110 protein-coding genes and 1 other RNA gene (2 of these 111 cut by a window edge) are annotated in these 115343 nt (G+C 52.1%); 36 read left to right on the forward strand and 75 right to left on the reverse strand.

Annotated features, from left to right (window positions below; genetic code table 11):
- From REH51_RS01620 to REH51_RS01635, 4 genes are all read right to left on the reverse strand, one after another.
- A protein-coding gene (locus REH51_RS01620; protein ID WP_009722024.1) for a Nudix family hydrolase crosses the window boundary here: on the reverse strand, positions 1 to 450 show its 5' portion. It extends 498 nt beyond the left edge of the window; the window shows 450 of its 948 coding nt (coding positions 1–450); the start codon lies at positions 448 to 450; its stop codon lies off the left edge, out of view.
- A gap of 112 nt (positions 451 to 562) precedes the next feature.
- Entirely contained in the window at positions 563 to 1792 is a 1230-nt protein-coding gene (argJ, locus tag REH51_RS01625; protein WP_498936693.1) for a bifunctional glutamate N-acetyltransferase/amino-acid acetyltransferase ArgJ, read from the reverse strand.
- Positions 1793 to 1828: 36 nt separating this feature from the next.
- Positions 1829 to 4561 carry a preprotein translocase subunit SecA gene (gene secA / locus REH51_RS01630; RefSeq protein ID WP_009722022.1) on the reverse strand — a complete coding sequence of 911 codons (2733 nt, stop codon included), beginning with the start codon at positions 4559 to 4561 and terminating at the stop codon, positions 1829 to 1831.
- 69 nt (positions 4562 to 4630) lie between these two features.
- Positions 4631 to 4999, reverse strand: coding sequence for a hypothetical protein (locus REH51_RS01635; protein WP_009722021.1), 369 nt, complete (start codon positions 4997 to 4999; stop codon positions 4631 to 4633).
- 111 nt (positions 5000 to 5110) lie between these two features.
- On the opposite strand from REH51_RS01635, the gene REH51_RS01640 reads away from it, so the two are divergent.
- Positions 5111 to 5578 carry a DUF721 domain-containing protein gene (locus REH51_RS01640; RefSeq protein WP_009722020.1) on the forward strand — a complete coding sequence of 156 codons (468 nt, stop codon included), beginning with the start codon at positions 5111 to 5113 and terminating at the stop codon, positions 5576 to 5578.
- A 106-nt stretch (positions 5579 to 5684) separates the two neighbouring features.
- Here REH51_RS01640 and lpxC read toward each other — a convergent pair whose 3' ends face one another.
- The 17 genes from lpxC to rsmI form a co-directional block, all read right to left on the reverse strand.
- A complete protein-coding gene (gene lpxC, locus REH51_RS01645) occupies positions 5685 to 6596 on the reverse strand; it encodes a UDP-3-O-acyl-N-acetylglucosamine deacetylase (protein WP_009722019.1) in 912 nt (303 codons plus the stop codon).
- A gap of 161 nt (positions 6597 to 6757) precedes the next feature.
- Positions 6758 to 7936 (reverse strand): cell division protein FtsZ, encoded by a 1179-nt coding sequence (ftsZ, locus tag REH51_RS01650; protein ID WP_009722018.1) that lies wholly within the window; start codon positions 7934 to 7936, stop codon positions 6758 to 6760.
- Positions 7937 to 7970: 34 nt separating this feature from the next.
- Positions 7971 to 9260, reverse strand: a complete 1290-nt coding sequence (ftsA, locus tag REH51_RS01655; protein ID WP_009722017.1) for a cell division protein FtsA — start codon at positions 9258 to 9260, stop codon at positions 7971 to 7973.
- A 317-nt stretch (positions 9261 to 9577) separates the two neighbouring features.
- Positions 9578 to 10291: a cell division protein FtsQ/DivIB gene (locus tag REH51_RS01660; protein ID WP_498936695.1), complete on the reverse strand. Its 714-nt coding sequence runs from the start codon at positions 10289 to 10291 to the stop codon at positions 9578 to 9580.
- Positions 10288 to 11229, reverse strand: coding sequence for a D-alanine--D-alanine ligase (locus REH51_RS01665; protein ID WP_009722015.1), 942 nt, complete (start codon positions 11227 to 11229; stop codon positions 10288 to 10290). Before REH51_RS01665 ends, REH51_RS01660 begins: the two co-directional genes overlap by 4 nt.
- Positions 11226 to 12638: a UDP-N-acetylmuramate--L-alanine ligase gene (gene murC, locus REH51_RS01670; RefSeq protein WP_498937695.1), complete on the reverse strand. Its 1413-nt coding sequence runs from the start codon at positions 12636 to 12638 to the stop codon at positions 11226 to 11228. Before murC ends, REH51_RS01665 begins: the two co-directional genes overlap by 4 nt.
- 53 nt (positions 12639 to 12691) lie before the next feature.
- The gene (murG, locus tag REH51_RS01675; protein ID WP_009722013.1) at positions 12692 to 13789 is read right to left on the reverse strand and encodes an undecaprenyldiphospho-muramoylpentapeptide beta-N-acetylglucosaminyltransferase; all 1098 of its coding nucleotides are present in this window, start codon (positions 13787 to 13789) and stop codon (positions 12692 to 12694) included.
- A gap of 18 nt (positions 13790 to 13807) precedes the next feature.
- Positions 13808 to 14989, reverse strand: coding sequence for a putative lipid II flippase FtsW (gene ftsW / locus REH51_RS01680; RefSeq protein WP_498936697.1), 1182 nt, complete (start codon positions 14987 to 14989; stop codon positions 13808 to 13810).
- Positions 14986 to 16380 carry a UDP-N-acetylmuramoyl-L-alanine--D-glutamate ligase gene (murD, locus tag REH51_RS01685; RefSeq protein WP_498937697.1) on the reverse strand — a complete coding sequence of 465 codons (1395 nt, stop codon included), beginning with the start codon at positions 16378 to 16380 and terminating at the stop codon, positions 14986 to 14988. Before murD ends, ftsW begins: the two co-directional genes overlap by 4 nt.
- A gap of 59 nt (positions 16381 to 16439) precedes the next feature.
- Complete coding sequence (gene mraY, locus REH51_RS01690; RefSeq protein WP_009722010.1) at positions 16440 to 17522, reverse strand: phospho-N-acetylmuramoyl-pentapeptide-transferase; 1083 nt, start codon at positions 17520 to 17522, stop codon at positions 16440 to 16442.
- A 9-nt stretch (positions 17523 to 17531) separates the two neighbouring features.
- Positions 17532 to 18890: a UDP-N-acetylmuramoyl-tripeptide--D-alanyl-D-alanine ligase gene (locus REH51_RS01695; protein WP_009722009.1), complete on the reverse strand. Its 1359-nt coding sequence runs from the start codon at positions 18888 to 18890 to the stop codon at positions 17532 to 17534.
- The gene (locus REH51_RS01700; protein WP_009722008.1) at positions 18890 to 20383 is read right to left on the reverse strand and encodes a UDP-N-acetylmuramoyl-L-alanyl-D-glutamate--2,6-diaminopimelate ligase; all 1494 of its coding nucleotides are present in this window, start codon (positions 20381 to 20383) and stop codon (positions 18890 to 18892) included. The genes REH51_RS01695 and REH51_RS01700 overlap by 1 nt, the downstream gene beginning before the upstream one ends.
- A 16-nt stretch (positions 20384 to 20399) precedes the next feature.
- Positions 20400 to 22106 (reverse strand): peptidoglycan D,D-transpeptidase FtsI family protein, encoded by a 1707-nt coding sequence (locus REH51_RS01705; RefSeq protein ID WP_498936699.1) that lies wholly within the window; start codon positions 22104 to 22106, stop codon positions 20400 to 20402.
- Positions 22103 to 22438 (reverse strand): cell division protein FtsL, encoded by a 336-nt coding sequence (gene ftsL / locus REH51_RS01710; protein ID WP_498936700.1) that lies wholly within the window; start codon positions 22436 to 22438, stop codon positions 22103 to 22105. Before ftsL ends, REH51_RS01705 begins: the two co-directional genes overlap by 4 nt.
- A 2-nt stretch (positions 22439 to 22440) precedes the next feature.
- The gene (gene rsmH / locus REH51_RS01715) at positions 22441 to 23397 is read right to left on the reverse strand and encodes a 16S rRNA (cytosine(1402)-N(4))-methyltransferase RsmH (RefSeq protein ID WP_009722005.1); all 957 of its coding nucleotides are present in this window, start codon (positions 23395 to 23397) and stop codon (positions 22441 to 22443) included.
- Between the two features lie 52 nt (positions 23398 to 23449).
- An RNA gene (rnpB, locus tag REH51_RS01720) (RNase P RNA component class A) lies at positions 23450 to 23810 on the reverse strand.
- A gap of 32 nt (positions 23811 to 23842) precedes the next feature.
- The gene (gene rsmI / locus REH51_RS01725) at positions 23843 to 24700 is read right to left on the reverse strand and encodes a 16S rRNA (cytidine(1402)-2'-O)-methyltransferase (RefSeq protein WP_009722004.1); all 858 of its coding nucleotides are present in this window, start codon (positions 24698 to 24700) and stop codon (positions 23843 to 23845) included.
- A 113-nt stretch (positions 24701 to 24813) separates the two neighbouring features.
- On the opposite strand from rsmI, the gene REH51_RS01730 reads away from it, so the two are divergent.
- From REH51_RS01730 to REH51_RS01745, 4 genes are all read left to right on the forward strand, one after another.
- Complete coding sequence (locus REH51_RS01730) at positions 24814 to 26319, forward strand: penicillin-binding protein activator (RefSeq protein ID WP_009722003.1); 1506 nt, start codon at positions 24814 to 24816, stop codon at positions 26317 to 26319.
- A complete protein-coding gene (locus REH51_RS01735) occupies positions 26309 to 26698 on the forward strand; it encodes a YraN family protein (protein ID WP_009722002.1) in 390 nt (129 codons plus the stop codon). Before REH51_RS01730 ends, REH51_RS01735 begins: the two co-directional genes overlap by 11 nt.
- A 22-nt stretch (positions 26699 to 26720) precedes the next feature.
- The gene (locus tag REH51_RS01740) at positions 26721 to 27314 is read left to right on the forward strand and encodes a phosphoheptose isomerase (protein WP_009722001.1); all 594 of its coding nucleotides are present in this window, start codon (positions 26721 to 26723) and stop codon (positions 27312 to 27314) included.
- A 106-nt stretch (positions 27315 to 27420) separates the two neighbouring features.
- On the forward strand, positions 27421 to 27993 hold the full coding sequence (locus REH51_RS01745; RefSeq protein ID WP_009722000.1) for a BON domain-containing protein: 573 nt from the start codon (positions 27421 to 27423) through the stop codon (positions 27991 to 27993).
- Between the two features lie 97 nt (positions 27994 to 28090).
- Here REH51_RS01745 and REH51_RS01750 read toward each other — a convergent pair whose 3' ends face one another.
- The 8 genes from REH51_RS01750 to zapE all read right to left on the reverse strand — a co-directional run bounded on the left by REH51_RS01750 (position 28091) and on the right by zapE (position 34504).
- The gene (locus REH51_RS01750) at positions 28091 to 28579 is read right to left on the reverse strand and encodes a ClpXP protease specificity-enhancing factor (protein ID WP_009721999.1); all 489 of its coding nucleotides are present in this window, start codon (positions 28577 to 28579) and stop codon (positions 28091 to 28093) included.
- A gap of 63 nt (positions 28580 to 28642) precedes the next feature.
- On the reverse strand, positions 28643 to 29269 hold the full coding sequence (sspA, locus tag REH51_RS01755) for a stringent starvation protein SspA (protein ID WP_009721998.1): 627 nt from the start codon (positions 29267 to 29269) through the stop codon (positions 28643 to 28645).
- 150 nt (positions 29270 to 29419) lie between these two features.
- A complete protein-coding gene (locus tag REH51_RS01760) occupies positions 29420 to 30187 on the reverse strand; it encodes a cytochrome c1 (RefSeq protein ID WP_009721997.1) in 768 nt (255 codons plus the stop codon).
- Positions 30187 to 31446, reverse strand: coding sequence for a cytochrome b (locus REH51_RS01765; protein WP_009721996.1), 1260 nt, complete (start codon positions 31444 to 31446; stop codon positions 30187 to 30189). Before REH51_RS01765 ends, REH51_RS01760 begins: the two co-directional genes overlap by 1 nt.
- Positions 31446 to 32045 (reverse strand): ubiquinol-cytochrome c reductase iron-sulfur subunit, encoded by a 600-nt coding sequence (gene petA / locus REH51_RS01770; RefSeq protein ID WP_498936702.1) that lies wholly within the window; start codon positions 32043 to 32045, stop codon positions 31446 to 31448. Before petA ends, REH51_RS01765 begins: the two co-directional genes overlap by 1 nt.
- A 210-nt stretch (positions 32046 to 32255) precedes the next feature.
- Positions 32256 to 32645, reverse strand: coding sequence for a 30S ribosomal protein S9 (gene rpsI / locus REH51_RS01775; protein ID WP_009721994.1), 390 nt, complete (start codon positions 32643 to 32645; stop codon positions 32256 to 32258).
- Between the two features lie 13 nt (positions 32646 to 32658).
- A complete protein-coding gene (rplM, locus tag REH51_RS01780) occupies positions 32659 to 33087 on the reverse strand; it encodes a 50S ribosomal protein L13 (RefSeq protein ID WP_009721993.1) in 429 nt (142 codons plus the stop codon).
- A 235-nt stretch (positions 33088 to 33322) separates the two neighbouring features.
- A complete protein-coding gene (gene zapE / locus REH51_RS01785) occupies positions 33323 to 34504 on the reverse strand; it encodes a cell division protein ZapE (RefSeq protein ID WP_009721992.1) in 1182 nt (393 codons plus the stop codon).
- A 232-nt stretch (positions 34505 to 34736) separates the two neighbouring features.
- On the opposite strand from zapE, the gene REH51_RS01790 reads away from it, so the two are divergent.
- The gene (locus REH51_RS01790; protein WP_009721991.1) at positions 34737 to 35186 is read left to right on the forward strand and encodes a ZapG family protein; all 450 of its coding nucleotides are present in this window, start codon (positions 34737 to 34739) and stop codon (positions 35184 to 35186) included.
- 72 nt (positions 35187 to 35258) lie between these two features.
- Here the strand turns inward: REH51_RS01790 and REH51_RS01795 are convergent, their stop codons facing one another.
- Positions 35259 to 36020 carry a Nif3-like dinuclear metal center hexameric protein gene (locus REH51_RS01795; RefSeq protein WP_009721990.1) on the reverse strand — a complete coding sequence of 254 codons (762 nt, stop codon included), beginning with the start codon at positions 36018 to 36020 and terminating at the stop codon, positions 35259 to 35261.
- Between the two features lie 138 nt (positions 36021 to 36158).
- On the opposite strand from REH51_RS01795, the gene REH51_RS01800 reads away from it, so the two are divergent.
- Entirely contained in the window at positions 36159 to 37403 is a 1245-nt protein-coding gene (locus REH51_RS01800; protein ID WP_009721989.1) for a Do family serine endopeptidase, read from the forward strand.
- Between the two features lie 67 nt (positions 37404 to 37470).
- Here REH51_RS01800 and hisD read toward each other — a convergent pair whose 3' ends face one another.
- The 9 genes from hisD to REH51_RS01845 all read right to left on the reverse strand — a co-directional run bounded on the left by hisD (position 37471) and on the right by REH51_RS01845 (position 44262).
- Positions 37471 to 38787, reverse strand: a complete 1317-nt coding sequence (hisD, locus tag REH51_RS01805) for a histidinol dehydrogenase (RefSeq protein ID WP_009721988.1) — start codon at positions 38785 to 38787, stop codon at positions 37471 to 37473.
- A gap of 13 nt (positions 38788 to 38800) precedes the next feature.
- The gene (gene hisG, locus REH51_RS01810) at positions 38801 to 39454 is read right to left on the reverse strand and encodes an ATP phosphoribosyltransferase (RefSeq protein ID WP_009721987.1); all 654 of its coding nucleotides are present in this window, start codon (positions 39452 to 39454) and stop codon (positions 38801 to 38803) included.
- Between the two features lie 28 nt (positions 39455 to 39482).
- Entirely contained in the window at positions 39483 to 40745 is a 1263-nt protein-coding gene (gene murA / locus REH51_RS01815; protein WP_009721986.1) for a UDP-N-acetylglucosamine 1-carboxyvinyltransferase, read from the reverse strand.
- A gap of 10 nt (positions 40746 to 40755) precedes the next feature.
- On the reverse strand, positions 40756 to 41007 hold the full coding sequence (locus tag REH51_RS01820) for a BolA family protein (protein WP_009721985.1): 252 nt from the start codon (positions 41005 to 41007) through the stop codon (positions 40756 to 40758).
- Positions 41008 to 41131: 124 nt separating this feature from the next.
- On the reverse strand, positions 41132 to 41464 hold the full coding sequence (locus tag REH51_RS01825; RefSeq protein ID WP_009721984.1) for an STAS domain-containing protein: 333 nt from the start codon (positions 41462 to 41464) through the stop codon (positions 41132 to 41134).
- A complete protein-coding gene (locus REH51_RS01830; protein WP_009721983.1) occupies positions 41461 to 42120 on the reverse strand; it encodes an MlaC/ttg2D family ABC transporter substrate-binding protein in 660 nt (219 codons plus the stop codon). The genes REH51_RS01825 and REH51_RS01830 overlap by 4 nt, the downstream gene beginning before the upstream one ends.
- Before the next feature lie 38 nt (positions 42121 to 42158).
- The gene (mlaD, locus tag REH51_RS01835; RefSeq protein WP_009721982.1) at positions 42159 to 42623 is read right to left on the reverse strand and encodes an outer membrane lipid asymmetry maintenance protein MlaD; all 465 of its coding nucleotides are present in this window, start codon (positions 42621 to 42623) and stop codon (positions 42159 to 42161) included.
- A gap of 16 nt (positions 42624 to 42639) precedes the next feature.
- Positions 42640 to 43440: a lipid asymmetry maintenance ABC transporter permease subunit MlaE gene (gene mlaE, locus REH51_RS01840; protein ID WP_009721981.1), complete on the reverse strand. Its 801-nt coding sequence runs from the start codon at positions 43438 to 43440 to the stop codon at positions 42640 to 42642.
- Complete coding sequence (locus REH51_RS01845; protein WP_009721980.1) at positions 43441 to 44262, reverse strand: ABC transporter ATP-binding protein; 822 nt, start codon at positions 44260 to 44262, stop codon at positions 43441 to 43443.
- 274 nt (positions 44263 to 44536) lie between these two features.
- Between REH51_RS01845 and REH51_RS01850 the strand changes: the two genes are divergently transcribed.
- The 10 genes from REH51_RS01850 (at position 44537) to REH51_RS01895 (ending at position 51709) form a co-directional block, all read left to right on the forward strand.
- Positions 44537 to 45523 (forward strand): KpsF/GutQ family sugar-phosphate isomerase, encoded by a 987-nt coding sequence (locus tag REH51_RS01850; RefSeq protein ID WP_009721979.1) that lies wholly within the window; start codon positions 44537 to 44539, stop codon positions 45521 to 45523.
- Positions 45524 to 45558: 35 nt separating this feature from the next.
- A complete protein-coding gene (locus tag REH51_RS01855; protein ID WP_009721978.1) occupies positions 45559 to 46101 on the forward strand; it encodes a KdsC family phosphatase in 543 nt (180 codons plus the stop codon).
- Positions 46101 to 46673 carry an LPS export ABC transporter periplasmic protein LptC gene (gene lptC, locus REH51_RS01860; protein WP_009721977.1) on the forward strand — a complete coding sequence of 191 codons (573 nt, stop codon included), beginning with the start codon at positions 46101 to 46103 and terminating at the stop codon, positions 46671 to 46673. The genes REH51_RS01855 and lptC overlap by 1 nt, the downstream gene beginning before the upstream one ends.
- A gap of 8 nt (positions 46674 to 46681) precedes the next feature.
- Positions 46682 to 47185, forward strand: a complete 504-nt coding sequence (gene lptA / locus REH51_RS01865; RefSeq protein WP_009721976.1) for a lipopolysaccharide transport periplasmic protein LptA — start codon at positions 46682 to 46684, stop codon at positions 47183 to 47185.
- 79 nt (positions 47186 to 47264) lie between these two features.
- Positions 47265 to 47990, forward strand: a complete 726-nt coding sequence (gene lptB, locus REH51_RS01870) for an LPS export ABC transporter ATP-binding protein (protein WP_039868579.1) — start codon at positions 47265 to 47267, stop codon at positions 47988 to 47990.
- Positions 47991 to 48095: 105 nt separating this feature from the next.
- A complete protein-coding gene (locus REH51_RS01875; RefSeq protein ID WP_009721973.1) occupies positions 48096 to 49511 on the forward strand; it encodes an RNA polymerase factor sigma-54 in 1416 nt (471 codons plus the stop codon).
- 97 nt (positions 49512 to 49608) lie between these two features.
- Positions 49609 to 49917 (forward strand): ribosome hibernation-promoting factor, HPF/YfiA family, encoded by a 309-nt coding sequence (gene hpf, locus REH51_RS01880; RefSeq protein ID WP_009721972.1) that lies wholly within the window; start codon positions 49609 to 49611, stop codon positions 49915 to 49917.
- A gap of 4 nt (positions 49918 to 49921) precedes the next feature.
- Positions 49922 to 50392, forward strand: a complete 471-nt coding sequence (gene ptsN, locus REH51_RS01885; protein ID WP_009721971.1) for a PTS IIA-like nitrogen regulatory protein PtsN — start codon at positions 49922 to 49924, stop codon at positions 50390 to 50392.
- A gap of 74 nt (positions 50393 to 50466) precedes the next feature.
- Entirely contained in the window at positions 50467 to 51381 is a 915-nt protein-coding gene (gene rapZ, locus REH51_RS01890; RefSeq protein ID WP_009721970.1) for an RNase adapter RapZ, read from the forward strand.
- Between the two features lie 58 nt (positions 51382 to 51439).
- Positions 51440 to 51709 (forward strand): HPr family phosphocarrier protein, encoded by a 270-nt coding sequence (locus tag REH51_RS01895; protein WP_009721969.1) that lies wholly within the window; start codon positions 51440 to 51442, stop codon positions 51707 to 51709.
- Between the two features lie 63 nt (positions 51710 to 51772).
- On the opposite strand, the gene pmbA is transcribed toward REH51_RS01895, so the two are convergent.
- Positions 51773 to 53113, reverse strand: coding sequence for a metalloprotease PmbA (gene pmbA, locus REH51_RS01900; RefSeq protein WP_498936704.1), 1341 nt, complete (start codon positions 53111 to 53113; stop codon positions 51773 to 51775).
- Between the two features lie 96 nt (positions 53114 to 53209).
- Between pmbA and yjgA the strand changes: the two genes are divergently transcribed.
- Positions 53210 to 53731, forward strand: a complete 522-nt coding sequence (gene yjgA, locus REH51_RS01905) for a ribosome biogenesis factor YjgA (RefSeq protein ID WP_009721967.1) — start codon at positions 53210 to 53212, stop codon at positions 53729 to 53731.
- Between the two features lie 24 nt (positions 53732 to 53755).
- On the opposite strand, the gene tldD is transcribed toward yjgA, so the two are convergent.
- The 7 genes from tldD to REH51_RS01940 form a co-directional block, all read right to left on the reverse strand.
- Positions 53756 to 55210 carry a metalloprotease TldD gene (gene tldD, locus REH51_RS01910; RefSeq protein WP_498936706.1) on the reverse strand — a complete coding sequence of 485 codons (1455 nt, stop codon included), beginning with the start codon at positions 55208 to 55210 and terminating at the stop codon, positions 53756 to 53758.
- Positions 55210 to 59121, reverse strand: coding sequence for a YhdP family phospholipid transporter (locus REH51_RS01915; RefSeq protein ID WP_498936708.1), 3912 nt, complete (start codon positions 59119 to 59121; stop codon positions 55210 to 55212). Before REH51_RS01915 ends, tldD begins: the two co-directional genes overlap by 1 nt.
- On the reverse strand, positions 59121 to 60584 hold the full coding sequence (gene rng, locus REH51_RS01920; protein WP_498936710.1) for a ribonuclease G: 1464 nt from the start codon (positions 60582 to 60584) through the stop codon (positions 59121 to 59123). The genes REH51_RS01915 and rng overlap by 1 nt, the downstream gene beginning before the upstream one ends.
- 59 nt (positions 60585 to 60643) lie before the next feature.
- A complete protein-coding gene (locus tag REH51_RS01925; RefSeq protein WP_498936711.1) occupies positions 60644 to 61267 on the reverse strand; it encodes a Maf family protein in 624 nt (207 codons plus the stop codon).
- A gap of 63 nt (positions 61268 to 61330) precedes the next feature.
- Entirely contained in the window at positions 61331 to 61819 is a 489-nt protein-coding gene (gene mreD / locus REH51_RS01930) for a rod shape-determining protein MreD (RefSeq protein WP_009721962.1), read from the reverse strand.
- Positions 61819 to 62757: a rod shape-determining protein MreC gene (gene mreC / locus REH51_RS01935; protein ID WP_039868464.1), complete on the reverse strand. Its 939-nt coding sequence runs from the start codon at positions 62755 to 62757 to the stop codon at positions 61819 to 61821. Before mreC ends, mreD begins: the two co-directional genes overlap by 1 nt.
- A 23-nt stretch (positions 62758 to 62780) precedes the next feature.
- Positions 62781 to 63818, reverse strand: a complete 1038-nt coding sequence (locus REH51_RS01940) for a rod shape-determining protein (protein ID WP_009721960.1) — start codon at positions 63816 to 63818, stop codon at positions 62781 to 62783.
- Positions 63819 to 64047: 229 nt separating this feature from the next.
- Here REH51_RS01940 and gatC point away from each other — a divergent pair, with 229 nt between their 5' ends.
- The 3 genes from gatC (at position 64048) to gatB (ending at position 67318) form a co-directional block, all read left to right on the forward strand.
- Entirely contained in the window at positions 64048 to 64335 is a 288-nt protein-coding gene (gatC, locus tag REH51_RS01945; protein ID WP_009721959.1) for an Asp-tRNA(Asn)/Glu-tRNA(Gln) amidotransferase subunit GatC, read from the forward strand.
- A gap of 68 nt (positions 64336 to 64403) precedes the next feature.
- On the forward strand, positions 64404 to 65864 hold the full coding sequence (gene gatA, locus REH51_RS01950) for an Asp-tRNA(Asn)/Glu-tRNA(Gln) amidotransferase subunit GatA (protein ID WP_498936713.1): 1461 nt from the start codon (positions 64404 to 64406) through the stop codon (positions 65862 to 65864).
- Positions 65864 to 67318 carry an Asp-tRNA(Asn)/Glu-tRNA(Gln) amidotransferase subunit GatB gene (gatB, locus tag REH51_RS01955; RefSeq protein WP_498936715.1) on the forward strand — a complete coding sequence of 485 codons (1455 nt, stop codon included), beginning with the start codon at positions 65864 to 65866 and terminating at the stop codon, positions 67316 to 67318. The genes gatA and gatB overlap by 1 nt, the downstream gene beginning before the upstream one ends.
- A gap of 70 nt (positions 67319 to 67388) precedes the next feature.
- Here gatB and sixA read toward each other — a convergent pair whose 3' ends face one another.
- From sixA to REH51_RS01975, 4 genes are all read right to left on the reverse strand, one after another.
- Complete coding sequence (gene sixA, locus REH51_RS01960) at positions 67389 to 67883, reverse strand: phosphohistidine phosphatase SixA (RefSeq protein WP_009721956.1); 495 nt, start codon at positions 67881 to 67883, stop codon at positions 67389 to 67391.
- Positions 67876 to 68961, reverse strand: coding sequence for an NAD(P)H-dependent glycerol-3-phosphate dehydrogenase (locus REH51_RS01965; protein ID WP_009721955.1), 1086 nt, complete (start codon positions 68959 to 68961; stop codon positions 67876 to 67878). Before REH51_RS01965 ends, sixA begins: the two co-directional genes overlap by 8 nt.
- A gap of 116 nt (positions 68962 to 69077) precedes the next feature.
- Positions 69078 to 70982, reverse strand: a complete 1905-nt coding sequence (htpG, locus tag REH51_RS01970) for a molecular chaperone HtpG (protein ID WP_009721954.1) — start codon at positions 70980 to 70982, stop codon at positions 69078 to 69080.
- Between the two features lie 102 nt (positions 70983 to 71084).
- The gene (locus REH51_RS01975; RefSeq protein ID WP_009721953.1) at positions 71085 to 71432 is read right to left on the reverse strand and encodes a YkvA family protein; all 348 of its coding nucleotides are present in this window, start codon (positions 71430 to 71432) and stop codon (positions 71085 to 71087) included.
- Between the two features lie 113 nt (positions 71433 to 71545).
- On the opposite strand from REH51_RS01975, the gene REH51_RS01980 reads away from it, so the two are divergent.
- Entirely contained in the window at positions 71546 to 73498 is a 1953-nt protein-coding gene (locus REH51_RS01980) for a transglycosylase SLT domain-containing protein (RefSeq protein ID WP_498936717.1), read from the forward strand.
- 32 nt (positions 73499 to 73530) lie between these two features.
- On the opposite strand, the gene REH51_RS01985 is transcribed toward REH51_RS01980, so the two are convergent.
- Positions 73531 to 74187: a LysE family translocator gene (locus REH51_RS01985; protein ID WP_009721951.1), complete on the reverse strand. Its 657-nt coding sequence runs from the start codon at positions 74185 to 74187 to the stop codon at positions 73531 to 73533.
- Positions 74188 to 74322: 135 nt separating this feature from the next.
- Between REH51_RS01985 and REH51_RS01990 the strand changes: the two genes are divergently transcribed.
- Positions 74323 to 74526, forward strand: a complete 204-nt coding sequence (locus REH51_RS01990; protein ID WP_009721950.1) for a cold-shock protein — start codon at positions 74323 to 74325, stop codon at positions 74524 to 74526.
- Positions 74527 to 74596: 70 nt separating this feature from the next.
- Here REH51_RS01990 and REH51_RS01995 read toward each other — a convergent pair whose 3' ends face one another.
- The 4 genes from REH51_RS01995 to REH51_RS02010 form a co-directional block, all read right to left on the reverse strand.
- Positions 74597 to 75337, reverse strand: coding sequence for a hypothetical protein (locus REH51_RS01995; protein WP_009721949.1), 741 nt, complete (start codon positions 75335 to 75337; stop codon positions 74597 to 74599).
- Positions 75338 to 75378: 41 nt separating this feature from the next.
- On the reverse strand, positions 75379 to 76338 hold the full coding sequence (gene yegS, locus REH51_RS02000) for a lipid kinase YegS (protein ID WP_009721948.1): 960 nt from the start codon (positions 76336 to 76338) through the stop codon (positions 75379 to 75381).
- Positions 76339 to 76377: 39 nt separating this feature from the next.
- Positions 76378 to 79008 (reverse strand): aminopeptidase N, encoded by a 2631-nt coding sequence (gene pepN, locus REH51_RS02005; protein ID WP_009721947.1) that lies wholly within the window; start codon positions 79006 to 79008, stop codon positions 76378 to 76380.
- An 84-nt stretch (positions 79009 to 79092) separates the two neighbouring features.
- On the reverse strand, positions 79093 to 79578 hold the full coding sequence (locus REH51_RS02010; RefSeq protein WP_009721946.1) for a YajQ family cyclic di-GMP-binding protein: 486 nt from the start codon (positions 79576 to 79578) through the stop codon (positions 79093 to 79095).
- 226 nt (positions 79579 to 79804) lie between these two features.
- Here REH51_RS02010 and cobO point away from each other — a divergent pair, with 226 nt between their 5' ends.
- Entirely contained in the window at positions 79805 to 80404 is a 600-nt protein-coding gene (gene cobO, locus REH51_RS02015) for a cob(I)yrinic acid a,c-diamide adenosyltransferase (RefSeq protein ID WP_009721945.1), read from the forward strand.
- Positions 80405 to 80513: 109 nt separating this feature from the next.
- Here the strand turns inward: cobO and REH51_RS02020 are convergent, their stop codons facing one another.
- The 11 genes from REH51_RS02020 to REH51_RS02070 form a co-directional block, all read right to left on the reverse strand.
- Positions 80514 to 81809 (reverse strand): adenylosuccinate synthase, encoded by a 1296-nt coding sequence (locus tag REH51_RS02020; RefSeq protein WP_009721944.1) that lies wholly within the window; start codon positions 81807 to 81809, stop codon positions 80514 to 80516.
- Positions 81809 to 83002 carry an ATP phosphoribosyltransferase regulatory subunit gene (locus REH51_RS02025; RefSeq protein ID WP_498936718.1) on the reverse strand — a complete coding sequence of 398 codons (1194 nt, stop codon included), beginning with the start codon at positions 83000 to 83002 and terminating at the stop codon, positions 81809 to 81811. Before REH51_RS02025 ends, REH51_RS02020 begins: the two co-directional genes overlap by 1 nt.
- Before the next feature lie 200 nt (positions 83003 to 83202).
- Complete coding sequence (gene hflC / locus REH51_RS02030; RefSeq protein ID WP_009721942.1) at positions 83203 to 84087, reverse strand: protease modulator HflC; 885 nt, start codon at positions 84085 to 84087, stop codon at positions 83203 to 83205.
- Positions 84088 to 85344, reverse strand: coding sequence for an FtsH protease activity modulator HflK (gene hflK, locus REH51_RS02035; protein ID WP_009721941.1), 1257 nt, complete (start codon positions 85342 to 85344; stop codon positions 84088 to 84090).
- Positions 85345 to 85492: 148 nt separating this feature from the next.
- The gene (hflX, locus tag REH51_RS02040; protein WP_009721940.1) at positions 85493 to 86803 is read right to left on the reverse strand and encodes a ribosome rescue GTPase HflX; all 1311 of its coding nucleotides are present in this window, start codon (positions 86801 to 86803) and stop codon (positions 85493 to 85495) included.
- Between the two features lie 36 nt (positions 86804 to 86839).
- Positions 86840 to 87088 (reverse strand): RNA chaperone Hfq, encoded by a 249-nt coding sequence (hfq, locus tag REH51_RS02045; protein WP_009099947.1) that lies wholly within the window; start codon positions 87086 to 87088, stop codon positions 86840 to 86842.
- A gap of 151 nt (positions 87089 to 87239) precedes the next feature.
- Positions 87240 to 88178: a tRNA (adenosine(37)-N6)-dimethylallyltransferase MiaA gene (gene miaA, locus REH51_RS02050; RefSeq protein WP_498936720.1), complete on the reverse strand. Its 939-nt coding sequence runs from the start codon at positions 88176 to 88178 to the stop codon at positions 87240 to 87242.
- Positions 88179 to 88220: 42 nt separating this feature from the next.
- Positions 88221 to 90149, reverse strand: coding sequence for a DNA mismatch repair endonuclease MutL (gene mutL / locus REH51_RS02055; protein WP_009721938.1), 1929 nt, complete (start codon positions 90147 to 90149; stop codon positions 88221 to 88223).
- 22 nt (positions 90150 to 90171) lie between these two features.
- On the reverse strand, positions 90172 to 91683 hold the full coding sequence (locus REH51_RS02060; RefSeq protein WP_498936722.1) for an N-acetylmuramoyl-L-alanine amidase: 1512 nt from the start codon (positions 91681 to 91683) through the stop codon (positions 90172 to 90174).
- Positions 91674 to 92171, reverse strand: coding sequence for a tRNA (adenosine(37)-N6)-threonylcarbamoyltransferase complex ATPase subunit type 1 TsaE (gene tsaE, locus REH51_RS02065; protein ID WP_498936724.1), 498 nt, complete (start codon positions 92169 to 92171; stop codon positions 91674 to 91676). The genes REH51_RS02060 and tsaE overlap by 10 nt, the downstream gene beginning before the upstream one ends.
- Before the next feature lie 11 nt (positions 92172 to 92182).
- Positions 92183 to 93676 (reverse strand): bifunctional ADP-dependent NAD(P)H-hydrate dehydratase/NAD(P)H-hydrate epimerase, encoded by a 1494-nt coding sequence (locus tag REH51_RS02070; RefSeq protein ID WP_009721935.1) that lies wholly within the window; start codon positions 93674 to 93676, stop codon positions 92183 to 92185.
- Between the two features lie 95 nt (positions 93677 to 93771).
- On the opposite strand from REH51_RS02070, the gene queG reads away from it, so the two are divergent.
- Positions 93772 to 94884, forward strand: a complete 1113-nt coding sequence (queG, locus tag REH51_RS02075) for a tRNA epoxyqueuosine(34) reductase QueG (RefSeq protein WP_498936726.1) — start codon at positions 93772 to 93774, stop codon at positions 94882 to 94884.
- Positions 94885 to 94902: 18 nt separating this feature from the next.
- On the opposite strand, the gene orn is transcribed toward queG, so the two are convergent.
- A complete protein-coding gene (orn, locus tag REH51_RS02080; protein ID WP_009721933.1) occupies positions 94903 to 95496 on the reverse strand; it encodes an oligoribonuclease in 594 nt (197 codons plus the stop codon).
- A gap of 146 nt (positions 95497 to 95642) precedes the next feature.
- Between orn and rsgA the strand changes: the two genes are divergently transcribed.
- The 3 genes from rsgA to asd are packed head-to-tail and all read left to right on the forward strand — an operon-like array spanning position 95643 to position 98402.
- Positions 95643 to 96662, forward strand: coding sequence for a small ribosomal subunit biogenesis GTPase RsgA (gene rsgA, locus REH51_RS02085; RefSeq protein ID WP_009721932.1), 1020 nt, complete (start codon positions 95643 to 95645; stop codon positions 96660 to 96662).
- Between the two features lie 53 nt (positions 96663 to 96715).
- Complete coding sequence (locus tag REH51_RS02090; RefSeq protein WP_009721931.1) at positions 96716 to 97558, forward strand: sulfurtransferase; 843 nt, start codon at positions 96716 to 96718, stop codon at positions 97556 to 97558.
- A gap of 10 nt (positions 97559 to 97568) precedes the next feature.
- Positions 97569 to 98402, forward strand: coding sequence for an archaetidylserine decarboxylase (asd, locus tag REH51_RS02095; protein WP_009721930.1), 834 nt, complete (start codon positions 97569 to 97571; stop codon positions 98400 to 98402).
- A gap of 17 nt (positions 98403 to 98419) precedes the next feature.
- On the opposite strand, the gene epmA is transcribed toward asd, so the two are convergent.
- Both epmA and efp read right to left on the reverse strand, forming a co-directional pair.
- Positions 98420 to 99400, reverse strand: coding sequence for an EF-P lysine aminoacylase EpmA (epmA, locus tag REH51_RS02100; protein ID WP_009721929.1), 981 nt, complete (start codon positions 99398 to 99400; stop codon positions 98420 to 98422).
- 117 nt (positions 99401 to 99517) lie between these two features.
- Positions 99518 to 100084, reverse strand: coding sequence for an elongation factor P (efp, locus tag REH51_RS02105; protein WP_009721928.1), 567 nt, complete (start codon positions 100082 to 100084; stop codon positions 99518 to 99520).
- A 119-nt stretch (positions 100085 to 100203) separates the two neighbouring features.
- Between efp and epmB the strand changes: the two genes are divergently transcribed.
- Positions 100204 to 101235: an EF-P beta-lysylation protein EpmB gene (epmB, locus tag REH51_RS02110; RefSeq protein ID WP_009721927.1), complete on the forward strand. Its 1032-nt coding sequence runs from the start codon at positions 100204 to 100206 to the stop codon at positions 101233 to 101235.
- A gap of 72 nt (positions 101236 to 101307) precedes the next feature.
- Here the strand turns inward: epmB and leuA are convergent, their stop codons facing one another.
- Positions 101308 to 103014, reverse strand: coding sequence for a 2-isopropylmalate synthase (gene leuA / locus REH51_RS02115; protein ID WP_498936728.1), 1707 nt, complete (start codon positions 103012 to 103014; stop codon positions 101308 to 101310).
- 16 nt (positions 103015 to 103030) lie between these two features.
- The gene (locus REH51_RS02120) at positions 103031 to 103933 is read right to left on the reverse strand and encodes an ion transporter (protein ID WP_498936730.1); all 903 of its coding nucleotides are present in this window, start codon (positions 103931 to 103933) and stop codon (positions 103031 to 103033) included.
- 158 nt (positions 103934 to 104091) lie between these two features.
- On the opposite strand from REH51_RS02120, the gene REH51_RS02125 reads away from it, so the two are divergent.
- The 7 genes from REH51_RS02125 (at position 104092) to REH51_RS02155 (ending at position 110912) form a co-directional block, all read left to right on the forward strand.
- Positions 104092 to 106923, forward strand: coding sequence for a monovalent cation/H+ antiporter subunit A (locus REH51_RS02125; protein WP_009721924.1), 2832 nt, complete (start codon positions 104092 to 104094; stop codon positions 106921 to 106923).
- Positions 106923 to 107255 (forward strand): Na+/H+ antiporter subunit C, encoded by a 333-nt coding sequence (locus REH51_RS02130; protein ID WP_009721923.1) that lies wholly within the window; start codon positions 106923 to 106925, stop codon positions 107253 to 107255. Before REH51_RS02125 ends, REH51_RS02130 begins: the two co-directional genes overlap by 1 nt.
- Positions 107252 to 108763, forward strand: a complete 1512-nt coding sequence (locus REH51_RS02135; protein WP_009721922.1) for a monovalent cation/H+ antiporter subunit D — start codon at positions 107252 to 107254, stop codon at positions 108761 to 108763. Before REH51_RS02130 ends, REH51_RS02135 begins: the two co-directional genes overlap by 4 nt.
- Complete coding sequence (locus REH51_RS02140) at positions 108760 to 109257, forward strand: Na+/H+ antiporter subunit E (protein ID WP_009721921.1); 498 nt, start codon at positions 108760 to 108762, stop codon at positions 109255 to 109257. Before REH51_RS02135 ends, REH51_RS02140 begins: the two co-directional genes overlap by 4 nt.
- Entirely contained in the window at positions 109251 to 109520 is a 270-nt protein-coding gene (locus REH51_RS02145) for a K+/H+ antiporter subunit F (protein ID WP_009721920.1), read from the forward strand. The genes REH51_RS02140 and REH51_RS02145 overlap by 7 nt, the downstream gene beginning before the upstream one ends.
- Positions 109521 to 109548: 28 nt before the next feature.
- Positions 109549 to 109935, forward strand: a complete 387-nt coding sequence (locus REH51_RS02150; protein ID WP_009721919.1) for a Na+/H+ antiporter subunit G — start codon at positions 109549 to 109551, stop codon at positions 109933 to 109935.
- Positions 109936 to 110078: 143 nt separating this feature from the next.
- Complete coding sequence (locus REH51_RS02155; protein ID WP_234667755.1) at positions 110079 to 110912, forward strand: DUF6694 family lipoprotein; 834 nt, start codon at positions 110079 to 110081, stop codon at positions 110910 to 110912.
- 48 nt (positions 110913 to 110960) lie between these two features.
- On the opposite strand, the gene serB is transcribed toward REH51_RS02155, so the two are convergent.
- From serB to REH51_RS02170, 3 genes are all read right to left on the reverse strand, one after another.
- Complete coding sequence (gene serB, locus REH51_RS02160; RefSeq protein ID WP_009721917.1) at positions 110961 to 112166, reverse strand: phosphoserine phosphatase SerB; 1206 nt, start codon at positions 112164 to 112166, stop codon at positions 110961 to 110963.
- Positions 112167 to 112169: 3 nt separating this feature from the next.
- The gene (gene parC / locus REH51_RS02165; RefSeq protein WP_234667752.1) at positions 112170 to 114425 is read right to left on the reverse strand and encodes a DNA topoisomerase IV subunit A; all 2256 of its coding nucleotides are present in this window, start codon (positions 114423 to 114425) and stop codon (positions 112170 to 112172) included.
- 74 nt (positions 114426 to 114499) lie between these two features.
- A protein-coding gene (locus REH51_RS02170; RefSeq protein WP_009721915.1) for a methyl-accepting chemotaxis protein crosses the window boundary here: on the reverse strand, positions 114500 to 115343 show its final stretch. It continues 1130 nt past the right edge of the window; 844 of the gene's 1974 nt are visible here — the last part of the coding sequence; its start codon lies off the right edge, out of view; its stop codon occupies positions 114500 to 114502.

Consider the following 115343-nt stretch of genomic DNA (forward strand, 5'->3'; position numbering starts at 1 on the left):
CAAGCTATCGAAACGTTCTTCGTCAGCTTCCTCGCCAGTAATCAGATAATCTGTGGGCAACATCACCGCACGCAGAATAGGCAAGTTAGCAGCAGGGAAAGGGTAATTTACCAATTCTTCCATGGGCACCCAGCGCACGGCCTGCCCCTCGCGACCAAACGGCTCGCCTGCAAACTCTTGTACCTGCCAAACATCCAGTAAGATGTGTTTATCTGGATACTCATGATGAACGCGGATAAGTGGCCGGGCACGTACAATCTCGACGCCTAGCTCTTCGTGAAGCTCGCGCTTGAGACCTTCCAGCCCTGTTTCATAAGGCGCCAGCTTGCCACCAGGAAACTCCCATAGACCGCCTTGATCGACATTAGAGGGCCGACGCGCAATCAGAACCCGCTTTTGATCGGCGCTGATCATTGCAGCCGCCGCGACATGAACTCGTCGTTTTACCATTACACTCATTACGTCTTTACCCACTTTTTGCGCGCCGCCCTAACCAAAGACGACGCTATCTCGCTGCATTAGCACGTCACTGCAACTGTTTTTAGCTACTTTTCAGCGCTCTTCAGCTACGGTAATCCGCGTTGATAGTCACATAGTCATGGGACAGATCCGAGGTCCACACAGTGGCACTCTCTTCCCCACGACCCAAATTAATGCGAATGATGATCTCCTCTTGCGCCATAACAGCACTGCCCGCCGCTTCTGTATAACTGTCGGCGCGGCCGCCCTTTTCGACCAAGCGGACGTCACCCAAATCAATGACAACTTGATTGACATCGAACGCCTCAACCGGTGCGCGCCCAACGGCAGCTAAAATACGCCCCCAGTTAGCATCAGAAGCGTAGAGCGCGGTCTTCACCAGCGGCGAGTGAGCAACGGTGAAGGCAACATCCAACGCTTCCTGACGAGTAGTCGCTTCATTCACCTGGAGCGTCACAAACTTAGTCGCCCCTTCGCCATCGCGAATAATCGCTTGCGCAAGCTCGGTCATGACGCGTTGCAGCGCATTACGGAAAATGGCTACCTGTTCCTCGCTTTCAATACGAACGCCTGTGCCTGTCGCCGCCAGCATGCACGCATCGTTGGTTGAGGTATCGCTATCAACAGTGATGCAATTAAAGGAGCGATCCACCGTTTCACGCAGCAAACTCGCTAACAAAGGCTGCTCAATCGCTGCATCTGTCACTACGAAACCCAGCATGTTAGCCATATTGGGCTTAATCATGCCAGAACCCTTTGTAATACCGTTGATTGTGACCTGCTGGTCACCAACTGGAACGGTTACCGTAGCGCCTTTGGCTCGGGTATCGGTCGTCAGAATTCCCTCGCCTGCCTGCTGCCAAGCGAGACTAGCATCCGCCAAAGAATTCAGCGCACTCGGTATACCTGCAAGCAAACGCTCCATGGGTAGAGGCTCGCCGATCACGCCGGTTGAAAAGGGCAAAACCTGGCTTATATCAACGCTCATTTGCTCAGCAAGCGCTTCACAGCTGGCATAAGCATCCTGCAGGCCTGATGCGCCAGTACCTGCATTGGCATTGCCAGTATTAACTAGCCAGTAGCGAGGCACTCGCCCAGCGCTTGAACACTCTTCAAGGTGCGCTTTCGCCACGGCCACTGGGGCGGCACAAAACGCATTACGAGTAAAAACCCCAGCTACCGTGGCAGTTTCAGGCAGCTCAATCACCACTACATCACGACGATCCGGCTTCTTAATACCCGCCATTGCACTGCCCAGGCGCACCCCGTTAAGGGGTGGCAATTCCGGAAAAGGAAGATTTCCCACCGCCATGTTTTTCTCCTTTGCGCTCAATTTCGCCACGCGTGATTAGCTTAGTTTTCCGCAGCACTGCTTATATTTTTTACCCGACCCGCATGAACACGGGTCATTGCGCCCTACTTTTGGCCCTTCACGACGCAACGGGCGGCCATCAGCCCCTGGCGCTTCCTGTGAAATATCTTCCTGCTGGGCGTTAGGATCATCGTGGCGGCTTGCCGCAGTCGCTCGTTCACGCACTGACTCTTCACGGCGCTTCTGCTCTAGTGCATCAACCTCTTCAGGCTGGCGAACCTGTACGTGGCTTAAGATACGCGTGACGTCAGCTTTAATGTTCGTTAGTAGATGCTGGAACAACTCGAAAGATTCACGCTTGTATTCTTGCTTAGGATTCTTCTGGGCGTAGCCACGCAAATGAATGCCACGACGCAGATGATCCATCGACTGAAGATGCTCTTTCCAACGTGTGTCCAACACCTGAAGCATTACCTGTTTCTCAAAACGGCGAATCAACTCGGCTCCAGCAGCCTCAATTTTGGCTTGATACGCATCACGGTGCATCGCTTGTAAACGCTCACGCAGCTTCTCCTCACTGAAGCGCTCGTCCTCTGCCGCCCACTGCGTAACAGGAGCATCAAGATTGAATTCAGTTTTAAGATGCGCTTCTAACCCGGGTAGATCCCACTGCTCAGCAAGACTCTGGGGCGGCACGAAATCACTAATGGCATCTTCCATGACTTCTTCACGAATACCAATAACGGCATCGGAAACATCATCAGCGGAAAGAATTTCATTCCGCTGCTCATAGATAACACGACGCTGATCGTTAGCGACATCGTCGTATTCCAGCAGTTGCTTACGGATATCAAAGTTGCGTCCCTCTACCTTTTTCTGGGCGCGTTCGACAGCGTTAGACACCATCTTGTGCTCAATTGCCTCACCTCGCTCTAACCCGAGAGCCAGCATTAGGCGCTTCACACGGTCAGAGCCGAACAGACGCATCAGACTGTCTTCTAGCGAGAGGAAGAAACGTGTAGAGCCTGGATCACCTTGACGTCCCGCACGGCCACGCAACTGATTGTCGATACGACGCGACTCATGGCGCTCAGAGCCAACCACATGCAAGCCACCCGCTTCTAAAACACCGTCATGGCGCTTCTGCCACTCTGCCTTTAGAGCATCTACCTGTTCTTGGGTGGGATCTTGCAGCTTAGCTGCTTCAGCCTCCCAGTTGCCCCCTAGGACAATATCGGTGCCACGACCCGCCATATTCGTTGCGATAGTAATGGCGCCAGGGCGACCGGCTTGAGAGATGATTTCCGCTTCGCTCTGGTGCTGCTTAGCGTTCAACACATTAAACGTTAGGCCAGCCTCACGCATAAGGCGAGCGAGATACTCTGAGGTTTCAATCGACGCCGTACCGACTAGAACAGGACGTCCTGCTTCAGTTTCGGTCTTCACATCTTTAATAATCGCTTCGTATTTCTCTTCCGCACTCAGATAGACCAAATCATTCAGATCTTTACGGGAAAGCGGGCGATTCGTTGGAATGACGACCACATCCAGGCCATAGATTTGCCGGAATTCAAATGCTTCAGTATCAGCGGTACCAGTCATGCCAGCGAGCTTTTCATACAAACGGAAGTAGTTCTGGAAAGTAGTCGATGCCAGTGTCTGGCTCTCTCGCTGAACCGTCACTCCCTCTTTCGCTTCAACCGCTTGGTGCAGCCCTTCTGACCAACGGCGCCCCGGCATAGAACGCCCAGTATGCTCATCAACGATGACGACTTGGCCTTCAGAAACGATGTAGTCAACGTCTAAATGATAAAGATGACGTGCGCGCAGCGCGGAGTGCATATGCTGAAGCAAGTTAAGGTTTTGTGCGGCATAGAGCGATTCACCCTCGCCCAACAGCCCTTCAGCACGCATTAGCTCTTCAACTTTGTTATGTCCCTGCTCGGTGAGCTCTACCTGCTTTTGTTTTTCATCTAGCAGGAAGTCTCCCGTGACCGGCACATCACTATCTTCAGAGGCCTCCCCTTGCTCTAACTGCTGAGCCAGTCGATTGACAATGCCATACAAATCAGTGTTTTCATCCACTGCGCCCGAGATAATTAATGGCGTACGGGCCTCATCAATTAAAATAGAGTCGACTTCGTCGACGATGGCGTAATGCAGACCACGCTGCACTTTATCCTCAAGCGAGAACGCCATATTGTCGCGCAGATAATCGAAACCAAACTCATTGTTAGTGCCGTAAGTGATATCACACTGATAGGCGTGGCGTTTCTCTTCGCCGGTTTGGCCAGCGAAGATAACGCCCACCGAGAGCCCTAAAAACTCATACAAAGGGCGCATCCACTCAGCATCACGGCGAGCAAGGTAGTCATTAACGGTGACAACATGCACGCCTTTGCTTGGTAGCGCATTTAAATATACGGCAAGCGTCGCCACCAGGGTTTTACCTTCCCCGGTTTTCATTTCCGCAATGCGGCCACGATGCAATGTCATACCACCGACCATCTGGACGTCAAAGTGGCGCATATTCATTACCCGCTTACTGGCCTCGCGCACGACGGCAAATGCCTCGGGTAATAAACTATCAATAGATGCGCCTTCTGCTAACTTTTGACGCAACAGCCCTGTTTTTGCCTGCAAATCAGCATCACTTAACCCTTCAAGCGCTTGCTCTAAAACGTTAATACTGAGCACACTTTTTTGCATGCGCTTAACGTCGCGATCATTTTTAGAGCCGACGACTTTACGTAACAAATTATTAATCATGAAAGTTCCAAATCTTCACGAGCGTCCCATTCAGGTGCGCCCTTTTATATAAGGCAAATAAGGGTAGATTTAATAAGCGAACAGTCGAGCCGGCGGGCCACGCGGGATCAGCACATCAATAGCGGCGACCAATCGATGTGGAATATGAAGAAAGTAGCGGGAACAGTGCGAGACAGCAGGATAGACACACGCCTGTTTTCGTACCCAGCGGCGCAGCGCGCAACGCTTCTTAGCTATCCATTCGGATTGAGCACGCAGCATCGCTGGCACCCAAAAACAGATAATCACACCGCGCTCACCGCTACGCAATGCATCTGAAGGATGTAAACTAGCAGGTAACAAACAGCTCACTAAGAGGCCCGCCAGCCACCAACGCGCTAGGCCATTTCGGCGTTGCCGCCGCGGCGAAGCAGATAATACATCTGGCGTTGATGACATGCTGTGGACTGGCTCCTGAGCGTGTTAGGCTCTATCAATTAAAAGACAATATAAGACGTTGGTGGCAACCGTTAATGCGACTCAGCCAACAACGTTCCAGGATTCAAGCTTATGAGTATAAAGGTTAAGCGATCTCGCGCACAGCCCATTACCCAACTGCTGACCAAGTCTGGCAGCGCGGGACAGCTTATGCGACAGTCCCGCTTAATTGATCAGGCTCAGCGTCATTTACGTGCTCACCTTCCTGAAGCAATGCGCGAACATATTTTCGTCGGAGGCTTTCGAGAGGGGCGATTGACGCTAATAAGCGGCCAGGCAAGCTGGCTAACATGGTTACGCTATGAACAACCGCGACTGCTTGTGCTACTGCATCAGCTACCAGGATTTGAGAGTGTCACCGGCTTTACACTTAAAGTGCGACCTGTACGGCCAATTGAGAGCCCGAAGCGCTACACTCGCACCCTCTCTGAGAATGCAGGCAAAACGCTAGCCGAGTGCGCAAAAGATACCGACAACCCCTCCCTTAAAAACGCCTTGGAGCGCTTAGCGGCTCATGCACCTAAGCATTCAGATGAATAAACATTAATCGCCATGTTAATCCCAGCGTTAAAATGCAAAAGCACCGCCAGAGCGGTGCTTTTTACTGTTGCGATCGTACTACCCAAAAATCTGACAGGTGTTTAACCTATGCCATTGCAGGTGCCGAGTAAGAGATAGGCGCAACCGCTTTATCTTCTTCAAATGTGACGATTTCATAGGCGTCGGGCTGCGCCAATAGCTCGCGGCACAACTGGTTGTTGAGCGCGTGTCCCGATTTAACACCCTGGAACTCGCCAATCAAACTGTGGCCCAGCTGGTACAAATCACCAATAGCATCAAGCACCTTATGCTTGACGAACTCATCGTCGTAACGCAGACCACCTTCGTTCACGATGCGGTAGTCATCCACAACAATAGCATTATCTAAGCTACCACCAAGCGCAAGATTATTGGATCGTAAAAATTCGAGATCGCGCATAAACCCGAAGGTACGTGCACGAGAAACCTCTTTAACAAACGACGTCGTTGAAAAATCGATCAACGCAGTTTGTTTTTGCTGCTCAAACACAGGGTGATCAAAGTCAATTGCAAAAGAAACTTTAAAGCCTTGATGCGGCAAAAAAACGGCTTCTTTATCGCCATCACTGACGGCAACGCGGCGCTTAATTCGAATGAATTTCTTAGGCGCATCTTGCTCTAAAATGCCCGCCGACTGAATTAAGAATACAAAAGGGCTGGCACTACCGTCCATGATAGGCACTTCAGGTGCACTTACATCGACATAGGCGTTATCAATGCCCAATCCGGCAAATGCCGACATTAAATGCTCGACCGTAGCGACTTTCACGCCCTTGTAAGAAAGCGCAGTGCATAATGTGGTGTCTTCCACCAATTCGGCACGAGCAGGTACGTGAGCCACAGGCTCCAAATCGGTCCGGATAAACACAATTCCGGTATTAGCCGGCGCCGGGCGCAAAGCCAAGTGGACTTTTTTGCCAGAGTGCAGACCCACTCCGGTGGCGCGAATGACGTTTTGTAATGTGCGTTGTCTGATCATGGGCAGTGGTCGAACTCTAATGACGGCGGTCACCGGCAGAAGCGCCGACAAGTACCGCTAGGGGAAAGAAAGTAAAGAAACAGTGTTCACTTTAACAGCAAACGAGCGTTTTAACCAATAAAACTCTCGTTTGCTGCTTTAGTGAACGCTGATGGCGCCGATTAATCTGCCTGACGACGTAAAAATGCGGGAATGTCCAAATAGTCATCGGCGTCTGGGGCTCGACGCTTATCAGGACGAGGTTTCGCAGCTGGCTCAGGGGCTTCTGCACGTGCCGTTGCTTGCTGACGCATAACAGTGGGTTGCTGCAGCTTACGATAATCTGAGGATGCTTCCGCAGCAGACCTACGCGCTGGCTCGCGTGAGGCAACTTTACCTTTGTTGTTATCCAAACCAGCAGCCACCACGGTCACACGTAGCTCATCGGACATTTCCATGTCGATAGAAGTGCCCACCACGATCGTTGCTTCCTGAGAGGCAAACTCTTGAACAGTGGCACCTACGTCGTTGAATTCACCAATCGACAAGTCAGGGCCAGCAGTAATATTGACCAGAATACCGCGAGCACCGTGTAGATCAATGTCTTCAAGCAGCGGGCTACGAATGGCTTTCTCAGCCGCTTCACGAGCACGATTCTCGCCAGTAGCCCCACCGGTCCCCATCATCGCCATGCCCATTTCTGACATAACGGTGCGTACATCAGCAAAATCGACGTTAATAATGCCTGGGCTGGTAATAAGCTCTGCAATGCCCTGAACGGCTCCCAACAACACATCGTTAGCAGCGCTAAAAGCAGTTAACAGCGTGGCGTTCTTTCCAAGTACAGAAAGCAGTTTTTCGTTTGGAATAGTGATCAGCGAATCAACATGCTCTGAAAGCTCTTTCATGCCTTCTTCAGCTGCGCGCATGCGCTTCGGCCCTTCAAACGGGAAGGGACGAGTTACCACGGCAACTGTCAGAATACCCAGCTCTTTGGCAACCTGAGCAACAACAGGCGCACCGCCGGTTCCTGTGCCCCCCCCCATCCCAGCCGTAATGAACACCATGTCTGCACCGGTTAATAACTCAGCGATGCGATCACGGTCTTCCATGGCTGCCTGGCGGCCTACTTCAGGGTTGGCACCTGCTCCGAGCCCTTTGGTGATTTCGCTACCAAGCTGCAAGACAGTTTTTGCAGACACCCGTTTAAGTGCTTGAGCGTCGGTGTTAGCGCAGATAAATTCAACGCCTTCGATATTACTTTCGACCATGTGGTTAACTGCGTTGCCACCGCCGCCGCCAACACCGACCACTTTGATGACCGCACTGCTCGAGGGTGCGTTATCTACCAATTCGAACATAAGCCCCGTCTCCTGAACCGCGCTTGCGGCCCTGTCAGAAATTTCCTTTGAACCAGCCTTTGATTCTTGCCAGCGCCGATTGACCTTCCTTGATATCACGCCGGGCGACCTCGTTGCGCCCTTTATGCGCAGCAACGACTCCCCCGTGGCTTTCTAGGCCTTGCCCATGTCGCGCTTCTTGCAATGCATAATGCAGTAAACCCACACCTGTTGCATAAATAGGATTGCGTACCACGTCAGCCAAACCTTTGACATTTTGCGGACAAGCAATACGAACAGGCATATGAAAAATCTCTTCTGCCAATTCGCTAACCCCTTCCATACGCGAGGTGCCACCAGTGAGCACAACACCAGCAGCCACCATATCTTCATAGCCACTACGGCGTAATTCGTCCCTCACCAACGTAAATAGTTCCTCGTAACGCGGCTCAACCACTTCAGCAAGTGCCTGTCGCGATAAATCACGAGCCGGACGATCCCCTACGCTGGGAACTTTAATCATTTCATCGCTTGCAGCCAGTTGTGTAAGTGCACAAGCGTATTTAACTTTAATCTCTTCAGCGTGCTGCGTGGGCGTACGCAGTGCCATCGCTATGTCGTTAGTTACTTGGTCACCCGCGATAGGGATAACGGCTGTATGACGAATGGCTCCTTCGCTGAAAATGGCCATATCAGTGGTACCCCCACCAATATCCACCATGCAAACGCCTAATTCACGCTCGTCTTCGGTGAGCACCGCCATACTAGAAGCTAGCTGTTCAAGAATAATAGCGTCAACGTCTAAACCACAGCGCCGCACACATTTTTCAATATTTTGAACGGCGTTCAATGCCGCTGTCACCAAGTGGACCTGCGCCTCTAAGCGTACACCTGACATCCCTAGAGGTTCACGGATACCGCCTTGAGCGTCGATTGAGAACTCTTGGGGCAATACATGAAGTACACGCTGCCCCTCAGAAACCGCACGTGCGCGAGCAGAATCGATGACACGTTCAATATCGGATGGTGTGACTTCCCTTTCTTTAATGGCAACCACACCATCTGAGTTCATTGAACTGATATGACTGCCAGCAACTCCGACATAGACAGAGTGAATATCACAACCGGCCATTAATTCTGCTTCTTCAACGGCGCGCTGAATAGATTGCACGGTTGATTCGATATTAATGACAACACCGCGCTTCATGCCGCGTGATGGATGAGAGCCGATACCCGCTATCTCAATTCCACCATCATCGGTGGGTTGACCGACTATCGCGACGACTTTGGACGTTCCAATGTCCAGCCCGACAACCATATTGGATGCGTTGGGTGAGCCTGCCATGAGTCGGATAATCTCCTAGAAAAATTTAAAAAGAAACTTGTTAGTTGCAACTGCGCTGAATTGTTAAAACGGAGATACAAAATCACGCGAAATAACATTGACGCTTACCGTAACATCAAGCCAAATGCTGACAGCTATTAAATAAAAAAGCCTATAAAAAAACATCAGCTATAACATAGTATAGAAACAATACCCACAATACGACTAGCGCAGGCCTACGATAATCGTCTTTGTGGGCAATTTAAACCCTATTCATGGCTTTTCGGTGTTGGCAACCACTTACATTTACCTACTTCTTGCACATTGTAAGTCGCTTATTACTCATTTTCTTCTGCAAAATCACTTTCTCCGTGCCAAGCAACGGCAACACCATTGGGATAACGCAAGTCGATATAGCGAATATGATCGCCAAGCTGGGCAAGTTCACGCTGCCACGACGCTGAGAGTCGAGCTAGTCGGATTTCGTGTTGGCGTCTTCCTAACATTACCCAAGCACCATTACTTAACGGAAGCCGCCATGCACCGCGTGGCTCTAGACGCAATTGGGAAAGTGACAGCGACAAACCCTGGAAATGAGGTGTTAAGCGACGATAATAAGTAAGCACCTCTTCTCCGCTGCCTGTCGGCCCTGCTAAATCGGGAAGCCCCTTAGGAACGCTTAGTGGCGCAAATGCAAACGACTCACCTTGAGGGTTAAGCAGAAAATCATCGTTCCAACGGGCCACTGGCGTTTGTTCTACCAGCTCAAAAACAAGCGCATTCGGCCACTCACGAGAAATTCTGACTTCATTCAGCCAACCAATTCTCAGCGCACGCTGACGCAACTCGCCTAAATCTGCAGAGAGCCAAGTTGCCTCTTGAACGAGCGGGGCTAACTGAGTACGGAGGTAATCAGCACTCACATACTCCCACTCGCCACGAATAGACACACGCTCAATAGGCCTATCTAACCATAGCCATAGCGCTCGCCCACCAGCACCTAGCAACAGTACCAGCAAGATGAGCCCCAACCACGCATTACGCTTTTTCATGAGCAGCTGCGCTGAACCGCAGTATTCAATATTCGCAACACCAACTGATCAAAATCAATGCCCGCATGTGCTGCCGCTTGAGGCACTAAACTGTGATCAGTCATCCCTGGTACCGTATTAACCTCAATAAGCCAAAACTTGCCCATCGCGTCGCGCATCACATCGACACGCCCCCACCCTTCGCCACCTACAGCATCAAACGCTTCCTTGCATAGGTTAGCCAAGGACTGTTCATCAACAGATGATAAGCCGCTAGGAAGGTGGTATTGGGTAGTGTTAGCAATGTATTTCGCTTCGTAATCATAAAAGCCACCGGGGACTTCAACACGAATAGCAGGCAATACATCATTATCTAACAGCGCAACGGTATACTCTTCACCCACAACGAAACGCTCAGCCATAACACGGGCATCATAGTTCGCCGCCTCATGATAGGCAGCCTCTAACGCTTCCCGGCTTTTAACGATACTAATACCCAGCGTGGAGCCCTCGTGAACAGGCTTCACCATCATGGGCAAACCTAATTGTGACACCACCATGGACCAATCAGATGTCTCGCTGAGCATAATGCTTTCAGGCGTGGGCAAGCCAACGGCTTGCCAAACCTGCTTCGTGCGCTGCTTATCCATTCCTAAGGCTGACGCCAGCACACCACTGCCGGTATAAGGCAGCCCTAACAGCTCTAGCGCTCCCTGTAACGTGCCATCTTCGCCACCACGACCATGAAGAGCCACAAAAACAGCCGTTGGAGCAAGGCGTTCTAGCCCTACCAATCCCTCTTCTTTTGGATCGTAGCCAATAGCATCGATACCTTGACGCTTTAACGCACCAAGCACAGCAGCACCGCTTTTAAGAGACACCTCGCGCTCTGCTGAAGTACCACCGTAAACAACGACGACGCGTGCCAAGGGGTCATTCAGTGACATTGCTGCACTCATAGCTCTACCTTATCTAGCGATAACTTGGCTTGCGCGAAACGAAGCGAAATACCACCCACATCACCAGCGCCTTGAGTAATAAAAATATCCCCAGGACGCAGAAGCTTGCTTAACAGTGCAGGTAGCTCCTGCTTATGCTCAACGAACAATGGATCGACTTCTCCTCGCTGACGAATAGACCCGGCAAGGGTTCGACCTTCCGCGCCAGGAATCACGGCTTTCCCAGCGCTGTAGACATCCAGTAGAACGAGCGTATCCACTTGAGAAAGCACACGAACGAAATCCTCATAAAGATCCCGGGTGCGACTATAGCGATGCGGCTGATACAACATGACCAGTCGACGTTCCGGCCAACCTGCACGAACCGCCTGAATAACCATATCAACTTCACGGGGGTGGTGTCCGTAATCATCCACTAACATGATCTCGCCATCAGCATTAGGGGCACTGAAATAGCCATGCACTTGAAAGCGACGCCCCACACCGGCAAAACTTGCCAGTCCACGGAGAATAGCATCGTCACTTACCCCGGCATCTGTTGCTACAACAATAGCCGCCATAGCGTTTAACGCATTGTGGCGACCAGGCATTGCTAGCCGAATAGCCAATGGAGCAGCTTCCCCAGGGCGCACTGCGGTAAACGAGACCTCACCACCTTGCTGAGTAAAATCCACAATGCGGTAGTCAGCATCTTCATCGAAACCGTAGGTCACAAACTGGCGCTTCACCTGATCACGCAGCGACCGAATGTTAGCATCGTCAATACACAATCCCGCCAGCCCATAGAACGGCAGATTATGAAGAAACTCGATAAATGTACTTTTTAGACGCTCAAAATCACCACCATAAGTGGCCATATGGTCTGCATCTATGTTCGTCACAATAGAAACCATTGGCTGAAGATGAAGGAACGACGCATCCGACTCATCAGCCTCAGCAACTAAATAGTCACCCTCCCCCAACCGCGCGTTAGCGCCAGCACTAGTGAGTTTTCCACCAATCACAAAAGTGGGGTCCAACCCGCCTTCTGCAAGAAGCGTGGCAGTCAAACTGGTTGTGGTCGTCTTCCCATGGGTTCCCGCGACAGCGATACCATGGCGAAAACGCATTAGCTCGGCCAGCATTTCAGCACGTCTGACCACTGGCACACGATGCTCATGAGCCCAGCGGATTTCAGGATTTGTTGCATCAATAGCGCTGGAAACAACGACGACGTCAGCTCCCACTACATTTTCTTCAGCATGGCCGATCGCAACCTGAACACCACACTGACGAAGGCGCTCAACAACATTCGAGGCCTTCATATCGCTGCCGCTAACGCTATAACCCTGATTAGCGAGCACCTCAGCGATTCCACACATACCTGCGCCACCGATGCCAACAAAATGCAAACGCTTAATACGGCGCATACCAGGGCCACTTGGACGGACACCTGAGTGCAACGCGTTATTAATAGAATCGGTCACGCAGTCTCTCCTTGTTTAACTAGCGCTAAACATCCCTTAGTAAGCCGTTCAGTCGCCTCTAAATAGGCAGCCTGACGGGCTTTAGAAGCCATATCTGACAATACGCTTGGGACTAATAGCTCATCTAAATAGTGTGTTAATCGCTCGGGGGTAAGCTCAGACTGTGTCACACAAAGCGCCGCTCCTGCCTTTACTAAAACGTCAGCATTGACCCGCTGATGATCATCAACAGCAAATGGAAACGGTACTAGCAAAGCGGGCTTCGCTGCTGCGGCAAGCTCTGCCACCGTTAACGCTCCGGCTCGGCAAACGACTAAATCTGCCCACTCATAAGCAGCGGCCATATCGTCAATAAAAGGACTAACATCTGCCACGATCCCATGCTCAACGTAGGCGTTTGCCGTCGCCACATCGCGCTCTTTGCCAGCTTGGTGACGGACATCAGGGCGCCGCTCTGGAGGCAAACCGGCTAACCCTGGCGGTAAGCGCTCATTCAACGCGACCGCCCCTAGCGAGCCACCAACAACTAATAGCCGCAGCGGACGAGCGGCAAGTTCAGAAGCATTCCTGGGATGCTCACCCAATGCAGCAATATCTTCTCGTACCGGGTTGCCAATCACCTCAGCCTTGTCACCAAAAGCCTCAGCAAACGCCGCGTAAGTGCGTGTCGCTAATTTCGAGAGCACCTTATTGGTCAGTCCAGCGATGGCATTTTGCTCATGAATCACCAATGGCACTCTGGAAAGCCACGCCGCCAACCCACCAGGGCCACTGGCAAAGCCACCTAGTCCAACCACCACATCAGGGTTAAAGCGACGAATTACCTTTCGCGCTTGGAGCACTGCTTGGGAAAGGTTCAGCGGTGCCTTCAGCCAGCCAGCTACCCCTTTGCCACGCAGACCGCTTATCTCGATGGTATGAAGCGTAATACCAGCTTCTGGCACTAGGCGGTTCTCGATTCCTCTTGGGCTTCCTAGCCATTCAACGTCGACATTGTGAGCTTTGAGCGAACGTGCTAGTGAAAGCGCCGGAATAACATGACCTCCGGTACCTCCCGCCATAATTAAGATGCGTCGACGTGCGTTCGTCGTCACAAACAACTCCTTGAATAGTTACGATAACCGAGGTTCATGGCGTGATTTGTAGGGTGTCGATACGCGACGTGGCCGGTGACGCGTTTCTGCATCTACACGCAACAACAGGCCAATCATGATACCGGTTACCAATAAACTTGAACCGCCATAGCTAATAAGAGGCAATGTTAGCCCTTTCGTTGGCAACAGGCCTGAGCTTACCGCCATATTGATGAATGCCTGGGCTGCAATAACGAAACCTATGCCATAGCTGACATAGGCACCGAAAAGATGGCCTGCCAATTCCGCACGACGACCAATCAACATCGCCCTAGTAATTAGCAACGTGAACAGCAGTACAACGAGGATGGCACCAATCATGCCAAGCTCTTCCGCGATCACAGCAAAAATAAAGTCCGTGTGAGCTTCAGGCAAGTAGTGAAGTTTCTGAACGCTATTACCTAATCCGGTACCGGTCACATGCCCTCGACCGAATGCAATCAGCGCCTGAGTAAGCTGATAACCAGTAGCAAACTGATCAGCCCATGGGTCCAAGAAGCTTGTCCAGCGCGCTAATCGATAAGGCTCCATAACGACCATCATCACGGCACCAGCTGCCAATACGCCGCCACTTCCAAATAGTAAGGTAAGTGAAGCGCCGCTCATCATTAACATACCAATAACGCACACGGTATAAACCCCCATGCCGCCAAAATCAGGGGCCAGAAAGAGCAGTCCCGCCGGAACGGCAAGCACTGCTAAAGGTCGCCACATACTTAACGCTCGACGGCGCAGGTCATAGGTAAAGCGAGACATGAACGCTGCCATGTAAAAAATCAGACCGATTTTTCCAAGCTCGGAAACCTGCAGACTGGGTAACGGGCCAGGTAGAGAAATCCAGCGCTTACTGCCATTCACCTCTTGCCCAATCAATAGCACTAGCGCAAGCATAAAAATACTAACTAGCAAGATTAATGCTGCGTTTTGACGCCACGCCTCCATCGGAACACACAGCATAAAAAAAAAAGCCAGTATTGCTAGGAATAGAAAAATCCCATGCTGGCGAGCATAGTGATAACTATTTTCAAGCAGCCCTACAGATGCTGAACTTACCATCACCCAGCCCAATCCAGCTAACGCTACAGCGGCGACGATTAACCACACATCGGAGGGTAAATGACGCGTTGTCAAAGCATCACGAATACGCTGCACTCGACTCATAACCTCTCTCCTGAGTGATTATGCTGTTTATACTTTTGCTCAACCCAATACCGAAAGGCATCGCCTCTCGCTTGGTAATTTACAAATTGATCTAAGCTTGCGCAGGCGGGTGACAGCAATACACAGTCGCCAGGTTCTGCTTTTTCCCAGGCTACTTCCATTGCTTGAATTAAATCATCTACTAAATGCACTGGCACAGATGATGACAACGCCGCCTCAAGACGGTGCGCATCAGCGCCAAACAGCAGCGCGGCTTTGGCGCACTTGGCTAATGGCGTCGCCAGGGGTGAAAAATCAGCACCTTTACCGACGCCGCCGGCCAATAATATAACTTTCCCTTTTAGCGACGCGCTAATGCCTTGAATCGCCGCCAGCGTAGCGCCGACGTTAGTACCTTTTGAATCATTCACCCACATAACGCCATTCATTCGAACAATTACTTCACTACGATGAGGCAACCCCTTAAAAGCAGCTAACGCCTGACACATCGGCGCTTTTGCGAAGCCCAACGCCTTGCCCATTGCCAACGCTGCTAGTGCATTGGCGTAGTTATGCCGACCCGCAATAGCAAGTCCTTCTGTGCTAAGCCATGCAGCATCACCATGGAACAACATTAGCTCGCCGTCTTTTTCAGCTAACCCCCAGTCATTGCCTTTGGGCGCAAAGGCCGTGAAACGCTCTACATGATCCACAGGCGCCTCTGGCCAAGTGAGCGCGTCATCCGCGCTGACAATGGCTGATTGCGCACCAAGAAAAATACGCTGTTTAGCGCAGCGGTAACCCATTATATCTCCATGACGGTCTAAATGATCTTCACAGAGATTAAAAAAAGCAGCCGCTTTAGCCCCCAAATAAGGCGTTGTTTCCAGCTGAAAACTTGAGAGTTCAAGGATGTAAAGCTCGGCATCTGGGCATTCAGCTAATAAATCCAATGCAGGCGTGCCTAAATTGCCACCCACTGCCGCTTTAACACCAGCAGCTCTAGCCATCTCACCGAGTAATGTTGTAACCGTTGACTTGGCATTAGAGCCGGTAATAGCAGCGACCGGCGCATTCACAGCGCGAACAAACAAAGCAATTTCGCCTACCAGCATAGGTTCACCCGTTGCTGGATTATAACGCTCTAGCAAACCTTCAAGCCCTGGCGAATGAGGGTCTACGCCAGGGCTTACAACAACTTCGTAGGCATTCGTAAGATCAAGCGCCGTCAGCGGGCCACAATAAACCTCAACACCGGGGTTTTCGTTTTTAAAAGTAAGCAACCCCGGAGGTTCTGCTCGCGTATCTGCCACCATAAAGGGCGTACCTTGGCGTGCCAGATGCCGGCAGATAGCTTGCCCGGATATCCCAAGGCCAATAACAACGGTGACTCCATTTGCGACTCGCACGATGACCGGCTCCTGTGTGCATCACGCTAATAGCGGCAACCCTGCCACTATTACTCTGCTAATCATCGAACTTTCAGCGTGGCCAGCCCTAGCAGCACCAGCACAACGGTAATAATCCAGAAACGAACAATTACCCGCGGCTCTGGCCAACCTTTCAACTCGTAGTGGTGATGCAAAGGTGCCATGCGGAAAATACGCCGACCGGTGAGCTTATAAGAGCCAACTTGAAGAATCACCGAGACCGTTTCAAGTACAAAGATACCGCCCATAATAAACAGCACAATTTCTTGGCGCACAATAACGGCGACAACGCCTAGCGCTGCACCTAGTGCCAACGCGCCCACATCCCCCATAAACACCTGAGCTGGATAAGTGTTAAACCACAAGAAGCCCAGGCCAGCACCAGCAATAGTGGCACAAAAAACGGCTAACTCGCCGGTGCCATGAATAAAAGGAATATGTAAATAGTTAGCAAACACGGCGTTCCCGCTTGCATAGGCAAATACGGACAAGCCCATTGCCACCAGCACGGTGGGCATGATCGCCAAGCCATCAAGACCATCCGTGAGATTGACTGCGTTAGAGCTGCCTACGATCACAAAATAGGTTAACACGATGTAGAACACGCCAAGGGGCAGCGCGACATCTTTAAACATTGGGATCAATAAGCTAGTTTCAGCCGGTGTAGCGGCTGTGAGATAAAGCACGACGGCAGCGCCAATACCCACCACTGACTGCCAGAAATACTTCCAGCGAGCGGGCAGTCCACGCGGGTTCTTTTCAACCACCTTACGATAATCATCGACCCAGCCAACAGCCCCGAAGCCCAATGTGACCAGTAGCACTATCCAAACATAATGGTTAGTTAAATCGCCCCAGACCAAAGTACTGATAGCAATAGCCAGCAAAATCATTGCACCGCCCATGGTTGGCGTGCCTGCTTTGGACAAGTGGGACTGAGGGCCATCATCACGAATCGCTTGGCCAATCTGGCCTTCTACTAACCGGCGTATCACCCAGGGGCCAAGCCACAGGCATAGCATGAGGGCCGTTAGCGCTGCGAGAATGACACGTAAGGTTAAATAGTTAAAAACTTGGAAAGCTGACTGATATTGGGCTAGAAAATTCGCCAGGTGAAGTAACATGAACGGCGCTTACCTTGTTTCATCCGCACGTAGCGCAGCAATGACATTTTCCATGCCTGCACTACGAGACCCTTTCACCAGTAGCGTGGTGTTAGGCGGCAGAGTATTAATAACATGACGCACTAGCGTCTCGTGGTCGTCAAAATGCAGCCCGCGACCAAAGGCTTCACTTGCTGAACGGGCGGCATCACCAAAGGTCAGCAATGTGTCGATACCCAGTGACGCGGCGTAATGACCAATCTCAGCATGTAAGGCATGAGACTCGCTGCCCAACTCCCCCATTGCGCCAAGCGCACACCACCGTGGTGTAGGAAAGTTTGCTAACGCATCCAACGCTGCTTTTACAGCACCAGGATTCGCGTTGTAAGTATCGTCCAACAGCGTTGTATTGCGTATGCCGGGCACTATGCTTAACCGACCAGATAACGAGGACAGTTCGGACAGCCCCACCACCACTTGCTCGGAGGTAACGCCTAACGCGAGAGCCGCTGCAGCGGCAGCCAAGGCATTACTCACATTATGCTTACCGATCAAGGGTAATTGTACGTCACCCAGTACTTGGCCACATTTAACAAGCGTAAAAGCATACCGCCCCAAAGAGTCGCAGGAAAGTGCCGACGCGTGAACGTCCGCATCACCATGTAAGCCGTAGCTTACAATTTTCTTGCTCCCCGCACAGGCTGACCAAAACTCAAAGTAGCGATCATCACGATTTAGCACCGCAATACCATCTTCACTGAGGCCGGCTAATATTTCGCTTTTGGCTTGGGCAATTTGCCCCATACCACCAAATTCTCCGACATGCGCGCCGGTCACATTGGTAATGATGGCGACATTTGGGGAGGTCAGCTGGCTGGTCCAGGCAATTTCGCCCAGATGGTTAGCCCCTAGCTCAATCACGCCCACCTGATGATGCGTTGCTAAACGCAACAACGTCAGCGGCGCACCAATGTCGTTGTTTAAGTTGCCCTCTGTAGCAAGCACACCGCCTAATGGAGAAAGTAGCGCGGCGGTCATCTCTTTCACGGTTGTTTTACCGCTGTTGCCGGTGACAGCCACCAGCGATAATTCGCACTGCTGACGCCAAGCCCGCGCCAGCAGGCCAAGACCCAATCGAGTATCTGTACATACCAACTGAGGGAGCAAACTGCTAACCGGACGCTCAACCAGAGCAGCTACAGCACCTTTCTCAAGCGCCTGCTCAATAAAATCATGGCCATCAAAACGCGGCCCCTTTAAAGCAACAAACAGACACCCAGACACAATGTGGCGCGTATCTGTGATTACCGCCGTTACCGATAACTCGCATAAGGCTTTTGGAACAGAAAGCTTTAGCGCAGAGGCAATGCTAGCTAACGACCAGTTCATCACATGGCAGCCCTAAGTTTGAAGGCTTTTAACACTTGTTCGCTATCTCGGTAGTCGTGACGCACGTTACCGATGTGCTGATAGTCTTCATGACCTTTCCCAGCCACTAAGATAACGTCCTGGGTATCGGCATGCTGAATCGCGTGACAAATCGCCTGACAACGATCACCTACTTCCGTAAATGCAGCCGCAGCAGAAAAACCCGAGATAATTTGCTGGCGAATTTTCTCGGCAGACTCATTACGCGGATTATCGTCAGTAACAATCACATGATCAGCCCGTTGCTCCGCTACAGCGGCCATTTCAGCTCGCTTACCAGTATCACGCTCACCTCCACAACCGAACAAGCACCATAGCTTGCCAGCGCTCCCTAAATGCTCTTTCAGCGCTTCGAGGGCATTGGCTAATGCATCAGGCGTGTGCGCATAATCAATAACAACGCTGGGCGAATCTGCCTCGCGGTACAGCGCCATACGTCCAGGCACTGGGTCTAACTCCGCCGCCAACTCAAACAGTCGGTCTAATGGCTCGCCCAACCCATAAAGCACGCTAATAGCTAGCAGCACATTGTCTAGGTTAAATCGCCCCATCAAACCAAGATCAAGCGTTTTCTCACCTTCCGGCGTAGCAATAAGGGCCTGCTGACCATGCTCATGGGGATGCCAGCCAAGCACGCGAAGCGTCACTGCTTCGTCACCACCAATCGCCAAAACACGCACACTGCTATCACTACCCGCCAACATCAGCCGCGCAAGCGGATCATCCGCATTGACTACCGCAAGCACAAGCTCAGAACGCCGGAACAGTTTTGCTTTTGCAGCGGCGTATGCCGCCATACTGCCATGGTAATCAAGGTGATCTCGTGTCAGGTTGGTAAACACCCCTGCGGTGACGTTCACTGCATCTAGTCGGCGCTGCTCAAGGGCATGTGAAGAAGCTTCAAGTGCCACACGCTTCACCCCTTGACTAGCTAAATCAGCCAAGGTTTCTTGCATTGTTAATGAACCAGGCGTGGTAAGGCCTGTGTCGGCCAGTTGACCAAGGCGACCAACACCTAATGTTCCTATCACTCCTGCTGGCTTTCCAAGTAATTCGCTTAACGCCGCGATGTAATGAGTAACAGAGCTTTTTCCATTAGTACCGGTCACCCCAATCACCTGAAGGTCACTGGGAACAGAAAACAGGGCACGGCCCAATTCACCAAGCCGCATAGACAGGTGAGGCAAATAAAGAATGCTCCCGTCCAAGGTGACGCTGCCTTCTTTAGTGTGCGCCAAAACGAGTGATGCGCCTGCCGCCAACGCTTGGTCAACAAAGTCATAACCATCACGCTGACTACCTGGAACCGCCACAAATACATCGCCCATCGCCAACTTACGCGTATCAGTCACTAAGCGAAGCTGCTCCGGCAATATAGGCAGCGCTTCAGGCAACACGGCGTTAGGCCAAATCTGCTTTAACGCTACCCATAGACTTTCTGGGGACAACCTCATGCAATCTCCTTAAATGCTACTCGACCTCATGATCGGGCGGCACGTCCAGCAAACGTAGGGCATTACCTGTAACGCTAGAGAACACCGGGGCAGCCACCGCTCCGCCATAAAACTCGCCGGCGCGAGGGTGATCAATCATAACGACGGTAACAATACGCGGGTCAGAAATAGGTGCAATCCCCGCAAAAACACTGCGATAAGCATCTGTGGTATAGCCTTGCTGCCCTATTTTACGCACCGTGCCCGTTTCCCCCCCCACACGATAGCCCTCAACGCGAGCTCGCCGTCCACCTGTATAAGCTGCGACCGACGTTTCTAAAATATTCAGCAAATCATTGGCAACCGTAGGCGATATGGCGGGAATGCCTTGGGGAGGTTCAGAAAGCCTTAACAGCGAAGGAGGTAAGCGATCGCCGTTATTTGCAAGCGCTGTGTAAGCACTGGCTAATTGAACTGCTGAAACAGAGAGACCGTAGCCATAGGAAAGCGTCGCTCGCTCGCTTCGAGACCAACGCACTGGCGCCGGCAAACTGCCTGTTGCCTCACCAGGAAAGCCGGTTCCTGGTGCCTGCCCAAGCCCTAATTGATTGTATTTTTCCCAAATGGCAGTATCGCTTAGCTGCAGCGCTAAGCGAGACATGCCTACATTCGAAGATTTTTCTAGAACCCCCGCCAAATCTAACTCACCATAATTACGGAAATCACGAATAGTGAACTGATCCAAGCGCATCCAGCCAGGCGAGGTATCCACCACAGCATCGCGATTTACAACGCCACTTTCTAGTATTGCAGCCATTGCCAGAGGCTTCATAACAGACCCGGGCTCAAACACATCAACTAGTGCCTGATTGCGCAAACCTCGTGGATCCAACCCAGCTCGGTTATTCGGGTTGTAAGAAGGCAAGTTAGCCATAGCCAACACCTCCCCAGTACGCGCATCGAGCATCACTAATACGCCCCCGTCCGCTTCATGTTCGGATACGGCAGCGCGCAATTCTCGATAGGCCATGTACTGAATACGCTGATCAATTGCCAACGTTAACTCACCCCCAGGCTGCGCTTCACGAATAACACCAAGCTCACGCACCAAGCGCCCTCGTCGATCTTTAATGACGCGGCGCTGACCAGGGTGGCCCGCCAGATAAGGCTGATAAGAAAGCTCCAGCCCCTCTTGACCCACATCATCCACATTTGTAACACCGAGTAACTGGGCCGCCACTTCACCTGCTGGGTAGTAACGCTTATATTCACGCTGAGGATAAACACCTGGCGTACGTAGGTTTAGTATTCGCTGAGCCGCTTCTGGTGTCATTTGACGACGAAGATACATAAACTCGCGACTGCTATACCGAGAAACACGCGACTCAAAGTCGTCTAACGACATGCCTAAGGCTTGAGCCAACATTACTCGCTGAATGGCATCTGCAGGTAGCTCTTGGGGGTTTGCCCAAAGCGTCACAACGGGCGTAGAAATGGCCAGCGGCTCACCGTTTCGATCGGTGATCATACCGCGGTGTGCGGGTATTGCTTCATGGCGAAGCGTACGGGCATCGCCTTGACTTTGTAAAAAAGGGCGATCAATTACCTGAAGCAGCGTAATCCTGCCAACTAAGATGGCCGACGCTACCATTACAATGATAAGAATAAATAAAAAACGTCCGCCAGCTAATGGCGGCGCGATAGGCATTTGACGGGATATCCCTCCCCGACTTTCGCGCTTCATGGCCGAATCACCTCGACGTCATTCACATCGGGGATGCGCATTTCAAGCCGTTCCGTAGCAATTTGCTCTATACGGGCCGGAGTAGACCACGCTCCCTCTTCCAATAGCAGCTGCCCCCATTCTGTCTGCAGCTGATTTTTTTCCTGCTCTAATTGCTGTAGTTGCGCATACTGCCCCCGCGTCATATGTGTAGTGGCAACCACTAAACCACCGGTAACAACACACGCTAAAAACAGCACCATAAGAATAACCGGCCACGCGCGAAAACGTAGCTTGAAAGGCCATTCGGTGCGCAACGTTGACGCCCAACGCTCAATCCGATCCATGCTCATGATCACACTCGTTTACGGGCGGCTCGCATGACGGCACTGCGCGCCCGGGGGTTAGCATCTACCTCTTCATCACTTGGGCGCATTCCTTTACCCAAGGCTTCAAGACGGCGATTTAGCTGATCATCGCGAATGGGCACGCCCCGTGGCAAGTGCGTGTCACCACGCACGTGGTGGCGAATAAAGCGTTTTACACGACGATCTTCAAGAGAGTGGAAGCTAATCACAACTAGGTGTCCGCCTGGCGCCAACGCTTCCAACGCCCCTTCAAGCGCTGCATCCAGTTGATCAAGCTCACCATTTAAATAAATACGCAGCCCCTGAAATGCTTTAGTCGCTGGGTGACGACCCTTTTCCCAGGCAGGATGAGCCACTTTTAATACTTCTGCCAAATCGACGGTATGAGTAAAAGGTTTCTCTACACGTCGCGTAACAACGGCACGCGCTAATCGCTTTGCGTAACGCTCTTCACCATAGGTTTTAAACACATTGGCAATATCACTTTCGCTAGCACGGGCTAAAAACGCGGCAGCACTCTCTCCTTGCGTTGGATCCATACGCATATCAAGAGGCCCATTGCGCATAAAACTGAAGCCACGCTCTGGATCATCTAATTGCGGAGAAGAAACGCCGATATCTAACAATACGCCTGATAGCTTTCCGTAAACCCCCTGCTCTTGCGCATATTCGGCTAACCGCGCGAACTCCCGCTGCGTAATGTCGAAGCGAGGATCATCGATATCTTCAGCGGCTGCGATTGCTTGGGGGTCACGGTCCATAGCCATTAAACGACCCTGCTCACTCAAGCGCGAAAGAATAACGCGGGAATGCCCACCTCGCCCAAACGTGCCATCTAAATAAATACCGCTGGGATTATGAACAAGTGTATCTACCGCCCCTTCTAGTAAAACGCTGGTGTGGCGAAAATGGGAAGTAACCTGGTCAGCGTCAGGAGAAGGCATGTTAATCTCACACAATGTTAAGAAAGATGCGAACGGCGCACCTTTTATGGAAATGGGGAGTCGGCCGATAAGCCGGGTTCTGTCGTGGACAGTCATTCCTCTAGGCGCTGCGTCACCACAGCGCTCAAGCAACCTACCCGGACCCAGCGCGGGCCACGCCATTGGGTCCCTATTTGGTCTTGCTCCGAGTGGGGTTTACCATGCCACGCACTGTTGCCAGGCGCGCGGTGCGCTCTTACCGCACCCTTTCACCCTTACCGGCCTCGAAAGGCTTAGGCGGTCTACTCTCTGCTGCACTTTCCGTCGACTTACGCCGCCCAGGCGTTACCTGGCACTCTGCCCTATGGAGCCCGGACTTTCCTCCCCCAACACACTTTTACAAGTGTGTTAGCGGCGACTGTCTGGCCAACTCCGGCGGCAAGCATACCAGCGCCCCGCCGCCGCCTCAATGCTCACCTTTCAATGCTTGCAATCTTGCGTACCATTCTTGCTTTCGGCCACCTAGCATTTTTGCAGCGACAGCGGCCCCCTGCTTAACGCCAACTCCCTCTACCAGCATTGCTTTAAGCAGCTCATCAGCGACAATCGATTGCTCGTCACCGCGCACAACTGGCGGCGCACCTGCAATCATCACTACAAACTCCCCTCGGCTCTGGTTAGGATCTTGTAACAATTGTTCAAGTAATGCCTGGGGAAAACCTTGCAGAAAGGTTTCGTATGTCTTGGTTAGCTCCCTTGCCAACACAACTGCTCTATCCGGCATTTGCTCGCACAAAGCTTCCAGAGTATGCACAATCCGGTGTGGCGACTCATAGAACACCAAGGTTTCCTCACGGGTCTGCCATTTTTCAAGCGCTTGCCGTCGCGCACTTGGCTTGGATGGTAAAAACCCCCCGAATGTAAACCTATCAGTCGGCAACCCAGCTGCTGAAAGCGCGCTGACCAGTGCACAAGGCCCTGGAAGCGGGACGACCTGCCTGCCCCGCAACCGTAACTCTCTGACCAATAAGAAACCTGGGTCGCATATAAGCGGCGTCCCAGCATCACTGATAAGGGCAATATTTTCCCCCGCCATTAAGTAACTATCTAGCGTATCGACTCGCCGCGCTTCATTATGTTCATGTAATGAAAGCATCGGCGTATTAACGCCTAAATGCGCTAACAAGCGGCCGCTGTGACGTGTATCCTCAGCAGCAATACGTGATACTTCTGCTAATACCCGAGCAGCGCGTGGCGATAAGTCTTCCAAATTCCCAATTGGCGTGGCAACCACGTACAATATACCCGGATGTTGGTGTGTCATCGTGACTCCCGATTTGTTAATAGCCTGCACTGACGGTGCGCTATGCTTGTGCAATGGTAAATTTATCTGCTCGTTGAGCGGCGGCAGCGCAAATGGAAACTAAGGAAGGATACATGAAACAGTCAATACGTGGATTATTAGCCACTGCCTTCATGGCGCTTCTAATCACAGGGTGCGCTATGCAACCCCCAAGCGTGGTTGACCGCGTCCCTGACCAGGATGCCAGTCGACTGCTCAGTCAAGCAGAGCAGCAAGCGCCAGAGCAAGCAGCCAAGACTCGACTGGAAGCGGCAAATATCCTCGCTAGACAAGGGCAACGCGACAACGCTTTTGACGCAGCCGATGCGGTTGATGAAAACATGCTCTCAGAATCGGATCGGGTGCGCTGGGCAATGCTTTTCTCAGAACTTGCCCGAGGCCTCGAAAACCCCCGCGCCGTCTTGCGCGCAACCCAAGTGCTTGATGACGAACTTCCCATGCAAGCAAACCAACAAAAAACCCTTGCGGAACGCCAGCAGTGGGCACGCCAAGCCTTGGATCAAGCAGAGCCAGCAAAAGTATCTATACCTGAACTAGAGGGTGTCGACATACGCCGCATTGCAGTGGCATTACCAGAGTCTGGTCCATTAAGTAGCGTGGCTAATGCCATTACTTCCGCCATGCGCAGCCATCACGGCTTACGTGGAGATAATGTACAGCTGAGCTTCATCGATGCGTCTCAATATTCACTAGACGAGATTTATCAACGTGCAGAGCAAATGAATGCTCAGCTTTTGATTGGCCCGATTGATAAAGAGCAAGTCACCCAACTAGAGCAGCGAAATAATGTACCGCTACCCACACTGGCTCTAAACTATGGCAACAGTGCAAGCAATCAAGCGCCCCAACTCCTCCAGTATGGTTTATCTGCTGAAGATGAAGCTCGCCAAGCAGCTCGCCGAGCCTTTCAGGACGGCCATCGTCAAATGTCTATCATGGTGCCCGACAACGCCTGGGGACGACGCGTAGGCGAAGCTTTCTGGAACGAATGGCAAGGCCAAGGTGGTGAGATCACAAACGCCGTACGCTATGATCCTAGCAGCGCCGTGGCTAATGCAGTAAAAACGGCTCTCAATGTCAGCGGCGAGCGCGCCCGCCTTAACAACATTGATGCCTTATTCCTGCTGGCACTCCCCGAGTACGCACGCCAAGTACCGCCCACCATGGACTACTATTACGCCCCCAACCTTCCTATTTATGCTACCTCTCACCTTCATGAAGGGCGTCTACAAGCACGCTTAGATCAAGATCTAAATGACGTGATGTTCATCGATATTCCTTGGCAAATTCCTGACGCAGCGGTAGGTGGTGAAGAGGCACTGCCCTTTTACTCTACGTATGCAGAGCTCCGCAATGAATCTGACGCCTCTATGTTTCGCCTGATGGCAATGGGCGTGGATGCCTACGAACTTGGCATTCGCCTATCAGATCTGTCCGCCCTTGATGGCCTGAATGGAAGCACTGGAACACTTCGCCTTTCAGGTGATGGCAGGGTTTATCGAGAATTACCGTGGGCTAAATTCCAAAATGGCGTGCCTTCGCCCATTTTGATTCCCGGCCTGCTGAACGATGACCAATAATCATCAAAAGTCCAATACACCGCAAACAGCACGAACACGGGGAGCAGCCATTGAGCAATTAGCCGCTCAATGGCTGCAGCAACATGGTTTAACGCTTATCGCTAGCAATCATCATGTCAAAGGCGGCGAGCTAGATCTTGTGATGCAAGACCAGGACACCCTGGTCTTTATCGAGGTCAAACATCGCACCACTACCCGCTACGGTCACCCTTTAGAGACCGTCACTGCTCAGAAGCGACATCGCCTGATACGAGCGGCTAAGCTCTATATCGCGCGACATGCTGTTTCAAGTCCGTGTCGCTTTGATATTCTAGCAATCACGGGCACGCCCCCCACGCTTGAATTCCAATGGGAAAAAGCGGCCTTTGATGCTTACTGATACTTTTAACTAGGAAGCCCTAATGGACTTTCAATCACGCATACTTAATCACTTTAACGCCAGCATAGACACGAAGACGTATGCCAGCGAAGTGCTGCCGCCTTTTATCGAAGTCGCCAGCCAAATGATGGTGCAGTGCTTAGTTAATGAAGGCAAGGTTCTCGCCTGCGGCAATGGTGGCAGCGCAGGTGACAGCCAGCACTTTTCTTCAGAGCTGCTAAATCGCTTTGAACGTGAGCGCCCCAGCCTACCCGCACTAGCGCTGACAACTGATACCTCAACGCTTACTTCGATCGCTAACGACTACAGCTATAATGAAGTATTTTCCAAGCAGATTAGGGCGCTAGGCCAGCCTGGAGACGTCTTATTAGCCATCTCCACCAGCGGCAACTCAGCCAACATCGTTCAAGCCATCCAGGCAGCCCATGACCGCGACATGACGGTAGTCGCCCTAACCGGCAGAGATGGCGGCAACATGGCATCACTACTCGGGCAGGATGACTGTGAGATTCGTGTTCCAGCGACATCAACTGCACGCATTCAAGAAGTTCACCTACTCGTCATTCACTGCTTATGTGATTTAATTGACGAGCAACTATTTGGCGGCGCCAACTAAATAGACAGCACTAAACAAATTAAACCGAGAAGATTAAACTGAACAGATACAATCAAACAGGTAGATTAATACCTGCTTACTTAACATTTTGAAAGGAGTCATCGCTATGGCCCTGCGTTATTCTTCACACAAACTAATTGCCGTTGCGGCACTTAGCGTTATTTTACTCGCCGGATGTGCTAATAACGCGGCATCTAACCCTTCCAATTATGGTCAGCGCAGCAGTGATGTTGAAGCCATTGACACAACTATTGAGCGCGAAGCCTCACGAGCACTGGAGCGCTCAGACGCCCGATTGAGAGATTCACGCATAAGGGCACACAGCTATAACGGCTCATTACTTTTAGTAGGACAAGTACCCAGCGAAGAACTGCGCACTAAAGCAGGTGAAGTCGCAGGCTCCCTACGAGGCGTTAACCAAGTACACAACGAGCTCAGTATTGCTGCGAATTTACCCGCTAGCCAGCGCCTAAACGACACTTGGCTAACCACCAATGTTATGAGCCACCTCGCCACCAATGACCGCATCGATTCATCAAAACTGAAAATCACCACAGAAAACGCGAATGTGTATTTGATGGGCATGGTGACAAGAGATGAAGGCGACCGGATTGCTAACGCAGTATCATCGGTTGGCGGCATTCAGCGAATCGTTAAAGTCTTTGACTATATTGATTGATTAACGCAGAACTATAAAAAAACCTCGTCGTCGGCATTGTGCCGAGACGAGGTTTTTATTCACCAACTGCTTTCTGTAAGATTGTTAAAAAACCACTCTACTTAACTACGCGCAGAGTCGGCTTTTTCTTAGCCTTTTTAGACGACTGATCAGACACGTCGCCCTCTTTTTCCGGGACTGGCTCTGTCACCGTTAATTCGGGCTTAGACGATTCATCAAAAGAGTCTGAAAAATTATCGTCTAGTTCTGCATCATCAAACTCTGCCGCATCCAGCTCTGGCTCATGCCCAAATACCATACCAGCACCATTTTCACGAGCGTATATCGCAATAAGCGCCGGTGTTGGAATCATTACTTGCATAGGCTGGCCGCCAAAGCGAGCGTTAAAACCCATGGCCTGATTTTCCATGAACAGGTCACGCACAGCGGTCGGCGCTACATTCAACACAATTTGCCCATTTTGAACAAACTGACGTGGCACTTCCACGCCAGGCTGGGTAGCATCAACCACCACATAAGGCGTTAACTCATTATCTAACAACCACTCATAGAGAGCTCGGGCGAGATAGGGACGGCTCGATTTCATAAGACTCCCTCCTCCTGACAAATATGCCTCCTTGCCTGATTAAGGAAAAGAGGCAGTATGAATTCAAGCGCGCATCTCTTTTTCACGCTCGTTTAAAGATGCCTTAAACGCTTCACGTTCGAACACCCGCGACATATAGCTCAGTAGAGGCTTCACCTGTTTTTCAGGCAACTCAATATTTAGCTCAGGCAAACGCCACAAAATCGGCGCTAGGCAGCAGTCTACAAGTGTAAACTCTTCACTCATAAAGTAAGGCATGTCTTCAAAGATAGGCGAAATCCCGATGAGGCTTTCGCGCAGCTCTTTGCGTGCCTTTTCCGCTTCTTTTTTACCACCGGTACGTATTTGCTCCAGCATCGGGCACCACTCGCGCTCAATACGATGCATCCACAAACGGCTTTGCGCCCGCGCTACCGGATAAACGGGCAACAGAGGCGGATGTGGGAAACGCTCATCCAAATATTCCATCATGACCTTAGATTCATAAAGCACTAGATCACGATCCAGCAGCGTAGGCACGCTGTTGTACGGGTTGAGGTCTGCTAACTCTTCAGGTGGACGCTCATCGCTGACATCTACGATATCAACTGCCACCCCCTTTTCAGCCAGAACAATGCGCACACGATGACTAAAATGATCATCATTACCAGAGTAAAAGATCATCGACGACCGCTTGGCCACAACACCCATGAAAGCATCCTCGCATCAAAACAATCTTTGATAATAACACGCCAGCGCTAGCTTATGGGAAGGTAACCCGCTTTGCATTACGACTGGCTAAATAAACAAAAAGCGCACGGCTTCCGCCGTGCGCCCGACATGCCTGTCATCACTTAATGGCTAGTGAATGTCTCGCCAGTACTCACGCTTGAGCAGGTAAGCAATCACACCAAAAATGAAAATGAAGATCAGCACTTTAGGCGCCAATGCCTGGGCCTGAAGCTTGGAGGGCTCACCTACATAAGCTAAGAAGTTAGTAAGGTCATACATCGCTTCCTCAAACTCAGCAGGTTCGAGCTCACCGGGCTGGGTCACTTGCAGCACATCACAAGACTGATACTTACCCGACAAAGGATCTGGCGACTGACCCGCCACCGGCTGATCCGTTTCCGAGCACACCAGCTCTTGAACACCCTGCAGAGGCTCCAACACGTTAGGCATCGCAACTAAGTCGAACACGGTGTTGTTAACACCTGTGGGGCGACTCGGATCCCTGTAGAAGCCAAGCAGATAAGAGTAGATCCAATCTGTTCCACGCACACGCGTTTTTAGCGATAGGTCGGGCGGCGGCGCGCCAAACCAGGATTCAGCATTACCACTGTCCATCGCAATGTGCATCTGATCATTAAACGCCAGATCAGAGGAGAAAATCAGGTTCTCTTCAACCAAATCCTGAGGCATCCCCAAATCATCAGCCGCACGAGCAAAGCGCTGATACTGGAGCGAGTGACAGCCCATGCAGTAGTTAACATAGAGCTTCATGCCATTTTGCAGCGAGGCTTGATCGTGCAGATCAGGATCCATCGAATGAGGGACGCTTGCAGCTGGTGCTGCCATCGCCGTTACTGGCACTAACGCGAAAAGGAGTCCAAATAGATACTTTTTCATTAGCCAGTCACCCTTTCCGGAACGGGTTTAGTCTTCTCCAGCTTGGTGTAGAACGGCATCAAGACGAAGAAGGCGAAATAAATGACGGTGCATACTTGTGCCAGAATGGTTCGCCCCTCGGTTGATGGCAACACACCTAAAACACCGAGAATAACGAAGCTGATCGCAAATAGCAGCAGCATAACTTTCGACATCCAGCCTTTATAACGCATAGAGCGCACCGGACTACGATCCAGCCAGGGTAGAACAAACAAGATCGCGATCGCGGCCCCCATGAATATAACGCCGAGGAACTTAGCGTCTAAGCCAAACACCGAGAAAGTGATCGCGCGGAGAATGGCGTAGAAAGGCGTCATATACCAAACGGGCGCAATATGATCAGGCGTCTGCAGCGGGTTTGCTGGGTCAAAGTTTGGCCTTTCAATAAAGTAGCCGCCGCCCTCTGGGAAGTAGAACACCACCACACAGAAAACAAACAGGAAGACCGCAATACCCACCAAGTCTTTTACCGTGTAGTAAGGATGGAAAGGAATTCCGTCCAGCGGCACACCGGCCTCATCTTTCTTCTGCTTGATATCAATGCCATCTGGGTTGTTAGAACCCACTTCGTGTAGCGCAATGATGTGCAGCACAACAAGCGCTAAAATGACGATTGGCAGAGCAACCACATGCAGCGCAAAGAAACGGTTTAGGGTAATACCTGAAATCAGGAAGTCACCACGAACCCACTGTGCCAAGTCAGGACCAATACCAGGAATCGCTGAAAACAGCGAAATAATAACCTGGGCGCCCCAGTAAGACATCTGGCCCCATGGCAACAGGTAGCCCATAAAGGCTTCCGCCATTAGCACCAGGTAAATAGTCATACCAAAAACCCACACTAGCTCGCGAGGCGCCTTGTAGGAACCATACAAAAGGCCACGAAACATATGCAGATAGACGACAAGAAAGAAGGCAGAGGCGCCCGTGGTGTGCATATAGCGAATCAACCACCCCCACTCCACATCACGCATTATGTATTCGACAGAATCGAATGCACCTTCAGCAGAGGGGTTAAAGCTCATGGTAAGCCAAACCCCGGTCAGGATTTGGTTAACCAACGCCAGAAGCGCTAACGAGCCAAAGAAATACCAAAAGTTGAAGTTTTTCGGCGCGTAGTATTTGGAAAGATGCTCTTGCCACATTTGAGTAGCAGGGAAGCGATCATCTACCCACCGCATGATGCCTTTTTCCGCCTTGGCTTTATTCGGATTACCCATTAGGCAGTCTCCTCATCTTCGCCGACGACAATGATGTCATCATTTTCAAAGCGGTAGGGTGGAACCTCAAGATTGGTCGGCGCAGGTACGTTACTGAACACGCGACCGGCTAAGTCAAAGCGGGAGCCATGACATGGGCAGAAGAAACCACCCGGCCAGTTGTCCACCCCTACGCCTTCGGCATTGGGCTCAGGCCGAAACAGCGGCGAACAACCCAAATGTGTACAGATACCAATCAGCACGCCTATTTCTGGCTTGATAGAGCGCAAACCACCTTGGATATAGGCTGGCTGCTGCGGCACTTCCGAATCAGGATCCGCTAAGGTGTCAGCACCCAACGCTTCAGTTCGCTCGATCATTTCGGACGTACGATTAATAATCCAAATCGGCCGACCGCGCCACTCAACGGTCATACGCTGCCCAGGTTCTAGCTTCGATATATCAGCTTGAACAGGAGCACCTGCCGCTCTTGCCCTGGCACTAGGCTGCCAAGAAGCCACAAAGGGAACCGCACCCCCGACCGCGCCCCCCGCCCCCACAACGGAGGTGGCGCCTACGAGGAAACGGCGCCGACCTTTGTTTACGCCGTTATCTGCCATTTCTGGTTTCTCCCATCAGCTTACCCGTTCCGCCGCAAAGGCGTCTTGCGACGACGAATATCAAATACGCTCTATGTTAAAAAAACAAAGCGCTCTGCACAAGAACAACCGCCCGTGACCATGGTGGTATAAGCGTTATAATTTTTTGATATTCCAATAAAAAGCGACCAGGTCTTTGACCTGGGCGCTTTTTTGCCGCATAGCGTGAAATTAACGCTTAGAGAACTGCGGACGACGACGTGCTTTACGCAGACCGACTTTCTTACGCTCAACCTGACGGGCATCGCGGGTTACATAACCGGCGGCGCGCAACGTTGGGCGCAGATCTTCATTGTAGTTCATCAGGGCGCGAGTGATACCGTGACGAATGGCACCTGCTTGAGAGGAGCCACCGCCGCCAGCAACAGTGACAAACACGTCAAACTGATTCAGCGTTTCAGTCAACTCAAGCGGTTGACGAACAACCATACGACCGGTAACACGACCGAAATACAGGTCTAGGTCTTGGTTGTTGACAGTAATTTTGCCAGAGCCCGGCTTCATAAACACGCGAGCGGTGGAAGTCTTGCGGCGCCCGGTACCGTAATACTGCTGTGTCATGGCGAAGATTTCCTCAGATGTTCAGTTCAAGCGGCTGTTGGGCAGCATGCGGATGCTCGGCACCGGCGTACACTTTTAACTTGGAGTACATAGCGCGACCCAAAGGACCTTTCGGCAACATGCCTTTAACGGCAGACTCAATAATGCGCTCAGGGGCATGATCAAGCATTTTGTCGAATGTCATAGAGCGCAGACCGCCCGGGTAACCAGTGTGGCGATAATAGGTTTTAGCCTTCGCCTTGTTTCCGGTTACGTGGACTTTTTCAGCATTGATAACAACGATGTAGTCGCCAGTATCAACGTGAGGAGTAAATTCGGGCTTATGCTTGCCACGCAGGCGGCGAGCAATCTCGGTTGCCAGACGACCGAGCGTTTTGTCCGTAGCGTCGACTACATACCAGTCGCGCTGGACGGACTGCGGCTTAGCACTGAACGTCTTCATGGATAAAATCACCAGATTAAGTGTATTGGGTAGCTCACACCGCTAGATAAGCGATGAAGCACCATCCCTATTTTTTTTGGTTGCCAGAAAAAAAACCAGCAACATGCAGCGAGGCGGCATTCTACAGCAAGCGCAGAAGTAAGTTAAGTGCCGCCACTGTTTTTTATTGGCATCGTTTTTACTTGCACTGCATTTATTAGTGCCACGCCCGGAACTCAGCCACTAACATCCGTCGTTATGGCTTATGGGGTAACGCCAAATAATCTTTAGACTGCATCTCCTGCAGACGCGACAACGTCCGCTGAAATTCAAATGTCAGCTTCCCATCGCTGTACAGCGCCTCAACCGGCACCTCTGCCGACATCAACAACTTAACCCCACGATCATAAAACTCATCAACCATATTAATAAAACGGCGAGCCTGGTCGTCTGTCTTTGCATTCATCTGGATAACGTTAGATACCAAAACCGTATGGAATTCTCTAGCAAGCTCGATGTAGTCATTCTGGCTACGCGGCCCATCACATAGCTCAACAAACTCAAACCACGCCACATCTTCATGGAGACGGCGCGTCTTTAAAACACGATGATTAATCTCTAAGGGCGCACCCTCCTCGCCCTCATGTCCCGCTATTTCTCTAAAGCTTCTGCTTAGCTCCCGCTCCGCCGCTTCATCAAGCGGCGCATGAAAAATTTCGGCTCGCTCCAGGGCACGCAAACGGTAGTCAATACCAGAATCGACGTTAACGACCTCGCAGTGACGATTCACTAGCTCAATGGCGGGAACAAACCGCGCGCGCTGCAACCCATCTTTATAAAGGTCGTTAGGCACTATATTCGATGTAGCAACCAATACCACTCCGCGCTCAAACAGCGCCTCAAGCAAATTGGCCAAGATCATCGCATCGGTAATATCTTTGACAAAAAACTCATCAAAGCAGATAACACGCGTTTCGGCTGCGAACTTGCCAGCAATCAGCGTCAGAGGATTCTTTTCACCCTTGTAGTGCGTCAACTCATTGTGGACGCGCTGCATAAAGCGATGAAAGTGGGTGCGCATCTTTTCAGGGAACGGTAGAGCCTCGTAGAAGGTATCAACTAGATACGTTTTGCCGCGCCCCACGCCCCCCCAAAAATAGAGCCCTTTTACGTCGGGCAGCGCTGGCTCATCTGTACTAGCCTTTTTACCAAGCAGCCCGGCAACCTTTGCTTTTAACCCTTTGCTAGCAACAACGGCTTTAGGAGCGCTAGCAGGCGTGGCTAACAACTCATCATAAAGGCGCTGAAGATGCTTAACCGCCTGCTCTTGAGCAGGATCATACTGGAAGTCGTCACGCTTTAAGTCTTCTTGATACCGCGCAAAAGGCGTTAGTCGGCTCGCCTGCTCACTGTCTTGACGTGCAGATAATGATGACATCAACTCGCTCCCGCAGCGCACATCGTGAACGAAACTGTGACGTGGTAAGGACACAGCCTGCTCAAATAAAAAAGAGATATTATACGCTGCATAATGACTGAGCGCATGAGTGGATTGACCCAACCAACGGATACGCGCCTATAATGGTCAAGCTTTGTTAAGCTGTTTGTTAAACTATTTGTCAAACCCCGCCATGCGCTTGGTGGCGTGCATCACCTCTAGGGAGAATACTGTGGAAGCAAGCTCGCCATTCACTTTTGCGATTATTGGTCTCGTTATTGGATTTGCTATCGGCTTAGCGTGTTATCGCCTGTTTAGCAAAGGCCAACGTGACCACGCCACATTAAAACAGGCATTGCTTGAGCGTGAGCATCAAATAGCCGAGCTAAAGAAAGGCATGGGAAGCCACCTCTCTGGCATTCAGCAGCACTTAATTAATATTCGCCATGAAGCTGATCAGCTAGAGCAGCAAATAGAGCGCGAAGCTGCAGAATGGAAGCTGGAAACAACCAAACCCTCTACCGCGAATGAGCCCGCGCCTAGCACTGAGGGTGAAAGCGATGTTAACACCCCGCGTGATTATGCTGATGGCAAAAGCGGCACGCTATCTGAAGACTTTGGCTTAAAGGACAGTTTAAAAGAGCATGATGTGGCTAGACCTCAGCAACCACCTCGTTATTAATAAATAACGAGGCTAATGCCTCTAAAGCATCCGCATAGCAAACCGATGCGGATGCTTTCAAAGCCAGCAGCACTAGGCTGGATTATCAATATCTACAAATCGATGCTCTACGCCATACTCACTTGCTAACCACTCGCCAAGCGCCTGAACACCAAAGCGCTCGGTAGCGTGATGGCCCGCAGCAATGTAATGAATGCCCATCTCTCTAGCCAAATGCGTAGTGCGCTCTGATATTTCCCCAGACACGAAAACTTGCGCCCCTGCGTCATAAGCCGCCGTGATCATATCCTGGGCGCCTCCAGTACACCAGGCGACCCTTTCTACAGGGCCAACTAAAGGCGACTCGACCACTAAAGGTGCTCGCTGAAGTACGGCGGCTAATTGGGCCCCCAGCTCACCTACGCTTAGCGGCTCAGACAATCGACCGGACCACAACAAACCTTCACCAAGCTCACCATCAATGCATCCCTCTACCTTCCAACCCAGACGTTTTGCCAGCTCGGCATTATTGCCAAACTCTGCATGCGCATCTAATGGTAAGTGGTAGGCAAGTAAGCTCATTTCGTTATCAAGCAGTGTTTTAATTCGCTTTTTCTTCATTCCGGTAATGGTTACCGGTTCATTTTTCCAGAAATAACCATGATGCACTAACACCATGTCCGCTCGCCAAGCGACCGCTTCCTCCAGTAATGCCTGACATGCCGTCACGCCTGACATCACCCGCGTTACGTTGTCACGCCCCTCCACCTGAAGGCCGTTAACGGTAAAATCTTTAAATTGCGATGACCGCAATTGATGGTCGCAAGCAGCGACTAGTTGGTCGCGATTGATCACACTGACTCCTTAACCGATTAACAGGCTATCGTGAGGAACATCTCAATAAAGTGTTACGATGGAACTATTGTAAATCTCGCTTCGCGTTATCGCGAACCTCGCGACCATTTAGACTATCATCCGCTGAGGAAATTTCGCATGCACCGCTTTGTGCTGCCCTATATATGGCCGATCATTACCGGGCTATTGCTCGCCGCCTTGGTGCTACTTGCCTTCCCAGAGTATTTGCCTAATCCATTTCGGCAAACGCCACCAGCAACCGTCGAACCCCCCTCCTCGCTAGTAGCTACCAGCGGCGAGCCAGCAGCAAATCGACCCGCCCCTGAAATCCGACAAGCAGAACCACTCAACCGCAATCAAGGGCCTGCAAGCTACTCCAACGCTGTTAATCAAGCGGCGCCAGCGGTCGTCAATATCTATTCGTCACGCATTGTTGAACGCGATCAACATCCATTAATGTCCGATCCTTTTTTCCAACAGTTCTTCAGCGGTGACGATGCCACCACTCACCAGCGCATGCTGTCGAGCTTGGGCTCTGGCGTTATCGTCAGCCATGATGGTTACGTGCTGACCAATCACCATGTTATTAATGGCGCTGACCAGATACAGGTAGCACTTCGCGATGGCCGAGAAACACTTGCAGAGGTCATTGGCACCGACCCAGAAAGCGACCTCGCCGTTTTACGTATTACCCTTGATGATTTGCCAGCGATTGAGCTTGCTGACTCAGAACAGGTAGCCGTGGGTGATGTAGCACTCGCTATCGGCAACCCTTTCGGTGTTGGGCAAACAGTTACCATGGGCATTATCAGCGCGACGGGGCGCAGTCACTTAGGCTTAAATGCTTACGAAGACTTCATTCAGACTGATGCAGCGATCAACCCAGGCAATTCCGGGGGTGCATTAATCAATCCTGATGGTGCTTTAGTGGGCATTAATACGGCTATTTTCTCTCGATCAGGGGGATCACAAGGAATTGGCTTCGCTATTCCAGCCAACCTTGCCCACAGCATTTTGAATGAGCTTGTTACCCGCGGTCGCGTTATACGCGGCTGGCTAGGCATAGAGGCACAAGCACTTTCCCGTGAGCTGGCCGCATCGTTTGGGTTAAGAACACCTCAGGGCGTGATCGTCGCTGGCGTCGTCAAAGATGGCCCTGCCGCTAAAGCAGGGCTACAGCCCGGCGATGTCCTACTGTCCATTGATGGTCAGGTGATCTTAGATGCTCGGGCCACAATGAGTGCTATCGCGTCCATTCCACCAGGCACAGAACTACCGCTGACGATTGTAAGAGGCGGTGAGCGCATGGACATGACACTTGAGGTAGGAGAACGGCCGGTGCCAACGAATGCTACTTTAGGAGAGCATCAGAGCGACTCGTAAGTCGCTCTGATGCATATCTACGCTTGTTCAGACAGGTTTTTTCAGACGGCGCTTTTTCAAACACTGCTCAATCGTTAATACGATACTCAGCTGAGCGCGCATGGGCCGTCAGTGATTCGCCCCGGGCAAGTACAGACGCTATTTTACCAAGCTCAGACGCACCATCAGGCGAACAGTGAATAATGGATGAGCGCTTCTGGAAATCATAAACTCCCAGTGGCGATGAGAATCGGGCCGTTCCAGACGTGGGCAGCACATGATTCGGCCCCGCACAATAGTCGCCCAGAGCTTCAGAAGTATGCCGCCCCATAAAGATAGCCCCAGCGTGGCGTATTTGATCAAGCCAATCGTTTGGTGCCTCGACAGAAAGCTCAAGGTGTTCGGGCGCAATGCGGTTGATCAATTCAATAGCTTCAGCTTGATCTTGGCATAGAATTAATGCTCCGCGGCGCTGCAGCGAAGCACGGGCAATTTCTTCCCGCTCAAGTGTCGGCAGTAACCGCTCAATAGAAGCCTCTACAGCATCCAGATGGGCAGCGTTCCAGCTAACCAAAATCGCCTGGGCATCCTCATCGTGCTCAGCCTGGGAAAACAGATCCATCGCCAGCCAATCCGGGTCTGTTTGACCGTCGGATACCACCATGATTTCAGAAGGGCCTGCAATCATATCAATACCGACCTGACCAAACACCGCACGCTTTGCAGTCGCCACGTAGATATTTCCAGGCCCTACAATTTTATCTACCCGCGGAACGCTTTCAGTACCATAGGCAAGCGCCGCAACCGCCTGAGCCCCACCAATCGTGAACACATAATCGACGCCCGCCAGATGCGCGGCCGCCAGCACAAGGTCGTTCAGCACACCATCCGGGGTCGGCACAACCATCACTATCTCGCGCACGCCAGCCACATGGGCAGGGATTGCATTCATCAGTACCGATGAGGGATAAGCCGCTTTTCCACCTGGTACATAAATACCCGCACGATCCAAGGGCGTTACCTTTTGACCAAGCACCGTTCCATCAGCCTCTTCGTATTGCCACGAGTTTGGCTTCTGACGCTCATGATAACGCTTAATGCGCTCAGCGGCGGCGGACAGCGCATTACGCTGCTCAGCAGACAGACTGTCAAAGGCCTTTTTCAGTTGCTCAGGAGATAGGCGTAGCTGCTCCATACCTTCGACTGACAGGCGGTCAAAACGATTTGTCGCCTCGACCACAGCACTGTCACCTCGCTGCTTTACATCTGCCAATATCTCTTCAACACGAGCCTGCACTGCCTTATCAGACACCCCTTCCCAATCCAGCAGCGTATCTAAATGCTGATGAAATGCCCCATCAACAGTCGAGAGACGGGCAATGGTGGCTGTGGACTTATCGCTCATGGTAAACCTCGCGTCATTCAATAGGCTGAGTCTGGCGCTTTTTAACCGCACTTTCCAGGCGGGCTAACAATGGTTTAATACGGTCATGCTTCATGGTCATGGCCGCTTTATTAACCACTAGACGGGTGCTGATATGAGCAATTAGCTCACGAGGTTCCATGCCATTGGCGCGTAGCGTATTACCAGTATCCACGATATCGACAATTTCATCGGCCAAGTTCATCAGAGGCGCGAGCTCCATCGCCCCGTATAGCTTGATCACCTCGGCTTGAATGCCCTGCTCTGCGTAGTAACGCCTCGCCACGTTAACAAACTTGGTGGCCACACGGCGGCGTGCTTTGGCAGGCGGCTGACCTGTCACACCCGCTGTCATTAGCTTGCAACGAGCAATATCCAAGTCCAAAGGCTCATATAGACCCTCAGCGCCATGTTCAAGAAGAACATCCTTACCCGCAATTCCCACATCTGCAGCACCCAGCTGCACGTAGGTCGGCACATCGGTTGCACGGATAATAACCAACTTTACATCTGGCAAATTGGTGTCAAACAACAGCTTACGACTTTTACCCAAATCTTCAGCTGGGGTAATCCCCGCATCTGCCAACAGTGGCAGCGTTTCTTCTAAAATACGCCCTTTTGAAAGGGCTAAAATCAGTTGCTTACTCATTGTTTAGGCCAATGGTTAATAACATGGCTCAGCCGGGAATACGGCGAATGCGCGCACCCAGCAGCTGTAATTTTTCCTCAATGCACTCATAACCACGATCGATATGATAAATACGATCTACAAGCGTTTCGCCTTCGGCCATCATTGCCGCGATCACCAATGACGCTGATGCACGAAGGTCGGTAGCCATTACCGGCGCACCTGAAAGCTTTTCTACGCCTTCAATCAGTGCCGTATTACCTTCAAGGGCTATATTCGCCCCCATCCGGTTTAGCTCTTGTACGTGCATAAAGCGATTTTCAAAGATGGTCTCCACCACTCTTGAATGCCCCACGGCGACAGCATTCATCGCCACAAACTGTGCCTGCATATCGGTAGGAAATGCAGGATAGGGCGCGGTGCGAATATTAACCGCTTTTGGACGCTTGCCGTGCATATCCAACGCGATCCAATCATCGCCACTGGTAATCTCAGCACCGGCTTCCTCAAGCTTCGCAAGCACCGCTTCTAAAATATCGGCACGGGTGCGCTTAACTTTCACGCGGCCACCCGTCATGGCAGCGGCTACCAGAAAAGTGCCCGTTTCGATGCGATCAGGCATGACATCGTGCTCGCAGCCGTGCAGCGTCGCAACGCCCTCGATCACGATAGTGTCAGTACCGTGCCCACGAATATTAGCCCCCATCTTGATCAAACACTCGGCGAGATCGACGATTTCCGGCTCGCGCGCAGCATTTTCAAGAATCGTAGTGCCCTCTGCGAGCGTGGCCGCCATCAACAGATTCTCAGTGCCCGTCACCGTGACTGTATCAAAGAAGATGGTCGCCCCTTTCAAGCGCCCATCGACTCGGGCACGAATGTAACCCGCTTCAACGCGGATCTCAGCGCCCATCGCCTCAAGACCACGAATATGCAAATCAACAGGGCGAGAACCAATTGCGCACCCCCCTGGCAGAGAAACATCCGCCTTACCGAAATGCGCTAACAACGGGCCTAACACCAGAATGGAGGCGCGCATCTTTTTAACTAGCTCGTAGGGAGCATGACACTGCGTTACCTGCGAGCCATCAAGCTGAATACTGAGCTTCTCGCCCATCACGGGCTCAACACCCATTCGCCCTAGCAACTCCAGCGTAGTGGTGATGTCTTGCAAGTGAGGCAAATTACCAATGATCACAGGGCCATCGGCCAAAAGGCTTGCGCACAAAATTGGCAACGCCGCATTCTTCGCGCCACTCACCCACACTTCGCCGTCTACCGACCCATTGCCAGTAATGATTAATTTATCCATAAAGTGGCCGCTACTGAGCGTTTTCCGGTGCAGTTTGCCACTGCGCCGGAGTAAACGTTTTGATACTAATGGCGTGGAGAGCGCCGGATGCAATTTCGTCATTTAGCGCCGCATAGACCAGTTGCTGACGCTTTACAGGAGAAAGACCTTCAAAAGCTTCGCCAACCGCGATCACCTGAAAATTGCAGCCTTCACCCTGGATATGAAAATCACATCCATCGATGCGGGACTCAAGCAGTGCTTTTACCTCGTTGGGTTGCATAAGACAGGAAACTCCTTTGGGTCATTGAATTAGGTAATTGAGATAGCTGGGGACGTTGAATAAGTGAGGAACAGGGGAACATGATAAAGAAAAGCGGCACGCTTGGCGATGCTGGACGATCCACTCACGCCTCAGCGTTGGGCGAACCTATTAGCGCATCAAGCTCGGCAAGCGATGTTAAACGCTCAAGCGGAGTAGACAACGCAATCGACGTGACGACAACTCCCAGCGAGTGACAAGCACGCAGCCATTCAAAAAGCACGCTAATTGCCGCGCTACTTGCCTTTGAAACTTCTGAAAAATCAAGAACAACACCTGTTAACTGAGCACTCTCAAGCCATTTAACGCCTACAGCGGCCACTTCGGCCGCTGCATTGACATTGAGATCCCCCTGAACCGCCAACGTGCAAGACTGCGCAATCAGCGAAACATGGGGCGTAGATAGCAACGTCGTCACGCGCTGCCCCCTTGCTCAAGCTCGTCGACGCCAATTTCGGGTGACCAGCTACGAATTACCGCATCATAGTCACGGTTATTTTCGCGCATTGACTGATCAAACTGATTGCGGAACGTCAGCCCTAAATTAATGCCATTAACAATAACATTGACCACTTTCCACTCACCGTCCGAAAGCCGCAGGCTATAGCTAACGGGGTAAACTTGGCCATTATTGGCAACAACTTCCATATCAACGCTGGCTTGGTCTTCATAGCGCTGGCCGCGCTGGTCGGTCAGCACTCTCAGCTCATCATAGTCAAACGTCACCAGCCCACGCGTGTAAGTGTCAATCAGGGTTTGGCGAAAGACGTCAGCGAACCGACTACGCTGTTCTGGCGTTGCATTGCGAAAGTAACTTCCCATCACACTAGCGCCAATATAACGAAAATCCGCCACATCATTCAGGCTGTCGTTGACTAGCGCTTTAAGCTCATCAAGATTATTGGAGTAGTAATCTTCTCTACCGTTAATTTTCTCCATGAATTCATTGACGTTTTCACGAACTATCGCTTCTGGCGATTTCGACTGAGCCTGAGCAACAAAAGGCAGCAGGGCAACCGCTAGCGCCAACAAAAAAAGCACACGGCGGGCCAACATTACGCTATTTTCTTTCATTAAAGTCACCTCTTAACAACTGGCAGCACCCAAGGTGCTTAGTTAGTAACCATATTGGATACAAATTGCTGGATAAGTTCTTCGAGCACCAAAGCAGATTGGGTATCTCGAATAACATCACCCTCTTCAAGCACTTCTGGAGCACCACCAACACTTAGACCAATGTACTGCTCTCCGAGCAGGCCAGCCGTCAAAATAGCCGCAGTAGTATCTTGCGAAAGCTGGCCTTGAAGTTCGCTGTTGAGGCTCAACACCACCCGCGCATCATACCACTCGGTATCAAGTTCAATGGCCTCTACCCGACCCACAGTAACGCCAGCCATTGTTACGCGCGCACGCGGCTTCAGGCTGCCGATATTGGAAAAGCTTGCCTCAAGACGAAACGTATCAGAAGGCGCTGAAAGCGTCATTCCACTGACGCGCAAGCCCAAAAAAACAAGCCCTAGAATGCCCGCAAGCATAAACAGGCCAACGCCAAACTCCATGGTTTTACTGCGCTTCATGTTATTGCTCCACCCATTAAAGACCGCCAAACATCACGGCAGTCAACACAAAATCCAGCCCCAAAACAGCAAGCGATGAATACACCACCGTGCGTGTTGTCGCACGTGAAATACCTTCAGATGTAGGCACTAAGTCATACCCTTGGAACACTGCAATCCAGGTGACCACCACAGCAAATACAAGGCTTTTGATGATCCCGTTACCAATATCATCAACAAACGAAACGCTAGCCTGCATATTGCTCCAGTAAGAGCCTTCAAAAACCCCTAGCCATTCCACACCAACCAAATAGCCACCCCAAATCCCCACCACGCTGAAACCAATAGTAAGAATGGGTAGTGCAACAAAGCCTGCCCAAAGCCTGGGGGCCACAACCCGGCGCAGTGGGTCAACACCAATCATTTCCATGCTTGTCAGCTGCTCGGTCGCCTTCATAAGACCAATTTCTGCCGTTAACGCAGAGCCCGCGCGCCCAGCAAACAACAGCGCAGCGACAACCGGCGCCAGCTCTCGAAGAAGTGAAAGAGCTACCATCTGGCCTAGCGCCTGCTCTGCACCAAAATCAACCAGGATGGTATACCCCTGCAGCGCAAGCACCATGCCAATGAACAGCCCTGACACCAGCACAATAGCCAGAGACAGAACACCAACGAAATGCACTTGGCGCAGCCACAACGACCACCCTTCCCTTGAAGGCACCCCTACCGCTGACTGAGCTAGAAAGACACCTGCACGCCCCAATGACTCTAAGGCATCACAGCCTTTTCGGCCCAGCCTAGCAACATGCGAGATAGCATGTTTAATGTTTGATTGCATTTAACGCACCTTCCCTGAAGAGGCTTGGCCCAGAATATCGCAGTAAAGTGTCTCAGCGGGATAGTGAAACGGCACCGGCCCGTCTGGCTCTCCATGAATGAACTGGCTCACCCGGGGATCTTGGTTCGTGTCTAAAGTACGTGGCGTACCAGAAGCTACCACTTGCCCATCGGCAATGAGGTATAGATAATCCGCAATACTAAGGGTTTCCTTGATATCGTGTGAAACGATCACTGACGTAAGTGACAGTGCCTGATTAAGCCGTTTAATTAGCTGTACAAGCACCCCCATTGAAATGGGGTCTTGCCCAACAAAAGGCTCATCATAGAGGATCAACTCTGGGTCAAGTGCTACCGCCCGTGCCAATGCCACACGCCTTGCCATGCCCCCTGAAAGCTCGGCGGGCGATAAATGCCTTGCCCCTCGCAAACCCACTGCCTGCAACTTAAGAAGCACAAGATCGCGTATCATAGGATCCGGCAAGTCAGTATGCACCCGAAGCGGAAACGCCACGTTTTCAAAAACATCGAGATCTGAAAACAACGCACCGCTCTGAAACAACATACCCATGCGTTTACGCAGTGTAAACAGCGCTTTACGAGACAGGCGATGTACATCTTGCCCGTCGATTAGCACTCGTCCCCGATCAGGTGTTAATTGTCCACCGATTAGTTTTAAAAGGGTTGTCTTGCCGGTACCGCTTGGCCCCATGATAGCCGTCACCTGGCCACGCGAAATCGTCATATTGATTCCGCGAAAAATATCATGATCACCCCGCGAGAAGTACAAATCTTCAATTTCGATGAAGGGAACATCTGTCATGGGCTGGCTGGCCTTGATGGTCGTCTTGCCGCAACCGCATTACTATATGCTGGCTACGCACGAGTTAGTTAAAAAACAGATAGCTTAAAAACAGACAGTTTAAAAAACAGTGTTTTCGAAATATTATCGAACATCGTAACTTAACGCTACTCACAGTAACAGCTGCGCTCGTTGTGACCGCCTTAAGAGCAAGGTACGCGCTTTACCTACAAACCGCGCCAAGATGTTATTCTTACCGATCTACCTTTGACCGCTTATGAAAAGAGACTTCCCCATGCGCCAGCCACTATCGACACCTAGCCCAATGCGTGAAAGTGCGCTGCGCACGTTGCAAATTGAGCAGGCCGCTATTGGCGGACTTCAGGCAAAGCTTGATGAAAGCTTTGACCATGCCTGTGAACTTATTCTCGCCTGCCACGGCCGCGTGGTTGTAACCGGCATGGGCAAGTCAGGACATATTGCGGGCAAGCTAGCCGCAACGCTGGCAAGCACCGGCACACCTGCTTTTTTTGTGCATCCAGGTGAAGCCAGCCATGGCGACCTCGGCATGATCACCCGCGCAGATGTCGTACTAGCACTTTCGAACTCTGGTGAAACAGCAGAGGTCACAGCACTGCTTCCACTGCTGAAACGCTTAGGCACCCCTCTTGTAAGCATGACCGGACGCCCTGGTTCCACGTTGGCCAAACACGCCGATGCTCATCTTAATAGCGGGGTTGAGCGCGAAGCCTGCCCACTCGACTTAGCGCCGACTAGCTCAACCACTGCGGCACTTGCCTTAGGCGATGCCTTAGCTGTGGCATTGTTGGAAGCACGAGGCTTCACTGCTGAAGACTTTGCGCTTTCACACCCCGGTGGAAGCCTCGGCAAACGCCTACTTTTGCGTGTAAAAGACCTAATGCACAACGGATCACGTCTTCCCCAAGTGGCATTAGGCAGCCCGCTAAGGGACGCACTCTTGGAAATTACTCGCCAAGGGCTGGGCTTTACCTGCGTAGTTGATAGCGAAGGTCGCCTTGCTGGCGTTTACACCGACGGTGATTTACGCCGAACACTGGATCAGTTTCATGACCTACGCGATGTCCTAGTTGATGACGTCATGACGCGCCCAGGAAAACGTATCGGACCAGATGTATTAGCGGCTGAAGCGGTACGCATTATGGAAGATAGTCGAATCACCGCATTGGCGGTTGTGGATGATCAGCAGCGCCCTATTGGTGCGTTGCATATGCATGATTTACTTGCCAGCGGTGTCATTTAATCGTTCCTTTTAAACATTAATAATACGGAGGCTTCATGTCCCTACCTGACGCTCTACAAGACCGGATTCGCCGCGTAAAATTGCTTGCCATTGATGTCGACGGCGTACTTACCGATGGCCGCCTCTACTTCCAAGCTGACGGTATCGAAATCAAAGCGTTCCATACCCAAGATGGCCATGGCCTTAAACTATTAAAGCGCGTCGGTATTCATGTTGCCTTAATTACCGGGCGTGACTCTCCCATGGTCAGCCAGCGTGCTGCGTCTTTGGGCATAACCCATGTGTATCAAGGATGTGAGGATAAACTCACCACGCTACGCGCGCTTTGCCAACGCCTCGATATTACGCTAGAGCAAGTTGCTTACTGTGGTGATGACTTACCAGACCTTGCCCCTATCAAGCGTTCTGGCGTCGGCATCACTGTACCGAATGCACCTGACTACATGCACACTCACGCTGACTGGATCACTGATCGTCTTGGCGGTCACGGTGCTGTACGTGAAATCTGTGACACCTTACTGATGTCTCAAGGCCATTGGGACGCTGTTTTAGACACGTATCTACACGGCCAATCGTAATGCGCTTTTGGGTTAAAAAACGCGTTTGGGTAACCGCCATGGTACTTATCTTAGGTGGAGTGCTTGTATGGCTAGATCCACGCGGCCCTCAAGACCAAGCAATTGACCCTGAAGCGCGCGCCCAAGAGCCTGGCCATGTATTAGAAAACGCAGAAATTACGCTGTTTGGTGAAACCGGCGCCATCCAGCAGTCGTTGACGACGCCCCGCTTAGTGCATACCCCACAAGCGGCGATGACCGACGTCACCCAGCCCAGGGTAATACTCTTTGATAGTGAAGAGCGCCAATGGCGGGCCACGGCTGAGACCGGCACCCTTAATACTGACACGCAGTTACTCACGCTGGCTGGTTCCGCTCAACTACTTGCTCCTGATGAGGGCTGGCAGCTGAATACAGAGTTATTGCACTATGATGGCATCACCCGTCATGCCTGGAGCGATGCCGAGACCGTACTTCAGCAGCCGCCCCAGCGCATTGACGCTTCACGCATGGATGTATGGCTGGATGATAGCCAGATCCGCTTAACCAACAACGTGCGCGGCGTTCATCCGCCGGCCACTCGTTCCCAGTAGGAGTCGCGATGAACGCTCTCATTCGCACGGCACTCTTCGCCATTGCGCTACCCATCTCAGCGGCAGCGCTTCCGGTCATGGCGCAAAGCCAAGCCCCCGTAGAAGTAGAGGCTGACCGTTTAGATCTCGATCAACGAGCAGGCACCGCCGTATATTCCGGTAACGTCGATATTCGACAGGGCAATATGCAACTGCGCGGCGATCGCGTTGAAATTCAGCGTAACGATGCTGGTGAACTATCGCGCGCCGTAGCAACCGGTGGGCGAGCCTATATACGCAACCAGCTCGAAGGCCAGGCAAGGCCGATGGAAGGCTGGGCAAAGCGGATTATTTATCATGTTGCCGAGCGCCGAGTAGAGCTGATTGACCAAGCCGAACTTACCCAGCAGGCAGACCGCTTTCAAGGCGGACGGTTAGAGTACTTTATCGACCAAGGCGTTGTTCAGGCACGCTCTGATGTTAGTGGTGGTGAACCACAGCGTATCCGCATGACTCTTCAGCCGGAACAATAGGGAGTGCCCAGTGCCGACAAATAGCGCAGAGCCAGCACCTCAAACCACAGCGTCAGAACCAACATCAGAAGCAGCACCGATAAAAACACTTTATGCCCATCACTTAGCCAAAAGCTATAAGCGCCGCCGCGTGGTTAAGGATATTAACCTAGAGATCTCTCAAGGCAGCGTGGTAGGCCTGCTAGGCCCCAACGGCGCAGGCAAAACGACATCGTTTTATATGATTGTCGGTTTGGTGAAATCTGATGCGGGAAAAGTAGGCATTGATGGGCTTGATTTAACACATGCCCCCATGCACGAACGCGCGATGGCAGGTATTGGGTACTTACCCCAGGAAGCCTCTATTTTTCGTAAACTTTCCGTCGCCGACAACATTATGGCAATCCTGGAAACCCGCAAAGAGCTCGACCGTAGCGCCAGGGAGCAGCGCCTTGAGTCACTACTGGAAGATTTTCACATCACCCACATCCGTGACAATTTAGGCATGAGTCTTTCAGGCGGAGAGCGTAGGCGTGTTGAGATTGCCCGCTCTCTTGCGACAGAGCCTGCCTTTATCTTGCTTGATGAGCCGTTTGCCGGCGTTGACCCGATCTCAGTGGGCGATATTAAAACGATAATCCGAGCACTTAAAAAACGCCATATCGGGGTATTGATTACTGACCACAACGTACGGGAAACACTGGATATTTGCGATATTGCCTACATTGTAGGTGACGGCCATATCATCGCCAGCGGCCCTCCCCAGGAAATCCTCAATAACCAAAGGGTAAGAGACGTTTATTTGGGGGCTGATTTCCGCCTGTAAACAGTCACCTGCAGCAAAAATAGTGCTAGTGGCATACTTATTGCACTTGCACCAAACCATAACTCGCACTAGGGTGGAGCTTTCTGATTAACGAGTGGTTCTCAGATGGTCATGAAAGCTTCTCTTCAATTGCGTATCGGTACACAGCTGACCATGACACCTCAGCTGCAGCAGGCCATTGCCCTGCTACAGCTATCAACACTGGACCTTCGTCAAGAAATTCAGCAAGCACTTGATGCCAATCCAATGCTTGAACAGGAAGATGAGTTCGGCGAACAGGCCGTTAGTGAACCCCAGGAAGCTGAGTGGTCCGAAAGCATTCCTAGCGAACTCTCTACTGACAGTGACTGGTCAGACACTTACCAAGATATAGGCAGCCATGGCACCAGCAGCGAGGGGCCTGACTTTGAGCGTCAAGCCGCTGGCCAAAGCTTACATGGTCACTTACTTTGGCAACTCGCCATGACGGACTTCTCACCTCGCGACCATGCCATCGCTGAAAGCCTCATCGATGCGCTGGACGCCAACGGCTATCTGACCCAGCCTCTCAACGACATTCGCGAAGGACTTAAAGCCCAAGGACATGAAGGCCTTAGCCAGCGTGAAGTTGAAACAACCCTGCTTCGTCTTCAACAGTTTGAGCCCACCGGCGTGTTTGCTCGCGACCTGCGGGAATGCTTAATGCTGCAGCTCGCTTCACTGCCTGAAGATACACCGCTGCTTATGCCAGCCAAGCGTCTAGTACGTCAATTTCTTGAAGCGCTCGGTAAAGATGATGTGCGTTTGTTAAAGCGACGCTTAAGCCTGGATGATGATCAGCTCGATGACGTAATCCGCTTGATCCGCAGCCTTGATCCTCGGCCAGGAAGCGCCTTTGGCGATACAGATGACAGCTATGTGACACCAGACTTAGTGGTACGACACGATAACGAGGGATGGCACCTGGAGCTAAATCCGGAGGCATTGCCACGGCTGCGCATTCAACCTGACTACGCAAGCCTCATTAAACGGGCTGACAAGAGCCAAGATAACCAGTTTTTAAAAGAGCATCTCCAGGAAGCACGCTGGCTTATCAAGAGCCTTTCAAGCCGAAACGATACACTACTGCGGGTTGGTCGAGAAATCATAGCTCGCCAGATAGGCTTTCTGGAACATGGCGAAGAAGCCATGAAACCGCTGATATTAGCCGATATCGCGGACGCTGTGGAAATGCATGAATCCACTATTTCCAGGGTCACCACACAGAAATATATCCATACCCCGCGCGGGGTATTCGAACTCAAATACTTCTTTTCAAGCCAAGTCAGTGGCCAGGACGGCGGTGACAGTCACTCCAGCACCGCCATCCGGGCTCGAATCAAAAAACTGGTGCAAGATGAACCGCCCGGGAAACCTCTTTCAGACAGCCGCCTCGTGTCGCTATTGGAAGAGGGTGGCATTAATGTGGCAAGGCGAACGGTGGCCAAATATCGCGAGTCAATGGGTATACCCTCTTCAAGCGAACGCCGCCGTTTACGCTAATAAAACAGTGCTAACGAACAAAGTCTGTCTAAGGGCTTTGCAATAGCGCAAAAAGGGTTACAATCGAAGAACAGTCCGATGGATAAGGAGCACGTCAATGCAAGTAAATATCACTGGTCATCACGTAGATCTGACTGACGCCTTGCGTGACTATGTAAATGAGAAGCTGGAACGCGTTGAGCGCCATTACGACAACATCACCACCGTACAAGTGACCTTATCTGTTGAAAAGGAGCGTCAGCAAGCTGCCTGCACCCTGCATGCTGCAGGTGCTGATTTACACGCAGAAGCATTAGACAATGATATGTACGCTGCGATTGATGCACTAGCGGATAAAATCGATCGTCAACTCGTTAAACATAAGGAAAAAGCACAAGCTCGCGCCCAAGGCGCAGGCGTGCGTTAACTCAATGACGTTGGAAACCATTCTTCCCCCGGAGCGCGTGCTGTATGACGTCCCCGGGGGTAGCAAAAAAAGGGTGCTGGAATTTTTCAGCACCTTTATTGCGCAAAATACGCCTAGCCTAGATAGCCAAGAAGTCTTCAGCCGCCTCATTGGTCGTGAGCGCCTGGGTAGCACTGGAATAGGCAACGGCGTTGCCATTCCTCACGCACGCAGCCCTCACTGCAGCTCACCCATCGCTAGTTTTTTAAAGCTAACTGAGCCTGTGGATTTCGATGCTATTGATGGCGATCCCGTCGACCTTGTATTTGTCCTTTTAGTACCCGAAGAGGCGGATGACACTCACTTAGCTTTATTGGGGCAAGTGGCGTCTATTATGAACAGCGTTGACACACGTCAGCAGCTTCGCAGAGCGGCTAGCCAACGCGAACTTTTGGACCTTATAACAGCTAAAATTCGCGAACAGCCTGTTACCTAAATGGTCCACCGCTAAGCACTGCTTGTTAGCCCAACGTTTATCTCCATTTTTATTGGCATGCCAAGAGAAACTCTATGCAATTGGTGATCATTAGCGGCCGTTCAGGGTCCGGTAAATCTATCGCCTTACAAGCGTTAGAAGATCTTGGCTATTATGCCATCGATAATTTGCCCGCTATGCTGCTCGGCTCGCTGGTGGATGAACTGCGTGAGCAAGGGGAACGCCCCCAACTAGCGGTTAGTATCGATGCACGCAATCTACCAGCTGCACTAAAGCAGCTGCCAGCAATGCTTGAATCGTTGCGTCAGAAAAGCATTCATTTTCAAGTTATCTATCTAACCACCGATGCGCGAATTCTTCTTGAGCGCTACTCTGCCACGCGCCGACGTCACCCGCTGACGCGCGATAGCGACATGACGCTTGAAGAGGCCATTAATAAAGAAGAAGAAACTCTGCTCGACATCCGTGATCTCGCTGACCTAATGATCGACACATCTCGCCTGTCGGTTCACGATCTGCGCCGCCGGATAACCGACCAGGTTGCCCAAAAGCGTGAGGATAGATTAACCCTAACACTAGAATCATTTGGCTATAAACGCGGTGTCCCGCTTGACGCTGATTTAGTCTTTGACGTGCGCTGCCTGCCAAACCCGTACTGGGATCCAACGCTGCGCCAATACACTGGGCGTGACGCCAATATCATTACTTTTCTGAAGGGCTATCCCGTCGTGGAAGAGATGAGCAATGATATCCAGACATGGTTGGAGAAGTGGCTGCCTGCCTACCAAAATAGCCAACGCAGTTATATGACCATTGCGATCGGCTGTACCGGCGGACAACACCGCTCTGTCTATATGGTGGAACAATTGGCGCAAATGCTGGTTAAACAAGCGGGAGAAATCCAACTCCGTCATCGTGAGCTAGGCCTGCATTACACCCTCAGTGAACAGCAGCCATTCACATCCTCGCCTTCAACAAACGCAAAATAAGCACAGCGACTAACCAACGCCTTTTCTTCACGACTCCACTCGGCAAAAAGGAACCAGAGTGCCAGAAAGAACGTTAACACTCACTAATAAGCGCGGCCTTCATGCCCGCGCAGCGACTAAGCTCGTCAAGTGTGGCCAACAGTTTTCGGCTAATATTCACATTTACAAACAACAGCAAATGGCAGATGCGGCCAACATCATGTCGCTACTGATGTTGGCCGCTCCCTGTGGCACTGAACTGAGAGTCCATGCCGAAGGAGACGACGCCGAACAAGCACTAGAGGCTATAGAAGCATTGTTCGACGCACGATTTGACGAAGACCACTAACGTTAGGCAGCAACTGCCATAAGTTATTACGCAAAGTTGCTAACTGAGCTATTAGCTCGATTGTTAGCTACCAGCGACGGTCATCGCGTCAATTAGCCAGCTGCCCGTGTGAATACTGCCACGGGTATCGATGTCATCACCGACAGCCACCAAGCCTGCAAACATGCTATTCAAATTACTGGCAATGGTGAATTCTTCGATAGGGTACTGTACTTCACCATTTTCCACCCAGAAGCCTGCAGCGCCTCGCGAATAGTCACCCGTAACACCGTTAACGCCCTGCCCCATCAGCTCAGTCACCCAAATGCCACGCCCCATCTGCTTCAACAACTCATTTCGAGGTGTTAGCGGTGCTAACAAGCGTAAATTGCGCGCGCCCCCTGCATTACCTGTCGATTGCATTCCCAGGCGACGTGCACTGTAAGCAGACAGCATATAGCTGGCTACATTCCCCTGCTCGATAAAGCGATTATTGCGAGTCTGAACGCCCTCAGCATCAAACGGCGAGCTAGCCGTCGCTCCTACTTCCATGGGCCGCTCTTCCAACCCAAACCAGCTTGGGAATAGCGGGCTACCTAAGCGGTCACATAAGAAAGAGGCTTCGCGATAAAGCGCCCCGCCTGCCAACGCCCCCATTAAGTGACCTACCAAACCACTGGAAAGCGACGGGTCAAACAGCACAGGAAAGGTACCTGTTGGCGGCCGTTGAGCGCCCAACCGACGCAGAGTGCGTGACGCCGCTTCGCGACCAATATCCGCAGGATCCCGAAGCATGGCGGGGTTACGTGCCGAGGGATACTCATAATCGCGCTGCATACCCTTCTCATCTTGCGCAATCAGCATGCAGGAAAGCGAATGGCTACTTCCTTTCTGAGTGCCCAGGAAACCGTGGCTGTTAGCGTAAACACGCACACCCTCACCACTGGAGAGCGAAGCGCCTTCCGACTGATGAATCCCCGCCACGTCACGCCCAGCTTTTTCACACGCCAATGCTAGATCGATTGCTTCGTCAGTCGTCAACGCCCACGGATAATGCACTTTGAGGTCAGGTAGGTCGGTTGCCATTAGCGCCGCATCTGCTAATCCTGCAGCAGGATCCTCACCCGTATAACGGGCAATCGCCAAGGCTTTCTCTACGGTCGCTTTAATTGACGCGCTGCTGGCATCGGTAGACGAGGCACTACCCTTGCGCTGACCGACATAAAGCGTAATGGCAATTCCCTGGTCACGTGAAAGCTCGACAGTTTCTACTTCACCAAGACGAACACTAACCCCAAGGCCCTGATCTACACTGGCGCCTACTTCGGCAGCATCTGCGCCTAATTTTTTTGCCAGCGCCAGCGCCTCTTCGGCGCGCTGCGTTAACAGTACCTGCTGGGCCGCTGCATCAAATGCTTGTGCCATATTGGCCTCCTTTTCGCCTGAATCGCATTGGCGAATCAATGTTGTGGTCGCAGCCTGATATAATGCTGCAAACGAAACTAATTAGTGAGTTCTAGTATGCCTAAGCAACGTCCCGAGTCCTTCGATATTGACGAACAAGAAGAGCGCCCCAGTAAGTCTCAACTCAAGCGAGAAATGCATGCCCTTCAGGCGCTTGGCGAAACGCTTATCGCTATGAAACCCGCGGAGCGCGCGAAATTTCCACTTTCCGACGATATGTTGCGCGCCATAGAAGAGACCTCGCGCATCCGCTCTCATGAAGGTCGCCGTCGCCATATGCAATATGTGGGCAAGCTTATCCGCAAAGAGGACCTTACTGCTATCCAGGGTGTCTTCGATGCCATCGAACAGGAAAAGGAACAGCGCGATCATGCCTTTCACCGACTCGAAAAATGGCGCGATCGGTTAGTTGAGGAAGGTGACAGCGCTGTTGATTTATTTATGGCGGAATACCCAAACGCTGACCGCCAGGCAATACGTCAACTGGTGCGGAACGCACGTAAAGAGCGTGAGCAAAGTAAACCGCCTACCAGCTCGCGCAAGTTGTTCAAACACTTACGCGATACGCTGGCACTCTAAACCCTGCTTGTTTCAATGACTCGGTCACGATGACTGGGTAACGCCGACGGTCAGCTCATCCAGCTTAAGGGTGGGCTGACCGACGCCTACCGGCACACCCTGCCCCTCTTTGCCGCATACACCAATCCCTGTATCCATTTCCATATCGTGGCCTATCATTGAAACACGCCCCATTGCCTCAGGGCCGTTGCCAATCAAAGTAGCGCCTTTGACAGGCGCAGTAATTTTGCCATCTTCAATGAGGTAGGCTTCGCTGGCTGAAAACACGAACTTGCCTGATGTAATATCGACTTGACCACCACCGAAACTGACCGCATAGATACCTCGCTTAACGCTTTTGATAATGTCAGCAGGTTCATCTTGGCCTGCCAGCATTACGGTATTGGTCATACGTGGCATCGGCAAATGGGCAAAAGACTCACGCCGCGCATTGCCGGTTGGCGCCATATTCATTAACCGTGCGTTAAGCTTGTCTTGCATATAGCCAGTTAAAATACCGTCTTCAATCAGCGGCGTGTACTGCCCCGGCGTACCTTCATCGTCCACGCTTAACGAACCACGGCAGTCAGCAACGGTAGCGTCATCAACGACCGTCACACCTTTTGCCGCAACGCGTTTTCCCATACGCCCAGCAAAGGCTGAACTACCCTTGCGATTGAAATCGCCTTCTAGCCCGTGGCCCACTGCTTCATGAAGCAGAATACCCGGCCAGCCTGCACCGAGAACGACGGGCATTTGACCAGCAGGTGCATCCACTGCCTCTAGGTTAACCAAGGCTTGGCGAACAGCCTCTTTGGCATAGCGTTCTGCTACGTTTTCATCCCGCAGCCTGGACATCGAGTAACGGCCGCCCCCACCAGCACTGCCTCGCTCTCGACGGCCGTTTTTAGCCGCGATGACACTCACGTTAAAACGTACTAATGGGCGGATATCTGCCGCTAAGGTGCCATCGCTGGCACGCACTAGCACCACTTCGTAAGTACCTGATAATGAAGCACTCACTTGGCTAATGCAGGGGTCAGCCGCGCGTGCTATGCGGTCTGCCTGTTTCAACATCGCCACTTTTTCGTCAGCCGAAAGCCCCGCCAGTGGGTCAAGCCCTGCATAACGACTAGCAGCGCTAACAGCCACGACTGGCTGGCCGGGTAGTTGCTTACCACTACGCACAATGCCTGCCGCTGTTCGGCCAGTATCCATTAGTGCGTCCGCAGTAATTTGATTGGAGTAAGCAAAGCCTGTTTTCTCACCCGCCAAGGAGCGCACTCCAACGCCGCCATCAATGTTATAGCTGGCTTCTTTTACTTCACCATCTTCCAGCACCCAGCCCTCTTGCCAAGTACGCTGAAAGTAGAGGTCGGCATAATCAATACCACCGCCCATGGCATAAGATAGCCCCGTATCAAGGGCATCCAAATCTAGGCCACCCGGTGTCAACAAAATGGAAACAGCGGTATTTACATCGCTCTTATGTACGGTCATTAAGGGCCTTCTAGAGTAATCTGCGGCGACGTCCACGGGCCTCGCACGCGATAATGGATAGTTGTCGCTTGATCCAGCGCTTTGCCAAAAAGCTGGTCAGCTATAAAAAGTGCTCCGCCCACAATGGGGCCCCCCACGGCAATAGCTGCGATGGGCAAGCTTTGGCTGATAGGTAGTGTGACGCCTAGTCGCTGATCAAGTTCACGTTGTATAAGATTGACGCTTCCCGTCAGGGTTAGCGTGGTGGACGGTGCTTCAATGGTAAGTGGTCCACGCAGCATGAGTTGACCAGCAGCCACATCTGCCGTGCCATGTACCCGATCAAACGCGGTTCCCTGCCCCGTCACGTCTAAAAAGTCGAAACGCAAGCGGCGCAGTATATTGTCAAAATTAAGAAGGCCAACCAAGCGAGCCGGCGTAGATTCCAGCATCACAAAGCGCCCGTCACGTACATCGGTACGAATGTCTCCTTCTGCCCGGCTTAGTTCAAACTGCCAGGGAGCGCCTGGCCACGTCAACGCGGCACTGACATCCGTGGTACGGCTACGCATAGCAATTGGTTGACCTAAACGCTCTAACGCAGTGCCCACATCACCACCTTGTATCGAAATATCAGCACGCGTATGGCTATTGATAGCATTGCCTTCCCAAACCAATTCTCCGCGGGCAGTAAGCTGCCCTAACGTGAGGCCAACTGGGGAAAGGGTAAAGCGTTGATCTCGGGCTTGCCAATAAGCGGTTAGCGGCCCAAAACGTCCTTCACCAACGCTAATATCAGCTAGCCGGAGCCTGCCATTCGGCAACTGGTTAAGCCATTCTGGAATCGCACTCGGGGTAGTGTGCTGGGTTTCGACGGCATCCATCCAAGAGCCAGGCGTCGGCGCACTGCTGTCATGTGCTGCAGCCGGCATATCGAATAGTCGATCTACCTCCAGCGACGAGATGGCAATATCAAGCGGCAGTGCGCTATCAGGCTGATAATCCACTCGACCTGATACAAGATCACCGTTTAACTGCATAGCCAAGCGCTTTCCTTCGATACTGCCTGTCGCTTCTAGCCGACCAAAACACGTATCACGGAAATGCACGCAAGGCGTACTAAGCATTACTGATATCGGCGTATCCCCACCGTCGCCGCTCGTTGGAGACGACGCTTGCATTAACGGAGACAACGCTTCCTGCCAGTCATCGAGAGGCAACTCATCAACATGCGCGACAACTCTCCAGCCTGGTTGCGTCGGCCAGTTATCAAGAGCGCCTGCACTGCCTAGAGCAACCACTCCAGCCAGCTCATTATTGCCAAGCTGCACACGGGCATTAACAATATCGGCTAACTGTGTTGTTAAGCGGCCACTATCGAAGTCAGCGCGTAACAGCCATGGCCATGGCTGTTCAGCGGTCTTACCAAATGGCGCTGGCAATCCGCTTGTAATGCCAAGCAAACGGCTCTCAAGGACGATCGACGGTGATGGCTGTAAATTGATCTGTCCACGCCACTGAGTACGCCCACCAAACAGTTGGCGAGCTTGTTCACCGGGAATATTGGCCAGCTGAAACAAGGTGGCGATATCAATATCGCCGCGCAGGGCAATACCATCGTCAGGAACATCGATATCCGCTTCTACAGAACTGCCTGACAACTGACCCGAGACATGACCAAGCAAAGCGCTTTTTTCACCGTGCTGCTGCCACGTCAGCTGCCCCTGAAGATTTTCTAGTGGAATGTCTACGGGCTGAAAAGCAAGCGTTGTGAAGTTTGGTCGAGCATTAATCTCTAGCTGCAGTGAGTCAGGCGCGTTCAGCGGTAACGACAAGGCAATCTCACCCTCAACACTGCCCTCTGCACGAACATCGTTAAGCAGGGAGATATCAATCTCAGGCATCGTCTGAAGAAATGCCAGCAGTGAATCGCTATTACTGCTGAGACTTCCCGACAAATTAAGCGTCTCATCAGCCATCTTCAGCACCCCATCAGAGACGTCGATGCCCTGACTTTCAGCGTGCTGAATACTCGCCTCTAGCACTTGGTCTTTCCAAATCAATCTGCCTTGAATCTCTTCAAGCATGGGCCACTCAGGCGCGATAGGTAATCGTCCTTGCGTGACAGAGAGGGCCAACGTGGAGGAAATTTCTTCAGCAAACTGGCTTTCTGAATCAGCCTCTTCCCCAGTAAAGGGAAAGCTAAGCTTGAGCGAGCCATGGGGAACAACACCACCTACGTCAGTTAATAGCCACTCACGAAGTTCAGGCTCAAGGGCTTTAACAGCCAGCCACTGAGAAAGTGGATAATTAAGTGCATCAACATTTGCAAACGCAATATCAAGCCCAAACTGGCCGCCTTGTTCACTCGCAATCAGGCCAAAACCTCCGCTTACCTTGGCACCATCCCAATCTAAGCGTAAATCTCTGCCACTGATCATGGTGCTTGGGCCGTCATAAACCCACTCCACCACGCCCTCTGCATGACTCAACAGCATGGGTGACTCAAACAATTCAGGAAAGTTAAGCGAACTGCTTCCAGCGCTGTTAAACGTTACTCTGCCGCGAAAATCTCTTGCCTGCACCCAGGCGTCTAGCGGACCACCTCCTGGCGCTTGCTCCCAGGGAAGCACCGCCACATTGGTTAACGACGCATCAACCCCCCAACGCCCTTCCTGCTGGCCTAAACGCAAACCCTGAACCTGACCACGGGGTGATAGTGTTTGTAACACTCGAGTAAGCGACTCAGGCAGCAAAATATAGTCGCGCCAAGCAGCCAATGAAGCCAGTTCAAATGCGCTGGTACGCACTTCCCAGCGATCAGGTTGGTGGGACAAGTACCAATGCCGCGGCAAGGCTGGGCCACCACTTCCACCTTCAGGCCGTGCCCACTCGACATTTTCAGCATTGCCACTAAGCCATGCTTCGCCGCCCTCACCGTCTCGTTGCCAAAGGCCATTGGCCTGAATGTTTTGAAGTACGGCGTATTGAATCTCGTGACGCAGGGTCAGCTGTGGAACATCGACAGCCAAGCGAGCTTCATCCAAGCGCCCTGCATGCCAGCGTCCCCACAACGTAACCTCACCTCCCGCTTGCTCTAGGGAAGGCATCCTATCGGAGCGTAAAACAGCGGCTAATGCGACTAAATGATCCAACTGCATGTCTAATTGAAGCGCCGCTGAAAAATCACGAAACCCCTGTTTTCCGGGTTGCATCTCCACGTTCATCGCAATGGCTGGCAGCGCTTCTTGAGCCTCTTTTTCTTGAACCTCTTTTACTTGCAATTCCGATTTTTGAGATTCCGAACCTTGTGACTCTATGATCGTAACGGCACCTTCCAAACGCGTCCGCCGCTCATCGCCATTGAGCAGTAAAGTAGGCGCGTGCAAGGTAACGGCTTGCTGCCTTCCATGCAGCACCAAGCGAGTATTATCTACCCACAGTCGCTGACGAAGAATAAGACCCGCCCAGGCGTCCAGCGTAGCTAAATCAACGGTTGGCTCTTGGGACATGACAATCGGTAGCTCTGCCGGTGCGGGCCAGCCCCATGCAGCATCGCCCTGCTGGTATAGGTGAAACTCAAGGCCTGTAATGCGCGCATCATTAAACACGGGCGCGACACTTCTCAATGTCTCCCAACCATCAAGACGTAAATGTGCACTTTCAAGGGATACTAATTGCTGCCCGTCAGGCGCTGCTGAATGCACCCCTTCCAGTCGCAAAACAAGATCGTTACGAGCCAACGACAGCGACAGGTGCTCTATACTAACGGGCACCCCTACTCGGGCCTCTAGCAACGCTTCTATTTTCGGTGTTAACAGACTGGATTGGCTAATTAATAAACGTGCCAACAGCAGAAAGACAGCAAGGCTTCCTAGTAGCGATGCGATCACTACTAGGCACCATCGAGATAATGAACGTAGCGCTATCATTACATTAGTACGATGTCGTACTGTTCTTGGGAGTAGTGTTGCTCTACTTGAAAACGAATGGTTTTATTAATAAACGTTTCCAGATCAGCGACCGCCGCAGACTCCTCGTCCAACAGTCTGTCAACCACCGGCTGAGAAGCAAGCACCATATACGTTTCGGCGCTGTAGGCACGCTCTTCGCGTAGTATCTCGCGAAAGATCTCGTAACAGACCGTCTCAGGGGGTTTCAACGTACCGCGCCCACTGCATGTTGGGCATGCCTCACATAGGGTTTGCTCCAGGCTTTCCCGCGTGCGTTTACGAGTCAACTGCACTAAGCCCAGCTCAGTTACACCGGTACACTTCGTCTTCGCATGATCACGCTCTAGCGCTTTCTCAAGCACGCGCAACACTTGGCGTTGATGCTCTACATCTATCATATCGATAAAGTCGATAATAATAATGCCGCCAAGGTTGCGTAGCCTTAACTGACGGGCAATCGCAGTCGCCGCCTCAAGGTTCGTTTTAAAAATCGTCTCTTCAAGATTACGATGACCGACATAACCACCCGTATTAACATCAATCGTGGTCATTGCTTCTGTCGGGTCGATAACCAGATAGCCACCGGACTTCAGTTGAACCTTACGACCCAGCGCTTTTTGAATTTCATCTTCAACACTGTACAAATCAAAGATGGGGCGTTCGCCAGGATAATACTCGATACGATCTACCGCATCAGGCATAAACTCTTCAGCAAACTCGACCAGCTTGACAAAGTTCTCGCGGGAATCGATGCGCACTTTTTCAATATCATCACGCATGACATCACGCAACGTGCGCATAAACAAAGGCAGGTCGTCATAAATCACGCTTGGCGATCCAGCCGTTATTTTACGCTCACTTACCTTGCGCCAAATCCGCAGCAGGAAGTACATGTCACCTGCCAGCTCTTCATCGACGACACCTTCAGCCGCTGTGCGTACGATAAAACCACCGGTTACCTCGATGGTCTGCTCGTCAATTCCCGTATCAAGCAGCGCTTTCAAACGCTCCCGCTCTCGCTCATCTTCAATGCGCTGAGACACACCATGATGGGGAGAATCAGGCATATAAACAAGATAACGTGAAGGAATCGAGAGGTGGGTGGTGAGCCTAGCCCCCTTGCTACCAATGGGGTCTTTGGTAACCTGAACGACAAGCGCCTGACCTTCATGCAACAACTGACCAATAGTCTGCTGTTCATCATTAGGCGTACCCGGTGGCATTACCTCATGGGCATGAATAAACGCTGCGCGCTCAAGGCCAATATCAACAAAAGCAGCCTGCATACCAGGCAGTACACGCACTACTTTGCCTTTGTAGATATTGCCTACAATTCCGCGCCTACGTGAGCGCTCAATGAGTGCCTCTTGTAAGACACCATTTTCCACCAGCGCAACGCGGGTCTCCATTGGCGTTAAATTGATGAGGACTTCACCGCTCATGCAAAATTCCTTATTGAGTCACAGTATCCTTGCCAACACAGCAGGCGGCGAAATGGCGGTTATCTTTGCTGATAGTAGCCCGCCCAGATTGGCACCCCTTGCTGGCACAACAAGCGTGTTGTTTCATATAATGGCAGCCCAACGACGGCTGAGTGGCTGCCCTTTATTTCTTCAACAAACACGGCGGCTAAACCTTGAATGGCATATCCTCCGGCTTTGTCGGCTGGCTCCCCAGTTTGCCAATAATCAGCTATCTCCTGCTGACTTATTCCACGCATTTTGACGACCGTTGTCACACAACAAGAGAGTACCCCCTTAGGGCCAACCACAGCGACTGCCGTTAATACGTAATGACGACGTCCTGAAAGCTTCTTAAGCATAACGGCCGCATCTTGCTCATCAATTGGCTTGCCCAGTATCTGATCATCAATCACCACAGCCGTATCCGACCCCAGCACCGGAAGGGGTGTTTTTAAAACAGCCGCTTGCGCTTTAGCGATAGCTAAGCGCTCGACATAAGCGTGCGCAGCTTCACCTTCGCGCGGCGTCTCATCTACGTCACTGGGCATTACCTCCACCATCACACCAATTGATGCCAACAACGCTTTTCGCCTGGGCGATGCCGATGCAAGGCATAATACAGGCGACAACTTGGTGGCTTCGACAGGAAGTGAAACGTCCATTACCGCAGCTCCAGCAACTTATTAAACCCTCAGTAGCTTATAAGGCCTCGGCACCATCAACCATTACACATTGGCTAAACGCTGTTCGAGTGCTTTAAGCATGGTAGACCACCAGGGCCACAGAACAGCGCTGATCAATGATGGAATCAAAAAAGACAAATGGATCGAAAAATCCCCCGTCAATGTGCGTAACCACTGCTCAATCAACTGCACCAGGCCTAATAAGACCAGCACAAGAACAGATTGCTGTACTAGGGAGTAAGCGCGAAAGCGGGGGTAAACCAAAGCACATAAGAAAGCCAACAGCGATAATATTAGAGCATGCTGACCTAGCGCGGTACCTTCAATTAGATCCATCAGAATACCGATTACGAATCCATGGAAAACGCCAACTCTATCAGGCGTTCGCATGCACCAGTAAATCAGCATTAGTCCTATCCACTCAGGACGATATACTTGCCACCCTTCGGCTAAAGGCATCACTTGTAAGCACAGCGCAAGTACAAGCGTAAACCACACGAAGATAAGCGACACCACTGGCGGTTTGGCCATTACGGCGCCTCCTGAGCAGCATTCTGCTGCAAGCCGATACGCTGAGCAGCGTGCAGTGCAGCAGCTGAAATATCCATATCCTCCCCCCAAATAGTATCTTCTATTTCTTCGCGGGGCGGCGGGAACAGCAATAGGAAGTGACGTGAACGCTGCAACTGAGCAGAAGGCTCTGCGGTCACTTGAGCAAAAGGCTGGCCTGGGTCGTGATAAACGTCGGTAACCCTAGCAACGGGATGACCTGGCGGGAAGCGCCCTGCCAACCCTGATGTCGTTAGCAGATCTCCTTCGCGTATATCTGCGGTATCTGGCACATGCAAAACATTCACGCTTCCGTAACGACCGGCCCCCTGCACAATAAATCGCAGGCCATTACGGTTCACTTGAACGGGCAATGCATGGCTAGCATCAGCCAGTAGCAGAACGCGGCTTGAATACGCCGACACGGCGGTCACCTGCCCCACTAAGCCAAAAGCATCAATCACCGGTTGACCGACATAGGCACCATTTCGGTGTCCCCGGTCAACCACCATCTGATGGCTAAATGGATCATTATCAAGCGACAGTAGCTCAGCGGTTATGTAAGGAATATCTCTACGTTGAGCCGCTTTCAGAAGATCGCGTAACTCTGCATTCTCCGCGGTCAGATTAGCCAACCGCTGACCACGATGTGAAAGCGTCAAAATTTGTTCACGCAGGCGTCGATTTTCATCGACAAGCGCCTGTTGATCAGAAAGCGCAAGCGCACCCCAATTGAGCAGATCGCTAGGCACGCTAACGACCCACTGAATAGGGGCAACAATCATCGTCATCTGGGCGCGCACATCTTCCATGCGGGTAAAACGCTGATCAGCAAACATTAAAATGCTTGCCAATAGCACACAGAAGAATAGCCGATACCCTGGCAATGACTCGTGCGAAAATAGCGGCTTAATAGGCAATCCCCCGCGATAAACCGCTACGATCAGTCGCTCGACAGCAACTCGAAGGTATGCTGATCAATCATTTCCAGCGCCTTACCGCCACCGCGGGCCACACAGGTGAGCGGATCTTCAGCCACAATCACCGGCAGGCCTGTCTCTTCAGCGATCAATTTATCGAGATCACGTAAGAGTGCACCACCACCTGTCAGCACCAAACCACGCTCAGCGATATCGGAAGCTAGTTCCGGCGGTGATTGTTCAAGAGCACTTTTGACCGCTGCCACAATGGAACCCAATGTTTCTTGAAGTGCTTCAAGAATCTCGTGGGAGTTCAGTGTGAAACTACGCGGTATGCCTTCCGCCAAGTTACGACCACGCACATCAATTTCGCGCAGTTCGCCCCCAGGATAAGCACAACCGATCTCTTCTTTGATTCGCTCAGCGGTGGCTTCACCAATCAGGCTGCCGTAGTGACGACGAACATACGCAGTGATGGCCTCATCAAAACGGTCACCACCGACACGGATAGATTCAGAATAAACCACGCCGTTGAGCGAAATAATGGCGATTTCGGTAGTACCACCACCGATATCAACCACCATTGAGCCCTGCGCTTCTTCAACCGGAAGCCCGGCACCAATTGCGGCGGCCATCGGCTCTTCGATCAAAAACACTTCGCGTGCGCCAGCACCTTCCGCCGACTCACGAATCGCGCGCCGTTCAACCTGCGTTGACATGCAGGGAACGCACACCAAGACACGAGGACTGGGCGTTAAGAAGGTGCTTTGATGCACTTTACGAATAAAGTGTTGAAGCATCTGCTCAGTCACGGTGAAATCGGCAATAACACCATCTTTCATCGGGCGGATGGCGGTAATATTGCCTGGCGTGCGACCGAGCATACGCTTGGCATCGGTACCAACCGACGCCACGCTGCGCATGTTGCCAGACTGGCGGATAGCGACTACGGACGGTTCATCGAGAACGATGCCACGACCGCGTACATAAATCAGTGTGTTGGCCGTACCCAAGTCGATCGATAGATCGCTGGAAAACAGCCCCCTCAAACGTTTGAACATGGATGTTGTTACCTAGTGCAGACCGGGAACCCTGTGCGGATGCAAACGGTATCACCGCAACCCCTTGGCAGCAAGCACGAGTCGTGCCTAATACTGCCCGTTAGGGCCAATATGTGGTACCTTTTGCGGCTATTTTCTACGTCTGCTACACAAGACGAATTTAAGATGACCGTATGTATACCGCTGAATGCGGAATATGTTCCATCACGTTTGCGAGGAAATTTCGATCATGGCGCTTGAAGAATCTCATGTGCGCCGGGCCGCACACTTGGCCCGACTCGCCGTTAGCGATGACCAAGCCAGTGGTTTTGTCGACGATCTAAGCCGCATCCTGGACATGGTCGACCAGCTACAAAGCCTGAACACCGATGGCGTCGCGCCGCTTGCGCACCCACTGGATGCCACGCAACGGCTGCGAGCCGACGAAGTCACGGAAACTAACCAGCGCGACGCTTTCCAGCGCTGTGCTCCGGCAGTAGAAAATGGCCTATATCTCGTACCTCGCGTGGTGGAGTAGCCAGATTACCACGCACAGGCCGCTATTTTCTGCTCTTTCTATTCGCCCCCGAACGGAGCTTCCGGGTCATGCATGATAAAACTGTAACGCAGCTTGCCACCGCCCTGAAAAGCGGTGAACTTTCCAGCCGAGAGCTGACTTCACACTTTTTACAGCGTATTGAGCAAGCTGACGGCACGCTCAATAGCTTTATTACCGTTACTGCTGAGCAAGCACTTAATCAGGCAGAAGCTGCCGACAGCGCTCGTGCAGCAGGCAAGGCTGGCAAGCTAACAGGCATTCCCTTCGCACTGAAAGATATCTTTTGTACCCAAGGGGTTAAGACCAGCTGCGGTTCGAAAATGCTCGATAATTTTATCGCGCCTTACAATGCCACCGTGGTAGAAAAACTCAACGCAGCGGGCACCATTAGTCTGGGTAAAACCAACATGGACGAGTTCGCTATGGGCTCTTCCAATGAAAATAGCTATTTTGGTGCGGTAAAAAACCCTTGGGACCTTACTGCGGTTCCTGGCGGCAGCTCCGGTGGCAGCGCCGCAGCAGGTGCAGCAGGGCTTGTACCTGCTGCAATGGGCACAGATACCGGCGGCTCTATTCGCCAACCAGCGGCGTTTTGTGGCATCACCGGCCTGAAGCCAACGTATGGCCGTGTTTCTCGCTACGGCATCATTGCCTATGCATCTAGCCTCGATCAGGCTGGCCCGATGGCAAAAAGTGCTGAAGACTGCGCGCATCTACTCAATGTGATTGCCGGACATGACGTACGCGATTCCACTAGCGTTGCCCGCGGCGTTCCCGACTACACCGAAACGCTCAACGCACCGCTTTCCGGCCTCAAAATAGGCCTGCCGAAGGAGTACTTTGGCGATGGTTTAGACGCTGACGTCGAAAAAGCTGTTCGCGAAGCAGTAAAAGTATATGAATCACTAGGAGCGACCGTACGCGAAGTAAGCCTGCCGCATACCCACTATGCGATTCCGGCTTATTACGTTATTGCCCCTGCTGAAGCATCCTCGAACCTCTCTCGCTATGATGGCGTGCGTTTTGGTCATCGCTGCGATGCACCGTCTGACCTTATTGATCTCTACAAGCGATCTCGTGAAGAAGGCTTCGGTGATGAGGTAAAGCGACGCATTCTGATTGGCACGCACACGCTCTCTGAAGGCTTTTTTGATGCCTACTACACCAAAGCACAGAAAGTTCGCCGGTTGATTCGACAGGACTTCCTGGACGCCTTTGAAGACGTAGATGTATTGATGGGCCCCGCATCGCCAACGCCAGCGTTTGATCTTGGCGCTAAGAAAGACCCGGTGTCTATGTATCTACAAGACATTTACACCATCGCCGTTAACCTGGCCGGTATTCCTGGCATTAGTGTCCCTGCGGGCTTTTCCCATGGCCGCCCGGTTGGCCTGCAAATTCTGGGTACCCACTTTGCAGAAGCACAGCTGCTAAACGTGGCACACCAGTTCCAGCAAGCCACTGATTGGCACTTACAACGCCCTGCTTTTGCCGAGGAGAACGCCTAATGCAATGGGAAACCGTGATTGGGCTGGAAGTACACGTTCAGCTCGCAACTCGTTCGAAAATTTTCTCTGGTGCCTCTACCGCCTTTGGCGCAGAACCGAACACTCAAGCCTGTGCCGTTGACCTTGGCTTACCCGGCGTTCTACCTGTGCTGAACGAGCAAGCCGTCGCCATGGCTGTTCAGTTTGGGCTTGCGGTGCATGCCGACATTCCTGAAGTATCGGTGTTCGACCGCAAAAACTACTTCTATCCAGATTTGCCCAAGGGCTATCAAACCAGCCAGATGTATCATCCGATCGTAGGCGCGGGTGATGTCGAAATCACCCTGGATGATGAGTCGACCAAGCGCATTCGTATTCATCACGCCCATCTTGAAGAAGACGCCGGCAAGTCGCTACATGAAGACTTCCATGGCATGACGGGCATCGATCTTAACCGGGCGGGCACACCGCTACTGGAAATAGTTTCTGAGCCGGATATGCGCAGCGCAAAAGAGGCCGCCGCGTATCTCAAAGCGATCCACTCTATCGTGACCTATTTGGGCATTTCCGACGGCAACATGGCGGAAGGCTCAATGCGCTGTGATGTTAACGTTTCGGTGCGTCCCAAAGGCCAAGAAGCATTCGGCACTCGCGCGGAAATCAAAAACGTCAACTCGTTCCGCTTTGTTGAGCGCGCCATTGCTTATGAGGTCGAGCGCCAGATTGAGCTGATCGAAGATGGCGGCAAGGTCGTACAGGAACCCCGCCTGTTTGACCCTGATCGCGATGAAACCCGCAGCATGCGCACTAAGGAAGAAGCCAACGATTATCGCTACTTCCCCTGCCCGGATCTGTTACCCGTGGTGCTGGATCAAGCTTACCTTGATCACCTTCGCAGCCAGTTGCCGGAGCTTCCCGCTGACAAGCGGGCGCGTTTCCAAAATGAGCTAGGCCTATCGGCCTATGATGCCCACGTGCTGTCTGCTAGCCGAGAAATGGCCGAGTTTTTCGAAGAGGTGCAGCAGGTATGCGGCGATGCCAAACAGGCCGCCAACTGGGTACAAGGTGAGCTTTCGGGTGCACTTAACCGTGAGAACCTGAGCATTCAGAACAGCCCTGTTTCCGCGCACCAGCTCGGCGAGCTGATTCGTCGCGTACTGGATGACACCATTAACGGCAAAGCCGCTAAGCAAGTCTTCCAGGCACTGTGGAATGGTCAAGGCGATAGCGCCGATGCCGTCATCGATGCAAAAGGCTTGAAACAGGTAACTGATACCGGCGCAATCGAAGCGATGATTGATCAGGTGATCGCAGAGAGCCCGGCTCAGGTTGCCCAATATCGCGACTCCGAGCCAGAAAAGCGCGGCAAGATGATTGGCTACTTCGTAGGCCAAGTTATGAAGGCATCTCGTGGTACGGCGAATCCGCAGCAAGTAAATGGCTTGCTAAAAGAGAAGCTGGACGCATTGTTGTAACGTCGATCAACGATTTACATCAATGTCATAGCGGCTGCCGAGGCAGCCGCTTTTTTTGTGTTTCTAAGCGTTATAACAGCTGGCTTGGCTGGGTAAAGCGTTTTAGCTGCGCGCAGCCAGCGGCCCACACTTCCGCTTCTAGTTCTGCAATGGAGGCGGTAGGAAAGCCTATTCCCCGGCTCGGCACACCTTCCACTAACAGACCCGCCAACTCACCCACCAGCGGCATATGGCTAACTAGCATAATCGGAGCATCGGCAGATTGTTTTAGCAGCCACTCGCTGACCTCAATAGGCGGATCTTCCGGGGTAATAAACGCCAGCGTGTTTAGCGGCACTCCCAAGGCATCACAAATCTGCTGAGCAGTCTGCTGTGCTCGCAGAAAAGGGCTGGCATAAATCGTCGGACAAGGCAGCTCGCCCTGCTCAATACGCAAGGCCAGCCAGTGGGCCATCGCGTCGGCCTCCTGCTCACCTTGCAGCGTTAGTGGCCGAGCATGGTCAGGAAATCCCGGCGCTGCCTCCCCATGGCGCATAATCAGCACGCTACTCAAACCACTACTCATGCTCACCCCCACTATCGGCAGTCGCCTGATCACGATGGGCCTGCTGAACGGCTTCACGGGGCAGAATAAATTCCACATCACTGCTTTGCTCACCCATCATCAGGGTACGCGCCATCTCCTGAGCCGGAACACCCTCAAACAGCACACGATTTAAGCCCTCTGCCAGCGGCATATAAACGCCCATGTCACGCGCTTTAGCGCAGACAAGCTTGACAGTATTTACCCCTTCCGCCACTTGGCCTAGAGCTGACACCGCCTCATCAAGGCCTCGCCCCTCACCCATGGCGTAGCCAACTCGATAGTTGCGGGATAGGTTTGAAGAGCAGGTAACAATTAAATCACCGACGCCAGCCAAGCCTAAAAACGTCATAGGGTTAGCGCCCTGCGCGACTGCAAAGCGGCTCATTTCTGCTAATGCCCGTGTCATCAGCATGCTTCGAGTGTTTTCCCCCATTCCCAGTGCTGCGGCCATACCTGCCGCAATGGCATAGATATTTTTAAGCGCCCCACCCAGCTCAACACCATGACGATCATTGCTGGCATATACGCGAAAATAGCGACAGCCTAACGCTTGCTGTACCCGCGTTCTGGTGAGCGCATCGGCGCTGGCAATGACGGTGGCGGTCAACTGTTTATCAGCGATTTCGGACGCTAAATTAGGCCCCGCTATGACGCCAACGTGAGGAAACCCAGTTTCCTGCTCAAGCACCTGGCTCATTAGCAAAAAGCTATCTTGCTCAATACCTTTGGTGGTGCTGACAAGAATTTGCTCCGGGGTTAACCAGGGTTTGGCAGCCTGAACAACGCTGCGAAACGCTTTAGAAGGGATAGCAATCAGCACTAACTCAGCGTCTTCTAGCACCGATTGAAGATCTGTGGATGCGATGACGGCGGAATTGATTACGTAATGTGGCAGATAGCGCCCATTGCGATGTTCCTGATTTATTTGCGCCACCAAGGCTTCATCGCGCATCCACTGGCGTACCTTAGCGCCATTATCTGCTGCAATACTCGCCAGAGCGGTACCAAAGCTTCCGCCCCCCAGCACTGCGACATTCATCTGCTGCTCATCAGCCATGACGATATCCTGATCGTTGGTCTCGTGCGTTTAGCACTTACTTTATCATCATCTCTATTAAAACAAGCGGCCCGCTTGGTTATCCAAGCGGGCCGCATCAATCAACTACTTACGTATTAAGCCGTTAAGACGTTATTGAGCCGCTTAACATAAGCGGCGGGGTCATCAAGATGACCACCTTCAGCGATGATCGCTTGATCCAGTAAGATATGCGCCAACTGTCCAAACAGGTCACCGTCAGCATTTTCCAGACGCGCCACCAGGGCATGGTTGGGGTTCAGCTCCAGAATCGGCTTCACCTCAGGCATTGGCTGGCCAGCAGCCTCCATAATCCGACGCATCTGGTAGCCCATTTCGTGTTCAGGAAGTACTACACAGGCGGGCGAATCAGTTAAACGGTGGGTGATTTTCACCTCTTGAACGCCATCGCTTAGCGCCTCTTTGACGCGCTTAACCAAGTCTTCTTTGGCTTTAGCCGTCTCTTCCTGGGCCTTCTTCTCTTCTTCGTCTTCCACATCGCCAAGGTCCAACTCGCCTTTAGCCACATCGGCAAACGATTTACCATCAAACTCAGTGAGATGGCTCATTAGCCACTCGTCAATACGGTCTGATAGCAGTAGCACCTCGATACCTTTCTTACGGAAGATCTCTAAGTGGGGGCTGTTTTTCGCCGCATTAAAGCTGTCGGCCACCACGTAATAAATCTTTTTCTGGCCTTCTTTCATACGCTCAACGTAGTCGACCAGAGAGTGTTCCTGGGCGGCAGTATCGGTATGAGTTGAGGCAAAGCGTAGCAGGCCAGCGATCTTTTCGCGATTGGCAGCATCTTCACCGGGTCCTTCCTTTAGCACGCTGCCAAATGTGTTCCAGAAAGTCTGGTACTGCTCGTTGTCTTTCGCCAGCTTTTTGAGCATATCCAGCGCACGCTTGGTCAGCGCCCCTTTAATCTTATCGACTTTAGGATCTTGCTGGAGCAGTTCACGAGAAACGTTCAAAGAGAGATCGCGGGTATCTAATACGCCCTTGATAAAGCGCAAGTACAGGGGCAAGAACTGCTCGGCGTCATCCATAATGAACACACGCTGAACATAGAGCTTGACGCCTCTCGCACCATCACGATCAAACATATCAAACGGAGCACGGCCCGGTACGTAGAGTAGGCTTGTGTATTCCAGTTTGCCCTCAACCTTATTGTGGCTCCAGGTTAGCGGGTCACTAAAATCGTGGGCAACATGCTTGTAAAATGCCTTGTACTCATCCTCAGTCACATCGCTTTTAGGACGAGCCCACAATGCAGTCGCTTCGTTAACCGTTTCCCACGTGGTGATTTCACTGCCTTCAATATCGTTGCCTTCGTCGTCCTTCGCCGTTTCAGTTTTCGGCATGCGCACGGGCACTTCAATATGGTCGGAGTATTTGCGCACCAACCCTTGCAGACGATAGTCATCGGCAAACTCTTTGGCATCGTCTTTAAGATGCAGCGTGATTTCAGTGCCGTGACGCTCACATTCAATATCAGCAACAGTAAATTCACCCTCACCCTTCGAGCGCCACTCCACCCCTTCGGAGGCATCAGTGCCCGCTTTGCGAGTGCGCACCGTCACTTCATCTGCAACGATAAATCCAGAGTAGAAACCCACCCCGAACTGGCCAATCAACTTAGCATCTTTTTGCTGCTCGCCAGAGAGTTGCTTAAGGAACTCTGCGGTACCTGAACGTGCGATAGTGCCAAGATTCGCAATAACGTCATCGCGGTTCATGCCAATGCCGTTATCACGTAGCGTGATGGTGTTAGCCTCGCGATCATGCTCAATTTCAATGCGCAGCTCGCTGTCGCCCTCGTAAAGTGCGTCGTTATCAAGCGCGGCATAGCGAAGCTTGTCACAAGCATCAGCTGAATTAGAGATTAACTCGCGTAAAAATATCTCCCGGTTGGAGTACAGGGAGTGGATCATTAAGTTTAGGAGTTGCTTAACTTCCGTTTGAAAGCCAAGAGTTTCTTCGTGGGTCGCCGTCGTCATGCGCTTAGCCCTCATTAATCACGTTTTGCTTGGCGCTCCTGCCCAACGTTAGGCAAGAGCGAAAAAGGTTGTGAACTCAATATGGGGATAAGCGACGGGATTTCAAGAAGGTGAGTGAGAAGAAGCAGCTGGCGTTTCCTTTGCATACTTCCAAGTGCGATATTCTGACAGCTGGTCATCAACACGGTTAAGCAACCAACCTACGATCAAAACATCATCAACTATGCCAATCATTACTAAAAAATCGGGAATAAGATCAAAGGGCATGACAAGATAAGCAAGCGCTAACGCCATCAGGCCAAATGCCGACCAAGGGATAGGACGAAAATTACCTCGCAGCACGTCACGCGTCATAGGCAAAAAAAGTTTTAGCGCTCGGCCAATGCGTTTCACTGCCCACACACGGGTTTTGAGCCGACGAAACAACCACCACGTAGACATTCGTGCCATCGTTATTGAATCCTCCAGGTATCGTAATTGTCAGAACATTGTTTACGCATTTAGTTCATCACCGACCTAGCAATACAGCGGCTAACAACCATTAGCGAGCAAGAGGGAGTGCCATGCAAGCTTCGCCATTTCGTTTAACGTTCCGCAGCCTATGTGCGGCGGTGTTCATCGGTTTACCCACCGCCTCCTGGGCAACCTCTGACGCAGCGATGCGCGAGGCACTTGAAGCAGCACGCCAACAGCAATGGCAACAGATCAATGACCGTGCGATAGAAGGACATATCCTCAGCGGCTACGTTGACTACCACCGCCTACGTAGCCAGTTGCCTAATGCTGCCCCCAGTCAAGTGCTGCAGTTTATCGAGCGCCATGCTGATTCACCGCTATCAGAATGGATACGCGGCCAAGCGATAGCAAAGTATGGTTATGCGGGTCGATTTGGCGACCTGCTTGCCGTTGCTGACGGCGTACCAGCAGGCACCGCTCGTCAGTGTTACTACTACACTGCCCTCTTGAATAGTGCGCCTATTGAAGCTCGCGAAGCGGGTCTTGAGCTGTGGCGTGTGGGTAGCTCTCAGCCTGACGCTTGCGATTCTCTATTTAATCGCCTTCGCGCGGATGGCACCATTGATGCCACGGCAATTTGGGAGCGTAAAATGCTCGCCTGGCAGGCGGGCGAAGAGCGCTTAAGCAACTATCTAGGCGGGTTACTGAGCAGTCAGTGGCAAACAGCACTGACTACAGCCGAAACGGTCAAAAGCTCACCAAGCGCACTTGCCTCAGCGCCTACCTGTCTTGGCCCTGAATGCGCTGCCACGGCGGCGTTTTATAAAGCCGCCATGCAGCGCTACACGCGAGAAAACACTCCAGCAGCCTTCTCAACGTGGCAAGCCATTGGGCCACGCCTCAACTTAGCCCATACTGACCGCCAAGCGATCGAAGAAGAACTTGCGTTTTATGCACTCGTACGCAACGTTCCTGGCACCCTTTCCTGGGTCGACAGCGTCCTACCCTCGCTGAACAGCGAACGCGTATTAGAACTGCGCGTTCGCGACGCTCTGGCCAAAAGACAGTGGACCGATGTCGTCCAGTGGATCACCGAAATGCCTAGTAGCCAGCAGGAAAGTAGCCGCTGGCAGTACTGGCTAACCAGGGCCAATGAGCAACTGGGTAATCGTGAAGCAGCGTTAGCGCGTTACCAACAAGCAGCAATCGACCGAAGTTTCTATGGCTTTGCTGCTGCCGAAAAACTCAACCAACCCTACCAGCTCAACTTAGAACGCAACCATTTTGACGAAGCCACCAGGGCACAAACGGCACGCCTGCCGGTGGTTCAGCGCACCGAAGCACTCCTACGTATAGGCGAAGATGGGTTAGCCAACAGCGAGTGGCTATATGCCGTACAGAATGGCACACCTTATCAGGCGCGGGCGCTCGCCGATTACGCCGCTCACCAGCAGTGGCATGCTCGCTTAGTGCAAACCACGATTGCAGCTGAAATGTGGGACGCGCTGGATTGGCGTTTCCCAGCGGCTTATCGTGACAGCTTTCTACATTGGGGTCGCATAACCGGCGTTGATCCTTATTTACTGATGGCCATCACCCGCCGTGAAAGCGCCTACAACCCAGTCGCCCTTTCGCCTGCTGGTGCCCGAGGGTTAATGCAATTAATGCCAGGTACTGCGAGCCAAGTTAGCCGCCAACTGGGGCTAAATGACCCAGGTCCCTATGGCGTTTTGGAACCTGAGCTTAATATTCGCTTAGGTAGCACCTACTTGCGCGACAAGCTGGAACGCTATCAAGGCAATCGGTTAGCCGCTCCCGCCGCTTATAACGCAGGGCCAGGCCGAGTAGATCAATGGCTGGGCAACAACAGCATGGAATCATTTGATCTGTTTGTAGAAAGCATCCCTTTCCGGGAAACCCGAGATTATGTGCAAGCCGTATTGAGCTACCGGGTTATTTTCGAAAGCCTGGCAAACGGCGGCAATAGTGAGGGCGTCTCGCTGCTTAGTGAGAGCGAGCAGGCCGTTCGCTATGATCGCGCACTGCTTGTAAGCCGGTAAACTTGCCCACCCTTCACTAACATAGCGCCCGGTCATACCGGGCGCTGTTCTAACGCTAAACGAACGCCAAATACCACTAGCACAACGCCTGTAGCGGCATTGAGCGTTTGTGCAAAACGAGCGCTCGCTAGCCATTTACTTGCCCCCCCCACCATTAACACCACACTAATTTGCCAGATATTGGCAATCACGAAATGAACCCCTGCAAGCCATAGTGATTTCAGTAGTGCTGGGTCCGTAGGCGAGATAAATTGGGGTAAAAAGGCCATGTAGAACACCACGGTTTTGGGATTCAAGACATTGGAAAGCAAGCCTTCTTTGATGGGTTGCCAAAATGGCACTGGTGAGCCACTTTTCATTACGCCCTGCACAGGCAAGGGAGTGCCACGACGCGCCGCCAGCAAGCTGGAGATGCCCAACCAAATCAGGTAAGCCGCACCCACCAGCTTTAGCATATGAAATGCCCAAGCTGACTGCAGCAGTATCAGTGAAATACCCAAGGCTGAAATAGTCGCGTGGACGAACAGCCCGCAGCAAATAGCGATGCTTGTTGCAATGCCATCCCGGACACCACCACGGGCGGTGTTGCGGATGACAAGCAGCGTATCAACCCCAGGGCTTATTGATAGCAGCGTTATCGCCACAAGAAACGAAACAAACTGTGCATCGATAAAACCAAGTTGCATCATGAGAGCAAGCTCACCAAAAGTTAAAAAATCTTAAGTCCGCAGCTGGACGTCTGAATTATTTGCTTCTACAGTAATTTTGGCAGGCATTCACAACGAATGCTCGCTCAATCATTAAGCATGTTAAGGATATGGACGATGGCAACTGGCACTGTCAAGTGGTTCAACGAGACCAAAGGTTACGGCTTTATCTCTCCTGATGACGGCGGTGACGATCTATTTGCCCACTTCTCCGAAATTCAAGCTGAAGGTTTCAAGACCCTGCAAGACGGTCAAAAAGTCAGCTTTGAAGTAACACAGGGTAAAAAAGGCCTTCAGGCTTCCAACATTCGTCCGGTCTAACGCCAGAGGAATAAAACAAGGCCCGCTCAAGCAGCGGGCCTTATTCGTATTTACTGATTATGTCAGTACGCTACTCTTGAACGCGCTCTGCTTCTTGCTCCTCACCAATACTGTTCATGCTTTCACTGACTGGCTGCTCACGCTCCAGGGCCTCAAACTGTTCTTCTAAACGCTTTTGCGCTTCTTCAAAACGACGCTCAGTATCTTCGATCAACGCATCTACGTCAGTTGCTTCTAAGTTCGTATCTAAGTCAGATGTACCGGGTAAGCTGGACTCCGTTTCCCAACTTGGAGTAGGAGCGTCGCCATCCATTGGTTCTATGGCTGGTGTCTGCTGTTCTACTTCTTGAAATTGCTCATCTAGACGACGCTGAGCTTCTTCAAAGCGGCGCTCGGTTTCAGCAATGACGTCATCGACATCTGAACGAGTGGTTTCGCCAGGCATGGCACTGGCTTCATCGAGTGCATCTTCTGGGTCCGCTGCAAGCGTGTCTTCCCCCGCCTGTACATCTTCATTATTGAGTGAGGTTGGCTCAGCCGATGTTTCATCATTGCCATCTCTCAGTGCTTCCGCTTCCTCAAGCTCCTCTGCCGCTTGACGTGCCTCAATATTATCCTCGACATCATCAGTACTAGCGGACTCATCTGTCTCTTCGCTACTGTCTGCAGCAGTAGGCTCCTGTTGGGCGCCAGCATCACTACTAGTGGTGCTTTCTTCACTTGCAGTCGTGGCCTCTTCCTGAGCATCGCCGCAGGCGCTTAGCAGGAGCGCAAGGCTGGCCAGTAGTGGCATCCAAAAGCGATTTACCATTAGGTTTTCTCCTTAATAGTGATTCAAATAATAAAAAACGATCATTGGCGATCATTAGCCGTCAATAGTGAACACCCTTCCGGTAGTAGTACTTTCAGGGCAAGGGGCACTACTTCGACGCAAAATTGCTCATAGCGGCGTGCCTCTCCGTCTAAGGTTAACGGCCAAGGCTCTTCATCTTGCTGAGTCGTCACCGACAGCTGACTGGCGGTAAAATAACGCACAAATCGCCCTTCGGCAGGAAACTGCTGCAGCTCACTTAGCAACGTCGGCAACTCGGCCGCTGATGAAAAATCCTTGACTAGCAGTACATCAAAACGACCATCGTCAAGTTTTGCCCTTGGTGCTAATACTTGCCCCCCGCCGGACTGGCGACCATTGCCCAGTGCGAGAAGTAACAACGATGCTTCTTGTTCCTGGTCTCCCCAATGCAACGTGCCGCGATAGCTACGGTGCCGCCATGCTTTTAAAGCGCCCATTAGGGAATATGCGCCACCGCCTAACATGCGCTTCAACGTTTTGGGGGTTGATGAGGTAATTTCAGCGCCAAATCCACCGGTTGTCATGTTGACGTAATAACTAACCGCTTCTTCTGCGCCTGACTGAGCGGTCATTCTGATCACATCAATCGGCGATGGAGACAAGTGTCTTGCAGCCTCAAGCGCTGACCCTGGCTCTAGCGGCAAGCCGAGGGAAGTAGCAAAATCATTGGCACTACCTAAAGGCACAATGCCTAGTGCTGGACGCAGGTCATGAGCAATTCGCATCAACCCGTTAACCACCTCATTAACGGTACCATCGCCACCGCAGGCAATGACCCGTGTAGCGCCTAACTCAACCGCCTGAGCAGCGAACTCAGCGGCATCACCACCTTCCCAGGTCGAACGTACGGTAATCGACATCCCTGTCTTGCGCTGCTCTTCAACAGCTTCGCGCAGCGCCGGATTTCCGGCAGACTTACCGTTAATAATCAGTAAATAGTGCTGCTGTGTATCTGTCACCGGCGCTTTCCCTCTCCATGGTTAGTTCGCTGGCATATCTTATGCCAACGCTTTCTCAACAACTTCGAACACGTTGGACGATAGTGGCTCTTGCTTAATACGCACAAGCTCATCGCGCATTAGCTGTTGACGTTCTTCATCGAAACGCTGCCACCGCGTTAACGGCGTCACCAGACGTGCGGCTATTTCGGGATTCAAGCGATTCAGCTCGATAACCACATCGGCTAACAGCGCGTACCCCTTACCGTCTAAACGGTGGAAATTTACCCGGTTTTGGGCAAATGCGCCTATCAGAGCGCGCACTTTATTAGGATTCTTAATTGAAAATGCTGGATGCTGCATTAGATATTGAACACGATCGAGAACATCCGCCTGCGGGCGAGATACCTGTATGGTAAACCACTGATCCATTACCAACGGGTCGTGTGCCCATTTTTCGCCAAATGCTTTCAATGCCGGAGACGCAATATCATCACGGTCACTGTGTACCAATAAGGTGAGCGCGTGCCGAACATCGGTCATGTTATGTTCCGCAGCGAACTGCGTTTCACAAAGCACAATACCCTCTTCATCCTCAATCGACATTAGATAGGTTAATGCAACGTTTTTGAGGCTGCGCTGGGCAATCTGTTCAGGCGTTGGCGCGTAGGTCTCATTGCTTTGGTTCGCTTTATACACGGCGACAAATTCATCACGAAGCGCAACGGCTAACGACTGACGCACAAATTCGCGAGCGGCGTGTATCGCGTCCACATCCACGATCGGCTGCTGCTCGGCAATATAGGCTTCAGAGGGTAGCGTCAGCATTTCGGCAAGCACCGCTTTATCGCTCATAGAGCCGGTAAGCAGTGTTCTAAACGCTTCAACAACACGGCTATCCATTACCTTTTCCACGCCGTTACGATGCGCGGCGATCAGATCATCTAACGCCAGCATAGCTAGCCGCTGACCCGCATCCCAACGGTTAAAGCCATCGCTGTCATGAGTCAGCAAAAACGCAAGATCTTCCCGTGAATAGGGAAAGTGTAGTTTTACGGGTGCAGAAAAATCGCGCAGCAGTGAAGGAACAGGTGCTTCAGCAACATCAGTAAAGACAAACGTCTGTTCATCTTCAGTGAGATGAATAACAGCATCTTTACCTAGTTTTTCACCTGACATTGTTAATGTCAGGTCCTGCCCCGACTTGGTTCCCACTAGCCCCATACGCACAGGAATGTGCAGCGGCAGTTTGTCTGACTGCCCGGGGGTCGCGGGGGTACGCTGACGCAGGGTGAGATGGTACTCCGCATGAGCGTAATCGTACTCACCATGCGCATCGATTTCAGGCGTGCCCGCCTGGGAGTACCAGCGCATAAATTGACTAAGATCCGCGCCAGACACCTCAGCCATGCAGCCAACAAAGTCTTCAATGGTCACTGCTTGACCATCAAAACGCTCAAAATAAAGATCAGAACCGCGGCGGAAGTCTTCCCAGCCCAGCAAATTGCGCAGCATACGTACAACCTCTGCGCCTTTTTCGTAAATCGTCAGGGTGTAGAAGTTGGTGATCTCGATAAAGTGGTCTGGCCGGATCGGATGCGCCGTTGGCCCAGCATCTTCGGCAAACTGAGCAGTGCGGAAAAACGATACGTCTTGAATGCGCTTAACGGGGGCCGAGTTGGTATCTGCGGAAAAACACTGGTCGCGAAATACTGTAAAACCCTCTTTTAAAGAGAGCTGGAACCAGTCACGACAGGTCACTCGATTGCCCGACCAGTTATGAAAATATTCGTGGGCAACAATCCCTTCCACATTTTGGAAGGCTGCATCCGTCGCGGTATTGGGATGGGTTAATACCGCAGCAGAATTAAATATATTAAGCCCTTTGTTTTCCATTGCCCCCATATTGAAGTCATTCACTGCCACAATCATAAACAGATCAAGATCGTATTCACGGCCATAGGTCTGCTCATCCCACGCCATAGCACGCTTGAGGGAAGCCATCGCATGCTCGGTCTTATCTAGGTTTTCTTGCTCTACCCACAGCTGCAGCGTCACGTTGCGACCGCTCATAGTTTCAAAAAAATCTTCCACCTTATGCAAATTACCGGCAACTAAAGCGAACAGATAACAGGGTTTCGGGTGCGGGTCTTCCCAGGTCGCAAAGTGGCGGCCATTCTCCAGCGCACCTTGATCAATAGGGTTACCATTGGCGAGTAGCACTGGCTCACTGATAGCGTTACCAATCACCGTTACTTTAAAGGTAGCCATCACATCAGGACGGTCGGGGTAGTAAGTAATTCGCCGGAAGCCTTCTGCTTCACACTGAGTGCAATACATGCCGTTAGATTGATATAACCCTTCCAATGCCGTATTGCTGCAGGGAGCAAGCTCTACCTCACTTTCCAGAGTAAAGGCCTCTGGCACATCCGCTATACGCAGCACCTCGTCCGTTAGCTGATACGCGGCATCAGACAAAGGATTACCATCGATAGCCAGTGATATCAGCGTTAGATGCTCACCGTTAAGCACTAACGGTGCTGTTGAGTCAGCGCTTGGATGACGCTCTATTTGCAGTCGTGCTTTCACGCGGGTTGCTGCAGGGTCAAGATCAAACGTCAGCTCGGTATGGGTAACTTGGTAGGCGGGCGGCTGGTAGTCGCTTAAATAAACCGGCTGCGGATCAGACATAGTGCGTGACTCCTATAAACTTATAAATTATTTGATGAGGCAGCGCCTCACGCTGCACCATCGCATTACTGTCGATCGAGATAATTAATCACGGAAGTTATCGAATTGTAGCGGTAATTCAGGCCCCTCCTCGCCACGTAATAGCGCCATCACACTCTGAAGATCATCGCGTTTTTTACCCGTAACGCGCACTTTTTCACCCTGAATTTGAGCTTGTACTTTTAGCTTACTGGCTTTGATACGCTTCACCACATCTTTTGCTTCAGCCTGGTCAAGCCCCTGCTTTAGAACAACTTCCTGACGGGCCTTCACGCCAGACAATACCGGGTCTTGAATATCCATACAGCGGGCATCAATTCCCCGCGCGATCAGCCGATTGCGCAACACATCAATCATTTGCTTCAACTGGAAATCAACCTCAGCCTCAAGTTGAACTTTCTCTCCTTCCAGCGCAAAGCTGGCGTCGACACCTTTAAAATCAAAGCGCGACTGCACTTCACGATTTGCTTGGTCGACAGCGTTAGACGCTTCGTGCTGATCAAACTCTGAAACAATATCAAATGAGGGCATGGCATAATTCCTAGTAAGACATGACCCACTATTCTAGAGCAGCTAGCACCCAACCGGCCAATTCTCTTACATAATGTGTCTCACCAGCTCCAATCTCGACATCTCCAAAACCTGAACAGCAACTCAACTTAGTTATACAAGAGTTAAACTTTAGCAATATTAAATTGGCGCTGAATGGATTACCCTAGCCATCATTGAATCAATCACTTGCCGATGGACACTTACCATGAGCGATCGCGATGCACGTCACAAAGCGTCGATGGAAAAACTGAAAGCCAGAGTTGACGAGAAAGTTGCCAACGCTACTGAACAGCGTGGGCTGTTACTAATAAATACGGGTAATGGTAAAGGCAAAACAACCGCCGCCTGGGGTACCGTCACTCGCTCGCTTGGCTACGGCTATAAAGTCGGTGTTGTACAGTTCATCAAGGGATTATGGGAGTGTGGTGAACGCAATCGGCTAGAGGAGGACTCAAATCTCAGCGTTGCCATCATGGCCACAGGCTTTACCTGGGACACTCAGAACCGTGAGGCAGACACCAAAGCTTGCCAAGAAGTATGGCAAGAGGCTGAAAAAATGCTCGCAGACCCAGCGACTTACCTCGTTGTACTGGATGAAATTACTTACATGCTGAAGTTCGGTTATTTAGATATTGATACGGTTAAGCAAGCACTGGTCAATCGACCGCAAGAACAAACCGTGATTATTACTGGACGCAATGCTCATCGAGATTTGGTGGCAATGGCGGATACAGTAACGGAGATGCAAGAAGTCCGACATGCTTTCAATAATGGCCTTCAGGCCCGTCGCGGTATCGACTTTTAGTTTCAATACAGCTGCTTAAAAGAAAAAAGGGGCGAATGAATCGCCCCTTTTTCAATTACTGGTTTCAGCTACTTACTCACAGCCACACCGTCTATCTATGCATGCTGGCTTAGCCGTCAAACGGGTTACGCAACACAATTGTTTCAACACGGTCAGGGCCGGTTGAGATAATGTCGATGCTGGTACCTACCTGCTCTTCTAAGAAGCTAATATAAGCACGAGCGTTAGCTGGCAGGTCTTCAACCCGCTTAGCGCCCAAGGTAGATTCTTTCCAGCCCGGCAGATCGTGGTAAAGCGGCTCAACGGCTTCATAACCTTCTGAATCCACCGGATTATCTAGAACTTCGCCATCCTTGCTGCGATAACCCACGCACACACGGATATTTTCCAGGCCATCCAAAACGTCAAGCTTGGTTAAGCAAATACCAGAAACCGAGTTGATCTGTACCGCATGACGCAACGCTACGGCGTCAAACCAACCACAACGGCGCGGGCGGCCGGTGGTTGCACCGAACTCGTGCCCACGTTCGGCTAAATGACGGCCATGGTCGTCAAAAAGCTCAGTCGGGAATGGGCCAGAGCCAACACGGGTGGTATAGGCTTTGGTAATACCCAGCACGTAGTCTAAGTAAAGCGGACCAACACCCGATCCTGTAGCCGTTCCGCCAGCCGTTGTATTAGAACTGGTGACGTAGGGGTAGGTACCGTGATCGATATCTAGCAGCGAGCCTTGAGCACCTTCAAACAGAATGTTCTCACCGGCTTTACGAAGGTCATGCACCATACTAACAGTGTCAGTGACCATAGGTCTTAGCTCTTCGGCCATCTGCATAGCGGTGTCCAGCACTTCCTGGAAGTCGACCGCCGGCTCGCCGTGATAGTTCACCAACACAAAGTTGTGGTAGTCCAATACCTCGCCAAGCTTCGAGGCAAAGCGTTCACGATGGAGCATATCGCCTAAGCGCAGACCACGACGTGCTACTTTATCTTCGTAAGCAGGCCCGATTCCACGACCAGTGGTGCCGATCTTAGCAATGCCGCGCGCTTTTTCACGCGCTTGATCTAAGCGCACATGGTAAGGCAGGATCAGCGGACAAGCAGGTGACAAGCGCAAGCGCTCACGTACCGGAACGCCCTTCTCTTCAAGCTCACGGATCTCTTTGATCAGCGCTTCAGGCGACAGCACTACGCCATTACCGATCACACAGGTTTTACCTGGACGCAGCACACCAGAGGGGATCAGGTGAAGAACCGTTTTCTCACCGTCAATAACCAAGGTATGGCCTGCGTTATGACCGCCTTGAAAGCGCACCACTGCAGAGGCTGACTCGGTGAGCAGGTCAACAATCTTGCCTTTGCCTTCATCACCCCATTGGGTACCCAGGACTACGACATTCTTACCCATTATGCACTCGTCTCTTGTGTCAGGGTCGTTGTCTGCCAACGACCGTCAATAAACTCAAGACGGCGGTCACAACTGTGCTCCGCCGGCCCAGTACGCTGCCCAGGCAGCGCTTGAATCACGCGTTCACCCTGCTCACGCAGCGTAGCAATGGCAGCGTTAAGCGACTCTTCTTCTTGGGCAGGCGCCCAAATAGCACCCTGGCTGGGTGAAGCCAACGCCAGCGATGCCAACTGTTTTAAATCCATAGAAAAACCGGTCGCCGGACGCGCACGGCCAAAAGCACGGCCAGTGTCATCATAGCGTCCGCCTTTGGCCAATGCATGGCCATAGCCAGGCACATAGGCGGCAAACATCATGCCGGTGTGGTATTGATAACCACGCAACTCAGCCAAATCAAAATAGAGCGAAACGTCAAAACGCGCCAATACACCTTTATAAAGTGCTTCCAACTGGTCAAGTGCCGCCATCACTGGCGCAGGCGCACCAGCAAGACGGTCTCGAGCCTGCCTTAACACACTCGCATCACCATGCAGCTCACCAAGCGCCATGAGCATATCTGCCAGGGCTGGATCGCTGACACTGCGATGAACTAGCTCAGCTAATTGGCCAGGCGATTTCAGCGCCAGTGCTTCAAACAGCGCCCGCTCCTGCTCATCGCTAAGCGCGCCTGCCTCAACAAGGCTACGATAAATGCCAATATGGCCCAGCGCCAAATGAATTTCATCAGCGCCCGCGGCTTTTAAGCTGGCCAGTGCCAAATGAATAATTTCGCCGTCAGCTTCTAAACCTGCGTGACCAAACAGCTCGACCCCTACCTGCACAGGGCTTCGACCACCCTGGTGCTGGTCGGCTTTAGCGCGCAGCACATTCGTGCAGTAGCACAACCGAACCGGCCCTTGGCGCTTTAGCGAGTGAGCATCCATACGCGCCACCTGAGGAGTCACATCGGCAGATGCGCCCATCATTCGGCCCGTTAGCTGGTCAGTTAATTTAAACGTCTGAAGATCTAGATCGGTACCGGTGCCCGTAAGCAAGGAGTCCAAAAACTCCACCGGCGGTGGCATTACTTGGTCGTAGCCCCAGCAATGGTAGAGATCAAGCAGCGCACGGCGCAGCTCTTCCATGCGGCTTGCCTGAGGCGGCAGCACCTCATCCATGCCGTCGGGCAATAGCCAGCGGTCAGCGATGGTCATGTGAACAATCCTGCGAGACAATGAAGGCCCAAACAAGCAGCTACATTATGACGCGTTTTAGGCGTTCATAGACAAGCGCTAGCGAAATAAGGGCCACAAAAAAACCGGGCGACGCCCGGTTAATATTAAGTCTATCACGTTTGTGCGCCAGATGAACCCCGCTAGGATTGCATAACCGAGCGGGGCTGGCTGCATCCATATTACTCAGCGTTACTGGGAGCAGCGCTGCGCAGATAGCGGAAGAAATCACTATCTGGCTCAAGCACCAGTAGGTTGTCATCACCTGCGAAGCTTTCACGATAAGCGTTCAGACTACGCCAGAAAGCGAAGAACTCCTGATCCTGGCCATAGGCCTGGGAGAAGATCCTGGCGGCTTCTGCGTCACCTTCACCACGCAGCGTTTCAGAACGCTCATTGGCTTGGGCAAGCAGCACCTGACGTCGACGGTCAGCGTTAGCGCGAATACGCTCAGCTTCTTCCTGACCTTGTGCACGCCATTCGCGAGCTTCACGCTCACGCTCAGAGCGCATCCGGTCGAATACCGCAGCCGACACGTCTTCTGGCAAGTCGATACGCTTGATACGAATATCCCGAATCGCCACACCCAGCTCATCGCGCATCAACGCGTCAAGATCAGCGGTTGGGCCTGTCATCAGATCATCGCGACGTTCGGCAATAATTTCCTGAAGATTTAAGCGACCAAACTCGTTACGTAAGCTTTCATCGACACGCGGCTGAATCAGACGAATTGCCATTAATTCATCACCGGCTGTAGCTTCGTAGTAGCGCGTGGGATTAATCACCTGCCATTTAACATAAGAATCGACAATAACCGCTTTCTGCTCAAGTGTCAGATAACGACTGGTATCAGTATCAAGTGTCAGCAGACGCGTATCAAACTTACGGATCGTTTGCGCGATCGGGACTTTGACATGCAGCCCTGGCTGAATATTCTCTTCGATGACTTCACCAAAACGCAGTTTCACAGCACGCTCGGTTTCATCCACAACATACAGGCTGTTACTCGCCAGCCAGGCCACAGCGGCCAAGCCACCTACGATTAGCAGGGATCGATTATTAATCATTTAGCGGCCCTCCCTGCGAATGGGATTACTTGATGACGAGGATGAAGAACTGCCTTGGTTACCCCGCAATGAATCCAGCACTCGTGGATCGATCGACTCACCGCTGCTGCTATTGCTGGAAGATGCACTGTCACTACCCGAGCTTGTGCCGCGCATTTGATCCAACGGCAAGTACATCAAGGGAGCATTTTCACTTACATCCAACAACACTTTGGGAGTATTTCCAAAGACTTCTTCAATTGCATCTAGATACATACGCTCACGCATGATGTCAGGCGCGTTGCGATACTCGGTTAACAACGCATTAAAGCGGTTAGCCTGACCTTGCGCTTCAGCTACCACCGATTCCCGATAACCTTGGCCCTGCTCAACCACACGCTGCGCTTGACCTTGTGCTGCTGGGATAATCGCATTGGCGTAGGCCATACCTTCGTTGATCGTACGCTGACGATCTTCACGTGCGCGGATTACATCATCGAAAGCATCGATAACGGGCGCTGGCGCTGAGGTGGACTCAATGTTAATTGTCTGCAGACGAATACCGGCGCCGTAGGCATCCAAATAGGATTGGAGTCGGCTTGCCACAGAGCTACCAAGAATTTCACGACCAGAGGTTAAAATGTCGATCATGTCGGTGCCGCCGACAACGTGGCGTAGCGCAGAATCCAACGCATTTTCGATAGAAAGTGCTGGATCACGTAAATTCAATACGAAATCACGGGGATTGGCCACTTGATACTGAGCAGAAATTTCCACTTCGACGATGTTTTCGTCACGCGTCAGCATAGACTGCGTTTGAGAAACGGACCGGACACGCGTCACGTTCACCATACGAACATCATCGATTAGCGGCGGATTCCACTGTAGACCAGGATCTACGATGCCCTGATACTCACCAAAACGCAGCACAACACCACGCTCAGACTGATCGACCAGGTAAAAACCGGACGCTGCCCAAATAGCTAAAGCGACAATGACCAGCAGGCCAGGTAGCGCGAGAGAGTTACGCGGCTTACCACCACCGCTTTTACCACTCCCGTTACCGCCACGGCCTTTCTTGCCACTACCACCCAACATTCCGTTTAACTTATCTTGGAATTTCTTTAGTGCTTCATCGAGGTCGGGAGGACCTTGATTATTGCCACCATTATTACCTCCACCGTTGTTTCCGCCGCGATCACCGTCGTTATTACCACGTCGGCCACCACTGCTCCAGGGGTCGTGCTGGTTGCCACCACCAGGCTCATTCCAGGCCATACTTCTTCTCCACTAAGGTGTTCACCTGCACTTAGCCTCACGGTTAGCGAGGCCGGTGCTTTTAATATTATTACTATATAAATCTTGTACCATACTTCTACCTAAGTTCACATATACACGATTTACATACGCTATGCAGCCTGCTTGGCTACCATTCGTCAATTTCGCGTAAAGCGACGGGTAAGTAGGTATTGGCACGCTCACCAAGTTGAGCCATTAGCTGATTAAAATCGCGTCTAGGCAAGCGTACGTCTAAAACAGACTGCCCTTGCTCATCAAAATATTCTTCACGAACTGCGTTCAGTTCATGCAAGCCAGCACGAAGCTTACCTTGTTCCGGCGATAGTGTAAGCGAGAAGCCAATAACATCATTCGCTAAACGCTCGGTTAGTGCCTCATGCAGCAAATCAAGGCCTTTCCCCTGCTGTGCAGAAAGCCACACAACCTCGGGGACGCCGTGGCCATCTCGCTCAATTCGTGGCGCACTGTCTAACCGGTCGATTTTATTCATGACTTTGAGCACTGGCACGCTATCCGCGCCTATCTCTTTAAGCACACGATCGACTTGTTCAACGTTAACATCGCGGTCTGGATCAGCAGCATCAATTACATGCACCAATAGAGATGCCTCTGCAGCCTCCTGAAGCGTCGCTCGGAAAGCTTCAACCAACTTGTGTGGCAAATGGCGAATAAACCCTACTGTATCAGCCATCACCACAGGACCTACGTCTTCGATTTCGAGGCGACGAAGTGTTGGGTCAAGCGTGGCAAATAGCTGATCAGCCGCATACACCTTGGCATTGGTAAGCGCGTTAAACAGCGTCGATTTACCGGCATTGGTGTAGCCAACTAATGAAACGCTGTGAATTTCAGCGCGTGAACGGGCGCGACGGTTTTGATCACGCTGGCTGCGTACTTTATCTAGCCGTTTATGGATAGATTTAATGCGCCCGCGTAACAAACGACGGTCGGTTTCTAGCTGCGTTTCGCCAGGGCCGCGTAAACCGATACCGCCCTTTTGACGCTCTAAGTGGGTCCAACCGCGTACTAGGCGAGTGGACATATATTCAAGCTGGGCAAGCTCTACCTGCAGCTTACCCTCATGGGTTCGTGCCCGTTGCGCGAAGATATCGAGTATTAAACCAGTACGATCGAGTACTCGACACTTGAGTTCATGCTCAAGATTGCGCTCTTGGGAGGGGCTTAGGCTGTGGTTGAAGATCACCAGTTCGGCTTGGTGAGCTGCGAGCAATGCTCGCAGCTCCTCCAACTTGCCTGACCCGATAAATGTTCGGGAATCAGGGCGCTGTCGGCTAGCGGTGAGTAATGTCGCAGGCTCTGCGCCAGCAGAGCGCACGAGCTCTAAGAACTCACCCGGGTCTTCACGTGCTTGCTCATCATGAAAATCAACGTGAACAAGTACTGCCGTTTCACCGGCATCTGGGCGCTCAAAAAACAATCAATACCTCGTGGACTCTCTAGCTATCCAGCGGTGTTAGATGTCCGCGTCAGGCGCGGCTGGATCTTGTGCCGGCAAACGCACATTGCGCGAAGGCACTACCGTGGAAATAGCGTGTTTATAAACCATCTGACTGACGGTATTGCGCAATAAAATGACAAACTGGTCAAATGATTCAATCTGGCCCTGCAACTTAATGCCGTTCACCAGGAAAATAGAGACCGGAATGCGCTCCTTGCGCAAAATGTTCAGGTACGGGTCTTGAAGGGACTGCCCTTTGGACATGTTGCTCTCCCTAAAACTGTCGTTGGGGTTGGTTATAAATGGCGCGCCCTACTGGTGCTGCGCCGCAATCTTGTTGCCCGAAAGGCCTGGTGTTGTCAAAAGAGCCAGCCGGCCACTCGAAAACACTTGCTTACGAAATCACTATCTTACGCTAAGCACCGCTTTCACGCACGAATTTCAGCACCTTATCCAACACGTCGGGCTGCTGCGAGTCTACCCACGTAAGCGACGGCCAACTTCTTAACCACGTAAGCTGCCGCTTAGCGAGCTGGCGAGTTGCTATCACGCCACGTTCAATTAACTCGTTTTCGTCGTACTTACCGTCTAAATACTCCCATACCTGACGATAGCCAACACTCTTCATCGCTGGCAAGCCAAGATGGATATCAGGGCGTTGTTTGAGGGCGGCAACTTCATCTATCAAGCCCTCAGCCAACATTGTTTTGAAACGCACAGCAATGCGGTTGTGTAGCAATTGTCGATCACTAGGTGCTAACGCTATCGACAACCCCCGCCAGGGAAAGGTTTCTGGCTGCTGTTCCGCCCATAGCTCACTCATAGGACGCCCACTGACATAATATACTTCAAGTGCGCGCATTAGGCGCTGTGGATCATTGGGATGAATTCGCTGCGCTGAAACGACATCCACTTCAGCCAGCATACGATGCAGCGCAGCTAACCCTTTATTCTGTCTCACAGCTTCCAACTGTTGACGTATGGCAGCGTCTGCAGCGGGCAAATTAGCAACGCCCTCCACCAGACGCTTAAAGTAGAGCATCGTCCCGCCGACCAATAATGGCACGCTGCCAGCCGCGCTGATTTGCCGCATCTCCTGCAGCGCATCTTCACGAAAATCAGCGGCCGAATACGGCTCAGCCGGTTCACGAATATCAATCAAACGATGCGGTGCACGCGCCAACTCAGCAGCACTCGGTTTGGCACTGCCAATGTCCATTCCGCGGTATACCATCGCGGAGTCTACGCTGATCAGCTCATGCCCCAAACGCTCGTGCAAGGCCATCGCCGTGTCGGTTTTACCGGCTGCCGTGGGCCCCATTAAAAAAATCGCCCAGGGGCGTGTGTCAACCATCTGCTCTCAGCACTCCATTTGTTGTCTTCACTGACCACGCAACTATTGTCCACGTAAGAACAGGCGGTCGAGTGCCTTCATGCTCATTTGCGTCCAGGTTGGGCGACCATGGTTGCACTGGTCGCTTCGCTCAGTGCGCTCCATATCTCGCAGCAGGGCGTTCATTTCATCAATGGTTAAGCGCCGATTCGCACGGACACTACCATGGCATGCCATGGTCGACAGTAGCTCATGAATACGTGCTTCAACCTGATGAGTTCGTCCAAACCGCGCCAGCTCTTCGAGCATTTGACGTATCAGGGCTTCTGGATCTGCCTGAGCCAAAAGGGCTGGTAATTGTCGGACTAACAAGGTTTCCGGGCCTGCCACGTCTAGCTCAACGCCTAACTGGGCAATGGCGTCGCGTTCGCTTTCCGCCGTTGCTACTTCCGCCCGGCTTGCGGCCAAGGAAACAGGCACCAGCAGCGGCTGCGTATCAATCCCATTCGCTGCAGCCAACTGATTTTTCATACGCTCGTAGACAATTCGTTCGTGAGCAGCGTGCATGTCTACGAGCACCAACCCCTGAGCGTTTTGCGCCAAAATATAAACACCGTGCAACTGCCCCAGCGCAAAGCCCAACGGAGGTGCCGCGGTTGCATCATGCTCGGGCATCGCCAGCGGAGCCTCACGAACTTCCGTCGCTTTTGATGTGCTGATGCTTGGCGAACTCGGCTGCGGCGTTAATAGCGACTCTTCATGATCTGGATGCAGTGCTTGATAGCCCTGCATGAAGCGGCGAACTCGCTCTGCCCCAGGGTGGCGGTCAGGGGAGTCTGATAGCGCCATGCCCTGCTGCTGCCAGCGGGGAGCTGGCGTTTGAACATCGACCTCGCCAGCACTACCTGGGGCGTCTGTTACGTCATCCTCGTGCCCATGAGACATGTTCTGTTCTTCTTCAGCAGGCTTAGAAGAAGCGAGACAATGATGCAGGCTAGAGTAAAGAAAGTCGTGCACCATCCGACCATCGCGAAAACGCACTTCATGCTTTGTTGGATGCACGTTGACGTCGACGACGTCTGGATCAAGCTCCAGGTAAAGCACAAACACTGGATGACGACCGTTATACAACACGTCGCGATAAGCCTGACGAACGGCATGGGCTACCAAACGGTCACGCACCACACGTCCGTTGACAAAGAAATACTGCTGATCTGCTTGGGAGCGAGAGTGCGTGGGCAAACCAACCCAGCCACTGATGCGCAACCCACCCGCTTCTCGCTCTATGTAGCGGGCATGCTCAATAAAGTTTTTACCTAATAGCGAAGCGATACGCCGCTCGCGAGCGGCTGGCGTCACACCCGGTGGCAATTGATGAACCACTTTCTGGTTATGACGAAGCACCCAGGCTACGTCGTAACGCGATAGCGCCTGGCGTCGAAAAGCTTCTTCAACATGGGCAAATTCTGTTTTTTCGGTACGTAAAAATTTGCGCCGCGCAGGCGTATTAAAAAACAGGTCCCGTACTGCAACACTGGTACCACGGGGGTGGGGAGCAGGCGTTACGCGCGCCTCCATACCACGTCCTTCAGCAACCACTCTCCACCCTTGGCGGGGGTCTTCTTCAGCATTAGAGATTAGCTCCAGCCGCGAGACAGAACTGATCGAGGCCAACGCTTCGCCACGAAATCCCAGCGAACTCACGCCCTCTAGATCTTCAAGACTATTGATTTTACTGGTCGCGTGGCGGGCAAGCGCCAGTGGCAGGTCTTGTTCGCCAATACCAATACCATCATCGCGAACTTTAATAAGCCGGGCGCCGCCTTGCTCTATTTCCACTTCAATTCGCTGACTGCCAGCATCAATAGCGTTCTCAATCAGTTCCTTCGTCACTGATGAAGGGCGCTCGACAACTTCCCCCGCGGCGATTTGGTTCGCCAAACGAGGGTCAAGCACATGAATGCGCGTTGGCGAAGAGATCAATTCAGACAACCGTCACCTCGAGAATTTATGATCATGAACGTGGAATGCGTAACACCTGGCCAACACGGATAACGTCACCGTTAATATCATTAGCCTGTTTAAGCTGATTCACCGGCACGCCATGGCGCACTGCAATAGCTGACAGCGTATCTCCCGATTGGATACGGTATTCGTTACCGCTAGGGCGACGCTGGTTATCGCGCTGCCACGCCAGTAGGCTCGCGGGCGGCGGATTACGCTCGAAATGATCACGCAATCCATTGAAAATGGCCGTTGATAATCCGCGCTGATGGACAGGATCACGCAGGCGACGCTCTTCATCAGGGTTAGAGATAAAGCCAACCTCAATAAGAAGCGACGGAATATCTGGCGACTTCAGCACCATGAACCCGGCTTGCTCAACGCGAGATTTATGGAGACGGTTGATACGACCCAACTGGTCCAGTACTTGGCCACCGATAGACAGCGAATCGTTTAATGTCGCGGTCATAGTGAGATCTAGCAACACACCTCGTAGTACTTGGTCTTTGTCACGTAAGGAAAGGTTGCCGTCGACGCCACCAATCAGGTCGGAGCGATTTTCGCTATCGCCCAGCCATTGAGCCGTTTCAGACGTTGCACCTCGCTGGGAAAGCGCATAGACAGAGCTTCCCTGAGGTCTAGGACTCGTAAACGCATCAGCATGTATCGATACAAAAAAGTCAGCTTTCTGATCTCGGGCTAGTTGAGTGCGCTGGCGAAGCCCCAAATAGTAATCACCATCTCGAATGAGCACTGCTTTAAAGCCATGGGTCCCATTCACTTCTGCTGCTAAGCGTCGGGAAATCTCCAAAACAACGTCTTTTTCTCGAGTTCCTGCTGGACCAATGGCCCCTGGGTCTTCTCCGCCATGACCTGCATCAATAGCGATAATAATATCTCGCTGCGGATGCGGCTGCGCGGGCTGAACCTCGACAGGTGACTGCTGCTGGGGCGTTGGTGCTTCGTATGTCACCTGCTCTTGAGGCTGAGACTGCCCTTGAGACTGTGCTTGAGCTCGAGCCTGCGTGTTTGCTCGTTGGGCAAGTATCTCTTGATCCCGAATCATCGCCTCGATGGGATCAATAGGGTTTTCAACCGGACTTTCGCCAGGGTACTCAAGATCGACAACCAGACGATGGCCATACTGGTCGTTTGGCGGCAACGTAAAGTGGCGCGGAGATATCTCACGATTTAGCTCCAGAACAACGCGAAGCCCACCACCGTCTCGAATACCTGTTCGCACTTCATCAATCGCACTACCGTCCAGCGGTAGCGTAGACACATCGGTGTCCAAGTGACTTTCGTCAAGGTCAATGACTAGCCTTGACGGGTTCTCAAGGGAAAAAACATTCGCGTTTGCCGCTGCCGTAAGATCAAACACCAAACGCGCATGATCTGGAGCTGACCATAGCCGCATACTCTCTACCGTTGCCGCCTGCAGAGATGAAACGCTTGCCACCAGAAGAACACAGCCAATCGACACTTTGCGTGCCAGGTAGTTTAGTGCGCTGTTTATAGCCATTGAATTACACCACTTTCAAGCTGTTCACTGCCACGCTTGCTAACCATCTCGCTTATCACTCGTTCACCCAAGCCTGTTTCTGCGGTTAGCGTAACCAAACGTCCAGGACCAGCCACTTCCAGCACCACTCGCACATCAGGCGCGGGGAGCCAACCTTCACCTCGGCTCGGCCACTCAATTAAACAGAGCGCTTCATCGGCAAGCACGTCTCGCCCGCCAATAAACTCAAGCTCTTCTGGGTCTGCTAAACGATACAGATCTAAATGATAAATACGCTGCGTACCCAGCTCATAGGGCTCTACCAACGTATAGGTAGGGCTTTTAACGGCCCCCTGATAGCCGTAAGCTCGCAATATACCGCGCGTCAATGTTGTTTTTCCTGCGCCTAAGTCGCCCTCTAAATAAACACGCCCGTGACCTTGTAGCGCTTGCCCCAATGCCTCACCAAAGGCAACGTGGGCCACTTCATTATTCAATTGCACTTGCATGTAGGCCGCCTTCACGGGTTAATTAAGACTCGTGCATAGGATGCCAGATCGCTTGCCAGCAGGCCACGTTCCCCCGCTGTTTTAGCTGCTTCATCTCCTGCCTGAGCATGCACCACCACCCCAAGCCATGCTCCGAGCTCTATATTATCGCTTTGGGCCACCAGTGTACCTAGCATGCCGCTAAGCACATCGCCCATGCCACCGCTGGCCATTCCAGGGTTGCCATAAGGGCATATGACTAACCCGCTGGGGCCAGCCACTAAACTACCCGCCCCCTTTAAAATCACGACGCCACCTCGCGCCCGCTGGAGAGCTCGGGCAGCCGCCGGGCGGTCCGCTTGAATATCCGCAACTGAGCAGCCTAGCAATCGAGCAGCCTCACCGGGGTGCGGTGTTAACACCCAATTATCACGACGTACATCCGGCCAGTGACTGGCTAATAGGTTGAGCGCATCCGCATCAACGATCAACGGCACGTCTGACTGCAAGGCACTCTGCAAGATCGCTTGCCCCCAAGCCCCCTGCCCCAACCCTGGCCCGACGACAATCACATCCGCCTGAGAAGGGAGCTGGCCTGCATCGGCGCCACCGCGAACACCATGGGCCATGACCTCAGGACAGCGCATCAAACTTGCCGTCACATGCTCAGGTGCGGTTGCTAAGCTGACTTTACCGGCGCCCAAACGAGCAGCGGCTTGAGAAGCGAGCAATGCCGCACCACCAAACCCTAGCGCGCCGCCCATTACCGCTACATGCCCTAGATCGCCTTTATGGCTAATACGGGAGCGCGGCGTGAAGACCTCTCCAAGAAGCTCATCGTCCAAACGCCATGCGCTTGGCGGTATATCAAAAAATGCCTGCGCCTTTACACCCAGCGGACGAAAGTCAATTTCACCTGTATAAGCGGGCGCATCGCCAGTATGCAGGCCAATTTTATCGCCTATAAACGTCACTGTGCAGGCTGCCTCAACGGCTAATCCCATGACGGCCCCTGTGTCTGCTGAGATTCCAGAGGGAATATCCAGCGCCAACACTGGCTGATGCGATGCATTGATCGCCTCAATCACCTGCTTTATTTCTCCGGCAACATCACCTGCCAATCCAGTCCCCAGTAGCGCATCAACTATCACCTCGCCAACCAGCGTGGTGTTTGGCTGCCACTTATCCAAACCAACGCCCGCCGCCGACGCCAGCTCCGCAGCCCGAGCAACATCTCCCGTTAACGCCTCTAAAGGCCTAAGTGAGATGCGCTGCACTTTAAGCCCAGATTGCATCGCTAACGCCGCGAGCACGTGACCGTCACCACCGTTGTTACCACTGCCGCAAAGCACTGTCACGCTACGTGCTTGCGGCCAGCGGGAGCGGAAACTGTGCCACGCACTTGAGGCCGCCCGCTGCATTAAAGCAAAACTCTCAATGCCACCGGCTATCGTACGCCGATCAAGCTCACGCACTTGAGCCGCTGTATAAAGGGGGCGTAGCGAGGAAGTACTTAACGTGGGCACGATCTCTCCTTAATCTGGTGACGGTTAGCCGCTAGTGTGTTGATAACCACTTATGCGTTAGCATAGCGCGCTTAACGCGCTACCGTTGATTTACCATGCAAAGTTCCACCACCTTTTCACTATCTGATGATGACTTAACGCGTCTTGCGGACCTAATCAAGACCTGGGGCCGAGAGCTAGGTTTTCAGCAAGTAGGCATTACAGACACCCAGCTAGCGGCACATGAAACACACCTAGATGCCTGGCTTGAAAAAGGCTACCACGGTGACATGAGCTTTATGGCAAAACATGGCACCAAGCGCACCCGCCCGGAAGAGCTCGAACCCGGCACCCAGCGGGTTATCAGCGTGCGCATGGACTATTTACCCGCTGAAGTAGAAAGCACAAAGGTGCTTGGACAGCCTAGCCGCGCCTATGTTTCACGCTATGCACTGGGCCGCGACTATCATAAATTAATGCGCAAACGGTTGGCGCAGCTAGCCAAAAATATCGAACAGGAAGTCGGCGCGTTTGGCTATCGCGCGTTTGTAGACTCTGCCCCCGTCATGGAGCGCGCCTTAGCGCAAAAAGCAGGCCTTGGCTGGGTTGGTAAAAACGCTATGCTACTGAACCCCAAGGCAGGCTCACTTTTTTTCCTCGGCGAGCTGTATACCGACCTACCGCTACCTACCGATGCACCGTTTACTCAAGAACACTGCGGTAGCTGTAACGCTTGCCGCACCGCCTGCCCAACCGGCGCTATTGTTGATGATAAGGTCGTCGACTCGCGCAAATGCATCTCTTATCTCACCATTGAACTGCATGGGGCGATACCGACTGAATTTCGCCGCGCCATGGGCAATCGTATTTACGGTTGCGACGACTGCCAACTGGTGTGTCCTTTCACTCGCTTCACCCGCATTACCCAGGAAGATGACTTTGCGCCGCGTCATGACCTTGACCGCGCTGACCTTCTTAGCCTGTTTGCCTGGGGTGAAGACGAGTTCTTGGATAAAACAGCGGGCAGTCCTATTAGGCGCATTGGCTACGAACGCTGGCTGCGCAATCTCGCCATTGGCCTAGGCAATGCCCCTTGGAGTCGCGCTGTTGAGTCAGCCTTATGGGCAAGAAGAGCCTACCCAAGCAGCTTAGTGCGTGAGCACATTGCTTGGGCGCTCGAGGAGCAGCGCCTCAAGCGTGGTGCGAGAATTGCCACTGAAGACGCTTAGCCGCTTTTCTAAACCACCTTACTCCTCTTCGTCTGTTACCGTTTCGAGGCGTAAGAACGTACTGCGATAGTGAGCTAACTCGGCAATTGACTCCTTGATATCATCCATCGCCAAATGGACATTCTGCTTTTTAAATCCTGCTAAAGCACCTGGATTCCAGCGCTTGGCCAACTCCTTAACGGTCGATACGTCCAAATTACGGTAATGGAAAAACGCCCAAAGATCCGGCATTTCACGCTCAAGGAAGCGCCGATCCTGATGAATGCTATTACCACACATAGGCGAGGAGCCAGACACTACATAGTGGCGAAGAAAATCGAGCGTTTGCTGCTCGGCCTCAGCAGCAGTCACCGTGCTCGCTTTGACGCGCGCCACCAGCCCACTTTCCCCGTGGGTCTTCTGATTCCAGTCATCCATTTGTGCCAGTTGGCTGTCAGGCTGCTTCACCGCAATCACAGGCCCTTCTGCTACGACGTTTAAATCAGCATCGGTAATCAGTGTGGCCACTTCAATGATGCGCTCTTTATTTGGATCCAGACCGGTCATTTCCAAGTCTATCCACACTAGCAAATCATCTCGCGGGGTTGCGTTCTCAGCAGTTTGCTCGCTCATTACATTCAATCCTTGGCCAGTACCGCCACTTAATACGGCGATTAGAGTTAAAGTGTGGCTTATATTGCCTTAACCAGCACCCAATACAGGACAGTAGACTGCACAGGTGAGTACAATGCCACTATTGTACCGAGCATCAGGTGGTCATGAGCAAACGTAAATTAAGTCGCCAACAACAGTGGCGAGTCGATAAAGTCCAAGCGGAACGTGCACAACGTGCTGAAAAGCGTGATGTGAAAGACGCTGAAAAACTTGCCGCTGGCGAATATGGTGCCGAACAACCGGGCCGAGTCATGGCTCACTTCGGGCGAACATTAGAAGTGCGTGATGCCGATGGTACGCCCGTACGCTGCCACCTTCGTGCGAACCTGGATGGCTTAGTCACCGGCGACCGGGTGATTTGGCGGGCAGGCCAAGATGGTTCCGGCGTCGTCGTGGCCCGAGAGGAGCGCGACAGTGTGCTTAAGCGCCCAGATCCACGGGGCCAGCTAAAACCAGTGGCGGCCAACATTGATCAATTACTGATCGTCTTTGCGGTAGAGCCCGCCCCGCACCCTAACCTGATTGACCGATATCTAGTTGCTGCCGAAGCCACAGGCATTGCCCCCGTGCTGGTGCTCAACAAAACCGACCTGCTGCCAGAAGATGGTGGCAAGCTGGGACAATTGCTTGAACGCTACCGATCTCTGGGCTACACCGTGGTTCGCACCACCACTGCCAATGAAGCTGGCTTAGATGAATTGCGCCAGCAACTTGAAGGGCGAACATCGGTGTTTGTCGGCCAGAGTGGCGTTGGCAAATCATCACTGATTGATCTGCTGCTACCCGACGAAACCTTGCGCATTGGCGCGCTGTCAGAAGATTCGCGCAAAGGCACTCACACCACCACCACCGCTCGGCTTTATGCAATGAGTAGTGATGAAGTGACTGACGGCGAGCTCATTGACTCCCCTGGTATTCGCGAGTTTGGTTTGATCCATCTTGATGAACAGGAAGTTACCGATGGATTTATTGAGTTTCATCCGTTCATTGGTCACTGCCGCTTCAGAGATTGCCGCCACCGCAACGAACCGGGCTGCGCTTTACTTGAAGCAGTCGAGGCAGGCAAGATTCATCCAGAACGTTTTGCCAGCTATCGACGCATTCTCGATAGCTTAAACGCATAATTTTTATTAGCTTGATGCCTGACATGTCACTTGCTAAGGATAGGGAGCTGTCAATGAGCAACGTTAGCCATTCATCGGAAACTAATCTATTACCGCTGATTGTTGAGCCCGAGCAGCTTCAAGAGCACCTGGATGATCCGCAATTGCTGATTATCGATGTACCAGCGAATGGCGATAGCTATCGCCACGGCCATGTACCAGGTGCCATTTACCTTGATTTTCGCTACCTAATGCGTGGCGAAGGACCGGTACCCAATGACGTGCCCAGCACTGAGTTCCTCTCACGGCTGTTCAGCGCACTTGGCCTAACACGAGATACTCACGTCATCGCTTACGACGATGAAGGCGGAGGCTGGGCAGCGCGACTGCTATGGACGCTGGAGCTAATCGGTCACACCCGTTACTCCTATTTGAATGGCGGCATCCATGCATGGAGAGACTCCGGCTTGGAAGAAAGCTCCGAACCTACCCCCCCAACACCAAGTGAGTACCGAGCGGAGATCTTAAACCCGCATGCCTTAATCACCTGCGACGAAATCAAACAAAAGCTCGAGGATAAACAGTTCGCCGTGTGGGATGCCCGTTCTAAAGGCGAGTTTGATGGTGAAAAGGGCAATAACAAGCACCTTGGCCATATCCCCGGTGCAGTCAACATGGATTGGCTTGACGCCATGGATCGCAACCGCGCACTTCGCATCCGCGATTATGCTGAGCTAATGACCGAACTAGGCGCGCTCGGCCTAACGCCCGAAATGGAAATTGCCACTCATTGCCAAAGCCATCACCGCAGCAGCTTCACGTGGTTAGTCGGCAAAGCGTTGGGCTTTAATATACGTGGCTATGCGGGTTCTTGGGGCGAATGGGGCAACCGCAACGACACACCGATTGAGAAGTGAAAATATTACTGTGACCCTTTCCCAAAAAGCATTTTCCCTCATTCAGTATCCACTTCCTCACCATGCGCTTTCGCGCTTAACAGGTAAGCTCGCTCAGTGCGACGCCACCTCGGTGAAGGACAAATTAATTAAGGCGTTTATCAAACGTTTTGACGTGGATATGAGCCAAGCGCTGGAGCCAGACCCCACCGCTTATACAACTTTCAACGACTTCTTTACCCGCGCGCTGAAAGACGGTGCTCGCCCATTGGGCGAGGGCCTGCTAAGCCCTGCTGATGGCACCTTGTCACAATTCGGTCGTTTACAGGCAGGTCAGTTAGTACAAGCGAAGGGCCACACATTTTCTGCCCAAACCCTGTTAGGTGGCGACAGCGCGCTAGCTGAAGAGTTTATGGGCGGCAGTTTTGCGACGGTTTACCTCTCCCCTCGCGATTATCACCGCGTACATATGCCGGCCACGGGCACATTACGCGAGATGATCTACGTGCCAGGGCGACTCTTTTCGGTCAACCAAGCAACCGCTAACTACGTGCCAGGGCTGTTTGCTCGTAACGAGCGTTTGGTTTGCATTTTTGATACCGAGCACGGCCCAATGGCCATGGTATTGGTAGGTGCGATGATTGTCGCGGCTATTGAGACTGTCTGGGCAGGCCAGGTGACACCGCTTTCAGGCCACCCCCAGCGCATGCGTTTCGGGCAGCCAATCACGCTTGAAAGAGGAGCTGAAATGGGCCGCTTCAAGCTTGGTTCAACAGTGGTAATGTGCTTCGCCAAGCCGGTGGCTTTTGAAGATAATCCGTTAGGTGCCAAGGTGCATATGGGCCAGACCCTAGGCGCGCCTTAAAACGCCAGCAATTAACGCTAGCAATTAGGTGTTGAGAAGGTAAGCACGTCTTCCAGACGTGCTTTACCAAGCGCCAGTTGAATAAGACGATCCATGCCCAGTGCTACCCCTGCACTTTCCGGCATTCCATGATGCAGCGCTGCTAGCAGTTGCTCATCACAATCTACTTCAGGCAAGCCTAAACGGCGACGCTCGGCATTGTCTTCACTAAAACGCAGTCGCTGCTCTTCAGCATCAATCAGTTCGTCATAGCCATTTGCCAGTTCAATACCACTGAGATAAAGCTCGAAACGAGAGGCTACCCACTCACCGTCTGCATCTTGATGGCGGCGCGCCAGGGCCGCCTGGCTGGCGGGGTAATCTACGACCACGCTTAGTTCGTTTTGGCCAAGTGTTGGCTCAATCACCATACTCATTAACAGATCTAGACAGGTATCGCGCCCCTCTTCTGCAAGCGCGTGCGCTTGCATTTGGCCACGCTCTGTAGCCAAAGCACGTAGTGTGTCAATAGACGTCGTAAAGGGGTCTACCGCCAAGTAGGTATGAAACAGCTCTCGGTAGCGATAATGAACTACTGGGCCTGCAAAGCTCGGCAGTACGTTGGCAACCAGCGTGGTCGTCTCATCAATCAGCTGTGACAAGGCAAATCCAGGGCGGTACCACTCAAGCATGGTGAACTCAATATTATGGCGGCTGCCAATTTCACCATCGCGGAAACTTTTAGCAAGCTGAAAGATTGGCCCGCTGCCAGCGGCCAATAATCGCTTCATATGAAACTCTGGCGACGTTTGCAGCCATAGCCTGCGCTGGCCTTTATCAGTTCGTGCCAAGCTGGAGAGCGAGACTAAGTGCACATCGGTGCTCCCACCTTGCCCCAACACCGGTGTTTCTACCTCAAGTACACCGCGCTCAGCAAAAAAAGCACGCACCCCAGCGATTAAGCGCGCACGCTCGCGCAACGTTTCGATACTTGCCGTTGGCTGCCAGTTAGCCGTCATTTACGTCTCCCCAATGCTATAAAGCCACGTATAGCTATTACGTGGCTTTATAAAGTAGATGCTTTCGCGGCTAACTATCCCCCGGTCACTCAAGCAGCGCTTATAGTCAAAAAACGCTTATGCCCGAGAAACATAGTCGCCAGAACGCGTATCAATCTTCAGTACTTCACCCTGGTTGATAAACAACGGTACGCGGACAACAGCACCCGATGACAGCGTTGCAGGCTTGGAACCACCCTGGGCAGTATCACCTTTCAAACCTGGATCCGTCTCAACCACTTCCAGTTCAATGAAGTTGGGTGGCGTCACGGAAATCGCTTTGTCGTTCCAAAGCGTAATAATATAGGGCACCTGCTCCTTGAGCCATTTTTCAGTATCGCCCAAGGCTTTCTTTTCAACAGCGTACTGTTCAAAGGAGCCATCTGTTTTCATGAAATGCCACATATCGCCGTCGGTGTAGAGATATTCCATCTCTAAATCCATGACATCGGCACCTTCCAGCGAGTCTCCGGATTTGAAAGTACGCTCACCAACACGGCCAGTCATCAGGTTACGTAGCTTAACGCGGTTAAATGCCTGCCCCTTGCCTGGCTTGACCAGTTCGTTCTCGACGATGGAACAAGGATCGCCGTCGAGCATTACTTTCAAACCGCCCTTGAATTCATTGGTAGAATAGTTCGCCATGATGCCTCTCAGTGTTTTATTTCAGTAACGTAGTGCGCGAAGCCATGCTTCTCCGTTGATAATGTCGTTGTAAGCGTCGTCTAATAAGTGCGCGCATGATAACCCGAAGGAGGGCTTTTTTGCAGGAGAACATTATTATCGCTGATAAGCGCCCGTCTACCCAGACTTACGCGTCATGGCAGCGGCAGCTTTCCCAAGCGATTCGCGACCCGGCCACTTTGTGCAAGCACTTGAACTTGGACGAAAGCTGGCTACCTGGTGCTTCTGCTGGGCACCAGCTGTTTGAGATCTGTGTGCCAGACGCCTATCTTACGCGTATTGTACCCAACGACCCCAATGACCCACTGCTCCGCCAAGTGCTTCCGGTCAGCGATGAAGCCTTGAAACCGCAAGGTTACGTCACCGACCCACTAGAAGAAGCGGAGCACCAGCCCGTTAAAGGGCTCATCCATAAGTACGCTGGCCGCGTGCTGTTAATTGCCAGCCCCGCTTGTGCAATTAACTGCCGCTACTGCTTCCGCCGCCATTTTCCTTATAGCGACAGTTCGCCGTCCAGAGCGCAGTGGCAAGAAGCACTGGACTACTTGCGCGGCGACACAACCCTTCACGAAGCGATTCTTTCTGGCGGTGATCCGCTTGCTGCCAACGACCGTCAACTGGCGTGGCTAGTTGAACAGCTCGAAAGCATCCCACACCTTAAGCGGCTGCGCATTCATACTCGCCTACCCGTAGTGATCCCCGACCGGGTTGATGACGCCCTTCTTGGCTGGCTAACGTCGACGCGTTTGCAAAAAGTCATGGTGCTGCATATTAACCACGCCAATGAGATTGACCAAGCGGTCATCGATGCCTGCACACGCTTAAAGCAAGCGGGTGTCACCCTGCTGAACCAAAGCGTGTTACTGCGCGGAATAAACGATAGCGTCAGCACGCTGGCCACTCTGTCTGAACGCCTGTTTGAAGCAGGGGTGCTGCCTTACTACTTGCATGTGGTCGACCCTGTGCAAGGCGCCGCCCATTTTGACGTGCCCGATGAGGAAGCCAAAGCGCTTATTAACCGGTTGCTTGAACACTTGCCAGGTTTCTTGATGCCCCGCTTAGTGCGCGAAGTGCCTGGCAAAGCCAGCAAGACGCCGCTGTCGCTATCATAAACATATTGACTACCTATAAAGAGGCCAACGCCTCCTTATAGGTATGCTAGCAATCACTTTAAATCGGGGGATTTAGCCTAGCGTTTCTGCAGTGACATTGGCAGGCGGCGCTTGGGTGGAGTGGTGGCGGTTAATGGCACTAAGCACACCTTTCATAGACGCGCTGGTGATGCTTTCGTCGCTGCCCACACCAAACACTGCTTTGCCATCAATGCGCACCTCGACATAGGCGATTGCTTCAGCATCAGCCCCTTGTCCGCGGGAGTGCTCATGGTAGTCGATTATTTCCACGTCCTGACCGCTAGCCGCTAGCGCTTTGATAAAGGCAGCCAGTGGGCCATTGCCCTCGCCGGTTACCGTTTGGCGCTCGCCACTGCTTTCCAGTATCGCTTCAAGCGCAACTTTTGGGCTTTCTGGCTCAGAAGAGAGGCGATGGCTAATCAACACCAGCGGCGAATGCTGCTCCAGGTACTCGTCAGCAAACGCCTGGTAAATCATTTGTGAGGTAATTTCACGCCCAGTGCGATCAGCGACTTCTTGGACTACTTGGCTAAATTCAATCGACAGCCTGCGCGGCAGTTCAATGCCGTGCTCTTGCTCCAGCAGATAGGAAATACCGCCTTTACCAGACTGACTGTTAACGCGAATCACCGCTTCATAGCTGCGCCCCACATCCAGCGGATCGATGGGTAAGTATGGTACATCCCAAGATGCTTCAGGATGGGCACGACGATCAGCCATGCCTTTTTTAATCGCATCCTGGTGCGACCCTGAAAACGCGGTAAATACTAAATCGCCGACGTAGGGATGGCGTGGATGAACGGGTAACTGGTTGCAGTACTCCACCTCGCGCATGATGGGCGTAATGTTGGAGAAGTCCAGATTCGGGTGAACGCCTTGAGTGTAAAGGTTCATAGCAAGCGTCACGATATCCACGTTACCAGTACGCTCGCCATTGCCAAACAGCGTACCTTCCACCCGATCAGCACCGGCCATTAGCGTCAATTCTGCTGCCGCTACGCCAGTACCGCGGTCATTATGCGGGTGCACACTGACAATTAACGTGTCGCGCTTTTTCACATGGCGACAGAACCATTCAATTTGATCGGCATAGTTATTGGGTGTTGCGACTTCTACGGTGGCCGGTAAATTGACGATCATACGGTTATCAATGCTAGGCCCAAAGGTATCCATTACCGCTTCGACAATCTCTACCGCAAAGTCCATCTCCGTGGTGGTGAATAGTTCAGGCGAGTACTGGAAGGTCCAGTGAGTCTCTGGATTAGCGGCCATTAAATCGCGAATTTGCGCCGTCGCATCAACCGCGATCTGAACGCACTCTGTTTTATCTACATTAAACACTCCCCGCCGAAACATCGGGTCGGTGGCATTGTAGACGTGCACAATGGCGTTTTTAGCGCCTTTAAGAGCTTCAAACGTGCGTTCAATTAAATGCGGACGCGCCTGGGTCAGCACTTGAATCGTCACATCATCAGGGATTTTATCCTGCTCTATCAACGAACGGACAAAGTCGAAGTCAGTTTGCGAGGCCGATGGAAAACCCACCTCAATTTCTTTAAAACCAACTTTCAACAGCAGGTCAAACAAACGCTGCTTGCGCTCTTGATCCATGGGGTCGATTAACGACTGGTTGCCATCACGAAGGTCTACGCTGCACCACATTGGCGGCACTTGGATGCGCTGGCTAGGCCAATGGCGGTCAGGCAAGTCAACGGCCACGAAGGGGCGATATTTTTTAGAAGGGTCGGACAACATCATGGCGGCGCTCCTTTCGTTACTCTGTTTTTGGCAACTCTGTTTTTGGCAACCCTGTTTTAGACTGGTCGGCCTGGTCACTTGAAGTTGATGGAGTGCCTTTATGGGCCATGGCAGCCTCCATACGATCAAGCTGGGCTTTTAACGTATGCACGTCGCTACGCAACGCTTGAAGTTGGGCAGAGTCCCCTTCACCACTATCTAAATCTAGCTGGGCACTCTCTTTTTGCATGACGTCCAGCACAATGCCAATCATCATATTGAGGAAAATAAACGCGTTAAGAAAAATAAAGGTTAGGAAATAAATCCACGCATAAGGATAGACCTCCATCGTTGGATAAAGTACAGCGGTTGCCCAGCTCTCAAACGTCGCCACTTGGAACAGCGTCAACATAGCAAGGGCAATATTCCCCCAAAGGCCTTCATCAACATTGTGGAACAGAAAGCTTCCCACAGCGCCATAGATGTAGAAGATAATAAACATCAACAGTACAACATAGCCCATGCGGGGTATGGATTTCACCAGCGCTACCAACAGCATTTGCAGCTCAGGAATCATCGATACCAAGCGTAAAACGCGGAATATTCGCAGCAAGCGTGCCAGCAGCACCATCTCCGAATCGTCCATCGGTATCAGGCTTGCGGTCACTATCAAGAAGTCGAAAACATTCCAGCCTTTCTTAAAAAAGCTGACTAAGTTGCGCTCGGCTGCCATTCTGATCAAAATCTCAATCAGAAAGAACACGGTTACCGCAATATCTAGATAAACCAGCCACTGCTCTATCCGGGAGGTTTCCTCATAGGTTTTCGCGCCTATCACCAGCGCGGAAATCACAATGATGGAAATCACTAATCCTTCAAACAGCTTGTTGCTACGCAGTTTTTCGAAGCGGGCTTGCCAGGTATTGAATGGTTCACTCATGGAACGAGGAGTCTCTAAACGGTTAACGGCATCACTTTATACTAAAATCACGCACTTACTATACAAGTGATACCCTGCTGTTTCACTTGATGTATCTCCGTCACCCAGGTACCTATCGCGACCTTGGTATTCTATGATTTTTTGCGCTGGATAAGCCCATGACACTGCTGTGGATAGCCTTACTGCCCCTGCTAGGCGTGCTGGTGCCGGCATTAACTGCCCAACGCGGCCGCACCTTGTGCTCGCTGGCGACAAGCATACTGCCCGCTGTTGCCCTGCTGCTGACACTGTTGCAGATCCCTGCCCTGTTAGAAGGTGAAGCGCTGCGTTTTAACGCGGTATGGATGCCCGAGCTAGGCCTAGAGCTGGCATTTCGATTAGATGGCCTGTCACTGCTCTTTAATCTGCTGATTTTGGGCATCGGCCTTCTGATTATATTGTATGCCCATTTTTACCTAGCCAAAGATGAGCCATTTGGACGTTTTTACGCGTTTCTCATGCTATTTATGGCATCGATGGTAGGTATTTCAATGTCAGACAACCTCATCTTACTCTGGTTATTCTGGGAACTAACCAGTCTTTCATCATTTTTGTTGATTGGCTTTTGGTCCTACCGCAGTGATGCCCGTAAAGGTGCCCGCATGGCACTTACCGTTACTGGTGCCGGTGGTTTGGCCCTGCTAGCAGGCATACTGCTGCTGGGCGATATGGCGGGGAGCTACCGAATGGACGATGTACTCAGCAGTGGTGCTGCGATCGTAGCCGACCCGCGCTATCCACTGATGCTTGGTCTGGTCCTACTCGGTGCATTCACCAAATCAGCGCAGTTTCCCTTCCAGTTTTGGCTACCTCATGCCATGGCAGCCCCAACGCCAGTCTCAGCGTATCTGCACTCTGCCACTATGGTGAAAGCGGGTATTTTTCTAATGGCGCGGTTGCATCCTGCCATTGCTGGTAGCGAACTTTGGAGCGTAGTGGTGCCATTAATAGGCACTATCACGCTGCTCTACGGCGCTTGGTTTGCTCTATTCAAGACCGACCTCAAGGGAATTCTGGCGTTCTCAACCGTCAGTCATCTAGGCTTGATCACCGTATTATTGGGTATTGGTAGTCCAATGGCGGTGCTAGCAGCCCTGTTTCATATTTTGAATCATGCCACCTTCAAAGCCGCCCTGTTTATGAGCGCAGGGATTATCGATCATGAAACGGGCACCCGAGAACTCAAGCAACTTGGGGGTCTGAAAAAGGCCATGCCTGTTACAGCGCTACTGACCACCCTGGCCGCCGCTGCTATGGCAGGTGTACCGCTATTTAATGGTTTTCTTTCTAAAGAGATGTTCTTTACCGAAACGCTAGCCACCCCGGTACTAGGTGGACTTAGTTGGTTACTCCCTGCGCTGGCAGCGTTAGGGGGCATTCTTTCAGTGGCTTATTCAGTGCGCTTGGTGCATGCGGTTTTTTACAAACCCGCTAAAGAAGCAACACCTAAAGCTCCTCACGAGCCACCGCATTTAATGCGTCTGCCTGTGGAAGTTCTAGTGGCACTTTGTGTCTTAGTCGGGCTCTTCCCCGCTTTCTTTGCCACTGGCATTTTGCAACTGGCGACCCAAGCCGTACTGGGCGAGCCGCTTGATTTCCATTTGGCTATTTGGCACGGCGTCAACCTCCCCTTAATCATGAGTGCGCTGGCTTTTGTTGCGGGAATTGCGCTGTATTGGCGCCATGCTGATCTACGCCGTTTCGTGCAGCCATTTGCCAGTGTTGATGCGCGCCGCGTTTTTGAGCGTTTTATCGTCACACTCGGTTATCGGGCCGAACAACTGATCACCAAGCTTGAAGGCAACTCACTTCAGCGCTACATGGGTTGGCTGCTTTTCGCGGCGTTACTGATGGGCGTGATTGGCTTGGCAAACATTGACGACTTAACTGGCTCAAAAGGCAATCAGCCGATTGATGGCATTGTTTTGTTAGGTGCAGGCATGCTGATATTTGGGGGAGTGGCAACCGCTGCCACCCATCGATACCGGTTAATTTCATTACTGATGCTTTCGGTCGTAGGCTTATTCGTTGCACTCACCTTTGCACGCTTTTCTGCCCCAGACCTGGCACTGACTCAGCTATCAGTAGAGGTTGTTACCATGATATTGCTGATGTTAGCGCTGTTTTTCTTACCCCAAAAAACACCACGCGAATCGAGCCCTAAGCGCAACATACGGGATATGTTACTGGCAGGCGCACTAGGCTTAGTGGTGGCTAGCCTTAACTATGCGGTGATGACGCGTGAAACGCTGTCGATTTCTGAGTTTTTTGTTGAAAACAGTAAACCTGGCGGCGGCGGCTACAACGTCGTCAACGTGATCCTGGTCGACTTCCGTGGCTTCGATACGCTTGGCGAGATTACGGTACTGGCCATTGCAGGTTTAGCGATTTTTAAACTATTAAACCGACTACGCCTGTTTATCCCTCATAGCGATGGCGAAGGTCGCGTGTGGTCACCTGATCGCTATCCCGCCATTTTAACGTCGATTTCAATGACGTTACTGCCACTAGCGCTGCTGGTTTCTGCGTTTATCTTCTTGCGCGGCCATAATCAACCTGGCGGCGGTTTTATCGCTGGCTTGATTACCGCTGTCGCGCTTATCTTGCTGTATATGGCGCGCGGTGTGGAATGGGCGCAAGAACGCCTTAACTTCCCCTTCCAGCCGGTTGCCGTGGTAGGGGTGGCCATTGCAACACTCACGGGGCTAGGCAGTTGGCTGTTGGGCTACCCGTTTCTAACATCGTCTTTCGGTTACTTTACGTTGCCACTGGTTGGCACCTTTGAGCTGGCCACCGCACTGCTATTCGATCTCGGCGTTTACTTAGCCGTTGTTGGTGCAACACTGATGATTCTTGCCAATCTGGGTAAAGTCACCACACCCCATCGGCCCGTCACAGACCCAAAAGCCACCGATAATTCGTATACGCCCAATGACAAGGAGTCTCTCTAATGGAAATGCTCTATGCCATTACGACGGGCATATTAACCGCGTGTGGACTCTATTTAACGCTGCGGGGACGCACCTTTCCGGTCGTGGTTGGTCTGACGCTGCTCTCCTATGCGGTCAACCTGTTTTTGTTTTCCATGGGTGGCTTGACTACGGACGGAGCTGCACTGGTAAATGAAAGCACGAACATTGCTGACCCGCTGCCCCAGGCACTGGTGTTGACAGCGATCGTCATTGGTTTTGCGATGACCGCCTTTGTGGTCATCCTGGCCATGCGTGCACGCAGCGAAGTGGGTAACGACCATGTCGACGGCAAAAAGGAAGACCACGAATGATTCAACACCTGATTGTTTTACCCGTGGTGCTACCGTTAGTCGCGGGCATTTTGTTGCTTTATCAACGCCAAGGATTAGTACGCTATAAGCGCGCGGTTAGCGTTGTCGCCTCTGTGCTCTTGTTATTCGTCTCAATTGCACTGGTCAACCAAGCAGCGAGTGGCGACATTACTTACTACGCGCTGGGCGACTGGCAGCCACCGTTTGGCGTAGTGCTGGTGCTTGATCGATTGTCGGCATTAATGGTGTTAGTGACCGCTATTCTGGCGGTCGGTGCGGTCATTTTTGCCTGCGGCGGTGATGATGAAAAAGGCAGTAACTTTCACGGCCTGTTTCAATGGCAGTTGCTAGGCATTAACGGTGCTTTTTTAACCGGCGACCTGTTTAATCTCTTCGTCTTTTTCGAAGTGTTGCTGCTAGCCTCTTACGCGTTACTACTGCATGGCGGAGGCAAAGCACGCATCCAGGCCAGTGTTCACTATGTCGTGCTCAACTTAGCGGGCTCTTCGCTGTTTCTGATTGCCGTGGGCATTCTATATGGTGCAACGGGTACGCTGAACATGGCCGACATGGCTCACAAACTGGCCAACCTGCCTGCTGAGCGCGAAGGCTTAGTCACCGCAGGGGCATTGATGCTGCTAGTGGTTTTCGGTTTAAAAGCGGCTATTTTGCCCCTCTACTTTTGGCTGCCCCGCGCTTATGCAGCAGCGCCTGCGCCAGTGGCAGCGTTATTCGCCATTATGACGAAGGTGGGTATTTACGCGATTTTGCGTGTTTATTCACTGATATTCAGCGATCAGGCGGGTGGTTTAGTGGCGCTAGAGCAGCCCTGGGTATGGTGGTTAGCACTCGCAACGTTAGCCGCAGCAGGTGTCGGCGTTATGGCCGCACGTGATTTGCGCCTGTTAATAGCGTACCTGGTACTTATCTCGGTAGGTACGCTACTGGCCGGAATTGGCATGCGTTCCCCTGCTGCGACATCAGCACTGCTTTATTATCTTATTCACACTACGTTGATTACCGGCGGGCTCTTTCTACTGGCCGAAATGATTGGCCTTCAGCGGGGTAAACCTGGCACACGCATTGTTAAAGGCCGCCCATTGATACAAGGAAATGCCCTGGCGATTACCTTTTTTATCGGTGCCATTGCCGTGGCGGGTTTACCACCGCTATCCGGGGCGCTCGGGAAAGCACTGATGCTTAATGCCGCAGAAGGTAGTGAGCGTGTGTGGCTTTGGCCACTACTGCTATTAACGAGTCTCGCGTCATTAATTGCACTATCTCGCGCAGGCTCTACGCTGTTTTGGCGCAGCCACCGTGGCAGCCCAAGCGGCAGCTCCCTCTCTCGCTACCAATGGATTGGCATGCTGTGGCTGCTCAGCGCGGCACCACTAATGGTGATCTTTGCAGGGCCTGTGAGTAGCTATACTCAAGCCACGGGAGAGCAGCTGGCAAACCCACAGCTGTTGATTAATACGCTTCTGCCTGATGCTGGAGACGCCCAATGATTGCCCCCCGCGCTTGGCTTCCTACGCCGGTACTATCACTGCTGCTGCTATTAGTATGGCTATTACTCGTGCGTAGCTTTGCGTTTGGTCAGATTGTGCTAGGCGGCGCGCTGGCCATCCTCATTCCGTTATTGACCCACCGCTTTTGGGATGCACGTCCGCGCATTGGTAAACCGTTCAAACTGTTGCGTTTTGGGCTTCGCGTACTAGGCGATATCGTGACCGCCAATTTCGAGGTGGCGTACTTAATTGCTAACCCCTGGCGTAAGGTCAAACCCCACTTTATTGAATATCCGCTGATGCTTGAAGAGCGGTTCACTATTACGCTACTCGCCAGCACCATCAGTCTTACACCAGGCACCGTCTCGGCAAATTTACGCATGGACGGTAAATCGCTACTTATTCATGCACTTAATGTGAACGATGAGGACGCCTTAATTGCCCAAATACGCGAGCGCTATGAGCGTCCACTTAAGGAGATTTACGAATGCTAAGCGCTGCACTGGTGATTACCTTAGCGCTGGTGGTAATGGCGCTATTGATGAATCTTTATCGCTTAACCATTGGCCCTGACCTGCCAGACCGTGTGTTGGCGCTCGACACCATGTATGTCAATTCGATTGCGCTGATCGTGCTGCTGGGACTATGGCTCAACACCAAGACTTATTTTGAGTCTGCGTTGTTAATTGCCATGCTCGGCTTTATCAGCACGGTGGCAGTATGTAAGTACATTTTACGCGGGGATATTATCGAATGAACCGTGTAACGTCTCAGGAGATGCGCCAATGTCGTTTTTTGTCGAAGCGCTAATTTCACTACTGTTAGTAGCAGGCGGTATTTTCGTCTTTATCGGCTCGCTGGGTCTCGCCCACTTAAGAGACTTCTACATGCGCCTGCATGGCCCCACCAAAGCCACCACGCTTGGTATAGGCTGTATGCTTGTCGCCTCAATGGGTTACTTTTGGAGCATCGACGGTAAACCTGACGCGCAAGAACTGTTGATTACTCTGTTTTTGTTCATTACTGCACCGGTTAGCGCTCACTTGCTCGCTAAAACGGGCCTCCACATGCAGCTCAAGCACGCTGACAAAACCCAGGGCAAACCGGTAGAACTGCGTTCAGAAGAAGTAGGTGAAAAACCCGTACCGCACCCTGATAAGGGGCACGGCTGAAAGATAAGGACATCCGTTCTTGATCGCTAAGCGCTGGCTGAAACGCCGGCGCTTTTTATACTTCAAAGGCGCGAGACAGTAGTGGGAAGCGACACTTTCCGGTAAGCTCCTTGCGTTTTGTTAGCCTGTTTTGAGGTAATTATATGTGGAGCCTGCTTAGGTTGTCGGCGCTGTCATTAACCACGTTGATGATAGCGGGTTGCTCAGACCCCAAAATAGACACAAGCTCAATGCCAGCCGCCGTTGTCTCCGTTGAGAAAGTGCGTGATTCACTCCCCACCTACAAACGTGATGAGTTCGACCAGGCACTCACTATTATTGCCATGTCATCGTTTAGCGGCATCGATTTACTTAATGCCCAACGTATGAATGCCGCCGAAATTGCCGAGTCAGCGAACGCCTACATGCATGGCCTTACGGGCGATGAGGTGATAGAACGCGCCGACAAAATGCTGCGTGAACGTCGCGCCCGCGAACGCGAGCAGGCGCTACAAACACTTGATCGCCTAGAAACCAAACAGGCTAGCGCTGCACACGACCAACAGCAACGCGCCCAGGTAAGCATTGAAAGTGCCGATTACTACATCAGCACAAGCCCCTACGGCGCATTTGAACCTGTGATTGACCTTCAAGTCACCAATGGCTCTGAGCAGGTGATTTCAGAATTATTTTTACATGGCGTATTGACCAGTCCAGACCGCGAGACACCGTGGGTCGACGAGAAATTTTACTATGTTATTGCTGGCGGCCTAGCGCCCGGCGAGACCGCACAGTGGAGCCTTGCACCCAACCGCTTCGGTCCCTGGGGAAATAACCAGATCCCCCGTAATACGGAGCTAACCTTAACACTGCAAGGGATAAATGATGCGCAAGGCGAGCCCCTCTGGAATTCACCACCGCTTAGCGAAAATGAAACCGCAAAACTAGAAGCGCTGCGTGCTGAATATGGCGGTGTTAATGCCCATACTGTCAACTAACCAGAGGCGGTGCTAAGACACCGCCTGTTCGTTTGGCAGCACTCTTAATCAGTCGATTAGATCTGCCTCTCGATACCCGATTAAATACAGCACCGCATCAATTCCCAACGTTGAAATTGCTTGGCGGGCTTGCGCACGAACCACAGGCTTGGCACGAAATGCGATCCCAAGGCCCGCTTTCGCCAGCATTTTAAGGTCGTTGGCACCATCGCCGACGGCAATAGTCTGCTCTAAGGTAAAGCCTTCCCGTAGCGCAATTTGTTCCAAAAGGTCGGCTTTGCGCTGTGCATCGACAATCGGCTCTTTTACTTCACCGGTCACTTTGCCGTTTTCAATCACCAGCTCGTTGGCGTGGATTTCGTCAAAGCCGAGCTTATCCTGAAGATGACGAGCGAAGTAGGTAAAGCCCCCCGACAGTATCACTGTGCGGTAACCAAAACGCTTTAAGTTCGCCATCAGCCGTTCGACGCCGTCCATCAGCGGCAGTTCGGCGGCAATCTCCTTCAAGACCGACTCATCCAAACCGGCTAGCTTACTCATACGCTCGCGGAAGCTTTCCTGAAAATCCAACTCGCCCCGCATCGCTCGCTCGGTCACGTCGGCGACTTCATCTCCGACCCCATGGCGGCGAGCCAGCTCATCAATCACCTCGGTCTTGATCAGCGTCGAATCCATATCAAAACACACTAAACGACGATGCCGACGCCAGATAGAGTCTTCTTGAATAGCAATATCGACACCATGCTGAGCACCTAGCGCTAAGGCCTTTTCACGTAGAGCTTCTAGCTCCGCATCGCTTCCCCTGAGCCAACACTCAACGCAAGCACCGTTAGCAGGCGAGTCACCTTCAAGCGCTTCTCGGCCTGAAAGGCGATGGATAAGTTCAACGGTGAGACCAAACTCAGCAGTCAGCGCACCTACTTCAGCTAATATACCAGCAGGTAACTTAGGGGCTAGCAGGCTTAAAATCAGTCTTGGTTGACTGGCCTGCTCGCTCCAGCGCTGATAATCGTCACCACTCACCGCAATTGCTTGTACGTCTAACGCTAGCGTATCCCCCGCTTCACTCAGGGCAGCTTCCAAAGCGCTGTCCTGATCAAGCCCCACCAGCATTTCCAAAGAGAGCATGCCAAACGTCACGCTTTGATTAATATCCAACAGCCGAGCGCCTCCCGCCGCCAACGCCTTACCCAGGCCAGCCAACTGCCCTGGGCGCGCAACCCCGGACGCACGAATCAAATAGCGTGTTGCCATGACTTACTCCCCTGCCTCTAAACAATCTACTTTTTGGAAACCGCGCGGCAGTTTGCTGCCTCGCCTACCGCGTTCACCACGATAATACGCGAGATCGTCAGCTTTCAGGGTTAGCTTACGCTTACCTGTATGAATAATAAGCTCACCACCGTCTGCCACAACGGCAATATCACGCACAAACTCTTCACGACGCGCCGCGCGTGGGCCTGGGATATCGAGCATTTTATTGCCTTTCCCTTTGGCCATTTCAGGCAGTTGGTCTAACGGGAACAGCAGCAACCTGCCTTCATTGGAAACCGATGCCACCCAATGTCCTTCGCCTTCCGGCACTTCCACGGGGGGCATAACGCTGCACCCTTTAGGCACGCTAAGCACCGCTTTACCGGCTTTATTTTTACCTGTCAGGGCTTCAAGCTGCGCGACAAAACCATAGCCACCATCACTGGCCAACACGTAGCGCTTTGTCGGCGGCGCCAGCATTAACCCTGCCATTCGCGCCCCTGCCGACACGTTGACCCGTCCAGTGACCGGTTCCCCCTGGCCTCTGGCGCTGGGCAAGTTATGCGCCGCCAGGGTATAAGCGCGGCCAGTGTCGTCTAACAACACCAAAGGTTGGTTGGTTTTACCACGAGCCGCCAATTGGAAACTGTCGCCTGCTTTATAGGAGAGCCCTTCAGGATCGATATCATGGCCTTTCGCCGCACGAATCCAACCTTTATCCGATAGCACCACAGTAATCGGGTCAGCACCTAATAGCTCTACTTCAGAGAGGGCTTTCGCTTCAGTACGCTCAACCAGCGGCGAACGACGCGCATCACCATGCTCTTTACCCGCCGCACGGATCTCTTTTTCAATTAATGTGGTTAGCTTCGCTTCACTACCCAGCAGACCTTGCAGCGACTTGCGTTCTTTCTCAAGCTCATCTTGCTCGCCGCGAATTTTCATCTCTTCTAGCTTGGCAAGATGGCGCAATCGCAGTTCTAAAATCGCTTCGGCTTGCCGCTCAGAAAGACCAAAAGCAGCGATCAACGCAGACTTAGGCTCATCCTCTTCACGAATAATACGGATCACTTCGTCAAGGTCGAGATAAGCTGTCAGTAAGCCTTCTAGAATATGCAGGCGATCTTCGACTTTACCTAAACGATGCTCTAAACGACGGCGTACTGTCGCTCGCCGAAAGCGCAGCCACTCGCTCAGCATATCGGGGAGCGGCATCACGCGGGGGCGGCCATCCAGGCCGATCACGTTCATGTTCACCCGCACGTTCTTTTCTAAATCCGTGGTGGCGAACAGGTGCGCCATTAACGATTCAACATCCACACGGTTAGAGCGCGGCTCAATCACTAAGCGGGTAGGCTCTTCATGGGTGGACTCATCGCGCAGATCGGCCACCATTGGCAGCTTTTTGGCCTGCATTTGCGCGGCGATCTGCTCTAACACCTTGGCACCACTGACCTGGTAAGGCACGGCGGTAATCACGATATTGGCCTCTTCGCGCACATAGCGGGCGCGCAGCTTGACCGAGCCACGTCCAGATTCGTAGAGCTTTCGCAGATCTTCCCTGGGCGTGATAATTTCCGCATCAGTGGGAAAATCCGGCGCAGGCACAAATTCCATCAGATCGACAGTAGTTGCTTCCGGATTCCGCAACAGATGACAAGTTGCCTCTACTACCTCAGACACGTTGTGAGGCGGAATATCGGTTGCCATCCCGACCGCGATACCCGTACCGCCATTGAGCAGCACGTGAGGCAAACGAGCAGGAAGCACTACCGGCTCTTGCATCGTGCCATCGAAGTTAGGAGTCCAGTCCACGTTACCCTGCCCTAACTCACTGAGCAGCACTTCAGCAAACTTGGAAAGTTTGGCCTCGGTGTAGCGCATGGCAGCAAAGGATTTGGGGTCATCAGGGCTACCCCAGTTACCTTGCCCATCCACCAGCGGATAACGATAGCTAAACGACTGGGCCATTAGCACCATCGCTTCATAACAAGCGCTATCGCCATGGGGGTGAAACTTACCCAGCACATCACCGACGGTACGTGCCGACTTTTTGTACTTGGCATTGGCGTGCAGCGCCAACTCACGCATGGCGTAAATAATCCGCCGCTGCACGGGTTTCATCCCATCGCCAATATTGGGCAAGGCGCGGTCTAAAATGACGTACATCGAGTAGTCGAGGTACGCTTTTTCGGTGTAATCGCGCAGGGACAGCCGTTCGACGTCACCCTCTGCTACCTGAATATCCATGTCGATCATATCCTACCTTGACAACAAACCCGCCCCAGTCGGGGCGGCTGATAAGCGGACACGCGGCCACTTAACATGGCACGCTATGTTAATTGATACCTTTCATGTGATGCATTAGACAGCGCTGGTGCCTGCGATACCGCCTGCGCACCGCCGTGAAACTCATCTAGCAAGCCTTTTAAGCGCTGAGCCTGTAACGACAGTTCATTAGCAGCCCCTGCGGCCTGGCTAACCAAGCCCGCATTTTGCTGGGTCACTGTATCCATTTGCGTTACCGCACGGTTGATCTCGTCAATGCCGTTGGTTTGTTCGCTGGAAGCTTGGCTGATTTCGCTAATACGTGCCGTTACTTCTTCAATCGCCACCACAATCTCTTTCATAGCGGACTCAGCCTCTTGAGCATAACCGCTGCCAGTCGCAATCTGCTCAGACGTGGTTTTGATCAGCCCATTAATATTCCTGGCCGACGCCGCACTGCGCGAGGCAAGCTCACGCACTTCACTGGCAACAACCGCAAACCCTCTTCCGTGCTCACCTGCACGCGCTGCTTCTACCGAGGCATTCAGCGCTAATATATTGGTTTGAAAGGCAATATTTTCGATCACTTGAACAATTGAAGCGACTTCAACAGAGCTTTCGTTGATCGCTTCCATGGATTGCGCCAGTCTCGATACCTGTTGGCCGCCGCGCTTTACTTTATCCGCTGATTCTTTCGCCCTCAGGTCTGCCTCTTGAGCGTTGTCAGCGTTTCGCTTCACCGTAGTCGCCATCTCTTCCATCGTTGATGACGTCTCCTGAAGAGAAGCCGCCTGCTGCTCTGTTCGGCTAGAAAGCTCGGTATTGCCTGCCGCTATTTCAGTGGATTCGCTGGCGATAGCATCTGCCACGCTCCGCACGTCACCAAATAGTTGCTGCAGCTTCTCCGAG

The organism is Halomonas bluephagenesis, assembly GCF_054790765.1.

What these genes read in the sequence shown, in the direction of transcription:
- argJ (WP_498936693.1), bottom strand. Translation starts at nt 1,792, where the DNA reads ATGGCGGTGGGAAATCTTCCTTTTCCGGAATTGCCACCCCTTAACGGG.
- secA (WP_009722022.1), bottom strand. Translation starts at nt 4,561, where the DNA reads ATGATTAATAATTTGTTACGTAAAGTCGTCGGCTCTAAAAATGATCGC.
- REH51_RS01635 (WP_009722021.1), bottom strand. Translation starts at nt 4,999, where the DNA reads ATGTCATCAACGCCAGATGTATTATCTGCTTCGCCGCGGCGGCAACGC.
- REH51_RS01640 (WP_009722020.1), top strand. Translation starts at nt 5,111, where the DNA reads ATGAGTATAAAGGTTAAGCGATCTCGCGCACAGCCCATTACCCAACTG.
- lpxC (WP_009722019.1), bottom strand. Translation starts at nt 6,596, where the DNA reads ATGATCAGACAACGCACATTACAAAACGTCATTCGCGCCACCGGAGTG.
- ftsZ (WP_009722018.1), bottom strand. Translation starts at nt 7,936, where the DNA reads ATGTTCGAATTGGTAGATAACGCACCCTCGAGCAGTGCGGTCATCAAA.
- ftsA (WP_009722017.1), bottom strand. Translation starts at nt 9,260, where the DNA reads ATGGCAGGCTCACCCAACGCATCCAATATGGTTGTCGGGCTGGACATT.
- REH51_RS01660 (WP_498936695.1), bottom strand. Translation starts at nt 10,291, where the DNA reads ATGAAAAAGCGTAATGCGTGGTTGGGGCTCATCTTGCTGGTACTGTTG.
- REH51_RS01665 (WP_009722015.1), bottom strand. Translation starts at nt 11,229, where the DNA reads ATGAGTGCAGCAATGTCACTGAATGACCCCTTGGCACGCGTCGTCGTT.
- murC (WP_498937695.1), bottom strand. Translation starts at nt 12,638, where the DNA reads ATGCGCCGTATTAAGCGTTTGCATTTTGTTGGCATCGGTGGCGCAGGT.
- ftsW (WP_498936697.1), bottom strand. Translation starts at nt 14,989, where the DNA reads ATGAGTCGAGTGCAGCGTATTCGTGATGCTTTGACAACGCGTCATTTA.
- mraY (WP_009722010.1), bottom strand. Translation starts at nt 17,522, where the DNA reads ATGTTACTTCACCTGGCGAATTTTCTAGCCCAATATCAGTCAGCTTTC.
- REH51_RS01695 (WP_009722009.1), bottom strand. Translation starts at nt 18,890, where the DNA reads ATGAACTGGTCGTTAGCTAGCATTGCCTCTGCGCTAAAGCTTTCTGTT.
- REH51_RS01700 (WP_009722008.1), bottom strand. Translation starts at nt 20,383, where the DNA reads ATGAGGTTGTCCCCAGAAAGTCTATGGGTAGCGTTAAAGCAGATTTGG.
- REH51_RS01705 (WP_498936699.1), bottom strand. Translation starts at nt 22,106, where the DNA reads ATGAAGCGCGAAAGTCGGGGAGGGATATCCCGTCAAATGCCTATCGCG.
- ftsL (WP_498936700.1), bottom strand. Translation starts at nt 22,438, where the DNA reads ATGAGCATGGATCGGATTGAGCGTTGGGCGTCAACGTTGCGCACCGAA.
- rsmH (WP_009722005.1), bottom strand. Translation starts at nt 23,397, where the DNA reads ATGCCTTCTCCTGACGCTGACCAGGTTACTTCCCATTTTCGCCACACC.
- rsmI (WP_009722004.1), bottom strand. Translation starts at nt 24,700, where the DNA reads ATGACACACCAACATCCGGGTATATTGTACGTGGTTGCCACGCCAATT.
- REH51_RS01730 (WP_009722003.1), top strand. Translation starts at nt 24,814, where the DNA reads ATGAAACAGTCAATACGTGGATTATTAGCCACTGCCTTCATGGCGCTT.
- REH51_RS01735 (WP_009722002.1), top strand. Translation starts at nt 26,309, where the DNA reads ATGACCAATAATCATCAAAAGTCCAATACACCGCAAACAGCACGAACA.
- REH51_RS01740 (WP_009722001.1), top strand. Translation starts at nt 26,721, where the DNA reads ATGGACTTTCAATCACGCATACTTAATCACTTTAACGCCAGCATAGAC.
- REH51_RS01745 (WP_009722000.1), top strand. Translation starts at nt 27,421, where the DNA reads ATGGCCCTGCGTTATTCTTCACACAAACTAATTGCCGTTGCGGCACTT.
- REH51_RS01750 (WP_009721999.1), bottom strand. Translation starts at nt 28,579, where the DNA reads ATGAAATCGAGCCGTCCCTATCTCGCCCGAGCTCTCTATGAGTGGTTG.
- sspA (WP_009721998.1), bottom strand. Translation starts at nt 29,269, where the DNA reads ATGGGTGTTGTGGCCAAGCGGTCGTCGATGATCTTTTACTCTGGTAAT.
- REH51_RS01760 (WP_009721997.1), bottom strand. Translation starts at nt 30,187, where the DNA reads ATGAAAAAGTATCTATTTGGACTCCTTTTCGCGTTAGTGCCAGTAACG.
- REH51_RS01765 (WP_009721996.1), bottom strand. Translation starts at nt 31,446, where the DNA reads ATGGGTAATCCGAATAAAGCCAAGGCGGAAAAAGGCATCATGCGGTGG.
- petA (WP_498936702.1), bottom strand. Translation starts at nt 32,045, where the DNA reads ATGGCAGATAACGGCGTAAACAAAGGTCGGCGCCGTTTCCTCGTAGGC.
- rpsI (WP_009721994.1), bottom strand. Translation starts at nt 32,645, where the DNA reads ATGACACAGCAGTATTACGGTACCGGGCGCCGCAAGACTTCCACCGCT.
- rplM (WP_009721993.1), bottom strand. Translation starts at nt 33,087, where the DNA reads ATGAAGACGTTCAGTGCTAAGCCGCAGTCCGTCCAGCGCGACTGGTAT.
- zapE (WP_009721992.1), bottom strand. Translation starts at nt 34,504, where the DNA reads ATGTCATCATTATCTGCACGTCAAGACAGTGAGCAGGCGAGCCGACTA.
- REH51_RS01800 (WP_009721989.1), top strand. Translation starts at nt 36,159, where the DNA reads ATGCACCGCTTTGTGCTGCCCTATATATGGCCGATCATTACCGGGCTA.
- hisD (WP_009721988.1), bottom strand. Translation starts at nt 38,787, where the DNA reads ATGAGCGATAAGTCCACAGCCACCATTGCCCGTCTCTCGACTGTTGAT.
- hisG (WP_009721987.1), bottom strand. Translation starts at nt 39,454, where the DNA reads ATGAGTAAGCAACTGATTTTAGCCCTTTCAAAAGGGCGTATTTTAGAA.
- murA (WP_009721986.1), bottom strand. Translation starts at nt 40,745, where the DNA reads ATGGATAAATTAATCATTACTGGCAATGGGTCGGTAGACGGCGAAGTG.
- REH51_RS01820 (WP_009721985.1), bottom strand. Translation starts at nt 41,007, where the DNA reads ATGCAACCCAACGAGGTAAAAGCACTGCTTGAGTCCCGCATCGATGGA.
- REH51_RS01830 (WP_009721983.1), bottom strand. Translation starts at nt 42,120, where the DNA reads ATGAAAGAAAATAGCGTAATGTTGGCCCGCCGTGTGCTTTTTTTGTTG.
- mlaD (WP_009721982.1), bottom strand. Translation starts at nt 42,623, where the DNA reads ATGAAGCGCAGTAAAACCATGGAGTTTGGCGTTGGCCTGTTTATGCTT.
- mlaE (WP_009721981.1), bottom strand. Translation starts at nt 43,440, where the DNA reads ATGCAATCAAACATTAAACATGCTATCTCGCATGTTGCTAGGCTGGGC.
- REH51_RS01845 (WP_009721980.1), bottom strand. Translation starts at nt 44,262, where the DNA reads ATGACAGATGTTCCCTTCATCGAAATTGAAGATTTGTACTTCTCGCGG.
- REH51_RS01850 (WP_009721979.1), top strand. Translation starts at nt 44,537, where the DNA reads ATGCGCCAGCCACTATCGACACCTAGCCCAATGCGTGAAAGTGCGCTG.
- REH51_RS01855 (WP_009721978.1), top strand. Translation starts at nt 45,559, where the DNA reads ATGTCCCTACCTGACGCTCTACAAGACCGGATTCGCCGCGTAAAATTG.
- lptC (WP_009721977.1), top strand. Translation starts at nt 46,101, where the DNA reads ATGCGCTTTTGGGTTAAAAAACGCGTTTGGGTAACCGCCATGGTACTT.
- lptA (WP_009721976.1), top strand. Translation starts at nt 46,682, where the DNA reads ATGAACGCTCTCATTCGCACGGCACTCTTCGCCATTGCGCTACCCATC.
- REH51_RS01875 (WP_009721973.1), top strand. Translation starts at nt 48,096, where the DNA reads ATGGTCATGAAAGCTTCTCTTCAATTGCGTATCGGTACACAGCTGACC.
- hpf (WP_009721972.1), top strand. Translation starts at nt 49,609, where the DNA reads ATGCAAGTAAATATCACTGGTCATCACGTAGATCTGACTGACGCCTTG.
- ptsN (WP_009721971.1), top strand. Translation starts at nt 49,922, where the DNA reads ATGACGTTGGAAACCATTCTTCCCCCGGAGCGCGTGCTGTATGACGTC.
- rapZ (WP_009721970.1), top strand. Translation starts at nt 50,467, where the DNA reads ATGCAATTGGTGATCATTAGCGGCCGTTCAGGGTCCGGTAAATCTATC.
- pmbA (WP_498936704.1), bottom strand. Translation starts at nt 53,113, where the DNA reads ATGGCACAAGCATTTGATGCAGCGGCCCAGCAGGTACTGTTAACGCAG.
- yjgA (WP_009721967.1), top strand. Translation starts at nt 53,210, where the DNA reads ATGCCTAAGCAACGTCCCGAGTCCTTCGATATTGACGAACAAGAAGAG.
- tldD (WP_498936706.1), bottom strand. Translation starts at nt 55,210, where the DNA reads ATGACCGTACATAAGAGCGATGTAAATACCGCTGTTTCCATTTTGTTG.
- REH51_RS01915 (WP_498936708.1), bottom strand. Translation starts at nt 59,121, where the DNA reads ATGATAGCGCTACGTTCATTATCTCGATGGTGCCTAGTAGTGATCGCA.
- rng (WP_498936710.1), bottom strand. Translation starts at nt 60,584, where the DNA reads ATGAGCGGTGAAGTCCTCATCAATTTAACGCCAATGGAGACCCGCGTT.
- REH51_RS01925 (WP_498936711.1), bottom strand. Translation starts at nt 61,267, where the DNA reads ATGGACGTTTCACTTCCTGTCGAAGCCACCAAGTTGTCGCCTGTATTA.
- mreD (WP_009721962.1), bottom strand. Translation starts at nt 61,819, where the DNA reads ATGGCCAAACCGCCAGTGGTGTCGCTTATCTTCGTGTGGTTTACGCTT.
- REH51_RS01940 (WP_009721960.1), bottom strand. Translation starts at nt 63,818, where the DNA reads ATGTTCAAACGTTTGAGGGGGCTGTTTTCCAGCGATCTATCGATCGAC.
- gatC (WP_009721959.1), top strand. Translation starts at nt 64,048, where the DNA reads ATGGCGCTTGAAGAATCTCATGTGCGCCGGGCCGCACACTTGGCCCGA.
- gatA (WP_498936713.1), top strand. Translation starts at nt 64,404, where the DNA reads ATGCATGATAAAACTGTAACGCAGCTTGCCACCGCCCTGAAAAGCGGT.
- gatB (WP_498936715.1), top strand. Translation starts at nt 65,864, where the DNA reads ATGCAATGGGAAACCGTGATTGGGCTGGAAGTACACGTTCAGCTCGCA.
- sixA (WP_009721956.1), bottom strand. Translation starts at nt 67,883, where the DNA reads ATGAGTAGTGGTTTGAGTAGCGTGCTGATTATGCGCCATGGGGAGGCA.
- REH51_RS01965 (WP_009721955.1), bottom strand. Translation starts at nt 68,961, where the DNA reads ATGGCTGATGAGCAGCAGATGAATGTCGCAGTGCTGGGGGGCGGAAGC.
- htpG (WP_009721954.1), bottom strand. Translation starts at nt 70,982, where the DNA reads ATGACGACGGCGACCCACGAAGAAACTCTTGGCTTTCAAACGGAAGTT.
- REH51_RS01975 (WP_009721953.1), bottom strand. Translation starts at nt 71,432, where the DNA reads ATGGCACGAATGTCTACGTGGTGGTTGTTTCGTCGGCTCAAAACCCGT.
- REH51_RS01980 (WP_498936717.1), top strand. Translation starts at nt 71,546, where the DNA reads ATGCAAGCTTCGCCATTTCGTTTAACGTTCCGCAGCCTATGTGCGGCG.
- REH51_RS01985 (WP_009721951.1), bottom strand. Translation starts at nt 74,187, where the DNA reads ATGATGCAACTTGGTTTTATCGATGCACAGTTTGTTTCGTTTCTTGTG.
- REH51_RS01990 (WP_009721950.1), top strand. Translation starts at nt 74,323, where the DNA reads ATGGCAACTGGCACTGTCAAGTGGTTCAACGAGACCAAAGGTTACGGC.
- REH51_RS01995 (WP_009721949.1), bottom strand. Translation starts at nt 75,337, where the DNA reads ATGGTAAATCGCTTTTGGATGCCACTACTGGCCAGCCTTGCGCTCCTG.
- pepN (WP_009721947.1), bottom strand. Translation starts at nt 79,008, where the DNA reads ATGTCTGATCCGCAGCCGGTTTATTTAAGCGACTACCAGCCGCCCGCC.
- REH51_RS02010 (WP_009721946.1), bottom strand. Translation starts at nt 79,578, where the DNA reads ATGCCCTCATTTGATATTGTTTCAGAGTTTGATCAGCACGAAGCGTCT.
- cobO (WP_009721945.1), top strand. Translation starts at nt 79,805, where the DNA reads ATGAGCGATCGCGATGCACGTCACAAAGCGTCGATGGAAAAACTGAAA.
- REH51_RS02020 (WP_009721944.1), bottom strand. Translation starts at nt 81,809, where the DNA reads ATGGGTAAGAATGTCGTAGTCCTGGGTACCCAATGGGGTGATGAAGGC.
- REH51_RS02025 (WP_498936718.1), bottom strand. Translation starts at nt 83,002, where the DNA reads ATGACCATCGCTGACCGCTGGCTATTGCCCGACGGCATGGATGAGGTG.
- hflC (WP_009721942.1), bottom strand. Translation starts at nt 84,087, where the DNA reads ATGATTAATAATCGATCCCTGCTAATCGTAGGTGGCTTGGCCGCTGTG.
- hflK (WP_009721941.1), bottom strand. Translation starts at nt 85,344, where the DNA reads ATGGCCTGGAATGAGCCTGGTGGTGGCAACCAGCACGACCCCTGGAGC.
- hfq (WP_009099947.1), bottom strand. Translation starts at nt 87,088, where the DNA reads ATGTCCAAAGGGCAGTCCCTTCAAGACCCGTACCTGAACATTTTGCGC.
- miaA (WP_498936720.1), bottom strand. Translation starts at nt 88,178, where the DNA reads ATGGTTGACACACGCCCCTGGGCGATTTTTTTAATGGGGCCCACGGCA.
- REH51_RS02060 (WP_498936722.1), bottom strand. Translation starts at nt 91,683, where the DNA reads ATGGCTATAAACAGCGCACTAAACTACCTGGCACGCAAAGTGTCGATT.
- tsaE (WP_498936724.1), bottom strand. Translation starts at nt 92,171, where the DNA reads ATGCAAGTGCAATTGAATAATGAAGTGGCCCACGTTGCCTTTGGTGAG.
- queG (WP_498936726.1), top strand. Translation starts at nt 93,772, where the DNA reads ATGCAAAGTTCCACCACCTTTTCACTATCTGATGATGACTTAACGCGT.
- orn (WP_009721933.1), bottom strand. Translation starts at nt 95,496, where the DNA reads ATGAGCGAGCAAACTGCTGAGAACGCAACCCCGCGAGATGATTTGCTA.
- rsgA (WP_009721932.1), top strand. Translation starts at nt 95,643, where the DNA reads ATGAGCAAACGTAAATTAAGTCGCCAACAACAGTGGCGAGTCGATAAA.
- REH51_RS02090 (WP_009721931.1), top strand. Translation starts at nt 96,716, where the DNA reads ATGAGCAACGTTAGCCATTCATCGGAAACTAATCTATTACCGCTGATT.
- epmA (WP_009721929.1), bottom strand. Translation starts at nt 99,400, where the DNA reads ATGACGGCTAACTGGCAGCCAACGGCAAGTATCGAAACGTTGCGCGAG.
- efp (WP_009721928.1), bottom strand. Translation starts at nt 100,084, where the DNA reads ATGGCGAACTATTCTACCAATGAATTCAAGGGCGGTTTGAAAGTAATG.
- leuA (WP_498936728.1), bottom strand. Translation starts at nt 103,014, where the DNA reads ATGATGTTGTCCGACCCTTCTAAAAAATATCGCCCCTTCGTGGCCGTT.
- REH51_RS02120 (WP_498936730.1), bottom strand. Translation starts at nt 103,933, where the DNA reads ATGAGTGAACCATTCAATACCTGGCAAGCCCGCTTCGAAAAACTGCGT.
- REH51_RS02125 (WP_009721924.1), top strand. Translation starts at nt 104,092, where the DNA reads ATGACACTGCTGTGGATAGCCTTACTGCCCCTGCTAGGCGTGCTGGTG.
- REH51_RS02130 (WP_009721923.1), top strand. Translation starts at nt 106,923, where the DNA reads ATGGAAATGCTCTATGCCATTACGACGGGCATATTAACCGCGTGTGGA.
- REH51_RS02135 (WP_009721922.1), top strand. Translation starts at nt 107,252, where the DNA reads ATGATTCAACACCTGATTGTTTTACCCGTGGTGCTACCGTTAGTCGCG.
- REH51_RS02140 (WP_009721921.1), top strand. Translation starts at nt 108,760, where the DNA reads ATGATTGCCCCCCGCGCTTGGCTTCCTACGCCGGTACTATCACTGCTG.
- REH51_RS02145 (WP_009721920.1), top strand. Translation starts at nt 109,251, where the DNA reads ATGCTAAGCGCTGCACTGGTGATTACCTTAGCGCTGGTGGTAATGGCG.
- REH51_RS02150 (WP_009721919.1), top strand. Translation starts at nt 109,549, where the DNA reads ATGTCGTTTTTTGTCGAAGCGCTAATTTCACTACTGTTAGTAGCAGGC.
- REH51_RS02155 (WP_234667755.1), top strand. Translation starts at nt 110,079, where the DNA reads ATGTGGAGCCTGCTTAGGTTGTCGGCGCTGTCATTAACCACGTTGATG.
- serB (WP_009721917.1), bottom strand. Translation starts at nt 112,166, where the DNA reads ATGGCAACACGCTATTTGATTCGTGCGTCCGGGGTTGCGCGCCCAGGG.
- parC (WP_234667752.1), bottom strand. Translation starts at nt 114,425, where the DNA reads ATGATCGACATGGATATTCAGGTAGCAGAGGGTGACGTCGAACGGCTG.